At 42.8% G+C, this 115343-nt stretch carries 67 protein-coding genes and 5 pseudogenes (1 of these 72 only partly in view); 36 read left to right on the top strand and 36 right to left on the bottom strand.

The window, feature by feature from the left end; all coding sequences use genetic code 11:
- The 7 genes from HMPREF9007_RS05820 to HMPREF9007_RS05850 form a co-directional block, all read right to left on the bottom strand.
- Window positions 1-877, bottom strand: partial view of a glycoside hydrolase family 3 C-terminal domain-containing protein gene (locus HMPREF9007_RS05820; RefSeq protein WP_008762916.1) — the beginning only. The gene continues 1418 nt to the left of window position 1, outside the view; only the first 877 of its 2295 coding nucleotides appear in the window; it begins with the start codon at window positions 875-877; the stop codon falls past the left edge of the window.
- Between the two features lie 17 nt (window positions 878-894).
- Window positions 895-2898, bottom strand: a complete 2004-nt coding sequence (locus tag HMPREF9007_RS05825) for a DUF5125 domain-containing protein (protein WP_032850621.1) — start codon at window positions 2896-2898, stop codon at window positions 895-897.
- Window positions 2899-2920: 22 nt separating this feature from the next.
- Window positions 2921-4411, bottom strand: a complete 1491-nt coding sequence (locus HMPREF9007_RS05830; RefSeq protein WP_008762914.1) for a glycoside hydrolase family 30 beta sandwich domain-containing protein — start codon at window positions 4409-4411, stop codon at window positions 2921-2923.
- Window positions 4412-4469: 58 nt separating this feature from the next.
- A complete protein-coding gene (locus tag HMPREF9007_RS05835) occupies window positions 4470-6005 on the bottom strand; it encodes a RagB/SusD family nutrient uptake outer membrane protein (RefSeq protein ID WP_016269250.1) in 1536 nt (511 codons plus the stop codon).
- On the bottom strand, window positions 6005-9010 hold the full coding sequence (locus HMPREF9007_RS05840; RefSeq protein WP_008762912.1) for a TonB-dependent receptor: 3006 nt from the start codon (window positions 9008-9010) through the stop codon (window positions 6005-6007). The genes HMPREF9007_RS05835 and HMPREF9007_RS05840 overlap by 1 nt, the downstream gene beginning before the upstream one ends.
- 209 nt (window positions 9011-9219) lie before the next feature.
- On the bottom strand, window positions 9220-10863 hold the full coding sequence (locus tag HMPREF9007_RS05845) for a DUF6377 domain-containing protein (RefSeq protein WP_008762911.1): 1644 nt from the start codon (window positions 10861-10863) through the stop codon (window positions 9220-9222).
- A gap of 48 nt (window positions 10864-10911) precedes the next feature.
- Window positions 10912-12132, bottom strand: coding sequence for a pitrilysin family protein (locus HMPREF9007_RS05850; RefSeq protein WP_008762910.1), 1221 nt, complete (start codon window positions 12130-12132; stop codon window positions 10912-10914).
- Between the two features lie 105 nt (window positions 12133-12237).
- On the opposite strand from HMPREF9007_RS05850, the gene HMPREF9007_RS05855 reads away from it, so the two are divergent.
- The 5 genes and pseudogenes from HMPREF9007_RS05855 (at window position 12238) to HMPREF9007_RS05875 (ending at window position 17543) form a co-directional block, all read left to right on the top strand.
- Entirely contained in the window at window positions 12238-12771 is a 534-nt protein-coding gene (locus HMPREF9007_RS05855; RefSeq protein WP_008762909.1) for a TIGR00730 family Rossman fold protein, read from the top strand.
- A gap of 4 nt (window positions 12772-12775) precedes the next feature.
- Window positions 12776-13381, top strand: a complete 606-nt coding sequence (locus tag HMPREF9007_RS05860) for an SIS domain-containing protein (protein ID WP_008762908.1) — start codon at window positions 12776-12778, stop codon at window positions 13379-13381.
- Complete coding sequence (locus tag HMPREF9007_RS05865) at window positions 13369-14295, top strand: carbohydrate kinase (protein WP_008762907.1); 927 nt, start codon at window positions 13369-13371, stop codon at window positions 14293-14295. The genes HMPREF9007_RS05860 and HMPREF9007_RS05865 overlap by 13 nt, the downstream gene beginning before the upstream one ends.
- Window positions 14296-14413: 118 nt before the next feature.
- Window positions 14414-15488 (top strand): annotated as a pseudogene (locus HMPREF9007_RS05870) (tyrosine-protein phosphatase).
- Between the two features lie 111 nt (window positions 15489-15599).
- Window positions 15600-17543 (top strand): DEAD/DEAH box helicase, encoded by a 1944-nt coding sequence (locus HMPREF9007_RS05875; RefSeq protein WP_008762906.1) that lies wholly within the window; start codon window positions 15600-15602, stop codon window positions 17541-17543.
- Window positions 17544-18029: 486 nt separating this feature from the next.
- Here HMPREF9007_RS05875 and HMPREF9007_RS05880 read toward each other — a convergent pair whose 3' ends face one another.
- Window positions 18030-22130, bottom strand: coding sequence for a two-component regulator propeller domain-containing protein (locus tag HMPREF9007_RS05880; RefSeq protein WP_008762905.1), 4101 nt, complete (start codon window positions 22128-22130; stop codon window positions 18030-18032).
- A 330-nt stretch (window positions 22131-22460) separates the two neighbouring features.
- Between HMPREF9007_RS05880 and HMPREF9007_RS05885 the strand changes: the two genes are divergently transcribed.
- The 8 genes from HMPREF9007_RS05885 (at window position 22461) to HMPREF9007_RS05920 (ending at window position 38253) form a co-directional block, all read left to right on the top strand.
- Window positions 22461-23648: a glycoside hydrolase family 76 protein gene (locus HMPREF9007_RS05885; RefSeq protein WP_008762904.1), complete on the top strand. Its 1188-nt coding sequence runs from the start codon at window positions 22461-22463 to the stop codon at window positions 23646-23648.
- Between the two features lie 111 nt (window positions 23649-23759).
- Entirely contained in the window at window positions 23760-26237 is a 2478-nt protein-coding gene (locus HMPREF9007_RS05890; protein ID WP_008762903.1) for a glycoside hydrolase family 3 C-terminal domain-containing protein, read from the top strand.
- Between the two features lie 21 nt (window positions 26238-26258).
- Window positions 26259-28412 carry a TIM-barrel domain-containing protein gene (locus tag HMPREF9007_RS05895; protein ID WP_008762902.1) on the top strand — a complete coding sequence of 718 codons (2154 nt, stop codon included), beginning with the start codon at window positions 26259-26261 and terminating at the stop codon, window positions 28410-28412.
- A gap of 42 nt (window positions 28413-28454) precedes the next feature.
- Window positions 28455-29867 carry an IPT/TIG domain-containing protein gene (locus HMPREF9007_RS05900; RefSeq protein ID WP_008762901.1) on the top strand — a complete coding sequence of 471 codons (1413 nt, stop codon included), beginning with the start codon at window positions 28455-28457 and terminating at the stop codon, window positions 29865-29867.
- 61 nt (window positions 29868-29928) lie between these two features.
- On the top strand, window positions 29929-32967 hold the full coding sequence (locus HMPREF9007_RS05905; RefSeq protein ID WP_008762900.1) for a TonB-dependent receptor: 3039 nt from the start codon (window positions 29929-29931) through the stop codon (window positions 32965-32967).
- Window positions 32968-32977: 10 nt separating this feature from the next.
- Entirely contained in the window at window positions 32978-35002 is a 2025-nt protein-coding gene (locus HMPREF9007_RS05910; protein WP_008762899.1) for a RagB/SusD family nutrient uptake outer membrane protein, read from the top strand.
- Between the two features lie 18 nt (window positions 35003-35020).
- Window positions 35021-36025 carry a DUF4973 domain-containing protein gene (locus HMPREF9007_RS05915; RefSeq protein WP_008762898.1) on the top strand — a complete coding sequence of 335 codons (1005 nt, stop codon included), beginning with the start codon at window positions 35021-35023 and terminating at the stop codon, window positions 36023-36025.
- A 275-nt stretch (window positions 36026-36300) separates the two neighbouring features.
- The gene (locus tag HMPREF9007_RS05920; RefSeq protein ID WP_008762897.1) at window positions 36301-38253 is read left to right on the top strand and encodes a glycoside hydrolase family 97 protein; all 1953 of its coding nucleotides are present in this window, start codon (window positions 36301-36303) and stop codon (window positions 38251-38253) included.
- A 102-nt stretch (window positions 38254-38355) separates the two neighbouring features.
- Here the strand turns inward: HMPREF9007_RS05920 and HMPREF9007_RS05925 are convergent.
- From HMPREF9007_RS05925 to ruvB, 6 genes and pseudogenes are all read right to left on the bottom strand, one after another.
- Window positions 38356-42605 (bottom strand): annotated as a pseudogene (locus HMPREF9007_RS05925) (glycoside hydrolase family 2 TIM barrel-domain containing protein).
- Between the two features lie 48 nt (window positions 42606-42653).
- Complete coding sequence (locus HMPREF9007_RS05930; RefSeq protein ID WP_008762896.1) at window positions 42654-44795, bottom strand: S46 family peptidase; 2142 nt, start codon at window positions 44793-44795, stop codon at window positions 42654-42656.
- A gap of 46 nt (window positions 44796-44841) precedes the next feature.
- Window positions 44842-46197, bottom strand: a complete 1356-nt coding sequence (locus HMPREF9007_RS05935; protein ID WP_008762895.1) for a TIGR00341 family protein — start codon at window positions 46195-46197, stop codon at window positions 44842-44844.
- A gap of 2 nt (window positions 46198-46199) precedes the next feature.
- Window positions 46200-47648 carry a polysaccharide biosynthesis C-terminal domain-containing protein gene (locus HMPREF9007_RS05940; protein WP_008762894.1) on the bottom strand — a complete coding sequence of 483 codons (1449 nt, stop codon included), beginning with the start codon at window positions 47646-47648 and terminating at the stop codon, window positions 46200-46202.
- A gap of 35 nt (window positions 47649-47683) precedes the next feature.
- Window positions 47684-48451, bottom strand: coding sequence for a dienelactone hydrolase family protein (locus HMPREF9007_RS05945; RefSeq protein WP_022471720.1), 768 nt, complete (start codon window positions 48449-48451; stop codon window positions 47684-47686).
- A gap of 106 nt (window positions 48452-48557) precedes the next feature.
- Window positions 48558-49589: a Holliday junction branch migration DNA helicase RuvB gene (gene ruvB / locus HMPREF9007_RS05950; protein ID WP_008762892.1), complete on the bottom strand. Its 1032-nt coding sequence runs from the start codon at window positions 49587-49589 to the stop codon at window positions 48558-48560.
- Between the two features lie 611 nt (window positions 49590-50200).
- Between ruvB and HMPREF9007_RS05955 the strand changes: the two genes are divergently transcribed.
- Both HMPREF9007_RS05955 and ybeY read left to right on the top strand, forming a co-directional pair.
- Window positions 50201-51433, top strand: coding sequence for a nucleoside recognition domain-containing protein (locus HMPREF9007_RS05955; protein WP_008762891.1), 1233 nt, complete (start codon window positions 50201-50203; stop codon window positions 51431-51433).
- Between the two features lie 15 nt (window positions 51434-51448).
- Window positions 51449-51862: an rRNA maturation RNase YbeY gene (gene ybeY / locus HMPREF9007_RS05960; protein ID WP_008762890.1), complete on the top strand. Its 414-nt coding sequence runs from the start codon at window positions 51449-51451 to the stop codon at window positions 51860-51862.
- 93 nt (window positions 51863-51955) lie between these two features.
- On the opposite strand, the gene HMPREF9007_RS05965 is transcribed toward ybeY, so the two are convergent.
- The 14 genes from HMPREF9007_RS05965 to HMPREF9007_RS06030 all read right to left on the bottom strand — a co-directional run bounded on the left by HMPREF9007_RS05965 (window position 51956) and on the right by HMPREF9007_RS06030 (window position 77767).
- Window positions 51956-54505: a zinc-dependent metalloprotease gene (locus HMPREF9007_RS05965; protein WP_008762889.1), complete on the bottom strand. Its 2550-nt coding sequence runs from the start codon at window positions 54503-54505 to the stop codon at window positions 51956-51958.
- A 19-nt stretch (window positions 54506-54524) separates the two neighbouring features.
- Window positions 54525-55424 (bottom strand): hypothetical protein, encoded by a 900-nt coding sequence (locus HMPREF9007_RS05970; RefSeq protein WP_008762888.1) that lies wholly within the window; start codon window positions 55422-55424, stop codon window positions 54525-54527.
- Between the two features lie 6 nt (window positions 55425-55430).
- Complete coding sequence (locus tag HMPREF9007_RS05975) at window positions 55431-56810, bottom strand: RagB/SusD family nutrient uptake outer membrane protein (protein WP_225629661.1); 1380 nt, start codon at window positions 56808-56810, stop codon at window positions 55431-55433.
- A gap of 99 nt (window positions 56811-56909) precedes the next feature.
- The gene (locus HMPREF9007_RS05980) at window positions 56910-60458 is read right to left on the bottom strand and encodes a TonB-dependent receptor (RefSeq protein ID WP_032850620.1); all 3549 of its coding nucleotides are present in this window, start codon (window positions 60456-60458) and stop codon (window positions 56910-56912) included.
- Window positions 60459-60491: 33 nt separating this feature from the next.
- Window positions 60492-61676 (bottom strand): FecR domain-containing protein, encoded by a 1185-nt coding sequence (locus tag HMPREF9007_RS05985; protein ID WP_008762885.1) that lies wholly within the window; start codon window positions 61674-61676, stop codon window positions 60492-60494.
- 121 nt (window positions 61677-61797) lie between these two features.
- Window positions 61798-62406 (bottom strand): RNA polymerase sigma-70 factor, encoded by a 609-nt coding sequence (locus HMPREF9007_RS05990; protein ID WP_277754696.1) that lies wholly within the window; start codon window positions 62404-62406, stop codon window positions 61798-61800.
- Between the two features lie 301 nt (window positions 62407-62707).
- Window positions 62708-65314 (bottom strand): zinc-dependent metalloprotease, encoded by a 2607-nt coding sequence (locus HMPREF9007_RS05995; protein ID WP_032850639.1) that lies wholly within the window; start codon window positions 65312-65314, stop codon window positions 62708-62710.
- Window positions 65315-65322: 8 nt separating this feature from the next.
- Entirely contained in the window at window positions 65323-67950 is a 2628-nt protein-coding gene (locus HMPREF9007_RS06000; RefSeq protein ID WP_165000536.1) for a zinc-dependent metalloprotease, read from the bottom strand.
- Window positions 67951-67969: 19 nt separating this feature from the next.
- Window positions 67970-69613, bottom strand: a complete 1644-nt coding sequence (locus tag HMPREF9007_RS06005) for a PKD-like family lipoprotein (protein WP_008762881.1) — start codon at window positions 69611-69613, stop codon at window positions 67970-67972.
- 14 nt (window positions 69614-69627) lie between these two features.
- Window positions 69628-70341, bottom strand: a complete 714-nt coding sequence (locus HMPREF9007_RS06010; RefSeq protein ID WP_008762880.1) for a DUF4843 domain-containing protein — start codon at window positions 70339-70341, stop codon at window positions 69628-69630.
- Between the two features lie 20 nt (window positions 70342-70361).
- Window positions 70362-71804, bottom strand: coding sequence for a RagB/SusD family nutrient uptake outer membrane protein (locus tag HMPREF9007_RS06015; RefSeq protein ID WP_008762879.1), 1443 nt, complete (start codon window positions 71802-71804; stop codon window positions 70362-70364).
- Window positions 71805-71826: 22 nt separating this feature from the next.
- The gene (locus tag HMPREF9007_RS06020) at window positions 71827-75177 is read right to left on the bottom strand and encodes a SusC/RagA family TonB-linked outer membrane protein (protein ID WP_032850619.1); all 3351 of its coding nucleotides are present in this window, start codon (window positions 75175-75177) and stop codon (window positions 71827-71829) included.
- A gap of 44 nt (window positions 75178-75221) precedes the next feature.
- The gene (locus HMPREF9007_RS06025) at window positions 75222-76430 is read right to left on the bottom strand and encodes a FecR domain-containing protein (protein ID WP_008762877.1); all 1209 of its coding nucleotides are present in this window, start codon (window positions 76428-76430) and stop codon (window positions 75222-75224) included.
- Between the two features lie 764 nt (window positions 76431-77194).
- On the bottom strand, window positions 77195-77767 hold the full coding sequence (locus tag HMPREF9007_RS06030) for an RNA polymerase sigma-70 factor (RefSeq protein WP_008762876.1): 573 nt from the start codon (window positions 77765-77767) through the stop codon (window positions 77195-77197).
- Between the two features lie 831 nt (window positions 77768-78598).
- Here HMPREF9007_RS06030 and mnmG point away from each other — a divergent pair.
- The 7 genes from mnmG (at window position 78599) to HMPREF9007_RS06065 (ending at window position 86311) form a co-directional block, all read left to right on the top strand.
- On the top strand, window positions 78599-80485 hold the full coding sequence (gene mnmG, locus HMPREF9007_RS06035; RefSeq protein ID WP_008762875.1) for a tRNA uridine-5-carboxymethylaminomethyl(34) synthesis enzyme MnmG: 1887 nt from the start codon (window positions 78599-78601) through the stop codon (window positions 80483-80485).
- Window positions 80486-80535: 50 nt separating this feature from the next.
- A complete protein-coding gene (locus HMPREF9007_RS06040; RefSeq protein ID WP_008762874.1) occupies window positions 80536-81066 on the top strand; it encodes an adenine phosphoribosyltransferase in 531 nt (176 codons plus the stop codon).
- A 75-nt stretch (window positions 81067-81141) separates the two neighbouring features.
- The gene (gene uvrC / locus HMPREF9007_RS06045) at window positions 81142-82971 is read left to right on the top strand and encodes an excinuclease ABC subunit UvrC (RefSeq protein ID WP_008762873.1); all 1830 of its coding nucleotides are present in this window, start codon (window positions 81142-81144) and stop codon (window positions 82969-82971) included.
- A 484-nt stretch (window positions 82972-83455) separates the two neighbouring features.
- Window positions 83456-83908: a D-aminoacyl-tRNA deacylase gene (gene dtd / locus HMPREF9007_RS06050; RefSeq protein WP_008762872.1), complete on the top strand. Its 453-nt coding sequence runs from the start codon at window positions 83456-83458 to the stop codon at window positions 83906-83908.
- Window positions 83909-83996: 88 nt separating this feature from the next.
- A complete protein-coding gene (locus tag HMPREF9007_RS06055) occupies window positions 83997-84335 on the top strand; it encodes a nucleotide pyrophosphohydrolase (protein WP_008762871.1) in 339 nt (112 codons plus the stop codon).
- Window positions 84322-85224 carry a deoxyribose-phosphate aldolase gene (deoC, locus tag HMPREF9007_RS06060; RefSeq protein ID WP_008762870.1) on the top strand — a complete coding sequence of 301 codons (903 nt, stop codon included), beginning with the start codon at window positions 84322-84324 and terminating at the stop codon, window positions 85222-85224. Before HMPREF9007_RS06055 ends, deoC begins: the two co-directional genes overlap by 14 nt.
- A 406-nt stretch (window positions 85225-85630) precedes the next feature.
- Window positions 85631-86311, top strand: a complete 681-nt coding sequence (locus HMPREF9007_RS06065; RefSeq protein ID WP_008762869.1) for a DUF1266 domain-containing protein — start codon at window positions 85631-85633, stop codon at window positions 86309-86311.
- On the opposite strand, the gene HMPREF9007_RS06070 is transcribed toward HMPREF9007_RS06065, so the two are convergent.
- Complete coding sequence (locus HMPREF9007_RS06070) at window positions 86312-87286, bottom strand: polyprenyl synthetase family protein (RefSeq protein WP_008762868.1); 975 nt, start codon at window positions 87284-87286, stop codon at window positions 86312-86314. It lies immediately after the preceding gene.
- 88 nt (window positions 87287-87374) lie between these two features.
- Here HMPREF9007_RS06070 and polA point away from each other — a divergent pair, with 88 nt between their 5' ends.
- Complete coding sequence (gene polA / locus HMPREF9007_RS06075) at window positions 87375-90224, top strand: DNA polymerase I (protein WP_008762867.1); 2850 nt, start codon at window positions 87375-87377, stop codon at window positions 90222-90224.
- A 332-nt stretch (window positions 90225-90556) separates the two neighbouring features.
- On the top strand, window positions 90557-90952 hold the full coding sequence (locus HMPREF9007_RS06080; protein ID WP_008762866.1) for a DUF3836 domain-containing protein: 396 nt from the start codon (window positions 90557-90559) through the stop codon (window positions 90950-90952).
- A 107-nt stretch (window positions 90953-91059) separates the two neighbouring features.
- On the opposite strand, the gene HMPREF9007_RS06085 is transcribed toward HMPREF9007_RS06080, so the two are convergent.
- Both HMPREF9007_RS06085 and HMPREF9007_RS06090 read right to left on the bottom strand, forming a co-directional pair.
- The gene (locus HMPREF9007_RS06085; RefSeq protein WP_008762865.1) at window positions 91060-91839 is read right to left on the bottom strand and encodes a LytTR family DNA-binding domain-containing protein; all 780 of its coding nucleotides are present in this window, start codon (window positions 91837-91839) and stop codon (window positions 91060-91062) included.
- Window positions 91836-93873: pseudogene (locus HMPREF9007_RS06090) on the bottom strand (histidine kinase). The gene HMPREF9007_RS06085 and the pseudogene HMPREF9007_RS06090 overlap by 4 nt, the downstream one beginning before the upstream one ends.
- A 118-nt stretch (window positions 93874-93991) precedes the next feature.
- On the opposite strand from HMPREF9007_RS06090, the gene epsC reads away from it, so the two are divergent.
- The 12 genes and pseudogenes from epsC (at window position 93992) to queG (ending at window position 109668) form a co-directional block, all read left to right on the top strand.
- The gene (gene epsC, locus HMPREF9007_RS06095; protein WP_008762864.1) at window positions 93992-94894 is read left to right on the top strand and encodes a serine O-acetyltransferase EpsC; all 903 of its coding nucleotides are present in this window, start codon (window positions 93992-93994) and stop codon (window positions 94892-94894) included.
- Window positions 94895-94910: 16 nt separating this feature from the next.
- A complete protein-coding gene (locus tag HMPREF9007_RS06100) occupies window positions 94911-96356 on the top strand; it encodes a THUMP domain-containing protein (RefSeq protein ID WP_008762863.1) in 1446 nt (481 codons plus the stop codon).
- Window positions 96357-96565: 209 nt separating this feature from the next.
- Window positions 96566-98764: a S9 family peptidase gene (locus HMPREF9007_RS06105; protein ID WP_008762862.1), complete on the top strand. Its 2199-nt coding sequence runs from the start codon at window positions 96566-96568 to the stop codon at window positions 98762-98764.
- 73 nt (window positions 98765-98837) lie between these two features.
- Entirely contained in the window at window positions 98838-100112 is a 1275-nt protein-coding gene (gene purD, locus HMPREF9007_RS06110) for a phosphoribosylamine--glycine ligase (RefSeq protein WP_008762861.1), read from the top strand.
- Window positions 100112-101122, top strand: a complete 1011-nt coding sequence (locus tag HMPREF9007_RS06115) for a hypothetical protein (protein ID WP_008762860.1) — start codon at window positions 100112-100114, stop codon at window positions 101120-101122. The genes purD and HMPREF9007_RS06115 overlap by 1 nt, the downstream gene beginning before the upstream one ends.
- Window positions 101107-101586: a YqaA family protein gene (locus tag HMPREF9007_RS06120; protein ID WP_008762859.1), complete on the top strand. Its 480-nt coding sequence runs from the start codon at window positions 101107-101109 to the stop codon at window positions 101584-101586. Before HMPREF9007_RS06115 ends, HMPREF9007_RS06120 begins: the two co-directional genes overlap by 16 nt.
- 39 nt (window positions 101587-101625) lie before the next feature.
- Window positions 101626-102348 carry a tRNA (5-methylaminomethyl-2-thiouridine)(34)-methyltransferase MnmD gene (mnmD, locus tag HMPREF9007_RS06125; RefSeq protein ID WP_008762858.1) on the top strand — a complete coding sequence of 241 codons (723 nt, stop codon included), beginning with the start codon at window positions 101626-101628 and terminating at the stop codon, window positions 102346-102348.
- 2 nt (window positions 102349-102350) lie between these two features.
- The gene (locus tag HMPREF9007_RS06130; RefSeq protein ID WP_008762857.1) at window positions 102351-103277 is read left to right on the top strand and encodes a zinc ABC transporter substrate-binding protein; all 927 of its coding nucleotides are present in this window, start codon (window positions 102351-102353) and stop codon (window positions 103275-103277) included.
- Between the two features lie 59 nt (window positions 103278-103336).
- Window positions 103337-104128, top strand: a complete 792-nt coding sequence (locus HMPREF9007_RS06135) for a metal ABC transporter ATP-binding protein (RefSeq protein ID WP_008762856.1) — start codon at window positions 103337-103339, stop codon at window positions 104126-104128.
- A gap of 418 nt (window positions 104129-104546) precedes the next feature.
- Window positions 104547-107920: pseudogene (locus tag HMPREF9007_RS06140) on the top strand (DUF2723 domain-containing protein).
- 102 nt (window positions 107921-108022) lie between these two features.
- Entirely contained in the window at window positions 108023-108637 is a 615-nt protein-coding gene (locus HMPREF9007_RS06145; protein ID WP_008762855.1) for a polysaccharide deacetylase family protein, read from the top strand.
- Window positions 108637-109668: a tRNA epoxyqueuosine(34) reductase QueG gene (gene queG / locus HMPREF9007_RS06150; RefSeq protein WP_008762854.1), complete on the top strand. Its 1032-nt coding sequence runs from the start codon at window positions 108637-108639 to the stop codon at window positions 109666-109668. The genes HMPREF9007_RS06145 and queG overlap by 1 nt, the downstream gene beginning before the upstream one ends.
- A gap of 118 nt (window positions 109669-109786) precedes the next feature.
- Here the strand turns inward: queG and HMPREF9007_RS06155 are convergent, their stop codons facing one another.
- The 5 genes and pseudogenes from HMPREF9007_RS06155 to HMPREF9007_RS06175 all read right to left on the bottom strand — a co-directional run.
- Window positions 109787-110851, bottom strand: coding sequence for a BACON domain-containing carbohydrate-binding protein (locus HMPREF9007_RS06155; protein WP_032850618.1), 1065 nt, complete (start codon window positions 110849-110851; stop codon window positions 109787-109789).
- A 14-nt stretch (window positions 110852-110865) separates the two neighbouring features.
- Complete coding sequence (locus tag HMPREF9007_RS06160; RefSeq protein WP_032850617.1) at window positions 110866-112197, bottom strand: DUF4302 domain-containing protein; 1332 nt, start codon at window positions 112195-112197, stop codon at window positions 110866-110868.
- A 12-nt stretch (window positions 112198-112209) separates the two neighbouring features.
- Window positions 112210-113124, bottom strand: a complete 915-nt coding sequence (locus HMPREF9007_RS06165) for a putative zinc-binding metallopeptidase (RefSeq protein ID WP_008762851.1) — start codon at window positions 113122-113124, stop codon at window positions 112210-112212.
- A gap of 14 nt (window positions 113125-113138) precedes the next feature.
- On the bottom strand, window positions 113139-114692 hold the full coding sequence (locus HMPREF9007_RS06170) for a RagB/SusD family nutrient uptake outer membrane protein (RefSeq protein ID WP_008762850.1): 1554 nt from the start codon (window positions 114690-114692) through the stop codon (window positions 113139-113141).
- Window positions 114693-114726: 34 nt separating this feature from the next.
- Window positions 114727-115343, bottom strand: a pseudogene (locus tag HMPREF9007_RS06175) (SusC/RagA family protein); the annotation flags it as partial.

Raw genomic sequence — 115343 nt, 5'->3', positions numbered from 1 at the left:
CATTCGAAATGGCCTGGAAAGTATCATGTACTCCGCCCCAATCTGAAACGACGACACCATCAAAGTCCCATTCCTTACGCAGAATATCTTGCAGCAATCGCTTATTATGGCACGCATGCTGAGTCTTATAGAGCTTACCGGAGTCGGTATCTTCACTAAACGAATAAAGGTTGTAAGCTCCCATTATCGCCCAAGCACCACCTTCCTGAACGGCCGCTTTGAAAGCCGGAAGATAAATCTCATAAAGAGCACGGTCGCTCAAATGAACATTGGTGGTGTGACGGTTGAACTCCTGATTGTTTAATGCGTAATGCTTCACACAAGCAGCAACACCGTTTTCCTGTACTCCCTTAATATAAGGAACTACCATTATGGAAGACAGGTACGGATCTTCGCCCATATATTCAAAATTACGCCCATTCAACGGGGTACGGTAGATGTTGACACCGGGCCCCAGGAGAATATCTTTTTTCCGGTAACGGGCTTCTTCGCCAATGCTCTTCCCATAAAGGTAAGACATTTCGGGATTCCATGTTGCAGAAAGGCAAGTCAATGCAGGATAGGCTATACAGGAATCGTTTGTCCATCCTGCCTGATCCCACTCATCCCATAATACTTCGGGACGGATGCCGTGAGGGCCATCGGTTGCCCATACTTCGGGAATCCCTAAGCGGGGGGCTCCCGGTGAACTAAATTTAGACTGCGCGTGTGTCATCTTCACCTTCTCTTCAAGTGTCATACGGCTCAGCGCATCTTTCACCCGTTCTTCGATAGGCTTGCTCGTGTCCAGATATACTGGTGTCTGCGCCATATTCATAGTCGGTAAAACGGCGGCTATAGACAAGCCAAGTAACGTTGCTTTAAATTTCATGTTCATAAATGATTTCTGTATTTTTACTTCTTCACAACAGAAAGAATTCCTTTATCTATCCCCTGAGTGAAATCTAACGTAAACACATAAGTAACTCCCTGTTCCAACGGAGAGGCCAATACAAGATTTTCCTCATCAACATTGAATAAGTTCCGGGTAGCCTGATCCATTTGCAGGTTCTTTTGATGAAATTGCTGATCCCAAGACTTTCCACCCAGATATTTAACACTGATATAATCGTATCGTATGCGTTCACCAATAACCGTACTGCCTTCAGCACCAGTCTTCCCAGTAAACTGATAAACTTTCGGACTGATTTCCGCCACACAATAAGCAGTCGAAAAGTCCCAGTTAAATTCGTCCTTAATAGACGGAGAGCCCATACCATAGCCCAACAACCATACGGCACCATGCCCGTCAGCATCCAGTCCGGCTTCACTATTGCCATTCATACGTACTACTGCAAAGTATTTGCGTGTAGCATTTACCATCACCCGGTAGCTACCGGCAACCGGCAAGAACTTCAAGTGATTATCTCCGGTCTTCACCAGATAATCCGGATCAACATACCAATCATTTAGATCTTCGATGCCACCTATTTCGAGTGTCTGGTTCTGCGTCAAAGACATCTGCAATTGATACATATCGGAACTGCCTTCTTCCAGCTTCATTCCATTGATTGTAATGTCCGGTCGCGGCAAGTCTACCTGTCCTACTTTCTCTACAGTCAGTACTGCTTTGGTATTACCTTTCGTTACATCTACCGTAAACTTATAAACACCGCCTCTCTCAAATTTCTGACCTTCCTGCAACTTCAAGTTACCCGACTCTGTTATTTCAACAAGGTCGCTTGTAGTAGAGATGGCATCTCCCTTAAATTCACCATTATCCCACTTGTTTATGTGGAAGAATTTAAAGTCAATATCACTTGTTTTCATAGTCACACCGGCAGTAAACGTAAGCTGATACTTCTTTGCCGTAAGTTGCGGCATACACAAACCATTCTCCGGCGTCCATCCCACTTCGTACAAAGATACCGACGGCTTGCCAATTCCATTTCCGATAGCCCAGATAGCTCCTGTTCCGTCATCCTGCAATTTAGCTGCTTCACCGTCTTTTAAAGCTATGACAGAGAAGTACTGTCTCTTACCGTTTGCTGTAATCTGATAGCTTCCGTCAATCGGCAGGAACTTCAGTGTTCCATCCTCCTGCTTTTCAAAGAAGTCCGGATCAATCCACCATTCATCATAAGCAGGCACTCCTTCGAACGTCAGAATGTCATTCTGCTTTAACGACAGTTTAACAGCATATACATCGTTTTCTACCAGTTCCATTTCTTTTCCGTTCAGCAATAATTTGGCAAACGGACTCGCTTCATAGTTGAAAGTATTAAACTGAATCGTATAATTGCCCGGCTCTGTATTGGAGAACGGGATAGACGTAGTAGAGCCTACTGCAATCGTATTGTCTTCCCAGCCAAAAGTTAGCTCGTTACCGTGCTCCCCTACTTTCGGAGTTTTGATATACGCCTTCATCTTCTGCGAAAAGTCTCCCGATACGCTATAATGATACATCGATTGCCTGTCCATCCGGTACTCCTGCCCTTCTTCATCTACCAGGGTCAGATAAGGAAAGTCCGGGCGTGCCAACGTAAGTTCCGTTTCCTGTTCCGTCGTAGTAAAGTGAATATTCTGAAGGATATACTTCAATGTCGCCTTTCCGTTAGGAATATTAGCATAATAAGGAATATAAATCTTTCCGGTATAGTCGCTTCCACTTGTCTTTGTTCGGATCACCGTTTCAGATACCTGTTCTTCTCCATAGAAAAGCTGCGCTTTCAAAGTAGAAAGAGGAACGTCTACATCCGAAGCCTTGATCATAAACGGAAGGCTGTCTCCGAAAAGGGCATCCGCATTCTCCGCCTTGATCTCCATACTCGGATTACCGGGAAGGAACTCGTCATCATTACAGGAATTCATGGATAAGATTCCCGCCAATGCCAATGTTATATAGATACTTTTTTTCATTGTCTTTATACTTTTAAGGTTCTTACTTTGACTTTGCCCAACGGTATGAAGTTACTGATTTACCGGGAACGTCATAAGCAAAATGACGTTGGCCGTCGCTGACAGTTATCTTCTTCGACTTCTCATTGTTGTTTATCAGAACAAAGGCATACGTTCCGTCCGTATTTTCGAAAGCAGAACAGGTAATACCGTTGTCCGTATAACCGGTAGTGGCGATACGCACAGCTCCCGGCTTCACAACACTTGAAAGATGAGCAATGATATAGTAGTGAGAGTTACGTATGATTGTCTTATAATCACTGTTATTGATATCTACCGCACCATAGCAAGTCTGACAACCACCTTCACGATTCGGACCACGGTCGTTATCGAGCATCAGATTCCAGACAATTACGCCCTTACACCAATTATTGATTGTTCCCAATGCTACCTCTTCCATATCTTCCATCAGACGCTTCGACAAGTCACGTCCGCTGTTCCATGTGCCGATAGAAGTTTCTGTAAACAGAAGTTCTTTCTCAGGATATGCCTGATGTATATTCAGCAATTCTTCACGGTTGCCGCCATAGTTATGGTAAGCAGCACCTGCCAGATACTGAGAAGCAGCAGCATCTTCGTAAATCTTGCCCGGATAGTTCTTCTGCGATTCGATATTGTCATAATTGTAGTTATGGTCGAAAGCATAAATCTTGGTAGACAGTCCGGCAGCTTTCATCTGAGGACCGAGCGCTGTTTTCACGAAGTCTCTTTGTTCTTCCCATTCCATATAGAGCGAAGCGGAGTTGCCACGGTTCAAAGGTTCATTTTGCGGAGTTACTGCATAAATGTCAATGCCTTCGGCTTTAAATGCCTGTATCCATTTCACAAAATAAGTAGCATAATCCTGATAATAATCCGGGTTCAATTGTCCGTTCGTCCACGAATCCAATGGTGTACGGTCTGTCAGGCTTTTCACTTTCATCCATTTCGGACAGGTCCAAGGAGCGGCAATTACCTTGATAGAAGGGTTAATGGCCAGAATCTCTTTCAGGATCGGAAGGATATAGTCCTTTTCTTCGCTCTGCAAAGCAAAGTTTTCGATCCCTTTCGTATCACAGCAGGTATATTCGCTTAACGAGAAGTCCGAACAACCGATGGAAATACGGATGTAACTGAATCCGAAACCATCTTTGTCGGAGAATGTTTCCGTCAGGAAAGCATGACGGTCAGCCGGTTTCATCAGTAACAGGTTGTAACAGGTAGAACCTGTGATAGCTGCTCCGAAACCATCCATCGTCTGGTACTGTTCCGCAGGATTCAAAGTTATTGTGGTCGGAGCCAGATTGTCTTTCGGGCTGAAGTTAACCGCATCACGGGCCAAATCACGGGTCAGACTGCTGGTTGTCGTATAAATGGCTACATCTCCGGTGGGGACAGGTACTACCGGTTTTTCCGCATCATCACTATTGCTACAAGCCGCTAATATGGTGAAGCATCCTAAAAAGGTCAGTGCTATATTTCTCATGTTTATCATAATCGTTAGTTTCTTTTTCTATTTAAATACATTATAAGCGATGTTATCTCCGGCTCTATCAATATCCGGGGTTCTGTTCAATCTTGTCATTGGCATCGATTACCGATTGTGGGATAGGCAGGCGATAAGAGTTCTTATCAAAGGCGTAAACCTGTGACTTGCGACCTGAATCTTTCGCATATACGGCGTTCATCACCTCTTCTACCTTATCCAGACGAACCAGATCAAACCAGCGTTGTCCTTCGAATGCCAGTTCCAGCCGACGTTCGTTGAGCAATGCGGTAATCATCGCATCCCGGTCTTTACGTACGGATGAAGACAATTCGCCCAATCCGGCACGTTCACGTACTTCGTCGATGATCTTAGCTGCCGCTTCCAGATCCGGTGTATCCTGCATGATCAATGCTTCTGCCTTCAATAACAGCACATCAGCATAGCGGTATTTAATAATGCTGCTATTAGCCGAACGGCATTTGTACATGAAAGGATAATTGTCCGACGGATAATAGTTGCTCCAATTACAATCATAGTAAACTACGGATTCCTGAAAGCGAATCTGATCTCCTTCTTTCTTGAAAGCATTGATCAAATCACGTGACGGAGTTACCCATTTTGCCCAAGTGAAGTTATTATTCCAGTTTACAAGGTCACGTCCGAACATCCATGTACACCAGTTACCCGAACCGGGAGTAAACTGAGCTTCCAGTATAGATTCTTTAGTATTACGGACTTTTGCATCCGTTCCGGCAGCATTCATGCCGAACAAATCGCTAAAATCCTTCACAAGCTCAAAACCATCAGCCTTCACCTCGTCACAGTAACGGATTACTTTTGAATAGTCACGCAACGGTTTCTCTGCATAGATCTTTGCAAGAAGAGTACGGGCTACGGATTTTGTAAACAGAGTTTTGTTGCCTGCCGTATTATCCGGCGCATGCTGGATGGCAGCCAGCAAATCTTTCTCTATCTGCTGATAAGCTTCCAGTTCTGTGTTTTGTGCCGGGAAATATTGTTCATACACATCTTCGATATTTTCTGAAGTAATATCATCAGCTACTGTTGTAATAACCGGGAAATCCCCCCACAGACGTACCATATCGAACATGACCATGGCACGGAATATCATTGCTTCCGCCTTATACTGCGCACGTTCGGCAGTAGTCAAAGAGTTATCGGTCACCAAGTCAATATTACATATCAATTTATTGGCACGGGCAACGTCTTCCAGATAACGGTTCCAGTCACGTTCGAGCACAGAGTTGGAACCTTCGATGGAATTGTTCTCAAACGGAAGTACCTCAGCTCCCGTAGTTCCTGCGTACGCATTATCCGCATGCGAATCTGATATGAGCAACAAGTCCACATACCAGTGTTCCTGACGATCGCGCATCTGATTATAGATAGTCGTCAGGTGACTTTCTACAGCCGCTTTATCTTTAAATACCACCTTTGTACCGGTATCCGTCACACCTTCGGTCACATCCGAATAAGTATCGATCGGATCGTAATTCAGTGAGCAGGAAGAAAGTCCGAACAGCAAACCGGAAGTGAGTCCATAAAATATATATCTTAGTTTCATAGTCTTTCCTTTCATTAGAATTCAACATTAATACCAAACACGTATGATCTAGAATGCGGGTATGTACCCCAGTCGATGCCTTGCACCGTACCGCTGTTACCCCATTGGTTTACTTCCGGGTCCATGCCGGAGTAGCTTGTCCATGTCAGCAGATTGGTAGCGGTAAAGTAAGGTTGCAGACGGGTGATTCCCCATTTCTGCAGTAATTTGCCCTTAAAGTTGTACGACAAGGAAACGTCTTTCAATCTCAGGTAACTGCCATCTTCAATAAAGTAAGTAGAGTTCAGCAACTTGAAATTAGCTTTCGGCACATTGGTTATCTGTCCGGGTATCTTCCAGCGGTTCAGTACTTTGGTAGACTGATTCTTTCCATCGTACATCCCTTCTGTTTCTATACGGGAAGCATTGAAGATATCATTTCCGTAAGAGCCTTGGATAAACACACTCAAATTAAATCCTTTCCATGAGAAAGTGTTGGTCAGACCATAAGTAAAGTCCGGATTCGGGTCGCCGATATAAGTACGGTCGGAAGTCGAGATTTTACCATCACCACTCAGGTCACGATACATTAATTCACCTGTCTCAGGATCTACACCGTCACTGATATATCCGTAAAAGCCTCCTAAAGCACGTCCCGGCTCATTACGCACTACATAATCGTTGACTACATCCGCAGTTTTGGCATCATAGTACACTTTCTGCAATTCAAGTTTCGTCAATTTGTTCCGGTTGAAGGAAATATTGAAGTCCGTATCCCAGGTAAATGCTCCCCCCCGGAAGTTCTTCGAACTAATGGTAAGCTCAAAACCTTTATTAGTCATTTCACCTTCATTACGGGCGATAGAAGTAGCTGCAGCAGCACCGGCAGGCAGTGATACGTTCATCAGCATGTTCTTGGTCTTCTTGTAATAGTAGTCCATGTTAAAAGTCAAACGTCCATTCAATACTGTCAGGTCCAGACCAATATTGGTCTGAGTAGTCGTTTCCCAAGTAAGGTCAGACGTCCGTAAATTGGCCTGGCTGATAGTCGGTACCGCATTCGCATAATCTGTTGTATCACCTTCAGCCGCTACCTTAAACCATTCAATACGACCGATATTATAACGTTGCAAATAAGCATAGTCACCAATACCAGACTGATTACCTGTCTGTCCCCAGCCTCCACGTATTTTAAAATCATCAATCCACGTCAGATCAGCCATAAACTTCTCGGAAGATACACGCCAGGCAGCTGAGAACGATGGGAATACCCCCCAACGATGATCAGGATGCAACTTAGAAGAACCGTCGGCACGCAGGTTAGCCGTCAACAGGTACTTACTATCAAAATTGTAAGCTACACGTCCGAAAAATGACATAATTCCCCATTGAGAAGCACCTGTACCGGTATTATCCCAGGCAATCTTGTTCGCGGCATTCAAGGTCTGTATCAGATCATTGCGGTAGTGTGAACCGTTTATCCAACTGTTAGAGTAGTCTGAATCCGTCCACGATGACCCTGCCATTACCTCCAGGCCATGTCTCTTGAAGTTCTTATTGTAAGTAAATACATTGTCGAATGTCAATACCGTATTCATATTCCGGTTATCGGAGGCTTCACCATACTGGTTACGTCCCCAGGCAGTAGAAATCGGATCAAGAAAAGTAGTATTTACAGCATTGCGACGGTCAAGTGTTAGAGTTGATTTAAACTTCAACTCCGGCAGCAAGGTAAGCAACACGTTGCCCGATGCCAGCAAACGGTTTTCCTTATCTTTATTATTCTTTGCACGTGCCATGTTCTCCAACGGGTTGGTGATATTTCCAACTCCATAGAAGTTATTGTAATACTGGTTCGGATTTAAAGCATCCCAGATCGGAGCATATGTCGGCGTATTGATAACAGCCAATACAACGCCACCACGATTCGCTCCTGTTCCCATCGCTCCCCCTCCGTTACTGGTATAGTCCGAGTAGGAGATATTAGCACTTACTGTCAACCAGCTACGAATCTGATTTTCAAGATTCACCCGGAAATTATAACGCTTGTAATAAGAGATATCCAGTATTCCCTTTTCATCGAGATATCCGGCAGAAAGATAGTATTTCATCTTTTCATTACCGTTAGATACTGCTACCTGATAATTTTGCATCTTTCCGGTCTTATATGTTTCGTCAAACCAATCAGTACGGTCGGGCAGTCCATCAGGCAAGGATACCAGTCCGATTTCATCCTGTAACTCTTTATACTGCGCAGCATTCAGAGATTCTACCTTATCCGCCACCTTGTTCAAGCCAAACTGTGCTGTCAGAGATACTTTTGCCTTTCCGGTCGCTCCGGCCTTTGTTGTAATCAGAATTACACCATTGGCAGCACGCGAACCATAAATAGAAGCCGAAGAGGCATCTTTCAGAATCTGCATGCTTTCAATATCATTCGGAGATAAAAACTTAATGTTATCCACAGGAACACCATCCACTACATATAGCGGATCGTTACTTCCGTTCATAGAAGTAGTACCACGCACACGAATAGACATCTCTCCTCCCGGCGTACCGCTAGGCTGAATTACGGAGATACCGGCTGCCTTACCCTGAATAGCCTGTCCGGCAGAAACGATGGGACGTACATCAAGATCTTTAGTAGACACAGTGGAAATGGCTGTCGTAACATCTTTACGTTTTACCGAACCATAGCCGATCACAACTACTTCTTCAAGTACTTCATTGTCTTCCTGAAGTGTAACTTTCATCTGTCGGGATGCTTTCTGTTCCTGCGATTTATATCCTACATAAGAGAATATTAAAGTAGCATTGGACCGGACCGTCAATGTAAAGTTACCGTCTAAATCAGTTATCGCTCCGTTAGTTGTCCCCTTTTCCTGTACACTTACACCGATAAGCGGTTCTTTCTGTGCATCCAGCACCTGACCGGATGCAGTAAATTGTTGTGCGGATGCACTCAGAGAAAAAAATACTGCTAAGATAGCAAAGAGAATCTTGCGACTCCCCGAAAGGATTTTTCGCCTGTTCTTTTTCATGCGTATTAATTTTAAAGTTTATAATTAAGGTATGTGCTTGACAGGACTTTCGCCACTATTTCAGAAGCACAGGTCAAAAGTATAAAGAAACTGAAGTGATTTGACAATGAGGGTATAATAAGTGGATTATACAAACAGACAAACCACTAATAAACAGTAAGTTAATATCAACCAAAGAGGCCTAAAAAGTGGATAGGTTACAACATCGATCAACGTATTTTCCGAACTAAATCTTCGAAATCTTCTCTGGAACCACGAGCTTTGTTTTTTACTTTCGCCCGATAATTATAAATTGTATTCACCGAATAACGGAGAAACTCTGCTATTTGTGAACTATCTTCAATACCAAGACGTATTAATGCAAAAATTCTCAGTTCGGTATTCAATAATTCATCTTTCTTCAGAATGATTTGTTCATTGTCTTGCAATAATGCATTGAACTTCTTCACAAAATCGGGAAATAAATGCAGGAAAGCAGTATCAAAGTTGGCATATAGTTCTTCCAATTCCTCATCAAGGGCATCCTGTGAGCGGGTGATTTTAAGTAATTCTGCTATCTGACCAGCAGATACTTTCTTATTTACCATACGACGATATGCATCGAGCCGATTGATATAAGTAGAGCAGAGTTTAATAAAACGGGCAATATATTCTTCCTTAATCTGGTTAGATTCAGACAGTTCTGCATTGGTAGATGTCAAACAGGCATTCATTTGCTGTAATTCTTCATTCAATTGATTCAATTGATGATTGGCTGTCTGCAGATGATTCCTTGCAACAGCCAATTTCTTCATCTGCCGGTATATATAGCCCAACGCACCAATCAGCAGCACCAGCAATGCCGTAATCAGCACTAAATACTGCTGAAGGCGGTCGTTCTGTTTCTCAATCATCGCCTGATAAGTTTTATCAATCAAAGAAAGCACATCGGCACTCTGCCAACTTCGAAGACGAGCATTATAGAATTTGGTAGCATTCCACGAGAAACGCATATATTGGTAAGCTCTCTCCATATCGCCATTCTCATAGAGCAACTGAGCCAACATCCACAAAGAAGCATGATCTTTAATAGCAGAACGAATATCAGAGATAGCAGAAAGGCAAAGATTCTGTTTCTCTCTTATTTTATCTCCAAGATATTTATAAATAAGTGAGCGATGGTAAGTTACAAGTGCATATTGAGGCGTATCGGGCTCTGCTGCCATCAGACGACGGTCGTTTATCTCCAAGGCCTCATCATACTTGTGCCGGTCACGAAACAACGTTTCGCGCATGACCATAAATTCTTCCGATTGAGGAGATAATATCGCATATAATGAATCTTTATATGCTGACGATATTTCCCGATAATAAGCAGATAACGTCTGATCTTGTGTATAAAATCCCATCTCACCATACACATGATCGAAACATGTATAATAATCAAGTATCAGATGTGAAGTTACCTTCTGTCGGTCTACTGACTTCAGGACATCAATTGATTCGGTATACATACCCGTAGAAGAAAGCAAAAGAGAAAGTTGCAGCTTACTTTCTATTTCCCGGTCAGTATCTCCCAGATTACCCGCAATACGAACATTCTCATTTAAATAGTAAATAGCGGAATCGCAAATAAAGGCTTTATATTCCTTATAGATCTGATTATTCAGATTATAGCGTTCTATGGAATTAGGAGCCACGTCTCCGGCAAGCTCTTTCAGATGCCGTATCCGCGATTCGCGCTGTACCACATAAGTGTCATGTGCCAAGATTGTCTGATCAAGGACATGCAATAGTGAATCAAGAGTTTCATCAGCCCATGAGAAAATCGGAAAAGAAGCAAACAGCAACAACAGCAAACATTTATTTTTCATTAGAGTATTAAAGTTTTGTAGGAAATATGACATTCTTCACTCAAGGTTTCACTTATAAATCAGCGTCGACAAATATTCCTCCGCAAACATCTCATTGGCAACCTCCAGCAGTTGTTCTGCCGTCAACGCCTCAATACGATGGAACACTGATTCTGACGATTCATACTTATGATAGTGCAGATATGTTTTCGCCATACCTAGCGCATTATTCTCGAAATTATCAGATGCCACGCCGATCTGGCCTATCAGTTGCTTCTTCGCTGCCGCCAGCTGAGAAGATGTCATCTTCACATCCCGCATTCGCTTCAGTTCTTTATAGGTCAGTTTCAGACAGGTATCCATATCTTCGATATCCGTACCGAAATAGATACAGAAAGCTCCTGTATCGGTATAAGAAGTCAGATTGGACTCTACATTATATACCAATCCCCTCCGCTCGCGAAGCGATACATTCAGCTTACTGTTCATGCCCGGACCGCCAAGCACATTATTCAGCAGATAAAGTGCCGTACGCTTATCATCATACGCATTGTATCCCCGGCTACCAATCATTACATGCGCCTGATGAGTATCTTTAGGCACTACCAACCGTTCGGGCACATAAAGAGGAGGAGGCATACGCTGATTATCCACCGTCACTGCCGGGATATCGGACAAATGCTTTTCCGCCAGACGGATAATCTTCTTGAAATCATGTTGTCCCTGAACAAAGAATACCATATTCCCCGGTTGATAAAAGCGACGGGTAAACGAGAGAACATCCTCCGTACGGAAACTCCGCAGCAGTTCCGGCTTACCGAGAATGTTCCTTCCCAACGGATGGTTACGGAAAATCATATCTTCAAAATCATCGAAGATCAACTCCGAAGGATTATCCTCATAAGACTGGATTTCGTCAATGATCACTTCCGTCTCCTTTTCTATTTCATGCTGCGGGAAAGTAGAATGGAATACAATATCTCCGAGCAATTCGAGGGCACGTTCCAGATGCCCGGTCAGGAAGGCGGCATAGACAACCGTCTCCTCTTTATTCGTATAGGCATTCAGATCGCCGCCCACATTCTCCATGCGGTTAAGGATATGCCACGCTTTCCGCTTCTCCGTCCCTTTAAAAATAAGATGTTCCACGAAATGAGCCATCCCCTGCTCATCCTCAGCCTCATCGCGCGTTCCGGCATCGATGGCAAAACCACAATAAGCTACTTTCGAGAGAGTCGGTTCATGAATTATGCGCAGGCCATTCGGCAATGTATATTCGTTGTAATGCATTGTTTTCTACTTCCTTATTGAATTAATGCCGCAAAAATACAATAAAACTTATTGTCGTTTATAGAAAATTGCAGATATTTGTAGACTATATTAGCAATAACGTGTATGAAAAAGATAGGAATATTCTGTTCTGCCTCGGAAAACATTGACAAAATGTACTTTGACAGTGCCCGTCAAATCGGAGAATGGATGGGAAAAGCAGGCAAAACGTTGATTTATGGAGGAGCCAATCTCGGACTGATGGAATGCGTAGCCCGCGCCGTGAAAGAGAATGGCGGTACGGTCATCGGAGTAGTTCCTGCCAAACTGGAAGAAAAAGGTAGTGTGAGCACATTACTGGACGAGGTGATTCATACCCGTAACCTGAGCGACCGGAAAGATGTGATAACAGAGAAGTCGGAGATATTGGTCGCATTGCCTGGTGGTGTAGGTACACTCGACGAGATTTTCCACGTCATAGCCGCCGCCTCTATCGGATATCATCAGAAAAAGGTGATCTTCTATAACGAATACGGTTTTTATAATGAACTTCTGGCTGCACTTAAGACGTTAGAGGATAAGGGCTTCGCCCGACAATCTTTCTCTACCTATTATGAAACAGCAAACAATCTGGATGAATTAAAAGAAAAAATAAACTGATTATATGATAGACTCCATCAAACAACTCTTGCAACAAGAGGCACAAGCAGTGCTCAATATCCCTGTAACAGACGCTTACGAGAAAGCAGTACAACTGATTGTAGAACAGATACATCAGAAAAAAGGGAAATTAGTAACTTCCGGCATGGGAAAAGCCGGACAGATTGCCATGAACATCGCCACAACCTTCTGCTCCACCGGCATTCCATCGGTCTTCCTGCACCCCAGTGAAGCGCAGCACGGCGACCTCGGCATCCTACAAAAAAACGATTTGCTCCTGCTTATCTCCAACTCCGGCAAAACACGCGAAATCGTGGAACTGACCCGACTGGCACATAATCTGGACCCGGAACTGAAGTTTATCGTTATCACCGGAAATCCCGACAGCCCGCTGGCCAACGAATCAAACGTCTGTCTGAGCACCGGTAAACCTGCCGAAGTTTGTACGTTAGGCATGACTCCTACTACATCGACTACCGCCATGACCGTCATCGGTGACATACTGGTAGTACAGACAATGAAGAAGACAGGATTCACTATCGAAGAATACTCAAAACGCCATCACGGTGGTTATTTGGGCGAAAAATCAAGATCGCTATGCGAAAAGTAATCGGTATCGGAGAAACAATCCTCGATATCATCTTTCGGGGAAACCAGCCTTCCGCAGCCGTACCGGGAGGCTCTGTATTCAACGGCATCGTATCCCTCGGACGAATGGGGATCAAGGTAGGTTTTATCAGTGAAACAGGTAATGACCGGGTAGGAAATATCATTCTGCAATTCATGCGTGAAAATAATATTCCGACGGATCACGTAAATGTCTTCCCAGATGGTAAATCACCTGTATCACTGGCATTCCTCAATGAACAGAGCGATGCTGAATATATCTTCTATAAGGATTATCCCAAGCAACGTCTGGATGTGCTTTATCCTAAGTTAGAGGAAGACGATATCGTCATGGTAGGCTCTTACTATGCGCTGAACCCGGTACTCAGGGAGAAGATTCTGGAACTGCTGGACCAGGCACGCGAGAAGAAAGCAATCATCTACTACGACCCGAACTTCCGCTCTTCACATAAGAACGAAGCAATGAAACTAGCTCCTACGATTATCGAGAATCTGGAATACGCCGATATTGTACGGGGATCGCTGGAAGATTTCTTCTATATGTATGGCTTGCAAGACGTGGACAAGATATATAAAGACAAGATTAAATTCTACTGCCCGCGGTTTATATGCACGGCCGGTGGGGACAAAGTATCACTTCGCACCAATCTGGTCAGCAAAGAATATCCGATAGAACCGCTGGAAGCAGTCAGCACCATCGGTGCCGGAGATAATTTCAATGCGGGATTGATCTACGGATTGCTTAAATATGATGTACGATACCGTGACCTTAATAATCTGAATGAAGAAGTCTGGGACAAAGTAGTTCAGTGCGGGAAAGACTTTGCCGCCGAAGTATGCCGTAGTTTCAGTAATTCGGTATCGGTGGAGTTTGCCGGACAGTACGCATCGAAGTAATTACGGATACAACCATCCCCTAAATTACTATTAACTTTGGCTAATAATCGCAAAGGAATTACCACATCTAACGGTAATTCCTATCTTTGCAGTACATGATTCATCAGACAAAGAAACTATGTACAGAAACCTGTTAAACTGGCTGACCATCCTACTGGTATTTCCGTCATGTTCCGGCACTTCGCCCACTATATCCGTAGTATGTGAAGAGAACAATGTAGGAAACGCCATTATCAAATGGGAAACAGCACCTATACTGAAAGGACAGGTAAAAGTATATGCTTCCACTTCTCCCGACTTCATTCCCGAAGAAAATCCCGTAGCCACCATCAACATTGCGAAAGGGAAAAAGACCATCGTGACCAATGATCCGTCTCAGCGCTATTACTACCTGATGGTATTCAACAACAGATACCGGGTGAGGGTAGCTGCCCGTAACGTCAATATTCCCGGCATTCAGAACTTCCGTGACCTGGGAGGATACAAGTCTGCAGAAACAGGCAAAGATACCCGCTGGGGAATGCTGTACCGTTCTGCACAGATTGACAGCATTCCATTCTGCTCCCGCCGGGAATTGAAAAACATGGGTATAAGGACTATCATCGATTTGCGTTCGGAAGAAGAACGCCATAACTATCCACAGTTTCATGATGAAGACTTTAACATCCTGCACCTCCCCATTGCAACAGGAAACATGGAACACATCCTGCAAGACATACGTGATAAGAAAATAGAAACGGATACGATCTATCTATCGTTTAGTAGAGCGGATGAACCGTCAACTGGTCACCAACTACCGCAAGGAATACAAAGAACTGTTCACACTCCTGCTCGACCGCAACAATTACCCCGTCGTCATCCACTGTACTTCAGGCAAAGGACGTACGGGCATTGTTTCAGCACTGGTACTTGCCGCTTTGGGAGTCAATGAAGAAGCCATCATGAAAGACTATCGCCTGAGTAATGACTATTTCAACATCCCCAAAGCCTCCAGATACGCGTATAAACTCCCTATCAACTCGCAGGAAGCCATCACTACAATCTACTCTGCCAAGGAAGACTTCCTGAATGCAGCCAAAGAACAGATTGATGCGGAATACGGCAGCGTACAGGCATATCTGAAAAAAGGAATAGGACTCTCGGCAGAAGAAATCGAACGGTTGCGCAGCATTTTATTAATAGATAATGGTTAATGGAAAATGGAGAATGCTATGCAGGCAGCAATAATTATCCATTATCCATTATTCATTATTCATTATTTTTCTCTATCTTTGCGCCCGAAATAAAAGATATACAGAGATTTAATGAAGACATTTGAAGAGCTTGGCGTTTCTCCGGAGATACGTAAAGCAATTGAAGAGATGGGATATGAGAATCCCATGCCGGTACAAGAGGAAGTGATTCCGTACCTTTTAGGAGAAAATAATGATGTAGTAGCTCTTGCACAAACTGGAACAGGTAAAACAGCCGCATTCGGCCTGCCTCTGCTCCAACAGATTGACGTAAAGAACAGGGTTCCCCAGTCACTAATACTTTGCCCCACCCGTGAGCTATGCCTCCAGATAGCGGGCGATCTGAACGATTACTCAAAATACATTGACGGACTGAAAGTACTGCCAGTTTACGGCGGTTCTTCCATCGACAGCCAGATACGCAGCCTGAAACGCGGCGTACATATCATCGTGGCAACACCGGGACGACTGCTCGACCTGATGGAGCGCAAAACCGTATCTTTATCGACCGTTCACAACATAGTGATGGACGAAGCGGACGAAATGCTGAATATGGGATTCACCGACAGCATCAACGCTATCCTTGCCGATGTCCCCAAAGAACGGAACACCTTGCTCTTCTCGGCAACCATGAGCCCCGAAATCGCCCGCATCTCCAAGAACTACTTGCAGAATGCCAAGGAGATTACCATCGGACGCAAGAACGAAAGTACAAGCAATGTGAAACACGTAGCTTATACCGTACAAGCCAAAGACAAATATGCAGCCCTGAAACGCATTGTTGACTATTACCCGCAAATATATGGTATCATTTTCTGCCGTACCCGTAAAGAAACGCAGGAAATAGCCGATAAATTGATGCAGGAAGGCTATAACGCAGATTCACTGCACGGAGAACTGTCACAGGCTCAGCGCGATGCCGTGATGCAGAAATTCCGCATCCGCAACCTGCAATTACTGGTTGCTACGGACGTTGCCGCACGCGGACTGGACGTAGACGACCTGACACACGTGATCAACTACGGCCTGCCCGATGATACGGAAAGCTACACACATCGTAGCGGACGTACCGGACGTGCCGGAAAGACAGGTACTTCCATCGCTATCATCAACCTGCGCGAAAAAGGAAAGCTGCGTGAGATAGAGCGCATCATCGGCAAGAAGTTTATTGCCGGAGAAATGCCGACAGGCAAGCAGATCTGCGAAAAACAGCTTATCAAAGTGATTGATGAACTGGAAAAGGTGAAGGTAAACGAAGAAGAAATCACGGACTTCATGCCGGAGATTTATCGTAAGCTGGAATGGCTGAGCAAAGAGGATCTGATCAAACGCATGGTATCGCATGAGTTCAATCGTTTTCTGGACTACTACCGCGACCGTGAAGAGATCGAGACTCCGACCGACAGCCGCGAACGTAACACACGTGACAGCCGTGAAAGAGGCAGCCGCAAGGCAGCGCCGGGTTTCACCCGCTTATTCATCAATCTAGGAAAAATGGACAGTTTCTTCCCAAGCGAACTGATCAGCTTGCTGAACAGCAATACACGTGGACGAATCGAGTTGGGACGCATTGACTTGATGAAAAATTTCTCCTTCTTCGAAGTAGAAGAGAAAGAAGCACAAAACGTAGTGAAGGCGTTGAACCGCGCTAACTGGAACGGCCGCAAAGTATCTGTAGAAGTTGCCGGTGAGGAAGCAGGAGAAGGTCGGAGAGGCAGTGGTTCTGCCGAACGCAGAGGAGGAAAACGTCCTTTCGGAAGTTCCTCCGAAAAGCGTGGTGACAGTAGCCGCAACTCACGTTCCGAAAGATCGGACAGAGCACCGCGAGCTGACAGAGCGACTAAAGGCAGTGACAAGACCGACAAGAAAAAAAGAAGCGACAAGCCCAGCCGCGAAGAACGGGGTTACGGAGCACGTGGTCCTAAAAAGACAGACGACTGGCAACAGTTCTTTAAAGATAAAGAGCCTGACTTCAGCGAGGAAGGATGGGCACGCAGAAAGCCGAAAAAGAAGTAACAGGCAAAACAGCCATTATAAGGTGATGTTGGAAAAGAAGAAGATTTAAGGCGTTGATATAGTTTACCTATTCATAACCGATATTGACGTAGCATATTTATTCTCTATCCGACTCTGCTGAAAAATACTGACCTGTTATGCCTAATCTATATTTCAGTTTTTAATAAACTTCTTGATCGTTTATTAGAAACGGTATCCAAGTTTATTAAAAACGATTACATGGCTTTTCGATAGCATTTATCCGAATTTATATAACAAAACAGGCTGCAAACCTCTCAAAAGTTTGCAGCCTGTTTCTTATATACAAGCTACCGAAAAGCCTTCCGAAGCAAGGCATTATCGGATGAAATGTTGTCATATTATACTATATCAGCACAACAAATGCAGTATAAGGTAAGATATTCTCATTGGTCTAAGCTTTAATTCATTTATTGTAAGGATACAAATATACAACATTAAAAGCCGTTTGTCAAGTCTTCAGGAGTTTTATACGTTCATAGTTCCTCCTCCTTCCTCAGAAGCATCATGAACATCCTTCGTCTTGATATTCCTGTACTGCTTGGGCGTCATCTCGAACTTCTGGGCAAATGCTTTATAGAAAGTCCCCCTGTTCGAGAATCCGGTTTTATCCATAATCTCTTCAATGGAGAGTTGCGTTGTCAGCAACAAGCGTTCTACAATCGTCAGGCGATACTCTCTGATGATGTCGGCAGGAGTCTTCTCCGTGACATTTTTCAGCTTCCGATAGAACTGCCGGGTACTGTATCCTAATGAACTACTCAACAATTCCACTGATAAATCCGTATTCTGTATATGACTATCAATAATCTGCATCATCTTCTCGAAGAAGGATTTATCCTCTTTATGCAGAAAATGACCATCATCCAGTTCAAAAGCACTTAGAACAGAGCTATAATACTCTTTCAGGTCCTCTTCGCGCTGTAACAGCCTTCTAACGACTTTCTCGAGATATTCCACATTGAAAGGTTTCGTGATATATGCTTCCGCACCGGATTCAATTCCTCTCGTCTGCTCGTCAATATTATTCAGTGCCGAAAGCAGTATTAACGGGATACGGCTCAACAGTTTATCAGACTTTATCTTTTTGGCAAACGACATTCCATCCATACCGGGCATCATTACATCCGAAATAATCAAATCCGGTAACTGGATGCCCAACTGCTTCAAGGCTTCCTCTGCGCTGCCTAAAGAGACAACATTGTATGCCCCGACAAATATCTCCGTAACAAACCATAACATAGAAGGGTCATCGTCAATAATCATAATCGTCTGCTTGTTCTTATCAAATTCAACCGACGAATTCTTGAGTTCGACTGCTTGCTCATCTGATGACAAAACCAATTCTTCAGCTACTTTTTCATCTTCATTATCCACCGTAACCTCCATAACAGGCAGCCATACATCAAAAGTAGTCACCTCATTAGGAATACTGGATACCTGAATCTGTCCATTCAACAGATTTACCATACTGTGACAAATGGCCAGTCCCAATCCATTTCGCGGAGAAATCCCATTCTTGTTCTGCACTTCGAAATTATCCAGAATCTTATAACGGTCGAATATTTTCGTGAGATCAGCCTCCTTGATTCCTTTTCCCGTATTAGATACCCGAATGCAAAGTTGTTCTCCTTCAATACGCAGCTCTACCGTAATGGAACCATTCTCCGGAGTATATTTGAAAGCGTTAGAAATCAGGTTATTTACAATTTTACTCAGACAGCTGACATCCGTATTCCAAAAAACTCCATCTTCTATCTGCAATCGATAGTTCAGTTTCCGGCTTTCCGCCAGCTCTCCGAATGATTCGGCAATAGTCCGTATCTGTTCTGTGACAGGAACATGTTTTATCTTCAAAATCTTGTTTCCCGTCTCCAGTCGGCGGAACTCAATCAGTTCCAATATCAGCGCATTCAGTTTCAACGCATTCTGCTGAATCATGGAAGCATACTTCCGGACATAACTGTCTACCCGGCTATAGGAAAGGATTTTTTCACACGGACCGTTGATCAATGTCAACGGAGTACAAAATTCATGGGTAATGTTAGTAAAGAAACGCAATTTCGATTCATACAGTTCTTCGCGCTGCTGGCGGTTCATTTCCTCGATCATAACATTCCGCTTTCTGCGATAACGTTTTATCACCATCCGGATAGCTCCTGCAATTACCCCGGCTAATAATAAGAAATAGACAATATAAGCACAAGTAGTCATATACCAGGGAGGAGTGATACGGATCAATAATGAATAAGGTTCACTCTCTTTCCCTGTTATATTACTTCGGTACTTCACCAGCAAGGTGTATTCTCCAGGAGATAGATTAGAGAAAACCGCCACCGTAGACAATCCGTTCTCAATCCAACTATCGCTCAAACCGTCTATCTTATAAGAGTAAGTATAATTGTTCCCGTTAATGTAATCGACAGCAATAAATGAAAGGTTAAAGAAGTTCTGACTATAGTCCAGCACCAAAGTTTCTTGCTTCGTAGCGCCTTGCAGAAAATCATAAATATTGCACTCTTTACCAAAAATAGAGAGGCGGTTGAAATGCAAAGGAGGCATGTATTCTTCCGAAAGTTGATCATTCTCGCTAATCGTAATGAATCCGTTCGTACCACCAAAAAATAATGTCCCCGTCTGCTGATCCTTGAAGAAAGCACCGTCACTAAACTCAATCACTTCCAGGTCGCCCTGCTGCCGATACGTCTGAACTGTGTTTTCGCGGACATTAAACCTCACCAACCCTTGATTGGTGCTAAGCCACAAGTTATTGTCCCTTCCTTCCAATATGCCGTGAATCGTATTGTTGGGAAAGCCGTCAGTCTCGTTATATACCCTATATTCGCCCTGATAAAGCCGGGTCAATCCGAAACTCGTACCAAACCAGTATCCTTCGTCATTCTTATGAATGGCAAAAATATCATTTACAGTCTGATTCTTCACTACATCGTCAATGCGGCAGGGAGTTAGTTGATTGGTATGCGTATTCATTTTATACGCACCATATCCACGGTTACCAAACCAAATAACCGAATCATTCTCCTGAAAAGAGACAAAGAAATAATTGGAGTTTCTCTTTCCGCCATCCAGTGTAAAGCGACGGGCAGACTTCACTTTAGGTAAAAGTGAAGTAGCATCCAGAATGATTTTCACAATACCTTCACCGGCAGAAACCACCCACAACGTACTATCATTTGTCTCACGGACAGAATGTACATACTTCACCATCTTGCCATCTGCCATGACCGGAAATTCCTGTATCCGCTTTTGTGAATAGGAGTAGTAATTAAGTCCGCTCTCCGTTCCAATCCATAAGAGTTTCCTCCGGCTGGGAGCAAAACTATACACCGAGTTGTCCATCAACGGACTATTACTTGCCAGGATCCTTTCTGCCCGAGGCAAAGTTTCCATATCAGGATGGAAATCAAACATCTTTAATATTCCCCCTCCCTTCGTACCTATCCACAATGTCTGATCCTGATCCTGATATAGAGCACGAACCGGATTATCTACCCGATACTCCGGTACATCCAACATGATGTTGTCAATAGAAAACTCATCTGTAAAATACATATAAAGCCCTTGACCGTCAGCGCCCACCCAGATTATATCCTGAAACCGGTCTTTCATAAGACAAAAGATACCGGACTGAACATTTATGGACTGGAGGCTATATTTTACCTTTGAATCCGGCATATACTTTAATTGGATTAATCCACTACTCTTAAAGCCGATAAAATAATCAGTTTTCTTTTTTATAATGGAAGAAACCTCACCCCGACGAAGTATCTCTGCCTCCATATCTGCTATAAAATACGCTTTATGATTATTCAGATCGTATTCATAAAGTGCATAAGTACTGTCTATGAAATAGAGAAAATCGCCATCTACAAACGTCCACAACAACTTTTCCGAATGATTCAGGCAATTACTGGGAACCAGCTTCACTTGATTTCCGTTTTTCTCTATTATATAACTCCGGTTATCATTATCCGAAGAGAATATCCAAAGTACTCCAAAGTTATCAATAGCCATTTGTTGTACTTCCTCAAAATGTATCTTTTTCACATCAAGTTTACAGAAGTCCTTCTGCTCCGGCTGATAATAATAAATGTAGCCATCATCTTTAATAATGAAGAAATCATCTTCGGGACTTATCGCCATACGGTTTATGTATTTAAAGTCTTTGAAGCTTTGTATGGTCTGTCTGCGTGTATCAAAGCGGTCGAGCCCATAATTAGTCTGTATCCAAAGCACATCGTTGTCCGCCTCGATAATCCGTTCGATGAGATTACCGGAGAAACTATGGTGCACATTGGTTGGTTTGTACAATCCCAAATAAGTGCCGTCGTAGATATTCAGCCCATCGCATGAACCGATCCATATCACGCCATGCCTATCCTGACACATCGAAAGAATAGCACTATTGGATAATCCGTTCTTACTGGAAAATTGCCGGAGACTATACGAAGCATTTATGTCTACTCCTATCAAAAGAAAAGAAACCAGTATCAGCAGAACTCTTCTTAAAAGAGTAGTTCTCTTCGTCCATTCATTGTGTTTTTTCATATAGCATTCTCTTGTTTTAAATCAAGACACAAAAATCGACGGAAAGATATGGAAAATCGGGAAAACGTCCAAGAACTGCACAAAAAACATTCTGATCATCTGAAAATTAACATAACAGGAATACGCTTTTACGACACATATATATATTTTTGCGACATTTCATCGAGAAGAGACATTTATGTCATGGGTCCGTACATCATCTTATACTAACCATAATAACTTTGCAGCATCAGACAACGGAATAAGGTAAAAAGCAAAATAAAAAGGATTGTAGTTTGAAATAGGTATTTTGGAAGGAAAATCTTTAGTTAATAATGAATATTATATAAAATGAAAGCACTGCGTTTTTTACTAATCATAGTTTGTGCCTACTTTTTGGCAAGTTGCGTTTCCACCAAACAGGCAGACTCTAATTCAAATCTGGAGAGAGCCCGGCAAACACTGGATTCACTTTATCTAAATTATTCTGTAAGCAACTCCCATCTGCTTCGTGAAAACTATCCTTTCAACGAACAATATAAAGTCACTTATCTGGCATCGGAAAACCAAACAAACATGCCTAATCAGTTCTCCTATTTATGGCCATATTCAGGTACATTTTCCGCAGTAAACTCATTATTAGAAGCCACCCACGACAAGAAATACCAGCAATTATTAGAAAAACAGGTATTACCCGGCTTGGAAGAATACTTCGATACAGAAAGAACTCCTATTGCTTACTCATCGTATATCCGAACTGCTCCGACCTCCGACCGCTTTTATGACGATAATATCTGGGTAGGCATTGACTTCATCGATATCTATCAGATTACCAAAGAAAAAAAATATTTGGATAAAGCTCAACTCATATGGAATTTCATAGAAAGCGGTACTGATAGTCTGCTAGGAGATGGCATCTATTGGTGTGAACAAAAGAAAGAGTCCAAAAACACTTGTTCAAATGCTCCCGGTTCTGTATTCGCCCTCAAACTATTTAAAGCAACCAATGACAGCCTCTATTTCAAACGGGGAAAAGAATTATATAAATGGACACAAAAGAATCTGCAAGATTCTACAGACTACCTCTATTTTGACAATATCCGTCTTGACGGTAAGATAGGAAAAGCCAAATTTGCCTACAACAGCGGACAAATGATGCAATCGGCTGCCCTACTCTATCAACTGACCAAAAATCCGGATTACTTGAAAGATGCGCAGAGCATTGCCAAAGAATGCTATAATTACTTCTTCACAGACTTTACAACTGACACAGGAGAAAGCCTTAAAATGTTGAAACAAGGAAATATCTGGTTTACTGCTGTCATGTTAAGAGGATTCATTGAACTTTACCAATTGGACCAAAACAAAACTTTTATCGACGCTTTCAATCAATGCCTATCATATGCTTGGGATAATGCCCGTGATGAAAACGGCTTATTCAGCACAGACCTAACTGGCAATAACAATAATGAGAAGAAGTGGCTGCTAACGCAAGCTGCCATGGTCGAAATGTATAGCCGACTAGCAGCTATACAATAAGTACAAATTTAAAACAATAAATAATTAAGGCTATATAATATAAAGGTCTTCCGTCACAACACAGCACAAAATAATAGCTACATAAAAACCAATACTCAAAAGAAAATTAATATGAAACAAAAAAGACTTACGTTTTTACTCCTGTTAATCTCCAACCTTTTTTGTGCATCTGCTCAAAAATGGTATAAACCAGAGATTGATCTAAAAGTTGAAGAGCTACTGAGCCAAATGACAGTAGAAGAAAAACTTGGATATATCGGTGGCATTGACTGGATGTACACTAAAAGCATTGATCGCCTGGGTATTCATCGCATGAGAATGTCCGATGGACCGCAAGGGATAGGCACAAAAGGCAAGTCTACCGCATACCCGGCTACAGTGACACTAGCAGCTACTTGGAACGAGAATCTTGCCTATCAATACGGAAAAGCTTTGGGACGTGATTGCAGAGCAAGAAACATCAATGTCATATTAGGTCCAGCGGTCAATATCTACCGTGCCCCAATGTGTGGACGTAACTTTGAATATATGGGTGAAGATCCGTATTTAACATCCCGTATCTGTGTAGGATACATCAAAGGTGTACAAGATCAAGGTGTCATGGCTACAGTCAAACACTTCGTTGCCAACAACTCCGACTATGACCGTAATAATATCAGTAATGATATTGATGAAAGAACCTTGAATGAGATTTACTTCCCTGCTTATAAAGCTGCCATTCAGGAAGCAGAAGTAGGAGCCATCATGACAAGCTATAACTTGATGAATGGCATCTACACCACTGAAAACCCGTGGCTATTGAAAGAAGTACTCAGAAATCAATGGGGCTTCAAAGGACTAGTGATGTCTGACTGGGGATCGACTCATTACTGTGTTCCAGCTGCAAGAAGCGGATTAGATCTGGAAATGGCAGGAGGAGAAAAGATGAATCCTAAAGATATGGCTTACTATCTTAAAACAGGAGATGTGACTATGGATATGGTTGACGAAAAAGTACGCCACATCTTACGCATACTCATTGCTTTCGGATTCAAGGATGGTACGGAAGCTGACAAAAGTATCGCTCTGGATGACCCTCAATCTGTAGAAACAGCATTAAATGTTGCCAGAGAGGGACTTGTTCTTTTGAAGAATGAAAACAACATTCTTCCTATCAATCCCCAAAAATACAAACATATTATCGTTACCGGCAAAAATGCACATGGATATGTACATGGTGGTGGTAGTGGCGCTGTAGTTCCTTTCCATTATACCAATTTATTCGACGGAATCCAAAAAGAAGGTAAACTGAATAATGTAAAAGTAGAATATATTGATGAACTCGACTTTATGCCGTCCATCATGTATACAGACGACAATCTCAACGAAAAGGGATTTCATGCCGAATACTTCAAGAATATTCACTTCGAAGGAGCCCCTGTGGTAAAACAGACTGAGAAAAAAATCAATTATTCTTGGGCTGCAGGCACAGAATTGGAAGGTATGCCCAAAGATTATTTCTCTGTGAAATGGTACAGTACAATGTGCGTAGACGAAACCGCTGACTATGAGTTCACATTAGGAGGCGACGATGGTTATAAATTGTTTATCAACGACCAACCGATTATTGATGACTGGACGCCCGGAGGTTTCAGAACGACCAATGTTACCAAGACACTAAAAGCCGGTGAAAAATATCATGTACGTGTAGAATACTATCAGCAGGGTGGTGGAGCAGGTATCTGCTTTTTATGGAAACGTAAGAACGAGACTCAGAATAAGTTTGCCGATTACCTGAACAAAGCAGATTTAGTGATTGCCTGCTTCGGTCATAGTTCCGATACAGAAGGAGAAGCAAGCGACCGCACATTCGAACTGCCCGAAGTAGATAAAAAAATGCTGGCCAGCTTATCCGGATGTAAAAAGCCTGTTATCGGTATTGTAAATGCCGGAGGTAATATTGAAATGCAAAAATGGGAACCGTCTTTGAAGGGGCTTATTTGGGGATTTTATGGAGGTCAGGAAGCGGGAACAGCTATCGGCGAAGCTTTATTCGGTAAAGTTAACCCATCAGGAAAATTACCTATGACTTTTGAAAAGAAATGGGAAGACAGCCCCGCTTACAACAGCTATCATGACCCGGATAAAGACAAACATGTAGCATATACGGAAGGAATATTCATCGGCTATCGCGGCTATGACAAATTGAAACGTGAAGTACAATATCCTTTTGGCTACGGATTGTCTTATACCACCTTTAAGCTATCTAATATAGTAGTCTCAAAGCCAAATGCTGATGGAACAGTAGAAGTAACCTGCCGTCTTGCCAACACAGGAAAAAGAGATGGTGCACAAGTCATACAAGCCTATGTGGGCAAAGCAGAAAACAGCCCGGTAGAACGTCCCCAAAAAGAACTGAGAAAATTTGAAAAGATATTCCTGAAAGCCGGAGAATCCACAACTGTCAAGATGACATTACCTAAAGAATCATTTATGTATTTTGATGTCAACAGAACTCAGCTCGTCACTGATCCGGGTATTTACAATATAATGCTTGGCTTCTCCTCTAGAGATATTAAAGCACAAAAAAATATTCAATATACACTATAGATTGCATAATCAATAAGTAACATGAAATATACTTGTATCAAAACTGTAGCAATTTACTTGCTCGCAACCTTACCTTTATTGGCGAACGCCTCAACACACAAGGTAAAAATTACACATAGCGTCATGGTTGGGGACGGAATCGCAAAATTCATCCCGGAAGGCTTCGACGCTCAAAAGATACCTTCTTTTGCAATAGAAAAAGAACCACGCGAACAAGGAGCACTTCCTGCCGACTGGGTACTTGTTCCCGAGTTCTCACTCACGGATGGTAAAGCAAACGCATCATTAACAGTGCCGGAAGGTACAAGCATCTATGGCGGTGGTGAAGTGACCGGTTCACTTCTGAGAAATGGAAAGACCATCAAATTATGGAATACAGACTCAGGAGCTTATGGTGTAGACAAAGGTACTCGTCTGTATCAATCACATCCTTGGATGATGGGAGTGCGAAAGGACGGAACAGCTTTTGGAATTTTATTCGATACTACTTGGAAAGCAGAACTAAGCAGTACAGACGAAAAAATCGAATTAAAAAGTGAAGGAATACCCTTTCGGGTATTCATCATTGACAGGGAATCTCCACAAGCAGTCATTCGCGGACTATCCGAACTGACCGGCACAATGCCAATGATTCCTCGCTGGGCACTAGGTTATCAGCAATGCCGGTTCTCATATTCTCCCGACAGCCGTGTCATTGAAATAGCAGATACTTTCAGACTAAAAAGAATACCATGTGATGTTATCTGGATGGACATTGATTATATGGACGGATACCGCATCTTTACCTTTAATCCGAAAAGTTTTCCGAATCCTAAAGCGGTGAACCGTGATTTGCACATACGTGGATTCCATTCTGCATGGATGATTGACCCGGGAGCAAAAGTTGACCCTAACTATTTCGTATATAAATCGGGAACAGAAAATGACGTTTGGGTGAAAACAGCAGACGGTAAGAACTTCCACGGTGATGCATGGCCGGGAGCAGCAGCATTCCCTGATTTTACTTCTCCTAAAGTAAACAAATGGTGGAGAAACTTATATAAAGATTTTCTAGCACAAGGAGTAGATGGCGTATGGAATGATGTTAACGAACCCCAGATCAATGATACGCCCAACAAAACAATGCCGGAAGACAACCTGCATCGTGGAGGAGGAAAGCTTCCGGCAGGTACACATCTTCAGTATCATAATGTATATGGCTTCCTGATGGTTAAAGCATCCAGGGAAGGTATACTGGATGCTCGTCCAGAAAAACGTCCTTTCATTCTGACACGTTCCAACTTCCTTGGGGGACAACGTTATGCCGCTACATGGACTGGCGACAACGGTTCTTGCTGGGATCATCTAAAAATGTCAGTTCCCATGTCATTAACATTGGGATTATCCGGTCAACCGTTTAGTGGTGCAGATATAGGCGGTTTCTTATTCAATGCTGATGCTGACTTATTCGGCAACTGGATTGGTTTCGGTGCCTTTTATCCTTTCGCACGTGGTCATGCTTGCGCCGGAACAAACAACAAGGAACCATGGGTATTTGGACAAAAAGTAGAAGATGCCTCACGCATCGCTTTGGAACGTAGATATATACTACTACCCTACTTTTATACACTCTTACACGAAGCCTCAACTAATGGCATGCCTATCATGCGTCCTGTCTTCTTCTCCGACCCTAAAGACTTGTCACTGAGAGCAGAGGAAGAAGCTTTCCTTGTCGGTGATAATTTACTTATCATTCCAGCATTTGCTAATCAACCGGCACTTCCGAAAGGGATCTGGAAAGAACTGTCACTTGTAGAAGGAGATCAGAATGATAAATATCAGGCAAAAATGAAGATTCGTGGGGGAGCTATCATTCCGACTGGAAAAATAATTCAGAACACTACAGAAAATTCATTAGATCCTCTGACATTACTAGTGTGTCTGGACGAACAGGGCAAAGCTTCCGGAAATATGTATTGGGATGCGGGAGATGGTTGGTCTTACAAAAAAGGGGACTATAGCCTGCTACAATTTGTCGCAGAGCGAAATGGTGATAAAGTGACTGTAAAGCTAACAAAGAAAACCGGAAAATACAACACTGAGAATAAAGACATGGCAGTGATTAAAATTATAACAGATCAAGGCATACGTCAAGCCAGTGGAAATCTAGTGGAAGGCATTGAAATAAGACTATAAAAAAGCACTATACTTTGTTTGGAAACCTAAAAAAAAAGTTTTATGAAAAAAGAGCACATGAAAAAGCAATATCCCCATTGGTGCGGGGTATTGCTACTGTATCTGATGGCATGTATTAGTAGTTGCCAAGACGACAAAATCAGTTCTAGCGGATATGATCCGTCTAAACCTGTTGTTTTTACAGATTTCTCTCCAAGTCAGGGAAGTCTCCGTACTCAGCTCCATATCTACGGTGAGAACTTCGGAAACGACCCATCAAAAATTTATATTACTGTAGGAGGGCGAACTACCACTACAATTGGCTGTAACAATAATGAAATTTATTGTATGATACCCCCAAAAGCTTTTGATGGAAATATAAAAATATCTATCGAAAGTGCTGATGGGACGTCTTCACCCATAGAATATGAATTTGAGAGACGTTTCCAATATGTATCTCAAACTTCAGTAGGTACATTAGTAGGAAACGAAGATGAACAAGGCAATTCTTCTGATGTAGATGGAGATTTTGAAAACGCAAGGTTCGGAAATGCAGAATGGTTGTTAATGGATACATTCGGAATACAAAAATGCTTGATCGTTAATGGTTTTAAAGGACCTATCCGGAGAATCAATCTGGAAACTCAAGAAGTATCCACACTTATGACTGAAGGGCAAGGATTGTTTGGAGGTATGTACTACATGTGTTTCGATGCGACTGGAGACACTTTATTTGTATCAGACGACCACGGACAAAGTAACAAAGACCGAAGAGAGATTGCCTACCTGCTACGCTCTGAAGACTTCCGAAGAGCAAGACCTTATGTTTATGATCGTACTGGATATAGTTGCGCTTATCAACCTTTGACAAAAACTCTATATTATACCGTTTATTGGCAGGGAACTATTGACAAAGCCGTTTTTGACCCGACAACACAAGGAATGGTAGCAAAAGAAGTATTCCCAACATATGAAAGCAGGAATGAACATGCCTACCTAACAGTACACCCTGAAGGTAAATATATGTATATTACAGGAGCAAATTGCCTTTATAAATCCATGTTCAATCCAGAAACAAAAGAATTCCAAAAGCCAACAATGTTTGCCGGTTCTGAAGGAGCCAGTGATTGGGTAGACTCTCCCGGTACATCAGGGCGTTTCGTATGGCCTTATCAAGGCACATTTGTAAAAAACAAGGATTACATAGAAGCTGGTAAATCAGATATTTACGATTTTTATCTTTGTGATAGAAACGGACATTGCATCCGTAAAATAACTCCTGACGGTATCATCTCGACTTATGCCGGCAGAGGTAGTGTATCTTCTGATGGACGAGTAAACGGATACATAGACGGCGAGCTACGCACAGAAGCACGTTTCGACAGTCCTTGTGGGATCGCTTATGATGAAGAAACACAAACATTCTATATAGCAGATAGAGAAAACCATCGAATTCGCACAATTTCTGTAGAATAAACTATAAAAACACATTTCGAATGAAAAAATATATTTTAAGTTTGTTTTTCTAATTAGCTGTGTGCTTAACACATACGCACATACAGAAAAACAACAACAAGAAAAAATAGAAATCAGCGGCATTGTTCTGGATCAGAATAAAGAGCCACTTGTCGGAGTAAACGTTTCCGTAAAAGACATACCCGGACTAGGTGCTATTACAGATATAAACGGTAAGTTTAAAATAAAGGTTGAACCTTATCAATGGTTAGTATTCACTTTTATAGGATTTGATAAACAAGAAATACTTGTTAAAGAACAAAAGAGCATCAATGTCATTATGCAAGAAGCAAAAGCAACTGCTATCGACGAGGTTGTTATCACAGGAACAGGCGCACAGAAAAAAATTACAATGACTGGAGCGGCTACTACAGTAGATGTAAATACACTGAGAACTTCCACTTCAAGCATTACAAATGCGTTGGCTGGTAATGTAGCAGGTATAATGGCACGCCAAACATCTGGACAGCCAGGCAATAATATATCTGAATTTTGGATTCGTGGAATTTCTACTTTTGGTGCAGGTTCGGGTGCACTAGTATTAATTGATGGATTCGAAAGAGACATGAATGAGATCAATATTGAAGATATTGAATCATTTACTGTATTAAAAGATGCCTCTGCAACAGCAATATACGGTTCACGTGGAGCAAATGGGGTTGTATTGATTACTACTAAACGTGGTAAATCAGGTAAGGTTCAAATCGATGCAAAGGTTGAAACTACTTACAACACACGTACATATACCCCCGAACTTGTTGATGGCTATACCTATGCCAACTTAATGAATGAAGCACGTACTACTCGTAATAAGGAAGCATTCTTCTCTGATGAAAAGCTATACATACTCCGCAACGGATTGGACAAAGACTTATACCCCAATGTAGATTGGATGGATGTACTCTTAAAAAAAGGGGCACCAACTTATCGAGCAACTTTAAATCTGAACGGTGGTGGCTCGCTTGCCCGTTATTATGTATCTGTTAGTTACGTAGACGAAGGAGGTATGTATAAAGTGGACGAAGGATTAAAAGACTATAACACCAATGCAAATTACAGACGTTGGAATTACCGTCTCAACGTAGATATGGATATCACAAAGTCCACCTTATTGAAAGTAGGAGTCGCAGGTTCACTAGATAAAAAAAACGAACCAGGAATGGCAGGAAACATTTGGGCATCAGCCATGCGCAACAATCCTATCTCAGTTCCTGTGATGTATTCCAACGGATACGTTCCTGCCTACGGTTCGGAGAATGATCAACTCAATCCGTGGGTAGCCGCTACACAAACCGATTATCAAGAAACATGGAACAATAAGTTGCAAGCCAATGCTACTTTAGAACAAAGCCTCAACTTTATTACAAAAGGATTAAAATTTATTGGCCGTTACGGATTTGACACAAACAACTATCAGTGGATAAACCGTAAAAAATTCCCTGAAATGTGGAGAGCAGAACAAAATCGTGCTTCTGACGGAAGTTTAGTCATGAAAAAAATCAAAGACGAACAACTAATGACACAAGAATCATCTTCTAACGGAAATCGTAAGGAATATCTAGAAGCCGAACTGCATTATGACCGTACCTTTGGAGACCACATTGTTGGAGCAGTATTTAAATATTCTCAAGACAAAACGATAGATACCTCTCAGAATGGAAATGATATTATGCAAGGTATTGATAAACGCCATCAAGGACTTGCTGGACGCTTCACCTATGGATGGAAATACCGTTATTTCTTCGATTTCAACTTTGGGTATAACGGTTCCGAAAACTTTGCACCGGGACATCAGTATGGCTTTTTCCCAGCTTATTCTGCAGCATGGAATATTGCAGAAGAACCTATCATCAAAAAACATTTGAAATGGATGAATATGTTCAAACTCCGTTATTCATATGGCAAAGTCGGCAATGACGTCGTAGGAGACAATGACCAGCGTTTCCCCTATTTATCTACCTTCGGTGCCAGTGGGGGATTTAATTATGCGGACATCGGACAAAAATATGAATTTACAGGTTTAAGCTACACACATTACGCTACTACAGCCGTAACATGGGAAATAGCAACTAAACATGATATTGGTATCGACTTCTCTTTATGGGACGATAAGTTCACTGGGACAATTGACTATTTCCACGAACAACGTGACGGTATTTACCAACAACGTAATTTCATTCCCATTTCTGTTGGTCTGAACGGAGCTATGAGAATATCTACCAATATTGGCTCTGTTTTATCCAAAGGATTTGATGGAAATTTCGGATTCAAACAACGTATCGGAGATGTGAACCTCACTTTACGTGGCAACTTCACCTATAGCAAAAGCGAAATTTTGGAATATGACGAAGAATATAGCAACTACCCATACAAAAGCCAGAGAGGTTTCCGAGTTGATCAAACCCGTGGACTTATCGCATTGGGACTATTTAAAGATTATGATGATATACGCAATAGCCCCAAACAATCTTGGGGAGATGTAATGCCAGGTGATATCAAATACGCAGACGTAAACGGTGATGGTTATGTAAATGATAATGATATAGTTCCTATTGGAGCTACAACACGTCCAAACTTAGTTTATGGCTTCGGTCTCTCCGGACAATGGAAAGGTATTGACATTAATGTTTTATTCCAAGGATCTGGAAAGTCTACTTTTTGCATTGATGGTCCCACTGTATATCCATTTGAAAATGGAGACTGGGGAAACATTCTAACTGATGTAGTAAAATCAAACCGTTGGATATTAGGTGAAAATGAAGATCCAAATGCTAAATATCCTCGTTTGAGCTATGGAGGAAACAGCAATAACTATCGCGCCTCCACTTATTGGTTGCGTAATGGTTCTTACCTACGTTTGAAAAATTTAGAGATAGGATATACAATACCAAAAAGTCTTGTTAATAAAATGCATTTAAATAACATCCGTATTTATTTTATGGGCACCAATTTAGTTACCTTCTCCAGTTTCAAACTTTGGGATCCTGAATTAGGTAGCAGTAATGGACAAAAATATCCACTGTCTAAATCATATACTTTAGGATTAACTATCAATATCTAATATCAAAGACATGAAAAAGAAACATATATTATTAGCCATTGCGTTCAGTATTGGACTAGGAGTTAGTTTATCTTCCTGTTCAGACTATCTAAGTGTAGAACGTTTCTTCAACGACCGACAAAGTGAAGAAAAAATCTTCAAAAGTAAACAATTTACTGAAGAATGGTTAGCTAAATGCTATGGGCTTTTAAATGGTTCGAATATAGAATACGGACTTATCAAATTTACACTCTCCAATTATTCGGACGATATTATTTTTAATGAAAGCGATGGTGCTGTAAATTACAACGCTCTTAAATTTGGACAATATGATAACGGTTGGGTAAATGACTCTTATATCCGTTGTTATGAAGGTGTACGCCAAGCTTCCATCATGATCAATAATGTAGATATTAACGAAGAATTGACAAAAGAAGAGATCTTAGACAAAAAGGCACAAGCCCGTTTCTTAAGAGCTTACTTCTATTGGTTACTACTTAGAAGATATGGTCCAGTACCCTTAATTCCTGATGAAACAATCAGTATTGATGAAACATATATAGGCATGTCCTGTCCAAGAGCTACATATGATGAAGTAGTAGACTATATTGATAAAGAGATGATACTTGCAGCTAACGATCTGCCTGACAGACGAGACAGACAAAATATTGCGCGGGCAACAAAGGGCGCAGCACTAGCTGTACGTGCAAAAGTTTTATTATACTCCGCTAGTCCACTCAATAATCCATTACCAAATGATCCCGATAAGTTTACAGACTTTGTTGATGACCAAGGCCGTATATTAATGTCACAAACATATGATGAAAGTAAATGGGCAAGAGCCGCTGCAGCAGCAAAAGATGTAATTGATTTAGGTCGTTATGAGTTACATATCGCAGACTATCAAGATAAAGGAGACAATACTTATCCAGCTACAGTTAAGCCTCCATACAACGCAAAATATTCTACCAAAAACTTTCCTGATGGGTGGGCAAATATCGATCCGTTTGAATCATATCGTTCGATTTTTAACGGAGATTTATATGCAAATGAAAATGAAGAATTAATCTTTACTCGTGGTAATAACTCCTTAGCAGATCAAGTGAATTATCTCGTCAGAAATCAAATGCCAACCTTTGCAGGAGGAGAGAATCGTCATGGTTTAACCGCTAAACAATGTGATGCTTACGATATGGCAAATGGTGACGCCTTTAATTTGCAACATTTCTTGGACACTTGCGACGCAAGTAAACGTTTTGTTACCGAAGATGAATACAAAGCAGGAAAATATCCGCAGCTTCGCCCGAATGTATGGAAAGAATATGCCAACCGAGAACCGCGCTTTTATGCCAGTGTAGCATTTAGCGGTGCTTTTTGGCCATTTGCCAGTGCCAAAGATGCAGAATATCGTAACCAACAAATATGGTATTACAGAGGCAACAAAGAAGGACGCAAAAACGGATCTGATAAATGGATACCAACTGGAATTGGAATGATGAAATTCATCAATCCAAATGATTGTAATACAAATAATGGAAAGATCTATGATAAAGTAGATATCGCAATTCGCTATGCCGATATTCTTTTGATGTATGCAGAAGCTTTAAATGAACTTACTCCAGGTAATAGTTATGAGGTAACAAACTGGCAAGGAGAAACGATGGTAGTTTCACGCAATACGGAAGAAATGAGTAAAGCAGTCTCAAGAGTTCGTATTCGTGCCGGAATGCCAGATTATGAACAGGAAGTATATAACGACCAAACATTATTCCGCAAAAAATTAATGCATGAACGACAAGTTGAGTTTATGGGAGAGAACCAGCGCTACCACGATTTAAGACGCTGGAAAAATGTAGCTATCGAGGAATCGGAGCAGATCTACGGTTGCAATGTATTAATGACAGAAGCTACTAAAGAAAGATTCTATGAACGTGTAAGAGTCGAGAATCTACAAGCCAACTTCTCACGTAAAATGTACTTCTGGCCTATTCTGGAAAGAGAGCTACAGTGGAATAGACGGATGACACAAGCTCCTGGCTGGGAAACTTTCGATTAATATAAAAAGAAGATAAAAATGAAAAGAAGAATAATTTATATAGTTACAATGTTTGCTGCACTATCTTTCTTTAGTGCATGTAATGACGAATGGAAAGACGAACTTTATTCACATATGATCTCCTTGAAAGCACCTATAGGCAGTGAAGAGGTGTCTGATATCTATGTACGATACAAACCTAACGGAGAAGTTGTATATGATCTCCCGGTGCTAGTCAGCGGATCAACCCCATTAGATAGAGACTTGAATGTTCGTATTGCTGTGGATCCAGACACGCTGGTTGCTCTAAATCTAGCCAACTACCATGAGTTGAGAAAAGATTTATGGTATGAATTATTACCTGAGCAAAACTATGAATTTACAGCACCTACCTGCTATATGCCTGCAGGCACAAGAAAGGAATTATTCCCTATCAAATTTAAGTTTTCTGGACTAAACCTGTCAAAAGAATGGGTATTACCTCTGACCGTTGAAGAAGATCCTTCATATGTGACCAATAAACGGAAAGGCTGGCGTAAAGCATTACTCCATGTTTTGCCATATAATGATTACTCAGGCAATTATTCTGCAACAGCAATGAATATTTATTTTGCTGGCTCTAATGACGATCCATTAGTAGTTGATAATCGAAGAGCACACGTCGTTGATGAAAATACAGTATTTTTCTATGTCGGAACGAAGGAAGATAACTCAATCGACCGGGAAACTTACAAAATTAATGTCAAGTTCGAAAAACCTATAGAAGAAACTGAAACAAAAAAAACAGGTAATCTGACAATAACAGCTACCAACCCAGCAATAAATTTCCAAATAATAGGTAATCCTACCTATGAGATTTGGGATGAAATGGATACAAATCAGCCTTATCTATTGCATCGTTATCACGTATTAAGAATGGAATATAGTTATGATGACGTAACCTCATCCAATGTTCCTACTTCGTACAGAGCTAGCGGTTCATTGCTCATGGAACGAAAGATTAATACTCTAATACCAGACCAGGACCAAGCTATTCAATGGTAAAAATACAATATTATATCCCTACTCAATGAAATATATCAAGTCAATGGTCTGATTCTATACCAAGGAGCATTTAAACTATATGCTCAACCTTATTGGGAAAAGAATAATTATTGCCAAATAAAAAGTGACACTTAGCTTAGTTAGTAACTTCGCTATAAGTGTCACTTTTCATTCATAAACAGCCTTACTTAGATTAAAAATACTTATATTTGGCAAATTTAATTCATAAAGAAATAACTCATATTATAAATATAACATATTGATGATCTAAAACAATGAGAAAGTTACTCTTATTATTCCTATTTATTTGTGGATTAGTGCTACATGCACAAGCACAAAAGAGTGTAGAGTTAAGTTCCCCGAACGGAGAAATAAAAGTATCCGTCCGCCTCACCGACAAAATCTACTATGACGTAGCCTGTAATGATGAAGTTCTGTTGAAAGACAATTATCTCCAACTTAAACTAAAAGATAAAATATTGGGCGAACATCCCAAACTGTCCGGACAAAAACAGAACAAAATAAAAGAAACCTTAACCCCTGTCGTTCCACTGAAATTTTCAACGATCAATAACGAATATAACCAACTTCTACTCAATTTTAAAGGAAACTACTCAGTAGAATTCCGTGCTTTTAACGATGGAATAGCCTATCGTTTTATCACCCGCCAAAAAGGAGAAATCGAAGTATTGGGAGAAGACCTTTCATTGCAGTTCCCGACAGACTATTTATTACATCTCCAACAGCCGGGAGGGTTCAAAACAGCTTATGAAGAGCCGTACACACACATTTCCAGTCACTCATGGAAACCATCGGATAAAATGTCCGTACTTCCAGTTCTCATTGATACACGTAAATCATATAAGATACTAATCAGTGAATCTGATCTGTCGGACTATCCTTGCATGTTTCTGAAAGGAAACGGGACCAATGGCATATCCTCCATTTTTCCAAAAGTCCCCCTTGCATTTGGTGAAGACGGAGACCGCAGCCTCAAAATCGAAAAAGAAGCGGAATATATCGCTAAAACAAGTGGAAAAAGGAACTTTCCATGGCGCTACTTTGTCATTACCAAGGAAGACAAGCAATTAGTTGAGAACACTATGACCTATAAACTGGCTGATAAGAATCAGTTAGAAGATGTGTCATGGATAAAACCAGGGCAAGTAAGTTGGGAATGGTGGAACGGAGCAACCCCGTATGGGCAAGATGTAACCTTTAAAGCTGGTTGTAATTTGGAAACATACAAATACTTCATTGATTTCGCATCCAAGTTCGGAATCCCTTACATTATTATGGATGAAGGATGGGCCAAGAGTACACGCGATCCTTACACTCCTAATCCGGACGTAGACCTTCATGAGCTGATTCGTTATGGAAAAGAAAAGAATGTGGGTATTGTCCTTTGGCTGACTTGGTTAACAGTAGAAAAGAATTTTGACCTTTTCAAAACATTCAATGAATGGGGAATAAAGGGAGTAAAAATAGACTTCATGGACCGCAGCGATCAATGGATGGTTAACTACTACGAACGAGTAGCCCAAGAAGCAGCCAGACATCATTTATTTGTTGACTTCCATGGATCATTCAAGCCGGCCGGACTGGAATACAAGTATCCCAATGTATTATCCTATGAAGGGGTCAGAGGTATGGAACAAATGGGAGGCTGTAAGCCGGAGAATAGCATCTACTTGCCTTTCATGAGAAATGCGGTAGGCCCTATGGATTACACTCCTGGAGCTATGATCAGTATGCAACCGAATATCTATCGTTCCGAACGTCCTAACTCTGCAAGTATCGGTACCCGTGCATACCAAATGGCTTTATTTGTCATATTCGAAAGCGGTTTACAAATGTTGGCAGACAATCCGACCTTATATTACCGCAATGAAGATTGCACTCGTTTCATTACCCAAGTACCTGTAACATGGGATGAAACAGTTGTTCTGGAAGCCAAAGTAGGTGAATATGTAATCGTTGCGAAGCGTAAAGGAGAGAAATGGTTTATTGGTGGGATGACTAATGATAAGGAAAATGAAAGAGAATTTGAAATAAATCTCGACTTCCTGAAAGATGGCAGGACCTACCGTGTAACCTCGTTTGAGGATGGAATAAATGCAGGATATCAGGCAATGGATTACCGTATGAAATCGGCAACAATGAATAAGAATCAAAAGCTTTCTGTCAAAATGGCTAGAAATGGTGGGTTTTCAGCTGTTCTCGAATAAGCCTATACTGTAGAAATCAAGATATCTCCCATAAAAAAGAGACTGCCTCCAATCAAAAAATGAGGCAGTCTCTCTTTTTCATAACACTCTTTATCGCTTTTCCTATTCAGCCAAGAGAACCTCTAACTCTGCCACAGCAGCCATCTTAGCCTCTTTAATGACAGCAGACAGAGCCTGAAGTTTTACATAACGTGCTTTACATGGATTAAATTCAACTGTCTGTACTTCCTTTGAATCGGCAAATGTACCAGAAGCCACAGCTTTTCCCCACTCCTTGCCATCATGGCTGATATACACTTCATATTTACCGATTCTACCTTCCGAAGAATCCTGACGAGGTGTATATTTAAGACCTTTTACTGTAGTTTCTTTAGCTAATGCAATCTGTATCTCATGAGGATAAGGAGCCAGATAGAACTGGTTATGTACCGTATGCCAGAATGTATTAATATCACCATCCGCAGCCAATTTCATACTTCCATCAGCATCACTATCCACATATACAACCTTCTGTCTCTCTTCAGATGCACCCGATAAATTACGGACTGCATTGACATTTAATTCTGCTGCCGAAGCCCAATCCCGACCATAAATTTCAGATAAAGCAATCAATTTAAAGTAACGTGCCACAATTGGTTTCTCCAATGTTACAAACTGTGCAGAAGATGAATTTTCAAAACGACCTTTAGTCTTGTTTTCCCAGTTCTTTCCATCTTTACTGAAATAGAGCTCATAGTCCTTGATACGTCCGTTCTCAGAGTTACGAGGTTGATAAATAAACTTATCAATCTCAAGTGATGAAGACATATCCACTACTATTTCGTGGGGATGTTTAGCCACAGGATCATTCCACCGACTATGCCAGATAGTATTCAGATCACCATCGATTGCGTTACGGGCCTCTTCACCCCCATTCTCACTACTAACTGATACAATTTTCCACAGTGAACGATCCACATATATCGGAAATTCAGCTGAAGTTCCCGCACTTTTTCCTAATTGTTCTGAAACGGCATATGCTTCCACATGACCACCAGAAATAAATTCGAAAGGTTCAGTATATATCTTCTCTTCTCCGCCATTCAGACTATAATGAACAGTAGCTCCGGGAGTATTAGTCTTTAAATTCAAATAACCATTGTTATCTCTTTCTATCAATACAGGCATACATACGGGCATCTGTACGCGTGCCTTCTTTATAAGTTCTTCTGTCGAATAACTTCTCTCCAAAGGTAGTATGATAAAACTGAAAACAGTAGGCTGGGAACGAAGTTCATACTTTTGCATCGGGCCAGGACCACAACTGGCATTACCAAGCGGACGCTGATTAGCATCCAGACAAAGAACAGTTTCTTTACGCATCGGTACTTCATACTTATGAAGCAACCTACGATGATTGGCAGGGTCAACCATATCCTGCGCTGTTGCATGCAAAGCAGAAGCAGACATCTTATCACCTGCAATAAAGACAAAGCCTATTCCATCAGGATTGGTTATTGAAATCCAACGCAGATCCTCGCGATTACCCATTTCCTGTGCTCTGACATAGTTCACCCATTGATCAGATACTAACTCATCATACACGCCTACGTAAGTGGCATCTTTTCGGTCAACATAGTTTTCCAACGGTCCGCGACCATACCAACGCATGCGTTCAAAGCCTTCCGGAAGTTCCATACGATAACCAATACGGGGAATAATTACACCTTTTGTTGAAGGAATAATAGTGCTATTAACCAAAATAGAACCATCGGCAGCCACCGTATATTCTATATTAGTTCGATAATCAAAACCCGTTTTTCCCCGATATAGATTCTCTATCTGCAGAGTTACCTTATTATCTTCTTTCCGCACATTCCAATGTCCAGGTTCAAGAGTCATCTGATACAAGCCTTTCTGATACCAGTCACCATCCACTTGCTTATCATTATCAGTAGGAGCACGGAAAGCATTCAATTCCAACCCTTTACTAATCATGGGCAATTCATTTAATGTATAAGAAGAGATCGTTCCCTGCTGCTTTGAAAAAGACGCTTCAAACTGCGAGCCTTTTACCAGATATGCATCATCAGTCTCTATCAGATCAATACTACCTTCTCCTGCTTTAAATACAGGCTTCGCACTATCAGAAAGTTTGAATTGCTCTGATGCTACCTCATATCCAGCCTTTTCCCATTCAGTATCTTGCTTTTGACAGAAGCGGAACTTTATAAAGTATTCGGCTCCCGGAATTTTATTGATCTGATTATCAGCTATAGTAATGACCTTACTGTCCTGTGCGTTCAAGGACAATTCTTCCAGATTAGCCGAGAATACAACTTTTCCATCCTCTTCAATCTCATACCTTCCATATAAGTCATCCAACCCTGCATGAAATCTCTTATTAGTCAGTTTATACGTCCCATTTCCCATAGCCTCAACCCATACAGGCTGATGTATTTTTTCACCTCGTATGCCTTGGCAGAGTATGTACGATCGGAAAAGATTACGCCATTCGTGCAAAAATTACCGTCATTCGGTGTATCTCCAAAATCTCCTCCGAAGGCCATATAATAACCGGAACCATCCGGAGCAGGCATCTTAATACTTTGATCTACCCAGTCCCAGATAAAGCCACCGACAAGTGCAGGATAGCGCTCATAAGTTTCCCAATATTCTTTGAAATTCCCGATTGAATTACCCATCGCATGAGCATATTCACAAACCACATGAGGTTTGACCGTTTCTCCATTCTGGAATTTCTGTAAACGCTCCTTCCCTACGCTTTCCAGCCATTGCACATCGGGGTACATAGAACTGGTTACATCGCAATAAGAGCTATTACCTTCATAGTGAGTAGGACGGGTATCATCGAGTTTCTTAACAGCCTCTGCAGCAGATTTAAAGTTAATGCCATTACCGGATTCATTGCCCAACGACCACATGACTATAGAAGCATGATTTTTATAGCGCCGCACCATATTCTCACTGCGTTCCGTAAATGCTTTCACCCATGAAGGTTCAGAGGACAATGCCATAAGACCATGACATTCTACATTGGCTTCGGAAAGAACATATATACCATATCTGTCACATAAATCATAGAAATAAGGATTATTAGGATAATGAGAAGTACGTACAGCATTAATATTCAACGACTTCATCAATTGCACATCTTTTTCCATTTCTTCTTTAGATACCGTACGGCCATTCTCCGAACTATGGTCGTGTCTGTCAACTCCCTTAAATAAGGTTGATTTTCCATTAATCAACAGCCTACCGTCCTGCGTCAGCTCAATTTTACGAAAACCGACCTTAACACTGCGAACATCTACAGTTTTCCCTTTTTGCTTCAAAAGAATAGTGAGATTATAAAGGTTGGGCGTTTCTGCCGTCCATTTCAAAGGATTCACAACCTCAAACTGAAGTTTATTCGTTCCCATTACAGCACGTGCATTTTGGGTAGCAATCTCTTTACCATTCCGGTCTGTCACCTTCACCTGAATCTCGTTATTACTTTTTTTACCTGTAATATCTATATCCAAAGAAACATATGCATTTTTATACTCTTGGTCTAAATCCGTACGGAAGAAGAAGTCTCTGATTTGCGTTTTAGGAGCCGACCACAGAAATACATCTCTGAATATACCGCTGAAACGCCAGAAATCCTGACACTCCAGAAAGCTACCATCTGTAAAGCGATACACCTCGACAGCAAGAACATTCTTTCCAGCTTTCAGATAAGGAGTCAGATTAAATTCGGCAGGCAGGTAGCTGTCCTCCGAATAGCCGACCTTTTTACCATTCACCCAAATATAAAAACCGGCTTCTACCCCATTAAAACGAATAAAGATGTCACGTCCTTTCCATGAATCAGGCAATATAAACTCCCTGCGATAACTACCGACAGGATTAGGCATCGTCGCAAAAGTATAGTTAGACGGACGAGGTTGAATTACATTAGGCCACTGAATCTTTTTCCAATCCCACTCACAAAAAGGATAAATCACATTGCAATATAAGGGCTTATCCCAGTTTTTATTATGTCTTACGGCCTCTATCTGCCAAGTTGCAGGGACTTTAATATTATCCCATTGGCTTACATCATATTCCGGTTTACAGAAATCCTGTGGTCGGTCTTTCGGATCAGCCACCCAGTGAAATTTCCATATTCCATTCAGCGTTTTGTAATAAGGTGACTCTTCAATAGTCAGATTCATTGCTTGTTGTTCATCGGTAAAAGGAATAGCAATCTGAACTGCTTCTTCCTTATTGACTCCCGAGACATACTCGTTGCACCACTCAGGCTGTTCTGTCGTTTGAGCTAAAGCTGAGAATGGCATTAACAGAAATGTAGCCATTACACCAGACATAATTTTTCTTCTCATAAAATAGGATTAGTTAGTAGTTAATTCAATGTTTCAGCGGGTTAATTTCAGTTCTTCAATAAGATTGGCAGCCTTTCCATACTTTTCCATAATGAAAAGCATATAGCGGACATCTACTCCGATACAACGCTGCAAGTCCGGTTCAAATACGATATCACTGCTCATCGCTTCCCAATTACCGTCAAAAGCAAGACCAAGCAATTCTCCTTTCGCATTGAACATGGCACTGCCGGAGTTTCCTCCCGTAATATCATTATTCGAGATAAAACAAACGTTCATATCTCCCTTTTCATCGGCATATCTGCCGAAATCACCGGAAGAGAGTAAAGCCAGAAGATCCGGTTGAACAGCAAAGTCAATATCGCCTGCGTGTTCCTTTACTTTCTCGAAAATGCCTTTTACTGTCGTATAATAACTGAAGGTAGCCCCGTCAAAAGGAGAATATCCGCAGACTGTACCAAAACTAAGGCGCATGGTGGAATTAGCATCAGGATAGAAGTTACGGTCGGCATACATACGACGCATAGCGGCATTGAACAGGCGTTCATCCTGCTCTATTTGTTCGGAAGCCTCCGAGACGCTCTGATTCATCTCATAGTATTTCACTATCAGGTCGAGGCTTAAAGAAATGGCAGGGTCCTCGATGAGATTATAGGTCGTGTCACGTTCAAGGAAGCGCTTCAGACCCTTCGGAGAAGTGATTTGAGAGGTAGCATACAAAGAGTCTACATAAGTCTGGACATTTCCGTTATACAAGGTGTCTATTTGCAGATACATCGCCGGAAGGTATTTCTTATCCACTTTGGACCGGTATTCTTTGAGCATGGCCGCAAATACTTCCTTATCAATAGACAGATTCAGGTTATCGTATTTCTCCAGTAACTTTTTCATGCGGGTAACGACCAACTTCTCTTCGGCCTCAAAATCGAAATTCAGTATTTCGAGTGCCAATTGAACCAATTCGGGACCATTAATGAACGACTCCCCGAAATAAGCAAGGGCACGGTTTGTTTCCCTACGATTATTATAATTCAGTTCCAGAGAAGAGAACAGACGAATCAGTTTCTCCCTTTCTTCCGGATGAGACTGAATCCAGTCCCGGAGGGCTGCTTCTGCTGCGCGCTTCTTTTCCAGCACTTTCAGGTGCCGGATGGCTTTATTCATTCCTATGCTATTTTTCCAGTAGTTGGAACTTTCATCGTATTTAGAAGCATACTTGATACGGATATACGGATGGCGATCCATTTCCCGCTTCCAAATAGCCTGTTTTACCCCGCGCACATCGATCATGGCCTGATTAATGCCGTTCATCATTTCTTCGATCCCATACGAAGAGAGATAGCGCTCCGTACTGCCCGGATAGCCGAGAGTCATACAGAAAGAGCCTTCTTTATATCCATCCAATGAAATAGGAGCTACGTATTCCGGATGATAAGGGACGTTCTCAGGTGAATAATCCGCCGGTCCGTTCTGTTTGTTGGCATAAATACGGAAAACGCTGAAGTCACCTGTATGGCGAGGCCACATCCAGTTGTCCGTGTCCCACCCGAACTTGCCGACTGAAGAAGGAGGAGCAAAAACCAACCGGACATCATTAAAATCACGGTAGACAGAAAGCCAGAACTCGTTTCCGGCGTAATACGCATCGACAATTCCCGTCAGCGTAGAGTCCTTCTCTGATACCTCCATGCCGATTACATTCATGACAGAGTCGACAACTACGCGACGTTCACTTTCCGTATGAGCATGTTTGGCAGCCGAGAGCACACGCTTGGTCACATCCTCCGTACGAAGAAGGAAACGGACATATAATTCGGGATTCGGCAGTTCTTCACCAAGGTTGCGGGCTACAAAACCATCCTTCAGATAATCATGTTCTACGGAAGAATGCTGCTGGATACTGCTGAAACCACAGTGATGATTGGTAAATACCAGACCATCTTCGGAAACCACCACTCCCGAACAGAATCCACCGAAACTGACAACGGCATTTGCCAAAGCCGGTTTCTTCGGATTATACAGTTTATTTACAGGCATCTGCAAACCGAGTTCCTTCATCACCCGTTCCGCCTGTTTGTTCTTGCGAAGGTTCCCCAATAGCCACATTCCCTCGTCAGCAAATGCCTGTGACAGGCAAAGGGAGAGGAGAATCATTGCGGTTAGTCTGAGTTTCATGCTATTATTTTTAGATTTATATATTCTATGATCAATCCGAGGGTCATTATTCGGTAATGAGCCTCAACTTCTTCGCTCCCACCCGTGCTTTCAGCCATGCGCTGATTTTCTCCTTCTCGGCAACTGACGGATGTTTGCCAAATTTCAAAACAGCCAGTGTCACTGTATCCGTTTTCATCGAGTCTACCCGTGTTTCCAGCGAGTGAGCGATAGAAAGCGAAGTGATAGAAGGATAAAGCACCTTCAATTCGGGCACTAAAGTACGTCCCATCGTATCGTACTCTTTATATTGAGCGAGGTTTTCTTCCAGTCGGGTAATCTTTTTCTGCTGTTCCTGCAGGCGTTGTTCGCTGTTTTTATAAAAGTCCTCCATTACCATGGCACGAATGGAAGAGACATCTACCGCTTCATTATTCATCCCTTGCAGTACAGTCAGCTTTGTTTCTTCCAGCTTGTATTCTTTCAGTTTGCTACGGGCAATGGATATCGAAGCATCCGGAACTTCGGGACCGATCAGAACCACGCGGATGTCTTTATGCTCATAACTGATCTTCTTATCAAGTACCTGCGTATTCTCAAAGTTCAACTGCTCATTGATAAACCGATTGGCTGCCGTCTCATAAAAAGTACTTTTAATGATGCCAAACGTCAGATAAACAGCCGGACACATTGTCAGCACAACAATCAGAATGATGTATTTACGCACCATCTTCTCGCGTGCCTTATCCACAAATTCCTTACGCTGGAAGTGCATCACCCGCACACCGATGAAGGTAGCCAGACTGATAAATACAGAGTTGATAAAGTAAAGATAAAAAGCACCCAGAAAATAGACCAGATTGCCCGATGCCAGACCGTAACCTGCCGTACAAAGCGGAGGCATCAACGCCGTAGCAATGGCAACTCCCGGAATCACATTTCCCTTCTCTTTGGTAGATAGGGCGACAACTCCCGCCAAACCACCGAAAAGTGCGATGAATACGTCATAAATCGTAGGCGAAGTACGCGCCAACAGCTCCGATTGTGCTTCGGCAATAGGAGTGAAAAGGAAAAAGATGGTTGCCGTCGTCACACTGAAAGCAGTCGTGATGAGGAAGCTCTTCAAAGAACGTTTCATCAGCTCGAAATCATTCAAACCGACAGAAAGTCCGACACCCATGATAGGACCCATCAACGGTGAAATCAACATGGCACCGATAATCACTGCCGTAGAGTTGACATTCAAGCCCAGTGAAGCCATAAAGATGGCAAAAATAAGAATCCACAAATTGGCTCCTTTGAATTCTACTCCTTTTCGGATAGAGTCAACGGTTTCCATTTCATTGTCTTTATCCTTTTTCAAGTCCAGGTATTCACCCAGGAACGACTTGATCGCAAACTTATTCCGTTCATCTGTCTTCATAGTCATTTCTTTTTTATAATCCGGTTAATAACAGGAATCTGACTCAAAGGCAGGTCCCGTTTGATAATATAAGCAATAAATAGTAGCAGAAGTACTGTGCGGAATGCAAGAAGCAAAACTGTATTATGAATCGGCATCCATTCACCAATCAGATACAGAATAATAGCTAAGCCTACATAACAACCTATTCCACGCAAATCATAAGCAATAGGATATTTCTTCTGACCGACAAAATAAGAAAGCAACATAGCTATGGCATATCCGGTAAAACCCGCCCATGCGCAAGCTACATACCCATATACAGGAATCAGGAAGATATTCATCAGAACAACAGTCAGACAGGCTATAATGGAGAAATATGCCCCCCATCTGGTGTCATCCGTCAGTTTATACCAAAACGAGAGATTAAAATAAATCCCCATAAACATCTCTGCAATCATCACGATGGGAACTACCCTGAGTCCCTCCCAATAGTCTTCTGCTATGATATAACGTAAAATGTCCAGATAAAACATGACTGCCAGGAATGCCAGCAACGTAAAGATGATAAAGAACTTCATTGCCTGCGCATAGATTCGTTTATTATCCTTATCCTTACTTTTGCCAAAGACAAAAGGCTCGTATGCGAAGCGGAAAGCCTGCGTGATCATTGCCATTATCATGGCTATTTTAGTAGCTGCACTGTAAATACCCAACTGTACATCCGCTTCCACCTTATCGGGGTAGACAAAAGGAAAAATAATCTTGTCTCCAACCTGATTCACAATGCCTGCCACTCCTAATATCAAAATAGGGAATGAATAATATAACATCCGCTTCATCAGCAAACGGTCGGGACAATAGCGGAATTCACGGAATTCAGGTATCAGCCCGAGCATTACAACAAAAGAACAGATCAGATTAATAAGAAAGGCTACCCCTACGTCATCGCCTTTCATGACAACAAAATAAAGGATATTCAGCAAGATACTGACTAATATAAATAAGAGTTTCAGTCCGGCAAACTTAATAGGACGTTTCTTATAACGAAGATAAGCAAACGGAATAGCCTGAATGGCATCCATAGCCAGTACAATCAGCATCATGCCCAGATACCATGGATGTTCACTATACCCCATCAGCCCTGCAATAGGATTGAGGAAGACCAGACACAACAGCAAAAACAGGAGCGATACGCCCCCTACCATCAATAACGAAACAGAATATACCTTCTTCGGGTCGTCATCTCCTTTATTGGCAAAACGGAAAAAGCCGGTTTCCATTCCGAAGGTTAGCACTACGAGCAATAACGCCACAATAGCATACATCTTGGTGATCACTCCATATCCTCCGGAAGCAGCAGGAAGTGAAAAAGTATAAATCGGTACCAGAAAATAGTTCAGAAACTTACCAATAATACTGCTGGCACCATAAATCGCAGTGTCCTTTGCCAATGACTTTAGTTCTGCCATGTTTATTTAGATCTCTTTATTATCAATGAATAATATTATTTCTTTTGTTTGAACAGCCACTCCATGAAACCCGGATAATTAAATGCAGGATTCCAGCTGCCATGATTGCAACCGGGGAATTCGATATATTCCACCTTTGCTCCAGCAGCTTTCAGTGCTTTGTACGCTTCACGCGACCCTTCAACTGTTACCACATCATCGGCATCCCCATGAAATATACGGAACTTCACTTCTTTGGCAACCGGCAAACGGTCCGGATTCACCGATCCGCAAATGGGAACGGCAGCCGCAAAAATCTCCGGATAACGGACCACCAAATCATACGTCCCCATCGCTCCCATCGACAATCCGACAATATATATCCGTTTTTTATCGACTTCGGGCATGGCCAGATAAGTATCCAGCAATTGTTTGAGAGTCCGGGTAAGAGAACTCATCTCCTGTCCTGCAGGCATATCTGCCGGAAACAGTGATTTCGGACGTTCCGTATAAGCCCAGTAGCTACCTGCCGGACATTGAGGAACAAGTACGAAAGCCGGATATTTCTCTCTGTTGACAGGATTCAGAAACATCTGTCCGCCATGCGTCAGTTGTCTTTCATTGTCATTTCCACGCTCACCGGCTCCATGCAGGAACAGGACCAGCGGATATTTCTTCCCCGCCTTCATTGACTCGGGACGAATCATCCGGTAAGGCAAAGAATCTCCTGTGGAAGAGACAAATACGTCCTTCTCATAACCTTGTTGAGCTGATAATGACAGACTCAAAGAGAGAAATACAAGTAAGATACTCCACTGCTTCATACTCCAATCATTCAATAAAATCAGTTATCTGTTTAAACATTCCTCAAAAAGCCTGCTTTTAATTGTCGCCAACACTCTCCATACCGACAGCCGTCAGATCAAACTATCAGTCATTAAACAAGGTTTTCTGACTGCTATAGAGGCTCCTTCCCAAATGCTTATAGGCAAGCTCCGTCACTTCACGTCCACGAGGAGTCCGTTTCATAAAACCTTCTTTGATCAGGAAAGGTTCATACACTTCCTCAATAGTGCCCGCATCTTCGCCCAAAGCGGTAGCAATGGTTGTCAGACCGACAGGACCGCCTTTAAACTTGTCTATGATGGTACAAAGTATCTTGTTGTCTATCTCATCCAAACCATACTTGTCGATATTCAACGCTTCCAGTGCAAACTGAGCTATTTCCGTATCGATAGAGCCGGAACCTTTCACCTGTGCAAAATCGCGTACGCGACGAAGCAAAGCATTGGCAATACGGGGCGTACCACGACTTCGGGATGCAATCTCCGATGCCGCCCGCACCGAACAAGGCACGTCCAGTATGGATGCTGAACGTCGGATGATATTACTCAGAATATCATCGTCATAGTACTCTAAATGCAGATTAATACCAAAACGGGCACGAAGTGGAGCCGTCAGCAATCCGCTACGGGTAGTTGCACCGACCAGCGTAAACGGATTCAGGTCAATCTGAATGCTACGTGCCGAAGGTCCCTTATCAATCATGATATCTATCCGGTAATCTTCCATGGCCGAATAGAGATATTCCTCTACCACCGGTGATAAACGGTGAATTTCATCGATAAAGAGCACATCGTTCGGTTCAAGGCTGGTCAAAACTCCTGCCAGATCGCCCGGTTTGTCGAGCACCGGACCGGAAGTTACTTTAAAGCCTACTCCCAATTCGTTAGCTATAATATTGGAAAGCGTTGTTTTACCCAATCCGGGAGGCCCGTGCAGCAGAACGTGGTCGAGTGCTTCGCCACGCAGACGTGCCGCCTTCACAAAGATGCGAAGGTTTTCCACCACCTTATCCTGCCCGCTAAAGTCTTCAAAGCTTAACGGACGGAGCGCATTTTCAAAATCCCGCTCCCGTGAAGTCAGCTGATGTTCGCGTATGTTAAAATCTTCTTGTTCCATTTTCTTCTTGAAATGTAGGAGACAAAGATAGAGAAATCCATTCATTTTCGATATAAGAAAGAATAATAAAAACCTCCGCCCACTATCCATTTCTCTTTTCCAAGAGGAATAATGAAGAATAAATCTCAAAATTGATACAATGACAAGATGCCATTCAGCCTTCTTTAAGTAACTTCATCCCCTGATCATAAGCATAACTTTCTGATAGATTCAATTCCCAAAGTATTCTCACCGTGATGAGAAAATATTCTCACTTCGATGAGAAAATATTCTCATAGGCATGAGTATTTTTTCTCACTACGGTGAGAATTTTTTCTCATTGCGGTGAGAATACTCTGAGAATATAGCAACCTACATTTGGCTGTGTATAAACACAATAACAATTAGCTACTTTCCGCTTCCCCCTGTTATTTAATGACCATAAAAGCCTATTATCCCTAAAAAGTGCCGTATTTACCCCTTTTTTTTAAAATAACGCATCATTCTATTGAAGAATAGAGTGAAAAAGTACACAAGACCGGTTTCGGTCTTCTACTCTTTTGCCCGAAAACAATTAGTTTATTTAAAACGTAATAACTACTTTTGCATCATCTATATACACGCAATCGACTATGGTTCTAAATTATATCTGGATAGCATTCTTCGTTATCGCCTTCATTATCGCCCTGATAAAAGTAATTTTTCTGGGTGATACGGAGATATTTACAGCTATCATGAACTCAACTTTCGACTCTTCGAAAACCGCTTTCGAGATATCTCTGGGACTGACCGGAGTACTGGCCCTCTGGCTCGGTATCATGAAAATCGGAGAGAACAGCGGACTGATCAATGCACTCGCCCGTTTTCTGAGTCCGGTACTCTGCCGCCTGTTTCCGGACATTCCCAAAGGGCATCCGGTATTGGGTTCCATCTTTATGAATATGTCCGCCAACATGCTCGGACTCGACAATGCTGCCACCCCATTGGGGCTCAAAGCAATGAAAGAACTGCAGGAACTGAACCCGAAGAAAGATACGGCTTCCAATCCGATGATCATGTTTCTAGTAATCAACACCTCCGGGCTCATCATTATCCCGATCAGTATCATGGTATACCGTGCGCAGATGGGGGCTGCCCAACCTACGGATGTGTTTATCCCTATCCTGCTGAGTACTTTTATCTCGACTCTGGTCGGCGTCATAGCCGTCAGTATCGCCCAGAAGATCAATCTGATCAATAAGCCTATCCTGATATTGATGGGCGTTATCTGCCTTTTCTTCTCCGGATTGATTTATCTGTTTCTGAATATTTCGCGTGAGGAAATGGGTACTTACTCTACGCTGATAGCAAATATTCTTCTGTTCGGGGTGATCATTCTGTTTATTCTGACAGGCGTCCGGAAGAAGATTAACGTATATGATTCTTTTGTAGAAGGTGCCAAAGAAGGCTTCACGACAGCCGTACGAATCATTCCGTATCTGGTTGCCTTCCTTGTAGGCATTGCCGTATTCCGTACTTCGGGAGCGATGGATTTCCTTGTGGGAGGCATTGGTTATGTAGTCGGTCTGTGCGGAGTGGATACCAGTTTTGTGGGAGCATTGCCGACAGCGCTGATGAAGTCTCTCAGCGGTAGCGGTGCCAATGGGCTGATGATTGACACGATGAAAGAGATGGGACCGGATTCGTTTGTAGGCCGAATGAGTTGCGTAGTACGTGGAGCTTCGGACACCACTTTCTATATCCTTGCCGTTTACTTCGGCAGCGTCGGAATCAGTAAAACCCGGAATGCAGTCACCTGCGGCTTGATTGCAGACTTCTCCGGTATTATAGCCGCCATCTTAATCAGTTATTTATTTTTCTTTTAAATCATAGACTCAATTATGGCTGTAACTTATCAAACCGAAGGCATCAAGATGCCTGATATCAAAAAACGGGAAACAACAGAATGGATAAAGAATGTAGCTGCCTCTTATGGAAAAAGACTCGGTGAAATCGCTTATATCTTCTGCTCCGATGAAAAGATTCTGGAGGTAAACCGACAATATCTGCAACACGATTATTACACGGATATCATTACTTTCGATTATTGCCAGGGTGATCGTCTGTCGGGCGACCTGTTCATCAGCCTGGATACGATACGCACCAATGCCGAGCAATTCGGGGCAGCTTATGATGATGAACTACACCGGGTTATTATTCATGGTATTCTTCATCTCTGCGGTATCAATGACAAAGGTCTCGGGGAAAGGGAAATCATGGAAGAGGCGGAGAATAAGGCGTTGGCAATGCGATAGTTGGCGATGCAATAAAAAGCCATTGACCGGATAAAATTAGCACCCCGCCACAATCACTGCGACGAGGTGCCCCCAAGTATCTAAGAGAGATAGTTATTGTTCCGTTAACGCTTGCTTTATTTTAAAGACAAGACTTTGATAATGTGCCCGGGTAGTAGCATCACCCGTATTTACTTTGCTTCGCAGCAAACTATAGCTATCCATTACCTTCTGATAAATAGCCGGATTCTTAACCATATCCACACTTCCGAGCGGGTTGAGTTCAAAGCCGGCTTTCGTCCAATCGACATTATCCGTAAGCAGTTGTTTCTCAACTTCATTCAAGTCTTTAAATGAGAATGGAGAAGATTTTTGTTTCAGCATTCCTCCTTCTTTCAACAACTTTTCCACATAAGTAATTTGCAGGTTACGGTCGTACATATTCAACCGGGCACCGGATATAGTTTTCTTCCACACAAAATCATAAATATCATCCATATACTCAGCAAAAGTATAAGCCTGTTGGGGATATAACTCCTCATACAAAACAAGACTGGATGTAATGTATGTGAAGAACAAACGATTCATAATGATTGACTGCAAAGTACTTGGCGAATAAGTCGGACCGGTATACTCAATCACCTTCTTGTCAAGTACCCATTCGGGTAGTTCCATCATAGTTTCCATAATAAACTTCAATGCCTCCTTCTGTTCAGCTTTCGGCACAAAACGGATAACAGGCTTTTCGCTGTCCCGTCTCGGCTCATCAAAATAAATTCCACCGATGGACACCATGGCATGCAGTAAGTAGCGTTGCATCTGCATAATCACTTCCTGATATGATTCCGTCAAGCGTTCATATTGATGATCATCTTCATAGGTCCATTCCGGCAGGTTTTTCATGATAAGTTTCAGATTCTTTAAGCCATATCTTCCTGCCTTCACGGCATTATCACCCAAATCCTCAGATTTACAAGAAGGATCGACCTCATTAATAAAAGGCTGCGGACCGTATTTGTACATCGGATCATTCTCTTTCTCTTTGATCCACTTGTTCAAAGTAGCTTTCTCATCTTCAGGAGATGCCGCATCAAATATAGGTTTATATCCCCATTTGATGGCAAACTTATCATATACACCCAAAAGCGGAGGAGTCAGAGCAACTCCTTTGTCTTCCGGCTGAGCTACATAATTATAGCGCGTATAGTCCATGATGGACGGAGTTGTACCATACTTCTGAGTGAAAGTGGCCGAACGGAGCGAGTCTACCGGATACGAATAAGATGCACCAAAGTTATGCATCAGTCCCAGGGTATGTCCGATCTCATGCGCTGCTACATAACGTAACGAGCTTCCCATCGTCTCGTCATCAAACACAGCCTTGCGCACTTTGGGGTCAACAGTAGCAGTCTGAACAAACCGCCAGTTATGCAACAACTTAATGATATTTGAATAAAACAAGACGTCACCCTGAATGATTTCACCCGAACGAGGATCGGCACAGGAAGGTCCCATTGAATTTTGTATCGGAGTGGTAATCATTCGGTAGCAGCTATAACGAATATCATCCGGATCAAAGTTCGGATCATCCTTCGGATAGTCTTTCGCTACAATCGCATTCTTAAATCCAATTTCCTCAAACGCAACCTGCCAGTCTTCTATTCCTTTCTTTATGTAATCTCTCCACTTGTCGGGGATAGCAGTATCAACGTAATATACAATCGGCTTCTGAGGTTCCACCAACTCACCTTGCTTATAACGTTCCAAGTCTTCTGGTTTTGGTTGCAAATCCCATCGGTTGATGTAAGTAAGTTCTTGCAAACCATCTTTCTTTTCAGTATAAAACCGCTTGCTTTCATCAAAATAACCGATACGCGAGTCTCCATAACGAGGACGCATAATTTCCTCCGGCAGCAAAATAATATTACGCGTCATGGTTACAGTGAACGGTCCTCCGTCAACAGTATAACTCATCAGCGTCTTGATGTTTATATTCAGCGGAAAACACTTCATTCCCAGAATAGTCGATTTGGAAGAAGCAAGACTTCCCTTCAGTGCTTTTCTCTTCATCAATACATCCATTATATTTTCCGAACGAAACGGGCTGAATTCGGGTACATCCGTTATGAAAAGCGAACTCATATCGATGACATATGCTGAAGAGTCCGGTGAAAGACTTTCTATCTTATATGCTTCCCAAATAGGGTCTGAGAAGTTGCGCTGAAAAGCAGCATACATATTGGAAGTGGTGTCACACAAATTGCGCACCATCTTTTTGTGCATGTAGATTTTCTTTTTATCTGCCGAGAAAGTTACCAGTACCGGATTGCGTGGCATTTGTCCGGCAGCTATATCTTTATTGTTACTGGTACTCGATACTCTGGACGCAATCATAAAATCGCGTCCCATCAAGTCTTTAGGTATTTCGAAATAATACTTATCCTTAACGATGTGTACCTTAAACATGCCATCAATCGTCTTGGCTCCTTTCAGTAGTTTTTTGTATTCGGTCATACTACTCTTTGTGGAATCTTTTGCCGCCGGCTGCTCTGTTTCCGCTTTTGCTTTCTTCTTTTTCTTTTTAAAAATCTGACTTTCGGCATTAGCAGTTACCGCTCCGGCAGTTAATGCTCCTACAAGTAATAAGGTGAAAATTTTGTTCATATCATGTTGTTTTTAAGTTCTATAGTTCCAGTTTGGACAGATCGAATCCGTTTTCAAGCATAGCTTCCCGAATCACATCATACTTCTTCTTCATTACCGGATATTTATCGCAGATTTCCTGAATCTCGGCAGGAGTTTTCTCAAAGACGAAATTCATCCATTGCGCAAGGTCTTCACTCTTTAAAGGAGCATAAATGGAATTAAAATCCGGCCAATCTTCATCAATATAGGAGTTCTCAGAATAAGTAATCACCCCATACTTATAAAAATCGATTTCATTAGGGTCCGTTCCTTTAAAACGATACCAGTTCGGGTCGTACAATTTCGGTTCAACTTCTTCACTAGCTTCATAAAAAGCATCTGAAATAGTAAACAATCCTCTGACTTCCGACATATACTTTGCCCAAAAGCTGGCATTCACATCTGCTCTGATTTTCACAAACTCCTCATCGGTCATTGTTTTCAGAGAAGATGATACATTACCTAAGGCTATAAAGCTGCTACTAGCATAGCAATTCATGATGGTTGTCTCACCATAAGAGGCCATCCGGACCTCTTCAGATAACAATATAGAAAAAGGTAAATTCTTCTTTAAAAAACTATCCGAGTACAAATTCAATAATACCTTTTGCAAAAACTCAATCCCTTCATCAATAATCTCCTGCTTTTGTTCGGGAGCAGTTATTTTAATTCCGTTATTCGCTGTAAAGTTGAATTTATAATCAGCCTCAGTCGGATTAGTTATAATCACAGTCTGATATTTCTGATAAAACTGGTATATAAAATGCTGTGTCGGATCTGACGGGTCATCTGTCAAAATGTTATATTTATCCGGTTGCTCAGGAACGATTAACGCATCTTCATGATAACAAGAAGACATACCTGCCAACATACAAATTAATAATATAAGTTTCTTCATAATCGATCAATTATTAACAGGTTCACTATTCGGACGGTCGAATATTTCTATTTCCGTATTTCTCTCTCTTTCGCTCTTAGGAATCGGCAACACGTATGAGCCTTTCTCTTTCAGTTCGAAGACATCCCCTGCTCCCTCGTTCTCCTTTGAACTGTAAGTATGCGTAAGAGGAGGGCAGCCATATCTGCGCAAATCAAACCAGCGGAATCCTTCAAACGCCAGTTCTCTACGGCGTTCCTTACGTACGGTTGCTACAATTCCGTCTTCATCAACAGCTAACGGCGGAGTTCCCGGTTTCATACGATTTTCACGGAGCTCATTTAAGTCAGCAAGAGCCTTGTTCGTATTGCCAAGTTCAGCAAAAGCCTCAGCACGATTCAGATAAGCTTCCGAAATACGCAAGGCGTTGGCATAGACTGTAGCAGAATTTTTAGTCCACTTAATAGGTGTATAGACACTATACTGTTTGTTAGTAGGTCTGGTCTGGTTGCCGATTGTATTCTTGAAATAATTCGTAAGACGCAAATCATCTTCCGAATATAGCGCTAGTAAATCATCAGAAACCACCAAGTTCCCCGTATACCTGAAATCTTCTTTCATATGCGTCTCAAGTGATGTAAGTCCGTAGGATAACAAGATTTCTTTGTTAGCAAGAGAAAAGAAATAGTGGTCCTTTTTTTCCTGAAGTTTGTAAAGTGGCTGAGTCGCGACCTTAAAGACCGAGTCACAATAAAGAATGGTCTCATCATATTTCTCCTGAAAAAGAGCAATACGTGATGCCAATAGATAAGCACTCGGCAAGTTAGGACGGAAAATAGTTTTCTCACCTCCTATAGCCTTAAAACACTGGATAGCCTTATTAATGTCTTCTTCCATTTGGGCATAAACAGCTGCATTCGTGGCCCGCTTCATCATCTTATCTGATAAGCCGATTTCTTTATTGAGCGGTACACATAAGTCTTCATTTGCCGTTGCAGGATGATAAGGCTTTCCATACAAATTAGCAAGCATAAAATACGAGAAAGCCCGCATGAAATAAGCTTCACCTGCTAAATCCTGACGTTCCATATCCGTCCCGTTCATGGTATAAAGCTGGTCCAGTATGATATTAGTCATCAATATCTTATGATAATAGACTGTCCATGCAACATCCGGCGTAAGTTCATTTGAAATTCCCACTTCCGGGTTTCCCTGCCACGTATAATATGCCCAAACATATTCTCTGAAATCATTAGAAATGACTTGTGGTCTGGTTCCATAGTAACATTGGTCTTTCACATCGTCTGTCATATATTCCAGATAAGGATGAGGTATGTCTTTTTCATTCGTTTTCATTACCTCACCGAAGAACAGTTCCTTGTAATCCTTCACCGATCTGGGTATCATCAAATCTTGTGAACTTTCTTCCAAAAAGTCACTGCACGACGATAATGTGCAGATAAGCAATATGATATATAAATTGTACTTTTTCATCATCATTCATTATTAAAGAGTAATATTAAAGCGAAGTGAGTAAGAACGCTGCGGTGGTATACTTCTTGAGCCAAATCCAATCTGTTCAGGATCTCTGCCCTTCAGCGCTTTATCTTTAATGACAAATACATTACCCATATCAAAGCTGACACTTGCTCCTTTCAGATAGACAGGTTTCAACCATTCACGTTTAAAATCATAGCGAATAGACATCGAACGGCATCTGAGGAAACTGCCTGAAACTACACGGATATCACTCTTATTATACATATCCCATCCATTATCCGCAATACGATAGGTCACATCCTTATCGTTGATCTGCAAACTCTTATCCGATAAAACCGGTATAATGGTTCTGTCTTCATCACCCGGCTCTCTCCAACGATTCACAAATTCACTGGACATATTCTGATCCGGATAAGGAAGCCGCTGTCCGGAGGACTCATACAAATCATTCAAGCGCATTTTATTGCCAAAGCTGAATGAGAACAACGCATTAAATGTAATATTCTTATATTTCAAATAAGTAGAGAATCCACCGGTCAGATCGGGTTCACGTTTTCCGGAAAGAACAAAAGCACGGTCATACATCTCCTGCAAAGAATGAACCACAGCATTTCCTTCTTCATCTTTCTCATTAATATCCTTAAATGTAGGAAAACCCTGATCATCCAGTTTATCAAATTTATAAGAATAGAAACTATTTATCGCATTGCCATTGCTCACTAATGTTCCTGCAATATAGTCTTGCCAAGTGATCGCTGAGTTCCCGGCATTCAACACTTTATTGTAGTTTTTACCTGTATTGAATGATAAACTCCACATCCAGTCCCGGGTCTGAATCGGAACAAAAGAAACAGCCAAATCCCAACCTTTATTCTCAACATCACCATCATTAATGGAGACACTTGACGCACCTGTAGAAGGAGCTACGTTTTTCGTAACCACCTGATCTACTCCCTTTTTGTAATATACATCAAGCGATCCATAGATTCTGTTATTCCAGAATGCCCAGTCGATTGCAATATTATACGAATTGGTTTTTTCCCACTTCAGTTTATTATTCGGCAGCTTATACAATGTTGAAATATACTCCTGTGGCATTGACTCCAATGTCCCCAAACTAGCAATCAAGTTAGGGGTCTGATCCGGATGCACGTTACCTTGTATACCGTATGAGGCACGAATTGCCAGATCATTCAGGAAATCGACGTTCTTCATAAACTTCTCATTGATAACATTCCATCGTGTAGACACTGACCATATTGGCAGAAAACGAACGCTCTTGCTCTGACCGAACTTATTAGAACCGTCAGTACGTATATTGAAGTTCAGAATATAGCGACTGTCATAAACATAAGCAGCCGTAGCATATAATGAAATCACATTATTCTTTGTATCGGTCACCACATCCGGATGACTCTTTACCAAAGCACCGTATCTTTTCCAGACTGTCGGGTCAATATCAACAAACTTTTTACCTCTTTCGGGCAAATAACCATATTGCGTAGAGCTTAATCCGTCATATTTTGAAGATCTGACCTCTTGTCCGATGCTTCCGGAAACTTCATGTTTTCCGAAACTTTGCATCAAAGACAGGCTATTTCTCCATGTATAAGAAGTATTACGTGTATTGGTCGTCATCAACTCTCCTCCAAACGGAAGCAGACAATATCTTTCGGCAAATTCAGAATCTTCAATGGGATTCGGCAACATCTTCCCATAGGGACTTTGTCGCATAGAAGAAATATAATATGATTGTTCATCACCCCAGTTTTCTTGTGTCACGTTGCTTCTGGACAGTCCTAATATAGATGAAAATCTCATCCATGAAGCAACCTTCCAATCCAGATTGACAGCTACATCTATAGCGGAATTATCATTCTTGTTTCCTGTATGATTCAGTTCGTTCATGATATTGTAAGACAATACTCCGTTACGTCCAGCCTCATTCGCATAAAAATACAACTCATTAGAAGCTGTCCGAAGTGGAATAGCCCGTGAAGTATTATAAGCATACTCATACACATCAATGGAAGTATGAGGATGTTCGGCTTTGGAAAGCGAACCGCTAACCTTTAATCCCAAATGTATATTCCGGTTAATTCTGGTATTTATTTTAGCCAGTACGTTATAGCGCTCTAACCCTTCCCCTATCGTCACACTGTTATTATTCGCATATCCCATGGACATATAATAATTACTCCGGTCATTTCCACCTGTAATGGATACCGAATGCTGATGTGTAAATGCTGTACGGAACAGCAAGTCATACCAGTCGGTATTTAATCCTTTCAGGGTCTTCACCTGGTTTAAGAATTCCTGATAGGTAATATCCTTATTCCACAGATGTTGCAATGCCCCTTCATAGCCAATATCCGAAGGTTTGTAACTTCCGAAAGATAATCCCCTCTCCTGCATTTCGATAGACATATCAATTCTGTCGGCAGAATTCATCCGAAACATTTTATCGTAAGTAGGAGGAGCTGTTATCCCCAATGTAGTGGTATACGAGATACTCGGTTTCTGGCTTTTTCCTTGCTTGGTAGTGACCACAATAACTCCATTGGCCGCTTTGATACCATAGATAGCAGTAGCACTGGCATCTTTCAGAATATCCACACGTTCAATATCTTCCGGATTGACCGAACCGATGGCATTTCCGATCAGATTTATCTTATCCGGACTGTTCAGTTCCTCTGTAGAGATATTGACAGGTTCTTCCAGAATAATTCCATCGACTACCCATACCGGTTCTCTATTTCCTGTAATAGAGGAAGATCCCCTGATTCTAATCTTAGGAGCAGCTCCCGGAGTAGATGACATATTCATCACAGCAACACCCGGCAGGCGTCCCTGCAACATTTTGTCGATAGACAGATACTCCCCACCAATCAGATCAGCTCCCTTTATAGAGGATATGGAGCTTGCCAACTTCCGTCTGTCAATCTCCTGATAACCTGTTACTACAACTTCATCGATTGACTTTACATCCGATTTCATCACGATTGTCATAGGTTTAGTACCGGCAACTTTTACTTCCTGTACAATCATTCCCAAATACGAGACAATCAGGACAGGCTCTTTCTGATGGAATAAATTAATAGAAAACTTACCTTCATTATCAGTTATCGTCGAATGTTCCGTTTTAGAGAGTTTTATATAAGCTCCCGGCAAGGGCAACCCTCCCTCATCAACCACAACGCCCGTAGCCGTGCGGACATTCTCTTTAGGTTGCTGATATACAATGGTTACAATATTTCCTTCTATCTCATAACTGTATCCGGTATTTGCCAGCACTTTGTTCAACACCTCACTGATAGGCTGACTATTGCTCTGAATAGTGATACGAGGCATATTCTTCACTTGCTCCGTACTATAAATAAAGTTCAGGCCAGTCTGTACTTTTACAGCATCAAAAAATTCTTTAACTGTTGCAGATTTAAGATCTAAGGATACCCTCATTGCATTAGATTGCGATGCAGCCAACACCGGTGTAAACAACAAGGAAATAATACAGAGAAACATGATAATGCGTTCTCGAGCTCTCTTTTTTTGCATGTCGTCCTCCTTTTTTAATAGTAGTTAATATGTTTATTTCTTTATAATTATGGTCTTCCCCTGTATTTCCATTTCCAGATGAGTCACCCGCTGTATCGCTTTCAATATGGGCTCTATTGAGCCGTAGCGATCAATATCTCCTGTAAAACGTATCTTCTTGGTATCTTCCGATTCGAATACGACATCTTTGTTGTACCAACGTGATATTACATTCATCAGACTCTCCAAAGAACAATTATCAAAAACAAAACGTCCACTGTTCCATGCGATATACGGCTCGATATCCACTACGCTAATTTGTACATCTTGCGTATCAGCCTGAAGAACCGCCAATTCCCCCGGTTTTATTTTATATTCCCCTCCCTGATTAGGAAGCACACTTACAGAACCTTTCACCAGCACTACTTTCGTTATTCCAGGCACATGTGTATTTACATTGAAAGTTGTCCCGTACTGCTTGACCACTCCATTCGCCGTAATGACACGGAAAGGACGCTTGCTATCCTTGGCTACCTGAAAATAGGCCTCCCCATCCAAATAGACCGTGCGAGTGGTAGTACCAAAATGTGGTGGATATTTTAATGTCGTATTATAATTCAGATGCACTCTGGTCCCGTCTTCAAACGTCATCCAAAATTCACTGTCATCATAAGTACTCAACTTATTATTTTCTACAACAGAGACCTCTTCCGATTCGTTCACATCAGTCTCAGGGACAGACGGTTGAGCAACAGGCACTTGTTCCACCGAATCCTGTAAAGGCTTAGCAGGCACTGATTTTAAATCCATCTTCTGTCCATTTGCCAGAATCAGTGTTGCCTTTTGTTTACCCATCTTCTCCGACCGGATCATAGCAATACGAACTTCATCCGAAATCACCGGCTGAGAATCCATCAGCCGCAAAGTCCAAAACCATATTGCAAAACCGATTATCGGCAATAAGAAGATTGCAGCATAGCGTCCTATTTTGATCCAACGAGCAGAGCGAATAGAGAAATGCTTTTTCTGAAACCTTTCCCAAGCACGTGCTTCATCTACCTGGGCAAACTGTTTATACCTGTCAATCAAACAAGCCTCACGCATCAGACGATCATAGTTCTCTCTATTTTCTTGAGAACTATCAAGCCATGACTGCAACTGTTTTTTATCTTCTTCCGAAGCGTATCCCAGCAACTGATCATGGATAATAGAATTTATACTTCTTTTACGCTTTATCATATTATTTCAGGTTATTTATAATAAAGACGACTAAGAAGAAAAAATGAGGGACAGGATTCTGAAGTTTTTTTATTCAAAAGATACTTTATTTATTTAGAAGACCGTTCTTTTTGTACAATAATCAAGAAAAACAACGAACATTTTGTTCATTGCAAACAGGTGTTAACAAGTAAAGCGGATTGAGTGTTATGCTTCTTTTTAGGGAAGTAACATTTGTAATAATAGAAAATGATAGGAGCCTAATTTTTTTTCTAAGGAAGGACATTGCTCTCTTCTTTTGAGTCTTCACAGTTTCAAGAGAAACATGGAGTGCAGTGGCAATCTCCTCGTTCTTCTTGCCTTCCATATACATCAAAAAAACTTCCCTGCATCGATCCGGCAGCGCATCAATTGTCTGAAGAAGCTGGCGATAGACTTCTTCACTAAAGAAGCCCTCTTCCTCCTCTTCCATCCTAAATGTAGTGGAATGACTATCAAGCATCTTCTGAAGATAGTTGCCTTCCACATCCTTATGTTTCAAATAATCCAAGGAAGCATTTCTGACAGAGTTATACAGATAAACCCTGAATGAAGCCAGAGACCGGAAAAACATCTTTTTCTCCCAAATAGTGGAGAATAACTCCTGGACAATATCTTCTGCAGATTCTGAATCTCCGACAATTGTTATTGCATAGCAAACCAATGCTTTATAATAATTCTTATAAAGCAGTCGGAAAGCAGCCGCATCCAACTTATTAATTTGTTCTATGGAAATCTCATTGTTAGTCATTTCGGGAGTTTTGCGCCAAAAATACAAATTAAATAATAATGTTCTATACAGAAAGACTGATATTTTTCTCTCGGGCAATCTAGTTGTATGGTACTTTCCAAAAGATATCCGCCTATAAAAGATTCACCCGGATTTACATTCGACAATGTAAACCCGGGTGAAAAATGCTCAATATTGCATAGAAGAAATCTTTAAAAATATCTCTTACAATATTGTTTTCATAGAGACAAATTAATTAAGAGAGAGTTTATGTAATAGAGATTTATTCAATTTCCGTAGCTTTATTAATGCGGTAGATCAACAGGTCATAATGAGAACGATCTGCCTCAGGAGCCGTCGAAATTGCTTTCTTGAGCATGTCTTTCGTACGCATCAACAAGTCAAAATAGTAAGCAGCTATTTTTGTCTGGTTGGTATAGATCGGCGGAATTGAAGAAAAGCCTGCTACTTCTTCTGCATTTTGCAATGAATACATCTTCATATCCACCTTTCCGCCATTTCTCAAAGAAGCCAGATTGATCTCCGGTTTGCCGGTAGCCGCAAATCCTGTTTTTGAGGCTTTGAAACTACCAATAGGCGCAGTTGCTGTCGATGTTGAAATAATACTTTCCAGAAACGCTGTCTGTAGTGCTCTCTCGAAATTCTCCAACGGACGATGCTTCAAGACACCTTCCCAAACAATTCCATAGATATCATCCAGATATTCCGAAGCAGTATATGCTGCATCCGGGAAGCGTTCTGTACAAACCTCGACATAAGGCAGACGTCCGAAAATACCATTAAAGATATCCAAACGTAAACGGTCAGCCTTCTTATCTGAAATTTCAAATTCATTCAAATGAGCGGTATCGTCCACCCAATCCAGATTCTTTGCCAGTTCCAATGCTTTACTCAAAGCTGCTTTCTGTTTCTCACGATCTACCATTGAGTAACTTGGTATCGCATCCTTCTCGCGAATATCATTCAAGTAAATACCGCCAATATAACTCAGTATTGCATAAATACGCCCGCTCAGTCTTTCACTAAGGGCAGAGTGTACACGTCTGCGCATTAAAAAATCGCGGTCTTCCTTGGCAAACCAACTATAATAGTTTTCAAATCCTTTGCGAACATTAGGAAGCATATAGTCGAATGATTTCAAATGGTCATCTCCCAGACTTCCGCGACTATTACGAGGATCAGAATCAAAACGTGACTGATTACGTATATAAGCATAATATGGATCTCCCGTATGTTCACGAATCCAGCTATCCAATGTCTCTTTTTCTTCCTGCAATGAAGAAGCATAGATAGGTTGATATAAATATTTAATCACCAGTTCGTCATATGGACCAGGCTTTGTATTAACCAGACACACTCCATTACGAACATCCTCCTCCGTAGCTACGTCATTAATGATTACGCCTCCCATAACAGAAGAAGCGAGACCATACTTTTGAGTAAAGCTTGCCGAACGCAACGAATCCACCGGATAAGCACAGGAAGCTCCCCAGTTCATTGTAAGTCCCAATCCGGTTCCTACAGCCTGAGCAATAGCAGCCTGAATCAACTCACCCTGTATCTCCTGCGGGAAAACAGTAGTACGCACACGAGGATCAATAGCAACAGTGGCCCCTATACGGTCAGCATACTGAACACTGATCATATTTGCATTAATCAGAATAGACGCGTTCAATATTTCACCGGTACGTGTATCTGAGTGTATCGTTGTCTGTGCCGAATTCAGCCAAGAAGCCGAATAACGTATTGTCATACAGTCAAAGCTGTTTGCATTGAACAATGTGTCATTCTTCGGGAATTCTTTCACACAAATAACATCTTTAAAGCCGATCTTCTCAAATGCCTTATTCCACGATTCCGCACCAGCCTTGATATACGGATTCCATTTGACAGGCATCAGACTGTCGATATAGAACACCAGTTGTTTGACTGGCCGAACCAGCTCGCCACGGCGATAGGCAGCAGAGTCGGAAGGCTCGATACGCCAACGTTTTGCATAGCGTATACTCTTCACTTCCTGAGTTGCCCCTGAATAATCACTTTTCAATTGTGTAGTCAATCCCAAACGTGAGTCAGCCAGGCGAGGAGTCATCGGCTCCTCGGGCAGAATACAAAGCATTTTAGTGACGACCGCTGTCAACGGTACGTCTTTGTACATATTGTATGCTCCCATCAGCGTATGGTCGACAGTATATGACAACTCTTCACGTACACTTATATGATTTTCTGAAGCCGATACACCCAAAATAGCAGATTTATCCGATTGCAGAGAATGATCGCGCGACACGAATCCATAGTATCCGTTAGCCGATGTCGAAGGGAAAGGTTTGGTAAAAGCAGATCCCTCCAAAAATAATCCCTTCATATCTACCACAAGTGCAGAACTATCCGGAGTGCAAGCCAATACCTTAAAGCTTTTGAAAATACCCGGATTATGCGCATTGTCCAACGCATGTGCGATATAAGCATCACCACTGGTATTTACCGGCTTACTCAATAAAGGCATACGTGCCACAAGAGTAGAATCGATCATCTCAAAACGGAAACGTACGTCGGTACCCCCTAACTGTCCGGGAGCTCCTTCACCACCGTCACTCGTATTTTCAATAGAAGAAGCAAACAGCATCTCACGGCCTAACATGGCAACCGGGAACTCCACATACACTTTCCCTTCCACCTTATGAATAGTCATCAGCCCGTGTGCTGTCTGAACTTTCTTATTCTTGAACAGCTTCTGATATGGTGTCAGATTTTCCTTCTTATCTTCTTTTTTCTTCTTTTTAAAAGGCCAGAAAGCATTTCCTTCCTGTGGCAGGCAACATGCAAAAAGAAGCAATAAACAAAGTATCTTACTATATCTATTTCTCATACTTCCTATCATTTTAATGCCTGGTCAATTTTGTACAACAATAAGCGGTAGTGGCGTTGTGTATCAGCCGAACCGGTAGAAGCACTCGCTGCAACCAGACTACGAACCTTCTTCAACTCACCGTAGTATATATGTTCCATCGGTTCGATCGGTGCTTTCAGATCTACATCATCATCAAATCCACTGATTTCCTCCAAACGGGCAGCCTGCATCTCACGAGGCTTGTTATTAAAACATCCCATAAATTCCTCCGAGATGATTCCGAAACGTTCGCGCGAAGCAGCTTTCAGCCATTCGGGCACTTCAATGTGAGCATACATATCTGCGATACCTTTACGGGTAGCATTCTTTGCAACCCCTGCAACCGAACCTTCAATCAGCTTCGTCAGATAATTCATCTGCAAACGCATTTCTGTTTCTGTCAAGGTTCTTCCGGCGCGGGTAGGAGCCCATACAAAACGTTCTATATCGGCAAGATATTCTTTCTGAGTATAAGGAGCTGATGTCGCCTTACCCGAACAGATAGCCACCGCACCACAACGAGACAAGATACCATCAATAATTGCATCTTCCATCTGCATGGCCACAGAAGTACGGATAGGGAATTCTTTCAGTGTTTCGCGTGCATCCAGCCACGAAAGGTCCTTCAGTTCATTCAATAAGAAATTCAAAGCCTTTTTTTGTTGTTGCTTCGATACAGTTTTAAAGCTTGGGCGCTGATCACCGTCATAGCGTTCATTCAGATAAATACCACCGATATCTCCCAAAACGAAAGTCAAATAACGTACGTAAGCATATACAATTTCGTCATAAACAGCCGTGCGGAACTCAAAATCCTTATCCTTATCCGCTACCCAATCATTGATATGCTTTAACAGATATTGCAAGTTGCGACGTCCATATTCAGAAGCTTTCACCGGGTCATCTCCCAAGTCTTCCTCTACTGAACTTGGGTCAAAACGACGTCTGAATTGTTGTTTACCATAGCGATATTTAACATCTCCAGACTTCTCACTGATCCATTTATCCAAAATAGAAATTTCTTCCTCTGCCGTTTTAGCCTCAAAAATCGGGGTGTACAGCCAGGCAATAGCATAGTAATCATACGCTCCCAGTTCCGGAGGAGTCAAACGCACGCCTCTCTCTTTATCACCCGGTTGAGCAATATAATTGTTACGGGCATAGTCCATAATAGAGTAGGTCGTACCAAACTCCTGAGTAAACTTCGGATCGCGCAAAGATTCCACAGGGATAGAAGAAGAACCTGCCATATTGTGCATCAATGACAATGTATGTCCTACCTCATGCGAGAGCACATAAGCGATACAATCTCCCAGCAAGTCTTCACGCAAAACAACATCACGTACTTCCTCATCAGCAGGGGCAGTCTGCAAGAAGCGCCAGTACTGAACCAACTGCACAATATTGTGGAATACCGTAACAGATGCATTAATGATTTCTCCGGAACGCGGATCTATCCAAGAAGGTCCCATCGCATTGGCCACCGTAGACGGAGCATAACGTATACAGGAATATTTGATATTCTCCGGATCGAAGTTCGGATCATCTTTCGGGAAATCTTTTGCAATGATGGCATTCTTAAAACCGATCTTCTCAAATGCTTTCTGCCATACTTCAACTCCTTTATGGATATATTTATTCCAACTCAACGGAAAAGTATCATCAATGTAGAAAACAATAGGTTTCTTCGGCTCTACCAGTTCGCCACGGAGATAGGCTGCTGAATCCGATGGCTCCAGATTCCATCTGTGAGCAATGTGACGAGTACGCAACCCACGACCTTCGGAAGCAAATTCTACTACAGAGTGTTCAAAAATACCAATACGTGGATCAGCATAACGGGGACGCATCGGTTGTTCAGGCAACAGAATGAAGCTACGGTTCATAACCGCAGTAAACGGCATTTTCTTCACTGCATAATTTCCCTTCATACCCACGCTGATTTTGTAGGTCAGTAAAGAACGTATACTCACATTATCCTCAAAGCCTTTGACTCCCTGAATAAATGAGCTTTCCTTCTCAAAATCCTTACTAATATCGGCTCCCATCATCTCCATCATTGAATATGGAGAGAATGGAGAAAGGTTTTTTTTATCGCTCAGCAGATAGTCTGTCATATCGAATACCACTGCCGTGCTATCGTTATTATATGCTTTGATCTCGAATGTTTCAGCGATTGCCGGCATGGTACTGCTTACCAAGCGCTTCTTGATTTCACGATCTTCAGAGAACTGCCCTGCCTGTACACGACGCAATGTAATAGTTGAGTCGCGTTGCACAAAACGAATCAGAAAAGGATCACCTGACTTCTCTCCTACACAGCCGAACTGGTTATCGGTCGTTTCCACGATGGTAGAACCAAGTAGAATATCCCGATTCATCACCTTAATCGGCAATTCAAAGTAAATTTTATTGTCCAACTTGTGAAGAGTAATGAAACCTTTAGCCGTGGTGACTTTCTTGTCTTTAAACAGTTTGTCGTACTTGGTTTCCTTCTTCTCTTTCTTTGTAGTCGCTTCGGTAGAAGCTTTCTTCTTGTTTTTCTTCTTAGCCACAGCAGGGCTGATAACAGCCCCACAGAGTGCGACTAAGAGAAGTAAATACAGTTTTTTCAACGTCTTATTATTTTAATAATTAATAGAAATATTCGTTCCAACTCATGTTCCATCTATAGAAAACCTGCACCACCCGTCCGAAGTCTTTCTCATGGAAAAGAACGAAGTCATTTTCCGCATCAGTTACTTGAATAGTATTTCCTCCGTTGATGACATATCTATCTAAATTGGGTTCTCCATCAGCACTACGTATTCCCTTCAGAATAACAACATCTCCATTTTCTAATCCAACCATGAGGCATCTATTGTAATAAATATTCACGTTCATAGAGGTGATATTTGACTCGAATTGTGCACACGGGTATAATGTACTGTTAGACATATAATAAAGATACAACATATTATCTTTACTGATAAACATATATGGAGCCTGCTCCTGATAGTTACAAAGAGCAAAACTATTCTTGGCACTTCCATTGATCACGTTTCCAAGGCCTACCATTTCTTCCTGAGACTCAAACTTGGTTGGGACTGCACTCATTTTTCCATCATAGGCTTCTACAGTAAACTTCTGAAGATAAAACTTACCCGTTGTTTGATTTTCAATAACAGCCATATAAGACATAGTGAAGTCTGTTCCTTTGGAAGACGCTCCTACAAAATGTACTTTATGATTTCTCATATCATTCAGCTTAGCATCCCCTTCTTTATAATCTCCTTCATCCACTTTTAAAGGAAGTGCTTTTCCTACACGAGTTTCTCCCGAATCATAATCAACATAATCACCAATATGCAAATATTGGGCAGAGTTCTTATCATAACACAACAATCCTGCCTGATAGTCAAAACGAGTATAAGCAATCATACTACCATCCACTTTCACTTCTCCTTTGGCATCCGATGTGAGCGGACGATCGATAAAACGACCGGTATTAAACAGTTTATTCGTTTCCTTAACACGTGTATAAATTGTTCCGTCTTCACCAATAGCCAATGAAAGTATCTGCAAATCCATCACGGCCGCCGGAACAAATCCCTCTGGATACGTTTGCTTCAAAAAAATCTGAGACAAAGTTGCTTTCTGTTGGTAAGTACTTCCCGAAACGTCCAATGCGCCTTGTCCTCCTTTCTGTGCAACCCATAGCCAGCTAGCTTCTTCTTCACCTCCCCACGAACTTGTCCAATGGGGATATACAGACATCGGACCGGTTCCCATCGGGTGTCCATTGATCATTTGGTAAACATCCCGAACTGCTGCCGAGGGAGTATTAAAACCACTTACGTGACGTATAAAAGCCAATGTACTGTTACCGTCTTTTTCGGAAAGAACTACCCAGCCATCGGCTGCATATTTAGAAGAAACGGTAATATAAATATGGCCAAAGTAGGTTACTCCCGTATTTTTGTCTAATACTGCCAATTGCAAAGCTTTATCGTTTACGACTGTATCGGCCACCCATTCCAAATTACGCGTATGCGAAATCTTCTTGCCTGCAAAAGACCATTCATAATCAAGATTGGTACTTTCCTGCCCCAAAGCGAATGTTAATTTCGGAGTACATGTAACGACATCACCTAAAGCGTAAGACGGGTGTTTATCTTCCATTTCTACAGTAATCTCAATATCATTCATCTCCCTATATTCATAGTTTCCCTTATCTTCATAACAAGCTGTCACTATGAAAAGAAGAAATATTGCTGCAAATAATGTATGTATCTTCATAATTCTATATCTAATTAATCAACGGGAATTTCCATCGGGAACTCCTGACCTGTTTTATCATCTTTATCCATTATATTGTTTTCTGCTACGTAGTATTTAAACTCAAGCGATGCCTGGCGTTTTTCCGCCGTACTAAGCGCACCAAAGTTCGATATTCCGGAGAATGTCACAAATTCTACGTATTTTTTCCGGGAATATGTACCTAAGAATAATTTGGTTACTTCACTATTCCACCACATTGGTTTGCTTATTACATTATTAAAAACAATCGTTATCTGATCAAAACCCGGCATCGAACCCGCAAAGTTCTCATTACTTTCCAATCGCAGACACAGTTTTACATCCTCTTTCAGATTGTCTGTCTTTACCAATACCACTTCTAAGGTATCTTTAGGCATTCCTGCCTTAAACAGAGGCGATTCAGGCAACCGATAATTCTCGGGCAAAGCATTTGGTGTCTCGCCTTCTTTCACTTCTTCGTTCACCACCACCAATTTATAGGGAGCATCTTTCTCAAAAGGCTTACCGATAAGTGCCAATCCTATTTTCACCACAACCTCGTCACTTGTGGGATAGTTGTTGAACGAGACACTAATTTCCTCTTCTTCACCATCTTTTAAATGATTGAAATACAGATATTGCTCTCCATGATACGGCTTTATCTCATCTTCCGAACATGCCCACAGACAAAGAGGCAACAATGCTAACAGTATATATTTTCTTATCATGATTTTACATCGCTTACTTATTAAACATCTTCATTATCAGGCTTCTCAAATACAAATATTGCATTTTTAGCCGGTTTCTTATCCAGACGTTTGTACTGAAAGAAAAGCTGTCCTTCGCCCACAAACTCCTTACGCATATCTTTAAGCATCTCCGTATGATAACCGTCCAAAGTAGTAATGGTATTTTTCAAATTTGTAGTTATAATACCTCTGTTGAAACGAACCTCATCCAACATTTCTCCCGCTTTGATAAAATTATTAGTGCGGGCAAAATATTCTCCCATAATATAATACATCTCGCTCAAACGTATTCCCGGAATCATATCTGAACCATATGTACCAAGCGGAATGTCATATTTGCGCGAATATTTATTTGATCTTTCAGAACCTATCATATCTTCCAACAGTCGTTGGTCTAACTCTTTTTCTCCCTTTTCAAAATCAACCAAATAGAATACATCTTTACTACTCTTCGTAATAAACGGTTCATAATCCTCTTGCAGCGTTTTATTAAAGAAGCACATGATGATGCTATTATAATCTTTCATGTTATTTCCCAATTCCAAATATTCCATAAAAGAAAAACACTTTTGGCCATCATCGTCATAAGTAGCATCCAGTACCTCTTTTGCTTCATTGTACGCTAATTCATACTCACCATTCCAGAAGTATACGCGAGCTAAAATAGCTGTAATCGCATAATAATTCATACGGTATCCTCGAAAGGCGAAGAAAACATCTTCTTCGGCAATGTCTCCGGCAGAAAGATCAATACCCAACATACGAGGGTTTATTGCCATCCATTCTCTATGCTCTTCTGTTATGTCACACTGCGCCAACATACGTTTCGCCTCTTTCAAGTCTGCAACCACTTTTTTCAAAATCTCCTCATTCGTTTCATATGCAGGCACAAAAGTAGGATAGACATCTACATAAGGCATATATGCCTTATGGTCGTCTTTCATCATAGCAGGGGCGAACATTCGAAGGATTTCGAAATGGATGAAAGCACGCAGGGCAAGCGCCTCACCGTGAATCATATTCTTCTCCAACTCTCCCTGTTCAAAAAGCGACGGACTTGCATTCGATACCTGATTAATCAGATTGTTGCAATTGGCAATATTATTATACGATCTAGACCAAATAGATGAAATAATAGACTTCACATCCGTATGTTCAAACTTATAATTGAGAGCCTGGTAATAGACCCTTTCCTTGTTCAATTCTACTGGTGAATAATACTGTGCGATTAAATCCATAAATCCCCAAGACAAATTCTGTCCATAGAGGGTTGAAGTACCCAAATCCAAGTATACTCCGTTCAGTGCATTCCGATAACCATTGCCTGTGCTAAACAGATTCTCCTCATTCACCTGATTACTCGGCGCCACATTCAGCCAGTCACTACACCCCGTAGTCACTATGCAAAGTACCAACAGTGATATTGTATATAATTTCTTCATTTTTTCTTTTAAGCATTATTGATTAGAAACTTACCTTTAACGAAGCTGAGAAAGAGCGTGCATACGGGTAGTCCAGACCACGTTCGATACGTACGGTAGAAAGATGGAACAGGTCATTACCGGACAATTCTGCACGCAGCATACCGATATGCGCTTTTTTCATCCATGCCATATCAAAATCGTAACCTAATGTCAGAGAATTAAAACTCAGCATATTATAGTCCTGCACAAAACGGCTGGTAGGACGAGTTACAGATACTATTCCCTTTGTAAAACGTCCGTAAGGAGCAAGATCGCCCGGTTTCTGCCAACGCCCGGTCAATACCCGACGGTCTACGTTCCCATCCGCGATACGCGCGTTTTCTACTTTATCTACCAAGGTAGAATTATAACGCTGTCCGCCACACTCATACAAGAAAGTAGAAAAGAGAGAAAACTGTTTCCAACGGAGGTTAAAACCGAACGTACCTTGTATTTTGGGCTCTTGGTTTCCAACCACAACCTGATCGGCAGCATTCCAGTCGTACGTGATGGTACCGTCGGGACGCACAAAAACTTCTCTACCATTGGCAGGATTGATTCCTAAAGACTTCACGGCAAATATAGAAGTCAACGAACCGCCCTCTACGTATTGAAGATAGGTGTCAGCGTATGCCGCATCACCCTTGTTATAACCGGTATCATAATTGGCGTATTTATCCATCACACGTCTGTTATACTCTTTCATGCTATCGGAAATCTTCGTAATCTCATTCTCGTTATGGGCAAGATTAGCGAAAACAGCCACATACCACTCTTTTGTATTTAGCAGAGTGCTTCTCAACTGGACCTCAAAACCCTTATTTACTACTTCACCGATGTTGTCTTTATAGGAGGTAAAACCAGTAGAACTGGGCAATGTCACACTATTCACCAAGTCTACTGTCTTTTTATGATAGTATGAGAAGTCCATCTGAATCAGACCATTGAAGAGATCCAAATCTACACCAAAGTCCATATTATGGGTTTTTTCCCATCCCAGCCCTCTGTTACCTAAAGCCATCAGATTGGCACCCAAACCAGTCTTAAACCAATTGTCGGTAACAATACTATATATGGTCTGCGAGTCATACGGAGAGAAGTTTACCTTTCCTGTCATACCATACGTTCCACGGATTTTAAAACGATTCATCCATTCAAACTGCTTCATGTACTCATAGTTGTGCAGGTTCAACCCTACACCACCGGAGAAAAAAGGAGCGAAACGCTGATCGGAACCAAACTCAGAACTGCCGTCGAAACGAACGGAAGCATCGACAAGATAGATATTGTCATACGAATAGTTGAACGTTCCCAATGCACCAAACAGACGACTCTTGCTATCCGAATTAGAGGGCAAGCCGGAAAGTTCATTCGCAAAGCCCGGTGAGGAAAGTTCTCCGGAAGGGAAACCTTTATAAGTAAGTCCCATACCATCTCCAGTGCTTGAAGTGGCATTGATACCCACCAAGAAATTTAAACTGTTCTTTTTTATGTTACGATTGTAAGACAAAGTGGCCGTAGCGTCCCAGCTCAGACTATTCGCTGTTGCAATGTCTAACCATCCAGATATTACATTGGAATTACTCAGCCTATTATCTGCATTTCTCTCCGAACGGGAACGAGGATCGATAAACGTACGCGAATCAGAATTAGACTTCGTCACACTAAACTGTCCTTTCAGAAGCAGGTAAGGATTGATATTCCACAAAAGTTCCGTATTATTAATCAATTCCCAAGACTTGCTGCGATCGTAACTTTGCAATGTAGCTTCATACAAGGGATTTTCATATCCTGATGAACTACCGGTCCAAGGATATGTATCTTTCAGATATTGTCCGTTTTCATCCAAATATTCGTCATATGGTTGCTTTTTAGTATAGCTGGAAAAACTTCCGTAAGGAGACTCTTCGGAGTTGGTATAGGTATAAGAGAAGTAATTTCGCACTTGAAAAGAGCCAAGCCGATAAGACAAAGACAATCCACCAGCCATACGGTCACGAAAAGAACCTTTCATCACACCTTCACCCGAGGTATAAGAAAGGTCTGCTCCCCAACGTAAATTCTCTGTACCACCATCCAGATACAAACTGTGTTTCTGATTGAATACTGTCCGAAGCGGCTTGGAAAGCCAATAAGTATCTACCCCGCGAGCCACGTTATTCAATTTAGCATTGTAAATTTTATCCAGTGAACTTTGTGCTTCAGCAATATCATTACTTTCAGGATCTGCCTGAAATAGTCCTGCTGCAACTTCCGTCGCCAACTTCTCGCGAGCATTCATCAGATTATAGCCCGTCAAATCGGGAAACTCCAACGTACCGGTAAAATTATAATCCACATTAATTTTTCCCGCTTTCGGAGTAACTGTCGTAATTACCACCACACCGTTTGCGGCACGTGAACCATACATAGCCGTAGCAGCAGCATCTTTCAAAATAGTAATACTTTCGATACGACTTGGATCCATATCATACAACTTCTGCACACTGATCTCAAAACCATCCATGATAAAAGTTGGAAGATTGGGATTGTTTTTCAATGATGTTTTAGAAAGGCTTTCTGCATCCAACTCCGTAGTTCCGATACCAGAACGACCACGGATATACAACTCAGGAACATTATTAGGATTCGAGCCGGCTAAATTATTTTCCGCAATACGAAATGATGGGTCGAATACCTGCAAAGCTCCCAAAACATTTGTTTTGGAAACCGACATCAACTGGTCTGCCGAAACCGTCACAGAAGTACCCGTAAAGCTATTTTTGCTGATCTTTGCATAACCGGTTACCACCACCTCTTCCAATTGCTTTGAATCGGGTTTCAACTTAAAGGTATGCACTTTATCAAGATTGAGCTTGCCAGTATGTATTTCCAAAGTTTGCATGCCTACAAAGGAAAGACGAATTGTTACATCTCCTTCAGGAAGTCCTAAAGAAAAAGCACCGTCGGCATCAGTCATTGTTCCGATATTTCTTTCTTTTCCCAGTATCAGCACCGTCACACCCGGCAGTTCGCCACCCTGTTCATCCACCACTTTACCTTCCAACGTACGTGTCTTCTGATCTTTCTTCTTGATGACCACAATACCATCTTTGGTAGCATAAGTGAAACCTTTAGGTGAAAGAACGCGGTCCAGCAATTCCTTCCAAGGCTCGTTGGTAGCTTTTACAGTCACCGGTTCAACTCCTTTAAACATCTGAGAGTTATAAAGCATGTTGATTCCAGCTTTCTGTTTTACCGTGTTTAAAAATGTTTCCATCGGCACATCCTTCAAATCAAGTGTCACTTTCTTCTCATCAGGTGGAAGTGCCCATGCACTGAGAACCATACTCAATGCAAAAAGACATAGCATAAAGACTCTTCTTTTTTTCATAATTTTTAAATCAAAACTCAATATTACTCATTCTCATATATCAATATATTTCTTCCGTTTATTCTATAGTAGATATCGCCGGTTAGTTCTAATGCATTCAGGAAAGTATTGATCGTGCCATATCGCTGCAAGTCACCACTATAAGTCAGGTCGCGCAGAGACTCCTTCTCATAATAGACATGAACATCATACCAGCGCTCGAAGGTTTTCATGATATCGCCCAGCCGTTTGTTGTTGAAAACATATACACCTTGTGCCCAGCCGATATATTCATTAACATCCACCGCCCGCTTTTCAATGCCACGGGAAGAGGCGACTGCCTGTTCACCCGGCGCCAGCGTAATAGTATTCTGATCGGGTGTCGAGAAATTTACTTTCCCATATACAAGAGTGGTATAGCATGCATCCGCATCATTATAAGCATTAATATTAAATGCCGTACCAAGTACCGTTACTTCTCCGAAACGAGTCCGGACCACAAACGGATGTTCCTCATCCTTTCTCACATCAAAATAGGCTTCACCTTCCAGTGTCACAATTCTGCGCTTTCCGACAAAACGGACCGGATAAAGCAATTTAGAACCGGCATTCAAATGAACAGTGGTTCCATCAGCAAGAAGGACAGTATTCTCTCCTCCCCGTGGTATAACCAGTTCATTTGACTTCACCGGACTTTCATCGACGTTTTCTTCTTCGTGTTGTTGTGTTGTGACGGTCGGTCGATATGACAGCACCCCTTTATTGTATTTCACCTGGACACCGTCTACTATTACATTTATATCTTTCTTTTGTACATCAATAGTGCTTCCATCGGGCAAAGTCAGCACTGCCTGTTTGCTACCCGGCTTGATTTGCGCGATACGTGCCTGGGACTCCTCCACTGCCTGATAATGATTCACTGCATAAAAAGAAATTCCTACTCCCAGTACTACCATCGCTGCGGCAGCATACCACCATGTCCGGATACGGTGGATCTTTCCACCGGACGAATTCTCTTTTTGTTGAATTTGTTGAAGGAAATGCTCGTAAGCCTTTTCCGATGAATATTCTTTATACTTATTAAAAGCATCTTTTAATTCCTCACTATCCTGCAATTTCTCATACACGGCTTTCAGTTCCGGATGCATAGATAAACGTTGTTCCAACACCTGCTGCTCTTTGTCGCTTGCATCTCCCAAAAGAGCCTTTTTTATCAAAGAGGCATCTTGATATGTGTTTTCTAACTTTTTCATAATTTTATCTATTTCTAATGAGGATTTTATCTTTGCTTTACTATAATTATACATAACATCCATAAATGGGTGACAAAAAGATGATTATTTTTTATGAGATACTCTCCGTACGAAAACAGAAAAGAACGAAAAACTATCATTATGACATTATTCAGCAACAAAAATGACGTATTTAACAAATCATTCCCTTTTCGGAATCAAAATTCAGCCATCAATAAATGACAATTAGGCATCTTAAAAAATATTTGTTTTTTTCCGTTACCGCTATTAAAATGATGTATTTTTTAGCTTTTATCAAGGAGTTTGAAACTCATATTTCATCATCATCCGTCACTTTCGGACTTAGCTCATTGATATACAATGCGATAAAAGTGACGAGAAGCAGTGACGACAGAGTGATAACAAAAATATTTCAAATTTTATCGTCACTTTCTACTAAAAGAATGACGCGCTGTACTTCATAAAAAGGCCCTTGATTTAACCATAAATGCCTGCTTTATTAATCTATTCCCAATGCCGGACCAATGTAATAAGACACCGACAAGACTTCATTTCACATACATGGTCCCATCGCTCTGCGGACATGATCCCATGGACTCACGTACGTAATCCGAATGGTTTACAGACATGGAACGAACACATATAGCTTACTAAAAATGCTAACCAAGCTTTGTTTACCTGTTAAACATACCGGCTCATCCACTTAAATAAGCCACATCACAGTCACTTCACCCCTACAAAAGCAAGGATGCACAGCCCGGTTTTTAATAAAAGATAAGAGTAAGAAGTACAGAATAACTGGAATTTGCCAGCTTCTCGCGTAAGAATTTATAGCTACGGCTTTTCTGAGTTTTAACCGTATTGATGCTAACTCCCAGCCGGGATGCGATTTCGTCCCACGAATGTCCTTCAATTCTCAGCAGGATGATACGGCGTTGTTCGGCAGGAAGCTCCTCGATATAGAAATAAAGTTGTCGGATAGCTTCTTCTTTCACAGTCAAAGCATACAGCATTTCCTCGTCTTCAAAATCTTCTTCCTGAGGCAAACCATTCAATATAGAATCATGAATCTGATGGTTGCGGATATACAACAGTGCATTATTATAGCAGGCACGATAAAGATAATTAGTCAGCTCACGGGAGTCGGAAAAAGTACGCTTACCTTCCCACACGGATATAAACACCTCCTGAACCAGATCTTCTACGGCATCGGTGAGGAACAGGATTTTCTCGACATATGAGCACAAGGCCGCATAATAGCGATTATAAAAGTCCCTCCAGATTCCCTTATCTTTCTGGTTGACACCTGCTACTATCAAATCATCTTTATCGCTCATACGGCAACAAGATTAATCAAACAATAAAAGACTCTCTTCAAATTACTGCAAAAACTGGTTATAATAGATATGACTTACAAATATATCTGTTTTTTCAGTATGTAAGTTCACCCCTCATATAAAAAAATAGAATAAAGGGGCATAAAATAAAAAAAGAGCGAATAACTCCGCCCCACCTAAAGAATCCCCCATAAATGGGATTCTTTTTTCTGCATCTCAATTTACCTGTTACCTGAAAACTACTTTTTTCTAATACCTAATCAAAACAATCTTTTTCCTAAAAACTAATCTTAAAATCTAATACCTTAATTTTATAAACTAATACTACTCTTTTGTTATTACCTTTTTCTAATACCTAAAAATCTTAGTAGTTTCACAACTACACTGCAAAGGTAGAGGTGTTTTGGAAAACAACAAGAATTCTTATGCTAAAAAACATGTTTTACCTTATTTTTTTGATTTATGTCAAGAGAAAGAGTGGAGGTTGGGTATAAAACATACATCCGAATGTTGATTTGATACAAATTCTGTCCAAACGCTCCGTTCGTCTTCTATTTCATCACACGGCCGCGCACTTTTTCAAGTGACAAAAAGTAAGCCTAGAATGTCGAAAAAGAGCATTTACATCTCTTTTTGAAAGGAATCGAAGCCTTGACACAAAAGAAAAGAAGCCAGAAACGTTACATCTTGCATATTTCCAATCCAAAATTACGGCGTTTTTTTGCGCCCGCCCCGCCTCCTCCTCGAAATTTCGGAAGCAAAAACCGGCAGAAGATACAACTCTCGCAACTTTTCCGTAACTTTGCAGCGTTTGATAATAAATAAGGTAGAATGGATTTTAAGTACGATGTAATTGTAATTGGTGCCGGACATGCTGGTTGTGAAGCGGCAGCCGCCGCTGCGAATTTAGGTTCCAAAACTTGTCTGATCACAATGGACATGAACAAGATCGGACAGATGAGTTGCAATCCGGCAGTAGGAGGAATCGCCAAAGGACAAATAGTACGCGAAATAGACGCACTGGGCGGACAGATGGGATTGGTGACGGATGAAACTGCTATCCAGTTCCGAATCCTGAACCGCTCGAAAGGTCCCGCCATGTGGAGTCCCCGCGCTCAATGCGACCGTGCCAAGTTTATCTGGTCATGGCGTGAGAAACTGGAAAATACTCCCAACCTTCATATCTGGCAGGATACCGTCTGTGAATTGCTCGTTGAAAACGGTGAAGTAGTCGGACTCGTCACTCTTTGGGGTGTCACATTCAAAGCGAAATGTATCGTACTGACCGCAGGAACATTCTTGAACGGACTCATGCACGTAGGCCGCCACCAATTGCCCGGCGGAAGAATGGCAGAACCCGCATCTTACCAGCTGACAGAATCCATCGCCCGACATGGCATTGCCTACGGAAGGATGAAGACCGGCACACCGGTACGAATCGACGCACGCAGCATCCACTTCGATCTGATGGATACACAAGACGGAGAATGCGACTTCCACAAGTTCTCATTCATGAATACCAGTACGCGCCATTTGAAGCAACTGCAATGCTGGACCTGCTATACCAACGAAGAAGTGCACCGGATTCTGCGCGAAGGGCTGCCGGATTCTCCCCTGTTCAACGGACAGATTCAAAGTATCGGTCCGCGCTATTGCCCCAGCATCGAAACCAAGATTGTCACCTTCCCCGACAAAGAGCAGCACCAACTGTTCCTCGAACCCGAAGGTGAAACAACACAGGAATTATACCTGAACGGATTTTCTTCTTCTCTTCCGATGGATATTCAGATCGCCGCACTGAAAAAAGTACCGGCATTCAAGGATATCGTCATCTATCGTCCCGGATATGCGATTGAGTACGATTACTTCGACCCCACCCAATTAAAACATTCGCTGGAATCGAAGATTATCAAAAACCTGTTCTTTGCCGGGCAAGTGAACGGAACAACCGGTTACGAAGAAGCGGGAGGACAAGGACTGATCGCCGGAATCAACGCACACATCAACTGTCACGGTGGTGAAGCCTTCACACTGGCTCGCGACGAAGCATATATCGGTGTATTGATAGACGACCTGGTGACCAAAGGAGTAGACGAACCATACCGTATGTTTACTTCACGTGCCGAATACCGTATTCTTCTCCGCATGGACGACGCCGACATGAGACTGACCGAAAGAGCATATCACCTCGGACTGGCAAGGGAGGATCGCTACCAATTAATGAAGACCAAGAAGGAGGCATTAGAGCAGATAGTAAATTTCGCAAAGAACTATTCGATGAAACCGGCATTAATTAATGATGCCCTCGAAAAGTTGGGAACAACTCCCCTTCGTCAAGGCTGTAAGCTGATCGAAATTCTCAATCGTCCGCAAATCACGATTGAGAATATCGCGGAACATGTCCCCGCCTTCCAAAGAGAATTAGAAAAAGCAACCGCTGCAGACTCCGACCGTAAAGAAGAGATTCTAGAAGCGGCAGAAATACTGATCAAGTATCAAGGCTATATTGACAGAGAGCGAATGATAGCAGAAAAGCTGGCACGCCTGGAAAGCATCAAGATCAAAGGCAAATTTGATTATGCTTCCATCCAGTCGCTATCTACGGAAGCTCGTCAGAAGCTAGTGAAGATTGATCCGGAAACGATTGCTCAAGCGAGCCGGATTCCGGGAGTATCACCAAGCGACATCAACGTATTGCTGGTACTTTCCGGCCGATAAGCGGCAACGTTTCACGTGAAACAAATCATTTAAAGAAACGAGATAAACCAATGATTATGAGCAAAGAAACGCTAATTAAAAGCATCCGGGAAATTCCTGATTTTCCGATCCCCGGAATCCTTTTCTACGATGTCACCACCCTGTTTAAAGACCCTTGGTGCTTGCAAGAATTATCGAACATCATGTTCGAAATGTACAAGGATAAAGGTATCACCAAAGTAGTAGGTATAGAATCCAGAGGATTCATCATGGGGCCTATCCTGGCTACCCGACTGAACGCAGGTTTTATTCCTATCCGCAAACCGGGCAAACTTCCCGCAGAGGTAATCGAAGAAAGCTACGACAAAGAATATGGCACGGACACTGTGCAGATTCATAAGGACGCACTCGATGAAAACGACGTCGTTTTACTACACGACGACCTACTGGCAACGGGAGGAACTATGAAAGCAGCCTGCGAACTGGTGAAAAAACTGAAGCCTAAAAAGGTATATGTAAACTTCATTATCGAATTGAAAGACCTGAATGGCAAATCCGTATTCGGAGATGACGTAGAAGTAGAATCCGTATTGACTTTATAAACAAATTGCTTATATTTGCAGGGCGTAGAAAATCTACGCCCTTTTTTATTTCCCGCTATTTCATCTATAACGATTATGAATACAGAACCGGAAGCCAAAACGAATGAATATCTGAGAGGTATTGTAGCCAACCTGCCCGAAAAGCCGGGAGTCTATCAGTATCTGAACACAGAAGGGACTATTATATACGTTGGAAAGGCTAAAAACCTAAAAAAAAGGGTATATTCTTACTTCAGCAAAGAGCATGAACCCGGCAAGACACGAGTATTGGTCAGCAAGATTGCCGATATCCGTTACATCGTTGTTAACACCGAAGAAGATGCATTATTGCTGGAAAACAATCTGATCAAGAAATATAAGCCCCGCTACAATGTATTGCTGAAGGACGACAAGACCTACCCTTCCATCTGCGTGCAGAATGAATACTTTCCACGCATTTTCAGGACTCGAAAGATTATCAAAAACGGTTCTTCTTATTATGGCCCCTACAGCCACCTTCCTTCGATGTATGCGGTGCTCGATCTGATCAAGCATCTATATCCGCTGCGTACCTGCAATCTGAACCTTTCTCCGGAGAACATACGGGCGGGAAAGTTCAAGGTTTGCCTGGAGTATCACATCAAGAAGTGCGCCGGACCATGCGTTGGACTGCAATCGCACGAGGATTATCTGAAGAACATCGATGAAATCAAAGAGATTTTGAAAGGAAATACGCAGGATATTAGCCGTATGCTGGTAGAAAGGATGCAGGAACTGGCCAATGAAATGAAGTTTGAAGAGGCTCAGAAGATTAAGGAGAAATATCTGCTGATAGAGAATTACCGGTCTAAATCGGAGGTAGTAAGTTCTGTCCTGCACAATATCGACGTCTTTTCCATCGAAGAAGACGATTCAAATTCGGCTTTCGTCAACTATCTGCACATCACCAATGGCGCCATCAATCAGGCATTCACCTTTGAGTACAAGAAGAAGCTAAATGAATCGAAAGAAGAGTTACTGACGCTAGGCATTATTGAAATGCGGGAGCGCTACAAGAGCCATTCACGGGAGATTATTGTTCCTTTCGAACTTGATCTGGAGTTGAATAATGTCGTTTTCACCGTTCCTCAAAGGGGAGATAAGAAAAAACTGCTCGATCTTTCTATCCTAAATGTGAAGCAATATAAGGCCGACCGATTGAAACAAGCCGAGAAACTGAACCCGGAGCAGCGCAGTATGCGTCTGCTGAAAGAAATACAAAACGAACTGCATTTAGACAAGCCACCTTTGCAGATTGAATGTTTCGATAACTCGAATATACAAGGATCGGATGCCGTAGCTGCCTGCGTAGTATTCAAAAAGGCGAAACCATCGAAGAAAGATTACCGTAAATACAATATTAAGACGGTCGTGGGACCGGATGATTACGCTTCCATGAAAGAGGTGGTCAGACGACGTTATCAGCGCGCCATTGAAGAAAATTCTCCCCTTCCCGACCTGATTATTACCGATGGTGGTAAAGGACAAATGGAAGTCGTCAGAGAAGTAATCGAGGATGAACTGCATCTGAATATTCCGATTGCCGGTTTGGCTAAGGATAATAAGCATCGCACGTCAGAGCTACTTTTCGGGTTTCCCGCACAGACGATTGGGATCAAACAACAAAGTTCTTTATTCCGTCTGCTGACGCAGATTCAGGATGAAGTACACCGTTTTGCGATTACTTTCCACCGCGACAAGCGCAGCAAGCGACAGGTCGCATCGGCTCTGGATAGCATTAAAGGGATTGGAGAAAAGACAAAAACAGCCCTATTGAAGGAGTTTAAAAGCGTAAAACGAATCAAAGAGGCATCCCTTGAAGAAATCGCAAAGGTCATAGGAGAAGTGAAGGCTCAGACTGTAAAAAAAGGGTTAAGCAACGAATAGGCTCACTTCTATGTGGCTATACGCTAAATTGTTAGTCCATATAAATCAAGTATCAGTATCATATGGGGCAAGCGTTAGTTTCCTCGGAGGAAACGCCAGTTCCCTTTAAAAGGAACGGTCGTTTCCATTAAAAGGAACGGCCGTTCCCTCGCCGGGAAACGACAGTTTCCATTAAAAGAAATCATAGGAAACTATATACCATTGATTTCTAACCACATAGAGTACTACCGGTAATGTTATAGAGTTTATGTTCATGTCTATACGGTTCTAAGGCAAACTCAATCAAGTTATGAGGCAAATACATCTGTCGTCCTAATAGATATGCTTCTGCACAACAGACAGACACGCTTCCGAATGACAGCTACGGTTAATACTTAATACCTAATACTTATCTCCTATAATATTTCCTTCCAATCCATCGTTTTTTCTTCTTAATTTCGTAAATTTGCCTTTCGTAACATTCAATAGAATAGAGAAAATATCAATGAGAATAGTTGTACAACGAGTAAGCCACGCATCAGTAACCATCGAAGGACAGTGCAAGTCTTCCATTGGAAAAGGGATGCTGATATTAGTCGGCATTGAAGAATCCGACGGACAGGAAGATATAGACTGGCTCTGCAAAAAGATAGTAAATCTGCGTATTTTTGACGATGAAAACGGAGTAATGAACAAGTCGATCCTGGAAGATGGAGGTGAAATTCTGGTCATCAGTCAGTTTACATTGCACGCTTCTACCAAGAAGGGCAACCGTCCGTCATACATCAAAGCCGCCAAGCCGGAGATATCTGTCCCACTCTACGAACGGTTCTGCAAAGACCTGAGCAGGGCGCTGGGAAAAGAAATCGGCACAGGAACTTTCGGAGCGGACATGAAAGTTGAACTTTTAAATGAGGGTCCTGTTACTATATGTATGGACACCAAAAATAAAGAGTAAAACCTTGATGAAAAAGCCGGTAAAGCTCTTCGAAGAGTGATAAACAGGCTCCAAACATCAAACTAATCATCATAAACCAACAGCAATTATGACCCTGGAAGAAGCTCAAAAAGAAGTAGACAAATGGATAAAAACATACGGTGTCCGCTACTTCAGCGAATTGACAAATATGGCCGTACTGACTGAAGAAGTCGGAGAATTGGCCCGTGTCATGGCCCGCAAATACGGCGACCAGTCTTTCAAAGAAGGCGAGAAAGACAACCTTGACGAAGAAATAGCAGACATCTTATGGGTGCTCCTGTGTATCGCCAACCAGACAGGCGTAGACATCACCAAAGCCTTCAGGGAAAGCCTGGAAAAGAAAACGAAACGAGATAATAAAAGACATATCAATAACCCAAAACTGAACGATCATGGAAGAGAATAGCTCACAATCCAACAAGTATGATGCCGCATTGGCAAAGTATAACACCAATCTGAGCGATGCAGACATACAGGCTCGGGTGGCTGACCTGATTGAAAAGAAAGTGCCGGAAAACAATACGGAAGAAGTCAAGAAACTCCTGTTCAACTGCATCGACCTGACCACGCTGAACAGCACAGACAGCGATGAAAGCGTGATGCATTTCACCGAAAAAGTGAATGAGTTCGACAATGAGTTCCCCGATATGAAGAACGTCGCTGCCATCTGCGTATACCCCAATTTCGCGGATATTGTAAAGAATACACTGCAAGTAGATGGCATCAATATCGCTTGTGTTTCGGGCGGGTTCCCTTCTTCTCAGACTTTCATCGAAGTGAAAGTAGCGGAAACGGCACTGGCTATCGCTGACGGTGCGGACGAAATAGATATTGTTATCTCTATCGGTAAATTCCTGAGCGGTGACTACGAAACAATGTGCGAAGAAATTCAGGAATTAAAAGAAGTCTGCAAGGAACGCCACCTCAAGGTAATCCTCGAAACAGGTGCTTTGAAAACCGCCTCCAACATCAAGAAAGCCTCTATCCTATCCATGTATTCGGGTGCAGATTTCATCAAGACATCGACCGGAAAGCAACAGCCTGCCGCTACCCCGGAAGCCGCTTATGTGATGTGCGAAGCTATCAAGGAGTACTATCAAAAAACAAACAACAAGATCGGCTTCAAACCGGCAGGAGGCATCAACACCGTCCATGATGCAATCATTTATTACACTATTGTGAAAGAAATATTAGGCGAAGAATGGCTGAACAACCGGTTGTTCCGTCTGGGTACCAGTCGTTTGGCCAATTTGCTTCTCTCCGATATCAAGGGCGAAGAGATCAAATTCTTCTAAGGAATTACATTAGCAATCAAGTATGCCGTACCGCGCTTCACCTTCCGTTCCTATGGAAGGAAGCGCGGTATTTTTTATATAATAAAAACTAAAGATACTTATGGACAAAACCATTATTTTCATTATCTTTGTCATAGATGTAGCTATGCTAACATAGTTAATCATCTGTATTAGAGAACGTTTCTTTTATTACCTGATTCCTGGAATTCGGCAAAATTCAAAGTTATGAGTGGTAATAAGCAAACGGGTCTCACGCACCTTCATGTATATACTTTTGTTATATATCGAACGGAGCGTGAGACTGTTGCTTTTATGTCATCATAACGGCTTGCCGAAGCCCCAGGAAAAGACATATAGCAGCAGTTCTCACGCTTTTTTTAGTTAACCATAAGCGAAAAAGTATAAAATGAAGTCACACACAAAGAACTTACGTTTTAACCATAACCCCTTAAATCTGATACTCGGCACCAGAAAGAAACAAGGTCTGCGCATCGGTTATATGGAGGCTGCACTGGATGGCTTCTATCTTAACTGTATGGAAACCGGAGTACACCCGGAAAAACTAAGTAAACTATTATCAGATAAGTTCCATTGCACAGATGCAATTTCTTCCTGCCAGCTATTCCTATTCCTCATCAACGAAGGCGACAGAGCCTCCTATTCTATTATGGTCCCCTATTTACTCTCTACCGAAAACCTAAACCAGTTCGAAAACACCATCCGCGAACGCTTCTACGGAGTAGACCGATTCATTCAACAGGGCAGAAATCTATACAGATTCAAAGAGTATATAGAAGAAAGAGGAGAGCCGATTGTATGGATTAATGATTTAGAGAGAGGAGTGATCGGATGGGATATGGCACAAGTTGTCGGGCTGGCCCGGGCTGCCAAAGACTGCGGCTACATCACCAAAGAACAAGCATGGGAATACATCGAACAGGCGAGCACGTTATGCTCCGAAATCCTCCGCACACCGGAAGAAATAGACAAAAGTTTCCTCATCGGAGGAGCGATGAAATCGAATAAAATTGAAGATTGGGAGGAATTAATCCTGTGTTACTCTCTGCTCAGGAACAGTGGGGAGTAGTTATTTCTCACGGGCGACCACGTAATCCAGATAAGTCCGCAGGGCAAGGCAAATATTTGAATCCGGCAAGGCAGCCAGCAAATCAAAGGCCTTCTTTTTATATTGTTCTATTGTACGACAGGCATATTCAATACCTCCATTATCTTTGGTAAACTCAATCAGACGTACGATTTCATCGGGAGTTGCCGTACCTTCCTTCACCTTGAACGCTATCTGTTCCGCCCACGCATCTTTCGTTGTATTCAATGCATACAGGGCAGGCAGCGTCAGCTTACCTTCCAGCATATCATTACCAGTCGGTTTGCCGATCTTCTTGCTATCAAAGTAATCGAAAATATCATCCTTAATCTGAAAACAGATACCAATATATTCGCCCAACAGACGGGCAAAAGCGACTTCCTCCTCACCTACCTGCACTGACAAGGCAGCCGCCTCGGCACAAGCGGCAAAAAGAGCCGCTGTTTTCTTACGTATTACGTCAAAATAAACTTCCTCCGAAAAGCTATGATTACTTACATTCGAAAGTTGAAGCAACTCTCCTTCAGCAAGTTTCTGTCCCAGTGAAGATACCAGGCGGATAATCTCATAATTATTAGTCTGCTCGGCGTGCACAAGGCTTGTAGCCAGCAGATAATCACCCGCCAGTACAGATACCTTATTATTAAATACAGCATTTACCGAAAGCTGGCCGCGACGCTCGGTACTTTCATCGACTACATCGTCGTGCACCAAACTGGCTGTATGAAGCAATTCCAGAGAAACCGCCGCGTGAAGGGTGGCGGGAGTCACAGCCCCATAAAGGCGTGCCACCAACAAGACAAGAATAGGACGCATCATCTTACCATTCCTCTTGCGTATATGAGTTATTACGCTATCGAGCAATGCATTCGAATCGGAAAGAGGAGTGTCAAAAAGAGCTTTAAAATCCTCCAGTTCCGCTTCTATCGGGGTTTTGATGAGAGAGATACTATCCATTCATAATACTATTTGAGCACAAAAGTAATAATAAAACGCTTAATACGGTATTTTTTTGTACTTTTACCATGAAAAATTAATTAAATCTATGGAGTCAGACAATAAATTATTTCTTTTAGACGCTTATGCACTGATATATCGGGCTTATTACGCCTTTATCAAGAATCCCAGAATCAACTCCAAAGGGTTCAATACTTCAGCTATCCTCGGATTTGTCAATACCCTCGAAGAGGTGCTGAAAAAGGAGAATCCGTCACATATAGGAGTAGCCTTCGACCCCTCCGGACCGACCTTCCGCCACGAAGCTTTCGAGCAATACAAAGCCCAGCGTGAAGAAACTCCGGAAGCCATCCGCCTCTCCGTACCTATTATAAAGGATATCATCCACGCCTACCGCATCCCGATTCTGGAAGTGGCAGGATACGAAGCCGACGACGTGATCGGAACTCTCGCCACAGAAGCCGGACGTCAGGGCATCACCACCTATATGATGACTCCCGACAAAGACTACGGCCAGCTGGTGACGAACAACGTATTCATGTATCGCCCCAAACATACGGGAGGTTTTGAAGTGATGGGCATCGAAGAAGTGAAAGCGAAGTTCGATATCCAGTCGCCCGCACAAGTAATCGACATGCTCGGACTGATGGGCGATGCCTCCGACAATATCCCCGGCTGTCCCGGTGTCGGTGAAAAGACTGCCCAAAAACTAATCGCCGAATTCGGAAGTATCGAAAATCTGCTGGAACATACCGACCAACTGAAAGGAGCCTTGAAAACGAAAGTGGAAACCAATAAGGAATTGATTACTTTCTCCAAATTCCTTGCCACTATCAAAATCGATGTTCCTATCCAACTCGAAATGGACAAGCTCGTCCGCGAACAGGCAGACGAAGATTCACTCCGACGAATTTTTGAAGAACTGGAATTCCGGACACTGATCGACCGGGTACTGAAAAAAGAAAATTCTGCCGGCGGAGTAACAATGGCAACCGGAAGCAAAACGGCAACGGCCAAAAGTGCTCCCTCTCCTCTTCCACTTTTTCCCGAAGAAGGAGGAGCCATACAAGGCGATTTATTTGCGAATTTTACGGGCAATGAGGCAGGCGAAGCCAAAAAATCGAATCTAGAGACGTTAGAAACGCTTAATTGCGACTACCAACTCATTGATACAGAGAAGAAAAGAACTGAAATCATTCAAAAGTTACTTACATCGAAAATTCTCTCGTTAGACACGGAGACTACAGGAACGGAACCAATGGACGCCGAACTGGTCGGAATGAGTTTCTCTATCACCGAAAATCAGGCTTTTTATGTGCCGGTCCCCGACAATCGTGAGGAAGCATTAAAAATCGTCAACGAGTTCCGTCCGGTCTTCGAAAATGAGAACTCATTGAAAGTCGGACAAAATATCAAGTACGACATGATCGTTCTTGAAAATTACGGAGTGCAAGTGAAAGGTGCGCTCTTTGATACGATGATCGCCCATTACGTTCTTCAACCGGAACTTCGTCATGGAATGGACTATCTGGCAGAAATCTATCTTCACTATCAGACCATCCACATCGACGAACTGATAGGTCCGAAAGGGAAGAACCAGAAAAACATGCGCGATCTCGACCCGAAGGATATCTACCGCTATGCCTGCGAAGATGCAGACGTAACACTGAAGCTCAAAAACGTCCTGGAGAAAGAACTGAAAGAGAACGATGCCGAACGTTTGTTTTATGATATCGAAATGCCGCTTGTACCCGTATTGGTTAATATAGAACGGAATGGGGTATTGCTGGATACGGAAGCGCTCAAACAATCGTCTGTTCATTTCACCGCTCAGATGCAACGCATCGAGCAGGAAATTTATGAACTGGCAGGCGAAACCTTCAATATCGCTTCGCCCAAACAAGTAGGCGAGGTACTGTTTGACAAACTAAGAATCATCGAAAAAGCGAAGAAGACCAAAACCGGTCAGTACGTCACCTCGGAAGAAGTGCTCGAAAGCCTCCGGCATAAACATCCCGTAGTAGAAAAGATTCTGGAACACCGCGGACTGAAGAAACTGCTGGGAACTTATATCGATGCACTTCCCCAACTGATCAACCCGCGCACGGGACGGGTACACACGTCTTTCAACCAGACCGTCACCTCTACCGGACGCCTCAGCTCCAGTAACCCGAATCTGCAGAATATTCCTATCCGCGACGAGAACGGTAAGGAAATCCGCAAGGCATTTATCCCTGACGAAGGCTGCCTGTTCTTCTCTGCCGACTATTCGCAGATAGAACTTCGTATCATGGCACATCTCAGCGAAGACAAGAATATGATCGACGCCTTCCTCAGCAATCATGATATCCACGCAGCTACAGCTGCCAAAATATATAAGATCGACCTGAAAGACGTAGACTCCGATATGCGACGCAAAGCGAAAACCGCCAACTTCGGTATCATCTACGGCATCTCCGTATTTGGCCTTGCAGAGCGAATGAACGTAGACCGGAAGGAAGCAAAAGAACTGATCGACGGCTATTTCGAAACTTATCCAAGCGTGAAAGCCTATATGGAGAAGAGTATCCAGATAGCTCAGGAGAAAGGGTATGTAGAAACGATTTTCCACCGGAAACGCTTCTTGCCGGACATTAACTCACGAAACGCCGTTGTACGCGGCTATGCCGAGCGAAACGCCATCAACGCACCGATTCAGGGAAGCGCCGCAGATATCATAAAGGTAGCAATGGCACGCATTTATCAGCGATTCCAGACAGAAGGCATACAAGCTAAAATGATATTGCAAGTACACGATGAATTGAACTTCAGCGTGCCCGTCAACGAAAAAGAACGTGTAGAAGAGATCGTTATTGAGGAAATGGAACACGCTTACCGTATGCACGTTCCCTTGAAAGCAGATTGCGGCTGGGGCAAGAACTGGCTCGAAGCACACTAAAACAAGGTTTATCCTGCCATAACAAAACAGGATAAATCTGCTAAATAATGGAGAGAATGAGTTATAACATTATTTAACCCACTATCCAGAAAGCTAGGAAAAAGATCACTTCCCCAACGAAGTGTTTCATTCTATATCCGGCAGGTTGACTGCCGGATATTTTTTTGTCACCAATCTTGGCAAAAAGCAAGGTGTCACCTTAGCCATTATCTGACATTTTGATATTATTTTAGCTTTATATTTGCATAAACACCGAATAAATATATAACTTTGCAGCGTAATACAAGAGTATTACTAGACAAATGAAAGAATAATACTAAAATCAAATAGCCATGAAAACAAAAGTATCTTTAAAAATGTTTGTTCTATCCGTAGTTCTTCTCATGACTTCTTTTGTTGCTTCTGCACGCAGTTATGATGGTCAGTTGATTTATAATCCAGTAGAAGAAAATGGAGTAATGGTAGGTCAGACCGTTTACAAAATGAACGGAAGTACACTTGCCAACTATATGAAGTATAACTACAAGTACGATGACAACAAGCGCATGATTGAAAGCGAGACCCTAAAATGGAACAGTACCAAAGAGGAATGGGAAAAAGATCTCCGCATCAATTATACATACGAAGGAAAAACTGTAACAACCAATTACTATAAATGGAACAATAAGAAACGCGCTTACGTGTTAGTTCCAGAAATGACAGTGACCATGGACAATACTAATTTGTAACAGCATTTTTTTAACAACATACTCTCTCATTCTAATATTCTAACAAATAGAAAACGCCGTTCCTGATGAAGAAACGGCGTTTTCGCATCTATCTTAAGGAGTAATTGTCACAACACAAAAAACCGGTCCTGCAACCCTTTCAGAAAACTTCGGGAAATCACCAGATCACTCTTATCATGAAAAGGCGGATAGAGCTGACAACACTTCCCATCAATCATCGCCAGATAATTAACATTAACAATAGCCGACTGACTGATCTGAATAAAAGCTTGTGAATAACCAATGATATCTTCGGCTTTTGTATTTCGCTTCAGATTCAATCGGGTCTGATTGAACAGGACTACCTGCCACTGCCGCTTGTCTTTCAGATATTCGAAATAACCGATCTCTTCCAGTCTCAAAAGCTTGAAACCTGTCACCGTACTGATCATAAACATTCCCTGTTGCGGCATCAAAGCGCTGACAGAAGAAGAAAAAGAGGAAGAAGGAGTTGCCGGTATCGAAGCTACAGCCTTCCGGTAGCGCTCTATAACAACTTTCAGATCTTCCGTCTCAAAAGGTTTCAGTAAGAAATCGAAGGCGGACTCACGCAGGGCCTGAAGCAAATACTTATCATACGAAGTATAAAAGACAACTTTCATATCCCACAGCACCTCATCGCGCATCTCACTCAACAAGTTAAGCCCCAGCACATCCGGAAGTTCCACATCCAGAAACAACAGATCCGGACGGAGTTCCATTATCATCTTCTTGCCTTTTGCGCCATTATTTGCAGTTCCTTTTATTTCAAGTTCCTGATAAGCGCCCAGTTCTCTGCGCAAAGCATCGATTGCCGTACGCTCATCATCTACAATAACGACTTTATATTTATCTTCTGCATTCATCATAAATCATAAGAAAAATGAAACGGTATAAACACCGACACTTGCGTACCGGTCTGCCCATCGTTTCGGTTATCTATATTGAAACGTATCTTCTCATTTTTATTCTTTGTATTGAGTAGCTGTATCGTTTGATAGAGCACTTTCAGCCCCGTTCCCGTTCCTCTGGTCGAAGAAGCCACTTGCGGAAGATACCCCCGCCCGTTATCACAAATCACGATACGGACTCCTTTTCCTTCACGGGAAATACGGATAGTCAATTCCTTCTCATCATCTTTTCCGGCCAGCCCGTGCTTAATCGCATTCTCTACCGGAATCTGTACAATCATGGAAGGAATCATTATACTTTTTGCATCCAACCCCTCCTCCACTACGACCGAAACTGTGAAGTCTTCGCTGACACGTCCACTTTCCAGGCGGATATATGACTGTACAAAATCCAGCTCGTCCTGCAAAGAAACACTTAGTTTTTCTGTCAGTTCAAGACTCCGGCGGAGATATTTGACCAGTTCCATCAGCTTATTCTTCACCTCTTCCGATCCATTGAACTGATTAATTTCACGCCCCAGCACATTGAAAGTGAAATGGGGAGAAATCCGGCCCCGCAAATTCTCCATACGGACGCGATTTATCTGCTGGAAGAAACGTTCACGAAGAAACTCCCGTTTTTTCCGCATATACCAGATGATTACCACCGTTCCGGCTACCAGCAACAGGCAGACAAGTACCCAAATATACATACTCAGTTTCAAGACACGCACTTCACCCGCCTGCCGTTGAATCTGCATTTCCTTGCGCAATACGATCGTGTCCTGACGGTAACGCATATCCAGTTCGGCTACACGGGTACGAATCCGTTCGCTACGGATGGAGTCATTCAGTTGATAATCACGTTTCAGATACTCATATGCATTACGGTAGTCACCTGCCTTTTCATAATAATGTTGCAGATACTGGTTGCGTATAGTAAGCATATTGGCATCCACGTGTCCGGTAGAAGCAGTCCGTGCTATCATTTCCCTGGCACGAGCGATATTTCCTTTTTTTCAGAGAAAGCTCAATCATCAGGGTTTCAATGTAGTGCATGGCGGAGTTGTTCTTTATCTCCGAAAAGTAACGGTAACCTTCATTCAGATTGTTTTCGGCAGAATCCAGCCGGTTCGTCAGCAGATAAAGATCGCCCAGATTAACTTTCGAAAGATTGCTTTCGAATACCATTTGCGGGTAATCCGCTATCAGCTCCGCTGCTTGCCGCATATAGACCAGGGCTTCCTGATAATCTTTCTTATAATAGTAATGATTTCCCCGATTATTAAGATACACCCACTTTTCGCTGACTGTCATTTCATCAAAGAACTGTCCTGCCAATTCGTAATAATGATTGGACAAATCAAAATCACGCAAGTCCATGTAAGTCTGTCCCAGTCCGCAATAGACCGGAAATTTGGAATGTTCCGACAGATGCAGGGAGTCGCAGATAAACAATGCTCTCCGGTAATAGGAAGCGGTATGTGCCAGTTCGCCACGATGCAGATGGGCATCCGCCAGATTCATACAGATATCCGACAGAAGATGCGCCTTATCTCCTTTCAGACGGTAAGCATAGGATTTCTCATAATAGGCAACCGCCGAATCGGGCTGATTGAGTTGCATCCAGACATTTCCCTCAATGTTATACACATCCGAAAGCACATCATTCCATCGCGGGCAGGCAGCTGCACGCTTATCATACTCTTTTACAGGGCGGTTATAATAGAGGATAGAGTCGAAATCGGACGAGATGAAGAAAGTCTTTCCATACAATCCCATCAAGCGGTAATAACTCATCGAGTCCTGTGCCTGACGCATTGCGTTACGCAATAAAGAACGTGAATAAGGTAAGTTGGAAAACAGGGAATCTTGTGCACGGACTTCTAAAGAATCGATAAGTGACTGTTCACACAAAGCGTGACTGCGGTGCCTATCCACGCAACTGCAGTTCCACAATATCAACAACCCTATCAACCCAAATAGCTTCATAGTAGATTTCGCTTTATTCATCCCCTTGTCCGTGTTGAATTTTGAATGCCACAAAAATACATTAATTATATTGAATCTCAACGAAATTTATTATTTTTTTAATACCTTTGTCCCCATATAAACATGAGTAACTGACCTAATGAGTCCATTGAACTTTACCCACATTCTGACACAGGCAGTCGATGAGCTATCGGAAAGCGAATCTTACAAAGGGCTGTTTCATCAACATAAAGATGGCGAACCATTGCCCTCTGCTAAAGTTTTGTATGAAATTATCGAGCTTTCACGTGCCATTCTCTTCCCCGGATACTACGGAAATTCCACCATCAACAGCCGGACAATCAATTATCACATCGGTGTAAATATCGAAAAGTTATTTGACTTGCTCACAGAGCAAATCCTGGCCGGACTATGTTTCAGTACGGCAGAAGGAGACTGCAACGTCTGCTCGGAGTCGAGAAGAGAAGAAGCCGCCCGACTGGCTGCGAACTTTATCAGCAAACTACCCGCCATGAGAAGAATACTGGCTACGGACGTAGAAGCCGCCTACAACGGTGACCCCGCTGCCAAAAGCTACGGTGAAGTAATTTTCTGCTATCCCGCCATTAAGGCAATCAGCAATTATCGTATTGCGCACGAACTGCTGGAACTGGGTGTTCCCCTGATTCCTCGCATGATCACGGAAATGGCTCATAGCGAGACGGGTATCGATATCCATCCGGGAGCGAAGATAGGCAGTCACTTTACCATAGACCACGGAACGGGTGTCGTGATCGGTGCTACAAGCATCATCGGGAACAATGTCAAATTATATCAGGGTGTCACCCTAGGAGCAAAAAGCTTCCCGCTGGATGCCGACGGAAAACCGATCAAGGGTATCCCCCGCCACCCGATACTGGAAGACAATGTCATAGTCTACTCCAACGCCACCATCCTTGGAAGAATTACTATCGGAAGCGACGCAACCGTAGGAGGAAATATCTGGGTAACGGAAAACATTCCCGCCGGAGCAAAGATTGTACAGACAAAAGCAAAGAAATAAAATCAATAAACTATATATGAGCGAACAATTCGAGATGATAGCCAAGACCTTCCAGGGACTGGAAGAGATACTTGCTGAAGAACTTACAACATTGGGAGCCAACGATATCCAGATAGGACGTCGCATGGTTTCATTTACAGGAGACAAGCGTATGATGTACAAGGCAAATTTCTGCCTCCGTACTGCTATCCGCATTCTAAAACCGATCAAGAATTTTACGGCAAAGGATGCTGATGAAGTTTACAACCAGATACAGGCCATTCCATGGGAAGAGTATCTTGATGTAAACAAGACGTTTGCAATAGACGCGGTTGTATTCAGCGAAGAATTCCGCCATTCAAAGTTCGTTTCGTACAAAGTGAAGGACGCCATCGTGGACTATTTCCGTGAAAAGACAGGCAAACGCCCGTCGGTACGCATCAATAATCCGGATGTACTACTCAATATCCATATTGCACATACCACTTGTACGTTGTCTCTGGACTCTTCCGGAGAGTCGCTTCATCGTCGCGGATACCGCCAGGAACAGGTAGATGCTCCGTTGAACGAAGTATTGACTGCCGGTATGCTTCTGATGACAGGATGGCGCGGTGAATGTGACCTGATTGACCCGATGTGCGGTTCGGGCACGATTCCTATAGAAGCTGCACTGATCGCAAGAAACATCGCTCCGGGAGTATTCCGCAAAGGATTCGCATTCGAGAAATGGGTGGATTTCGATTCGGAGATGTTCGATGAGATTTACAATGATGATAGTCAGGAGCGCGAATTCACCCATAAGATTTACGGATATGATAACAGTCCGAAAGCGAATGAAATAGCGACGCATAATATAAAAGCGGCGGGTGTATCCAAAGATGTGACGCTGAAACTGCAACCGTTCCAGCAATTCGAACAGCCGCAGGAGAAGTCCATCATCGTGATGAATCCTCCTTATGGCGAACGTATCTCTACCAATGACCTGCTCGGACTGTACCAGATGATTGGCGAACGTCTGAAGCATGCATTTGTAGGAAACGAGGCTTGGGTACTCTCTTATAGAGAAGAATGCTTCGATCAGATCGGGCTGAAACCAAGCAAGAAAGTGCCGTTGTTCAATGGCGCATTGGAATGCGAGTTCCGCAAATACGAGATTTTCGACGGGAAATATAAGGAGTTCAAGAGTCAGGAGGGAGAAGGGGAAGAGAAGAAAGAGACTGAAGGAGGCTATGATACTCCCAGACCCAGAGAAAGAAAGGAATTCAAACCACGCAGAGAAGGCGAGTACAAGCCACGTCGAGAAGGGGAGTTCAAACCTCGTAAAGAAGGAGACTTCAAGCCGAGACGGGAAGAAGGAAGCTTTACCCGGGATGACAGGGACAGAAAGCCTAGAGGCGAGTTCCGTGGGGAAAGAGATTCAAGAGCTCCAAGAGAATTCAGAGGAAATCGGGAGCCCAGGATACCGAAGAAGGAAGAAGAGTAATTTCATAGATAGTTAACGGCATCTCACTAAAAAAATGCCATTAACTTATTGATAGACAATATAAGGTCGCATCTTGCGATCTTATCATTTGATGAGTAAGAAAGCGAATTGAATATCTCGAAAAAGACGTATCATCCGACAGAGAAAGACAACTCTCCTGAACAGGGTAAAATAGAAGGATTTAAAACCAATAAAGATAAATAAAAGCAATGAGTAAAATTGGAAAAAGAGCCATTCTGATATTGCTGGCGCTACCAATCGGATTCAATGTTATGGCACAGGAAATCAAAAAGCTGACACTGGAAGACTTGATTCCGGGTGGCGAGACCTACCGTTATGCAGAAAACCTCTACGGTCTGCAATGGTGGGGAGACGTGTGTATCAAACCAAGTACCGACACCATCTACACTGTTCAACCCAGAACAGGGAAAGAGACAGTGCTGACTACCCTCGGACAAATCAACAAAGTACTGGCAGACAATAAAGCAGGGAAACTGCCGACCCCGTACTCAATCCGCTACCCGTGGGCGGACAAACCGCAAATGTTACTGAAAATATCCGGTAAGTATATCGTATACGATTTCGAGAACAACCGGATTGTCAGCACACTGAAGCTGAAAGATAAAGCAGCCAACGAAGATTATTGCGTCGCCAACGGAAACGTAGCCTACACAGTCAACAACAACCTGTATGTGAACGAACAGGCAATCACCGACGAACCCGAAGGCATCGTCTGCGGGCAATCCGTCCACCGCAATGAATTCGGCATCAACAAAGGTACCTTCTGGAGCCCGAAAGGCAACCTGCTCGCTTTCTACCGCATGGACGAAAGCATGGTGACGCAATACCCACTTGTAGACATCACCGCACGTGTAGGAGAAGTGAATAACGTCCGTTACCCGATGGCAGGAATGACCAGCCACCAAGTAAAAGTAGGCGTCTACAACCCCTCCACCGGTAAGACCATCTATCTGAATGCAGGTGATCCGACCGACCGTTACTTCACCAATATCAGCTGGTCACCGGACGAAAAGAGCATCTACCTTATCGAACTGAACCGCGACCAGAACCATGCCGTACTTTGCCAATATGACGCAACGACAGGCAAGTTACTGGGCAAACTGCTGGAAGAAACGCACCCCAAGTATGTAGAGCCTCAGCACCCCATCGTATTCTTACCGTGGGACAGCAATAAATTCATCTACCAGAGCCAGCGTGACGGATATAACCATCTATATTTATGCGACCTCACCTCCAGCCTCAAAGGCGAATGGAAAAGCGATGCCGCAGGCGGCAAGCATATCGAATACATCCCGACGAAGCAACTGACCGAAGGCAAATGGCTGGTAGGCGACATTCTGGGCTTCAACGCCAAGAGGAAAGAAGTCATCTTCCAAGGAGTGGATGGTACAGGCTCCAATAACTTTGCAGTAAATGTCAACACAGGAAAGCGCAGCCTCCCGTTCAGCTTCCGTTCTACCACAGAAGGAGAACATAACGGAATGCTCAGCGCATCGGGAAGCTACCTCATCGACCGTTATTCGACTCCTACCCTTCCGCGCCGCATTGACATCGTGGATACCAAAAGCCTAAAAACAGTCAACCTGCTGACAGCCAAGGACCCATACGAAGGCTACGAGATGCCGACCATCGAAACCGGTACTATCAAAGCCGACGATGGAACGACCGACCTATACTACCGCCTCACCAAACCCACAGATTTCGACCCGAACAAAAAGTATCCGGTCATCGTCTACGTATACGGCGGCCCGCACGCACAACTCGTCACCGGCGGCTGGCTGAACGGCTCCCGCGGATGGGATATCTATATGGCTAACAAAGGCTATATCATGTTCACCCTCGACAACCGCGGCAGTGCCAACCGTGGACTGGAATTCGAAAACGCCACCTTCCGCCGCCTCGGCATCGAAGAAGGCAAAGACCAGGTGAAAGGCATTGAATTTCTGAAATCCCTCCCCTACATAGACGGAAACCGCATCGGTGTACACGGATGGAGCTTCGGAGGCCACATGACCACTGCCCTGCTGCTCCGCTACCCCGAAATATTCAAGGTAGGCGTAGCCGGCGGACCTGTCATCGACTGGGGATATTACGAAGTGATGTACGGCGAACGTTATATGGACACTCCGGAAAGCAATCCGGAAGGCTACAAAGAATGTAACCTGAAGAACCTTGCCGGACAACTGAAAGGTCATCTGCTCATTATCCATGACGACCACGATGACACTTGCGTACCGCAGCACACACTGTCGTTCATGAAAGCCTGTGTAGATGCCCGCACCTACCCCGACCTGTTTATCTATCCGTGCCACAAGCACAACGTATCAGGCCGCGACCGTGTACATCTGCACGAGAAAATCACCCGATACTTTGAGCAAAACCTATAGCAACCTATAATTGACAGCTCACAGCATCACACCGAAAAACTCATAACTGAAAACTCATAACTTAATACTCATTATGAAGATATTATTACTAGGCTCGGGCGGCCGCGAACATGCACTGGCATGGAAAATTGCCCAAAGTCCGAAAGTTGAAAAGCTGTACATCGCTCCGGGAAACGCCGGAACAAACGCCGTAGGCGAGAATGTCAACATCAAAGCTACCGACTTTGAAGCGATCAGCGCTTTCGCCCTGAAAGAAAACATCGGAATGGTAGTAGTAGGTCCCGAAGACCCGTTGGTAAAAGGCATCTACGATTACTTCCAGAACCGTCCCGAACTGAAACATATCGCCGTTATCGGTCCGTCCGCCAACGGAGCACAGCTGGAGGGCAGCAAGGAGTTTGCCAAAGGCTTCATGATGCGTCATCAAATCCCGACGGCCCGATATAAAAGTATCACAGCCGAAAATCTCGAAGAAGGTCTGGCTTTCCTCGAAACGCTGGAAGCCCCATACGTGCTGAAAGCTGACGGGCTCTGTGCCGGAAAAGGCGTTCTGATCCTCCCCACACTGGACGAGGCAAAGAAAGAACTCAAGGAAATGCTTGCCGGTATGTTCGGCTCCGCATCGGCAACAGTCGTTATTGAAGAGTTCCTGAGTGGTATCGAATGTTCCGTATTCGTGCTTACCGACGGCGAACACTACAAAGTCCTCCCCGTAGCGAAAGACTACAAGCGTATCGGTGAAGGCGACAAAGGGCTCAACACTGGTGGTATGGGCAGCGTGACTCCGGTTCCGTTTGCCGACGAAGAATTCATGGAAAAAGTACGTACCCGCATCATCGAACCTACCATCAACGGACTGAAAGAAGAAAATATCGTCTACAAAGGCTTCATCTTCCTCGGACTGATCCGGGTAAAAGGCGAACCGATGGTGATCGAATATAACGTCCGCATGGGCGACCCGGAGACGGAAAGCGTGATGCTCCGCATCCAGAGCGACCTCGTGGAATTGCTGGAAGGTACAGCCGCAGGCAACCTTGACGAAAAGACGCTGGTCATGGACCCGCGCTCGGCAGGTTGTGTGATCCTTGTGAGCGGCGGTTATCCCGAAGCATACGAAAAAGGCTTCCCTATCAGCGGTCTGGAACAGGCTGCCGCTACCGAAAGCATCATTTTCCATGCCGGAACAGCCATGAAAGACGGACAAATCGTAACGAACGGAGGACGTGTGATCGCCGTCTGCTCTTATGGCGCAACGAAGGAAGAAGCGCTGGCACAGAGCTATAAAGTGGCAGATATGATCGACTTCGACAAGAAATATTTCCGTCGCGATATCGGATTCGACTTATAATGAAAAGCAAGAGACTACAAGGTTTGGTCACAGCAGGGCGGTGGACACTCCCTGCTGCGATTTTCATCTGCACCCTTTGTTGGGTGCTGACCTCTGTCCTATTGCCCGAACTCACCATGACAGCGGGCGAAGAAGGCGGTTCCGTGCTTTGGCAGTCTGCCCGCACGTTGCTGCTCCCCGCATGGGCGGAGCATCTTGTCAGTTTCTTGATTTACGCGGCTATCGGCTATTTCCTGATCGAGCTGAACAACCGGTTCAGTATCATCCGTATGCGGGCTTCCGTGCAGACAGCTATCTATTTTCTGCTGGTCACCGTCTGTCCGGAGATGCACCTGTTATATGCCGGAAACGTTGCCGCCATAACCTTTTTATTCTCCATCTATTTCCTGTTCAAGAGTTACCAGCAGGCACAGGCGTCAGGATATCTGTTCTACTCGTTCCTGTTTATCGGTGCAGGGAGCATTCTCTTTCCCCAGCTCACCTTCTTCTCGGTGCTCTGGTTGTTTGAGGCGCACCGCTTTCAGTCACTTACGTTCCGTAGTTTCTGTGGCGCGCTGGTAGGATGGACAATGCCCTACTGGATGCTGTTCGGACACGCTTTCTTCTACGATCAGATAGAGCTGTTCTATCATCCTTTCAAAGAACTGGCTACTTTTGGAGATATATTCAACCTACAGATACTCCAGCCGTGGGAGCTGGCGACTCTCGGCTATCTGTTTGTATTGTTCATCGTCAGCGCCGCTCATTGCGTCGTTGCCGGATTCGAAGATAAGATACGTACGCGCGCCTATTTACAGTTTCTCATAGACGTGACACTCTTTCTCTTCGTACTGATTGTGCTACAGCCGTCACAATGCAGCAATCTCTTGCCGTTGCTCATGATAAGCAACAGCATACTGATCGGCCACCTTTTTGTGCTGACCAACAACAAAACATCGAATATATTCTTCATTGTTGCCACGGTCTGCCTCATCCTTTTATTTGGTTTTAACGTATGGACGCTTTTATAGACTCAACGATACAACTCCTCATCGAATGGGGACTTCCGGGATTGTTTATCTCGGCCTTACTCGCAGGGAGTATTGTACCATTCAGTTCCGAACTGGTGTTGGTAGCACTGGTAAAACTTGGACTGCCACCCACTGCCTGTATACTGGCTGCCACCCTCGGCAATACGGCAGGCGGAATGACCTGCTACTATATGGGGCGCCTGGGCAAAATAAGCTGGATTGAGAAATACTTCAAAGTAAAGAAGGAGAAAGTAGACAAGATGGTAAGATTCCTGCAAGGAAAAGGAGCATTGATGGCATTCTTCGCTTTTCTACCGGCCATCGGAGAGGTGATCTCCATCGCACTGGGATTTATGCGAAGTAATATATGGCTTACCACCGCCTCCATGTTTGTCGGCAAACTGATACGTTACATTCTGCTTCTGTACGTACTGGAAAGCGCATGGAACGTCGTTGCGGGATGAAATAATAGGTAATAAGTAACAGGTAATAAGTTTTTTGAGATGAAAAGAGTGATTGAAAAGACTGATGACGGGAGCGCCACCCTATTTGTTCCGGAATTGAATGAACATTATCATTCGACCAAAGGAGCACGTACGGAGTCCCAGCATATTTTCATCAACATGGGACTGAAAGCCTCCGCTGCCCCCTCTCCGCATATTCTGGAGATCGGTTTCGGAACGGGGCTGAATGCTTGGCTTACACTTGAAGAAGCAGAAAGAAGCGGACGTAACGTACATTATACAGGACTTGAACTCTACCCGTTGGAATGGCAGATGGTGGAGCAACTGGGATATATAGAACAACCAGCAGCTATCGGCCTGTTCAAAGCAATCCATACATCGCCGTGGGAAGAAGAAATATCCTTTACCCCACACTTCACTCTCTGCAAAGTACAAGCCGACGTTAATGAATGGACTACCCAGCGCAGCTATTCTCCATTATCCATTATCCATTATCCATTATCATTTGACGTTATCTATTTCGACGCCTTCGCTCCGGAAAAGCAGCCGGAAATGTGGTCGCAGGAACTATTTAACCGTTTATATGTTTTATTAAATGAAGGAGGTATCCTCACCACTTATTGTGCCAAAGGAATCATCCGACGTATGTTACAGGCCGCAGGCTTTACCGTAGAGCGCCTTCCCGGTCCTCCGGGAGGAAAGCGGGAAATACTACGTGCCCGAAAACTGGAACAGAATCAACCCCCGATATTAATACAATAGTCATGAAACAACAACTAAAAGATTTGAAAACACTCCTTCTTCTCGGCTCCTGCCTCCTGTTGGCAGCCTGCACGGGTCGCACGTCCAAAGCAAGCGGCAGCGAAGAAGCGAAACCGGTCATTACCGTCACTATCGAACCGCAGCGCTACTTCACGGAAGCGATTGCCGGTGATAAATTCACGGTAGTCAGCATGGTCCCGAAAGGTTCCAGTCCGGAGACATACGACCCTATTCCTCAGCAACTTGTCTCTTTGGGAGACAGCAAAGCCTATCTCCGCATCGGCTACATCGGCTTCGAGCAGACTTGGATGGACCGACTGATGAATAACACCCCTCATATCCAAGTATTCGACACCTCGAAAGGCATAGACCTGATTCTGAACAACGGTGAGCACAACCACGCAGCAGGACATCATGACCACGACGGGCACAACCACGCCGTAGAGCCACATATATGGAACTCTACCGCCAACGCCCTCATCCTTGCCGGAAACACATTCAAGGCACTTTGTATGCTCGACAAGCCTAACGAAGCATATTACCTGGCACGTTACGACTCCCTCTGCCAACGTATCCAGCACACCGACAGCCTCATCCGCCGGCAACTTTCCGCTCCGGAATCGGCCAAAGCCTTTATGATTTACCATCCGGCTCTCTCCTACTTTGCCCGTGACTACGGCCTGCATCAGATTTCAATCGAAGAAGGAGGCAAAGAACCTTCGCCCGCCCATCTGAAAGAACTGATAGACCTGTGCAAATCGGAGAAAGTAAGCGTCATCTTCGTCCAACCGGAGTTCGACAAGCGCAACGCGGAAACCATCGCACAGCAAACCGGCACAAAGGTAGTCCCCATCAACCCGTTAAGCTACGACTGGGAAACGGAAATGCTGAACGTAGCCAAAGCTCTCACACCTATGGATCCCGAATAACAACGGGCCTCCATAGCGTTAATGACCGAATGATACATAAACGAAGTAATTCTCCAAACATGAAACCGATTATCGAAATAAAGAACCTTGCTGCCGGATACGACGGCCGTACCGTACTCCACGACATCAACCTGAACATTTACGAACGGGACTTTCTGGGCATCATCGGTCCGAACGGAGGCGGTAAGACAACACTCATCAAGTGCATCCTCGGTCTGCTGAAACCGACAGCCGGAGAAATCATCTTCCATGCCCCTACAGAAGCATCCTCCCACTCTCAACTTTCCACTTCCAACTCTCCACTTTCCCTCGGCTATCTGCCGCAATATAACACCATCGACCGGAAATTCCCGATTTCGGTAGAGGAAGTGATACTTTCCGGACTAAGTATCCAGAAATCCCTCACCTCCCGTTTCACTCCCGAGCAAAGAGAAAAAGGCAAGCATATCATCACCCGCATGGGACTCGAAGGGCTCGAACACCGTTCCATCGGACAGCTTAGCGGCGGGCAACTGCAACGCGCACTGCTGGGACGTGCCATCATCTCCGACCCTTCGGTACTGATTCTTGACGAACCCAGCACGTATATCGACAAACGCTTCGAAGCCCGGCTCTACGAACTGCTGGCGGAGATTAACAAAGAATGCGCCATCATCCTTGTCAGTCACGACATCGGCACTGTACTGCAACAAGTGAAATCCATTGCCTGCGTCAACGAGACACTGGATTACCACCCTGACACGGGCGTCTCCACAGAATGGCTGGAAAGAAACTTCAACTGCCCCATCGAACTGCTGGGACACGGCACGTTGCCACACCGCGTTCTCGGTGAACATCATCATCATCACTAAACATTCATTTGCCGGTGCTACATCAAAGAACGGCTGCACCGCATATCAGTCATTTACAACGGTCACATCAAGCAGCAACAACTGACTTCTCAACTGTTAATGATTGAGATGTCAGATGTTAATAGTTGACATCTCAGGTATTAACAGTTGAGAAGTCAGCTATTAATGTCTGACAACGCAAGTATTATTAACCAATAAATGATTCAATGCTTAATATAAAAGATACAAAATTAGTATCTTTATACCTACTGTTGTTTATACTGTTTAGTGATTCCCCCGTTTCACTAAAAGGGCATAAGATAAAGTAAATCACCTTTCCGTTACTTAATATTTCTTACTTTCTGCCTCATTATCCTTACAAATCACTATCTTTGCGCCCACGTAATCTGTTTTTTAACGAAAAATCTAGATAGTGCTAATGAAACAGTACAGAACTATAAACAACCTCGTGGGTTGGATTACATTCATCATTGCGGCAACGGTCTACTGCCTGACAATAGAACCGACCGCAAGTTTTTGGGACTGTCCCGAGTTTATAACTACCGGTTATAAACTGGAAGTAGGACACCCGCCCGGCGCACCTTTCTTCATGCTGGTAGCGAACCTGTTCTCTCAATTCGCCTCCGATGTAACCACCGTAGCGAAGATGGTAAACTACATGAGCGCACTGATGAGCGGTGCCTGTATCCTGTTCCTTTTCTGGAGCATCACCCATCTGGTACGCAAACTGGTAATCACCGACGAGAACAACATCACGAAAGGACAACTTATCACTGTCATGGGTAGCGGACTGGTCGGCGCACTGGTCTACACCTTCAGCGACACCTTCTGGTTCTCTGCCGTAGAAGGCGAAGTATATGCTTTCTCCTCCCTCTTTACAGCCGTTGTATTCTGGCTGATTCTGAAATGGGAAGATGTAGCCAACCAGCCCCACAGCGACCGCTGGCTGATCCTGATCGCTTATCTGACCGGACTGAGTATCGGTGTTCACTTGCTGAACCTCCTCTGTCTGCCGGCAATCGTATTGGTGTACTACTACAAGAAAACTCCGAACGCCACTGCCAAAGGCTCATTGCTCGCCCTGCTCGGATCGGGCGTACTCGTAGCAGCCGTGCTTTATGGCATCGTGCCCGGTATCGTTAAAGTCGGCGGCTGGTTCGAACTGCTGTTTGTCAACGGACTCGGCATGTCGTTCAACTCCGGCGTCGTTGTCTATATCATTCTGCTCGCCGCCGCCCTTATCTGGGGTGTGTACGAAAGCTACACCGAAAAGAGCAGACTCCGCATGGCCATCTCATTCATTCTGACCATCGCCCTGCTGGGTATTCCATTCTACGGACACGGCGTAAGCAGCATCCTTATCGGTGTCGTAGTGATCGCAATTCTTGGCATCTACCTTGCTCCGCAAGTACAGGAAAAGATCAAAGAGAAATGGCGCATCTCCGCCCGTACCATGAATACGGCATTGCTGTGCACCATGATGATCGTGATCGGTTATTCCTCTTATGCACTGATCGTGATCCGTTCTACCGCCAACACACCGATGGACCAGAACTCTCCGGAAGATATCTTCACGCTGGGCGAATACCTCGGCCGTGAACAATACGGAACCCGTCCTCTCTTCTACGGTCCTGCTTTCTCCTCGAAAGTGGCACTCGACGTGAAAGACGGATACTGCGTTCCCCGCCAGTCACAGACGGGAAGTAAATACGTCCGCAAAGAAAAGACTTCACCGGACGAAAAAGACTCATACATCGAACTGCCGGGACGTATCGAATACGAATACGCGCAAAATATGCTTTTCCCCCGTATGTACAGCTCCGCGCACTCCTCACTCTACAAGCAGTGGGTAGACATCAAGGGACATGACGTCCCATACGACCAATGCGGCGAAATGGTGATGGTGAACGTACCGAACCAATGGGAAAACATCAAGTTCTTCTTCTCCTACCAGCTCAACTTCATGTACTGGCGCTACTTTATGTGGAACTTTGCCGGACGGCAGAACGACATTCAGAGCAGCGGAGAAATAGAACACGGTAACTGGATCACCGGAATCCCGTTTATCGACAATCTGCTGGTGGGCAACCAGGAATTGCTTCCGCAGGACCTCAAAAACAACAAAGGACACAACGTATTCTACTGCCTGCCGCTGCTGCTCGGCCTGATCGGACTCTTCTGGCAAGCATACCACAGCCAGCGGGGTATCCAGCAATTCTGGGTGGTGTTCTTCCTGTTCTTTATGACAGGTATCGCCATCGTGCTCTACCTTAACCAGACACCTGCGCAGCCGCGTGAACGTGACTATGCGTATGCCGGTTCGTTCTACGCCTTCGCCATCTGGGTAGGTATGGGAGTCGCAGGTATCATCCGTATGTTACGCGATTACTGCAAGATGAAAGAAGTTCCGGCTGCCGCTCTCGCATCAGTACTCTGTCTGCTTGTCCCCATCCAGATGGCCGGACAGACATGGGACGACCACGACCGTAGCGGACGCTTTGTTGCCCGTGACTTCGGTCAGAACTATCTGATGACCTTGCAGGAAGAAGGAAATCCGATCATCTTCACCAATGGTGACAACGATACTTTCCCGTTGTGGTACAATCAGGAGACAGAAGGTTTCCGTACCGATGCACGTACCTGTAACCTCAGCTACCTGCAAACCGACTGGTACATCGACCAGATGAAACGTCCCGCTTACGACTCTCCGTCACTCCCGATCACTTGGGATCGTGTGGAATACGTCGAAGGCCAGAACGAATACATCCCCATCCGTCCGGAAGTAAAGAAGAATATCGACCAGATGTATGCACAGGCAGACAGCGCGCTCGAAAACGGAAATCCGGAAGCGATGAACGAACTGAAAGAACAGTTCGGAGAAAACCCGTATGAACTGAAGAATATCCTCAAATACTGGGTTCGTTCGGATAAGGAAGGGCTGCGCGTCATCCCTACCGACAGCATCGTAATGAAGATCGACAAGGAAGCTGTCCGCCGTTCCGGCATGAAAATACCGGAAGCATTGGGCGACTCCATCCCCGAATACATGACCATCTTGCTGAGAGACGCCAACGGCAACCCGAAACGCGCCCTCTACAAGAGCGAACTGATGATGCTCGAAATGCTTGCCAACGCCAACTGGGAACGTCCCATCTACATGGCTATCACCGTAGGCAGTGAAAACCACCTCGGCATGGACAACCACTTCACGCAGGAAGGTCTGGCATACCGCTTCACTCCGTTCGATACGGACAAGCTGAACAGCAAGATCGACAGCGAAAAGATGTACGACAACCTGATGAACAAGTTCAAGTTCGGCGGCATCGAGAAACCGGGCATCTACATCGACGAAAACGTAATGCGTATGTGCTACACACACCGGCGCATCTTCACACAGCTCGTAGGACAGCTCATCAAAGAAGGCAAAAAGACAAGGCACTCGCCGCACTCGACTACGCCGAGAAGATGATCCCGTCATACAACGTACCGTATGACTGGGCAAACGGCGCCTTCCAAATGGCGGAAGCCTACTACCAGCTGGGACAAAACGAAAAAGCGAACAAGATCATCGACGAACTTGCCAACAAGTCTCTCGAATACATGATCTGGTATCTCAGCCTGACTGATTACCAACTTTCCATCGCCAGCGAAAACTTCATGTACAACGCAGGACTGCTTGACGCAGAAGTACGCCTGATGGAGAAATACAAATCAGAAGAATTGGCTAAACATTACTCGGAACAACTCGACCAGCTATACAATGAGTACGTTGCGAGAATGAAAGGGAAATAAAAACTAAGTAATAAGTATTAAGTAATAAGTAATAAGCTGCGCCATAAGCCGCACAGTTATTACTTATTACCTATTACCTGTTACTTATTAATAAAGACTCTTATGTTTATAGAACAACCACCTTGGTTCTTCCGAGCGCTGTATCCACAAGCCATCTTCCGGATGGACCCAAACGAACGGGCTGTCTACCTGACTTTTGACGACGGTCCTATCCCGGAAGTAACCCCTTGGGTACTGGAGCTACTGAAGAAACACGATATTAAAGCTACCTTCTTCATGGTAGGCGACAATATCCGCAAACACCCAGACGAATACCGGATGGTGGTAGAACACGGACACCGCATCGGCAACCATACCTTCAACCACATCCGCGGCTTTGAATACTCCAATCCGGATTATCTGGCCAACACCAGACGGGTAGACGAAATTATCCACTCGGACTTGTTCCGCCCGCCACATGGGCACATGGGATTCCGGCAATATTACACTCTTCGCCACCATTACCGTATCATTATGTGGGACCTCGTAACCCGTGACTACAGTAAGCAAATGCGCCCGGAACAGGTACTGAATAACGTAAAACGCTACGTACGCAACGGTTCCATCATCACCTTCCACGACTCTCTGAAATCGTGGAACAACGGGAATCTGCAATATGCCCTCCCCCGTGCCATCGAATTTCTGAAAGCGGAGGGCTATGAATTCAAGGTATTTTAATGGAAAAGCTCCTCTCCTCAGACCGAATTAAAGCCGAAGCACTACGCCTCGGCTTTTCCGCCTGCGGACTGGCGCCTGCCGAAGCTGTGGATGAAACTGTGGCTACCGCCTTCCGTCAATGGCTGGCGGACGGTTGCCAGGCAGAGATGGCGTATATGCAGAATTATGAGGATAAACGGCTCGATCCGCGCTTGTTGGTGGAAGGGGCACGTACGGTGATCAGCGTTGCGCTAAACTATTATCCGGCAAAAAAACTTCCCGAAGGTGAGTATCAGATTGCATGGTATGCCTACGGGAAAGATTATCACGATGTGATGAAGGGGAAATTGAAGGAACTTTTTGAGTTTATAGAGAAAGAAGTTTCATTCTCCAAAGAAACAGACAGTACTATCGCCTCGACAAACAATATCGGCACATATACTGAAAACTACGCCTCAGCACCCCAAGCCCCAGTATCCCAAACCTCCGCTTCTCCGCTTCAAGGCCGCATATTCTGTGATACCGCTCCCATACTCGAACGTTATTGGGCATGGCGTACCGGCTTGGGATGGATAGGAAAGAATACACATCTCATCATTCCTCACGCCGGCTCCTGCTTCTTCTTAGGGGAAATTATTCTTGATAGGGAAGCTGACAATTATGACTCTCCACAACGAAATCAATGCGGTTCGTGTACACGTTGCCTGGATGCCTGCCCGACAAAAGCGCTGGAAGCCCCTTTCAGGCTCAATTCCGAGAGATGTCTTTCTTATCTTACCATTGAGTATCGTGGGGAACTTTCGCTCAATGTAGGCAAAAAAATGGGTAATAAAATATATGGCTGTGACGAATGCCTGAAAGCTTGCCCTTGGAATCGCTTTGCCACTCCTTGCCGGACAGCCGAATTTCAACCGTCTCCTTCTTTGTTAAGTATGAGGAAGGATGATTGGCATTCGCTGAGTGAGGAGCAATATAAAACCATTTTCAAAGGTAGTGCAGTGAAAAGGGCTAAGTATGGTGGATTGATGCGTAATATAAAGATTATTAAATAAATATTTAAATATTAAGAGCTACTACCTTACGATAATAGCTCTTAGGATCAATTAATGCAAGTTCTTCTCATAACAAACAGTTAAACCACTATATAAAAATAGTATTTCATGCAAAATATTATTCAGCATATTGCATCAAAATAGCAGGAAAATCAATAGAAAGTCCTGCATAATTTGCAGGAGACGGAACTCTTCCCTTAAATAATCCCATTGACATATATGCATCTGTAATATAAGCTAACGCAACCTGCCCATCATTCATTAATACAGGAGAAAGAATAATTTTTCCCTGTAAATACAAACCATCATCAGTTTTAGTTATTATTGAGCCGTACATCACTCCTCCTTGCCCATCAGACAAAGCATAATTTTGCTGCTGTGGAGTGGTTATAGCTAAAGCTCCATCTTGATAGGTGACCGCTAAAACAATCGTTGCTCCCAACAGCCTTGTCATTGGTAGCTGGAATATATAGCCATTACCACCCGGATTTTTAACAATTTGAGTATTTTCCTCTAATGAAAGAACTTGATTAATACCAAATGCTGTAGCAACGACTTTCACAACACCTGTCCATTGTCCCAATAAGTCATCAATATCGTACTGCAATAAAGCATATTCAATTTCACGAATGCCAGTAGTCACTTTTACAATGGCCGAACGAATTTTACCAGTGAGATTCTCTTTTGCAATAAACTTAAATCCATCACTCGTCATTTCATAGGATAACCATTGAGAAGCATCTGCTGGAATAGATACCTGAATAGGCAAATTACTCGACATTTCAACAGGGACCTCCTCTGCAGCATCTGTCAATGTGAAATAGGTAGCATCTCTATTATATTTCCAAATAGCTCCTTCCTGCAGTATGGTTGCTTGCTGCGTACTCACACCATCAGTTAAAACGATTTGTGCGCTACGCCCCGGATAACCCGTATTAGCATCTACAGAAATGGAAACTTTACGATCTGCAACTTCGATTACCTGACACCAATCGGCATTCACCGTAGCCGTGACAGTTCCAGTTGCTGCAAATTCGACAGTTCCAGTGCCACCACTAGCTTTCATATCCAAATCTGATTTTATAATTGTCAATTTTACAGTGGCAGCATCGTCATCTGAAGAACATCCTGCAACAAAAAATAAGCAGAATATTATTAAGTATAAATTCAGTATATTTTTCATAATCTAGTTTTTATTTATTCCTCAACTTTCATAAAGACCATCTCTCCATACATACGTGCCACCCCTTGAACATATGAACTTTGACTATAATCAGGTGCCGAATAGCGGTCGAAGGCCATATAATCAGCTTTTGCACCACCTACTGCTTCGAATACCCCATCATCCTCAAATGTAAATCCAAACGGAGACTGTTGTACATTTGCCACAAAACCAAACATCAGACCTGCCTGATAACTAATATATGTAGGATAAAATCCCATGGCATAACAATATGTAGTACATCCCAAATAATATCCTGATATATAACCTACCTTTTGAGTCTTAAAGGACATAATTCCTTCACCTCTATCATAATCGAGCACTATATCACCAATTAGTCCCTTGAGAATATAACTCTTATTTTCTACATCCTCTATAATAGATATTGGTAATTCTTCGTCTGTCAAATTATTATCTTTATACATCTTGCAGGTAAGAGTATAATTACCTAGATAATCATTATATTTAATATATCCCTCCGGATAAATTCCTTTCATTTTAACGTTAGTTGCCCCCTCGTCAGTACAAGTAAAAAGCTCGGAGGAAGGGTCCCACACAAAATTTTGCACAGTTACTCCTGCCAGTGAAACTGGTTCCCGGAAACGAAAGCCATCGGTTGTAAAAAGGAAAGGAGATTGCTCTTGTACAATGTTACCACCATCATTATAGGCTATAACAAAAGTATAATTACTTCGCTGCGTCATACCAACTAAATTTCCATCAACCAACAACTGATATTGTATAAAGAAAGCATTCTCTTCTACGTCATTCACAGAGTTTATATATGCCTCCCAGTTCAAATCATCCGGAAGCGCATACATTACTATCGTATTTCCATACTTTTTGCCCTGCATTACAATTTTTTCGGCTGAAGCTTCTTTTATAATAAACTCATAATCTCCTTGCAGGTTGGCATTCGGGTTGGAACCGCCGCCTTGTGGCTTGGCATATGCATGAATAAAAGCATTATAAGTGTCGAATGTAAGCATAGTAGCTTCCTCCGATACAACCTTATAAAGAGAGGAAATAGTCTCATCGCCTTCATATCCTTGAGATGCCATTGTAACTCGCTGACCATCAAACTTACACAGAAGAGTTATGCCACCCAAAGCATAGTCCTGACCTATGTAATATTCCATTCTCCAACCATTAGACGCCGATTCTAATAGCTCACTATATTGCTTCACTTCCTCTGTTGCACGATTCGCTGAAGAATCATCAAAATAATCCTCTTCTTGGAAAAGACAGGATTGCAAACCAAAGCATACAAGAGCCATCAACAAATAAATCATTATATTCTTTTTCATAATCTTCCTGTTTTATTCAATAGTACTTAAATCCAGCTCCGGAATTTCTTGCTGACGCCTTAACACAATCTCACGCAAATCATCTAAATTAATGCCCCAAGTTTCAAGCATATAATTGTATACAATAGTAAACTTCTGATTAATAATAGCCGCTCCGGCAGTTCCGGCAACCTTTAGCATATTATCCCAGTAAGCCTGATCGTGAGTAACATACATGGCGATATTCTCTACAAAATCTTCTCTTGCCTCACTCATCGCATATGCCGTCACAAATCCTTCCGGCCATGCATCCGCATCCTCTCGCAAATATGAATTTCCATTTTCAGCAACATAGAAATACCAGTCGGAACCAACATATTTTCCTTCGGTAATGCGATCAAACGATGGGTCATAATTACGCTTCTGATGCAGGATATGTGCAAATTCATGGTGCATCGTCTTAAAGTAATACTCATTCAAAACTTCGATATCGACATTCTCAAAGTCCAGACTGTTCACTTCGTACAATGTTATCTTCTTTCCTCCCTCGGCAGTACCCAACACCTTCGTACCACTACTATCATAAGCCGGAGAACCTATCAAGTGAAAAGTTTTTGGCACATAAGACCGAAGAAAAGCCGGTCCGGCAAGTTCAGTATATGCCTCCATCCATACATGCTTGATAATCTTGGCCAAGGCAACCGATTTATCGTAATCCGCCGGTACCAGATTATATTTATGATCACTTTCAATATCCTGCATACGATACTTAAAATCAACGTTATACGGATATGTATAATTAGCAAGCAACCATTCATCAAAACCATTATGTTCCATTGGCTCTGTTGAAAAAATACTATGCTTGGTGTCAATATCATCGCCATTATTACAGGCTCCCCAAAGAATGGGCAAAACAGCCGTTAGTATATAAATATAATATTTCTTCATATTATTTCCTCCTTTTAATTTTCAGTACGTGGATTGGGTTGCATTCCTGCCAGAACTACACTCTTAGGAATTTGCATAGCACGTCTTGCGTCATTTACCGGCATTTCATCTGTTACGACTATATTGTTATTAGCAATAGAACGGCGATAGATAACAATTCCATAACGTTTAATATCCGGCCAGCGCAGACCTTCATGCAAAGTAGCAATACGTCTCATATGCAGAATGCAGTGAATAAAGTTCTCCTGTATACCTGATTCAATAGTAAAATCAGGCTGAAGCTTTTTCTTGGGAGTCGGATTTTGTGTCGGATTGTAATAATCCATCTTATCATAATACTCATTTATCATCTCCGGAGTTAAAGTTTGCTTATTAGAAGTATATGCTTTCTCCCATGTAGTAAGATCTGCAGCAGCCATTGGATAGTTCTTTTTCAGCGTATAAGCCTCAGCCCTGCAAAGCAAAGTCTCGTCTGTAGAGAAAATCACAGGCATATAATACAGGTAGTCACCAGCATAATAACCGCCCTTTCTCAACATACTGCATTCATAGCCCGATGTTGTAAAAGGCTGCATATACATGCGGTCAGGGATACCCCATAATCCGGAAGAACGTGATGTTTCGTAAGAAGCAATTAACTTATTATGTAGATAACGTTTTCCTGTCATGTAATTACTCAGAATAATACCCCAGTTAGATACGGTACTACCTATCAACAAGTTAGCCTTACTTGTAGAAGCAATATATGCGTCGGGCTGTACATTATCATTAGCAGAGAGTTTTCCCAACGCTTCCCAATCCCGTAATTCGGCAGCAGGATCACTTCCCAACACACGATCTGCATATTTTATCACCTCATCACAATTAGAAAAGTCAGGCTTCATATAATAAAGATAGAAACGTGCAGCAAAAGCATATGCAGCTTTCCTTGTGAAATGATATTTCGGCACAGAATAACTATCATCGGAAATAAGAGCCATACCATCTAATAAGTCCTTCTCAATCTTCTCATAAGTCTCCTGCAAAGTACCCCGCCCGTATTGTGGTTGCACAGTTGTTTCAACTTTAGTCATATAAGGAATACCTAATTCCTGTGATGCATGAGTATTATAAGCATTACAAAAAATATTTGCTAATACAAAATGATTGTACGCCCGACAAACAAGAGCCTCTCCTCGCTGCGGCATCAACGATTCCGGATTTCCCCGTTTCTCAATCTCTTCCAAAGCCATGTTAGCAGAAGCAATAGCTATATAATGGGTTTCCCAAAGATTTGTAGGTGTATCCTGATATTCTTCCTGGGTATCTTTCCAGTTATAGCACTCTTCCTCAGATAACTTATAATAAGAATATCTGGCACTGTTATCGTCGGTATTATCACTATAAAGTTCAAACAGTTCATTCGCAGATCCTTCCGGATAAGCAGAAACAAGCATTTTAGCTATTTTTTGCTCAGAATTCAGCTCCGTCCGGTTATCTGGTAATTCGTCGAGAAAATCATTACAAGAGCTACCGACAATAGCAAGCGTTGCGATGAACAATGGAATATATAATTGATTTCGTCTCATCTTTAATCTTTTTTTTATTATTAAAATCATTCTCTTACAATCCTAAACGCAGAGTTAATGTAAACTGACGTGGCACCGGTGAAGCTACACCACCAGTATTAAAGAATTCAGGATCTTGACCATTCAATTTCTTATCTGCATAAATAAGGAATAAATTAGTTGCCTGTAACTTCAAAGAAAGATTGGAAATCTTCGCAGCAGAAATCCAGCTCTTAGGAAACTCATAAGAAAGTGAGATTTCTTTCATACGGATAAAATCACCTTTTGCAATTCGCTCTGTAGAATAATTGTAAGCATTGTAAGCTTTATACAATGTTCGGTTTGCTTCATATTGCGGATTACTCAAGATTGCAGGAATATTAGTCTTTGCCTCATCCCCAGAAAGCGTCCAACGATTCTTGAATTCACGAGGCATAGCACTCAAATCGGAATATTTATAATTAAAATATGGATTCAAACGAACAACATTACCAAATGAATAAGTCATGAATACATTGAGTTTAAACCCTTTATATGCAAAAACGTTACCGAAACTACCAGTTATTGTAGGATCTGTCGGACCTTCATATTTCAATAATCTAACTTCTCACGTTCCTGGAAATTAATATCAGTCGATGTTATATTTCCATTGATATCGAACATAGGAATACC

The organism is Bacteroides sp. 1_1_14, from assembly GCF_000162515.1.
Lineage (GTDB): Bacteria > Bacteroidota > Bacteroidia > Bacteroidales > Bacteroidaceae > Bacteroides > Bacteroides thetaiotaomicron.
Note: the sequence above shows the minus strand (reverse complement) of the source record. Positions and strands in the feature narration are given on the sequence as shown.

Excerpts from the sequence above, each read along its gene's own strand:
- HMPREF9007_RS05945 (WP_022471720.1), bottom strand. The coding sequence starts at position 48,451 with ATGAAGCAGTGGAGTATCTTACTTGTATTTCTCTCTTTGAGTCTGTCA.
- HMPREF9007_RS05830 (WP_008762914.1), bottom strand. The coding sequence starts at position 4,411 with ATGATAAACATGAGAAATATAGCACTGACCTTTTTAGGATGCTTCACC.
- HMPREF9007_RS06145 (WP_008762855.1), top strand. The coding sequence starts at position 108,023 with ATGTTTATAGAACAACCACCTTGGTTCTTCCGAGCGCTGTATCCACAA.
- HMPREF9007_RS05885 (WP_008762904.1), top strand. The coding sequence starts at position 22,461 with ATGAAAGCACTGCGTTTTTTACTAATCATAGTTTGTGCCTACTTTTTG.
- HMPREF9007_RS06080 (WP_008762866.1), top strand. The coding sequence starts at position 90,557 with ATGAAAACAAAAGTATCTTTAAAAATGTTTGTTCTATCCGTAGTTCTT.
- HMPREF9007_RS06010 (WP_008762880.1), bottom strand. The coding sequence starts at position 70,341 with ATGATAAGAAAATATATACTGTTAGCATTGTTGCCTCTTTGTCTGTGG.
- HMPREF9007_RS06165 (WP_008762851.1), bottom strand. The coding sequence starts at position 113,124 with ATGAAGAAATATTATATTTATATACTAACGGCTGTTTTGCCCATTCTT.
- HMPREF9007_RS05900 (WP_008762901.1), top strand. The coding sequence starts at position 28,455 with ATGAAAAAAGAGCACATGAAAAAGCAATATCCCCATTGGTGCGGGGTA.
- uvrC (WP_008762873.1), top strand. The coding sequence starts at position 81,142 with ATGAATACAGAACCGGAAGCCAAAACGAATGAATATCTGAGAGGTATT.
- HMPREF9007_RS05915 (WP_008762898.1), top strand. The coding sequence starts at position 35,021 with ATGAAAAGAAGAATAATTTATATAGTTACAATGTTTGCTGCACTATCT.
- HMPREF9007_RS05985 (WP_008762885.1), bottom strand. The coding sequence starts at position 61,676 with ATGATAAAGCGTAAAAGAAGTATAAATTCTATTATCCATGATCAGTTG.
- HMPREF9007_RS05995 (WP_032850639.1), bottom strand. The coding sequence starts at position 65,314 with ATGAGAAATAGATATAGTAAGATACTTTGTTTATTGCTTCTTTTTGCA.
- HMPREF9007_RS06015 (WP_008762879.1), bottom strand. The coding sequence starts at position 71,804 with ATGAAGAAATTATATACAATATCACTGTTGGTACTTTGCATAGTGACT.
- mnmG (WP_008762875.1), top strand. The coding sequence starts at position 78,599 with ATGGATTTTAAGTACGATGTAATTGTAATTGGTGCCGGACATGCTGGT.
- HMPREF9007_RS05955 (WP_008762891.1), top strand. The coding sequence starts at position 50,201 with ATGGTTCTAAATTATATCTGGATAGCATTCTTCGTTATCGCCTTCATT.
- HMPREF9007_RS05930 (WP_008762896.1), bottom strand. The coding sequence starts at position 44,795 with ATGAAACTCAGACTAACCGCAATGATTCTCCTCTCCCTTTGCCTGTCA.
- HMPREF9007_RS05890 (WP_008762903.1), top strand. The coding sequence starts at position 23,760 with ATGAAACAAAAAAGACTTACGTTTTTACTCCTGTTAATCTCCAACCTT.
- HMPREF9007_RS05965 (WP_008762889.1), bottom strand. The coding sequence starts at position 54,505 with ATGAACAAAATTTTCACCTTATTACTTGTAGGAGCATTAACTGCCGGA.
- HMPREF9007_RS05880 (WP_008762905.1), bottom strand. The coding sequence starts at position 22,130 with ATGAAAAAACACAATGAATGGACGAAGAGAACTACTCTTTTAAGAAGA.
- HMPREF9007_RS05980 (WP_032850620.1), bottom strand. The coding sequence starts at position 60,458 with ATGCAAAAAAAGAGAGCTCGAGAACGCATTATCATGTTTCTCTGTATT.
- HMPREF9007_RS05840 (WP_008762912.1), bottom strand. The coding sequence starts at position 9,010 with ATGAAAAAGAACAGGCGAAAAATCCTTTCGGGGAGTCGCAAGATTCTC.
- HMPREF9007_RS05845 (WP_008762911.1), bottom strand. The coding sequence starts at position 10,863 with ATGAAAAATAAATGTTTGCTGTTGTTGCTGTTTGCTTCTTTTCCGATT.
- HMPREF9007_RS06030 (WP_008762876.1), bottom strand. The coding sequence starts at position 77,767 with ATGAGCGATAAAGATGATTTGATAGTAGCAGGTGTCAACCAGAAAGAT.
- HMPREF9007_RS06100 (WP_008762863.1), top strand. The coding sequence starts at position 94,911 with ATGAGCGAACAATTCGAGATGATAGCCAAGACCTTCCAGGGACTGGAA.
- HMPREF9007_RS05970 (WP_008762888.1), bottom strand. The coding sequence starts at position 55,424 with ATGAAGAAACTTATATTATTAATTTGTATGTTGGCAGGTATGTCTTCT.
- HMPREF9007_RS06105 (WP_008762862.1), top strand. The coding sequence starts at position 96,566 with ATGAGTAAAATTGGAAAAAGAGCCATTCTGATATTGCTGGCGCTACCA.
- queG (WP_008762854.1), top strand. The coding sequence starts at position 108,637 with ATGGAAAAGCTCCTCTCCTCAGACCGAATTAAAGCCGAAGCACTACGC.
- dtd (WP_008762872.1), top strand. The coding sequence starts at position 83,456 with ATGAGAATAGTTGTACAACGAGTAAGCCACGCATCAGTAACCATCGAA.
- HMPREF9007_RS06170 (WP_008762850.1), bottom strand. The coding sequence starts at position 114,692 with ATGAGACGAAATCAATTATATATTCCATTGTTCATCGCAACGCTTGCT.
- HMPREF9007_RS06115 (WP_008762860.1), top strand. The coding sequence starts at position 100,112 with ATGAAAAGCAAGAGACTACAAGGTTTGGTCACAGCAGGGCGGTGGACA.
- HMPREF9007_RS06040 (WP_008762874.1), top strand. The coding sequence starts at position 80,536 with ATGATTATGAGCAAAGAAACGCTAATTAAAAGCATCCGGGAAATTCCT.
- HMPREF9007_RS05875 (WP_008762906.1), top strand. The coding sequence starts at position 15,600 with ATGAAGACATTTGAAGAGCTTGGCGTTTCTCCGGAGATACGTAAAGCA.
- deoC (WP_008762870.1), top strand. The coding sequence starts at position 84,322 with ATGGAAGAGAATAGCTCACAATCCAACAAGTATGATGCCGCATTGGCA.
- ybeY (WP_008762890.1), top strand. The coding sequence starts at position 51,449 with ATGGCTGTAACTTATCAAACCGAAGGCATCAAGATGCCTGATATCAAA.
- HMPREF9007_RS06130 (WP_008762857.1), top strand. The coding sequence starts at position 102,351 with ATGAAACAACAACTAAAAGATTTGAAAACACTCCTTCTTCTCGGCTCC.
- HMPREF9007_RS06070 (WP_008762868.1), bottom strand. The coding sequence starts at position 87,286 with ATGGATAGTATCTCTCTCATCAAAACCCCGATAGAAGCGGAACTGGAG.
- HMPREF9007_RS05975 (WP_225629661.1), bottom strand. The coding sequence starts at position 56,810 with ATGATACCCAGATCGGTGAAGGATTACAAGGAACTGTTCTTCGGTGAG.
- HMPREF9007_RS05940 (WP_008762894.1), bottom strand. The coding sequence starts at position 47,648 with ATGGCAGAACTAAAGTCATTGGCAAAGGACACTGCGATTTATGGTGCC.
- HMPREF9007_RS06120 (WP_008762859.1), top strand. The coding sequence starts at position 101,107 with ATGGACGCTTTTATAGACTCAACGATACAACTCCTCATCGAATGGGGA.
- HMPREF9007_RS06055 (WP_008762871.1), top strand. The coding sequence starts at position 83,997 with ATGACCCTGGAAGAAGCTCAAAAAGAAGTAGACAAATGGATAAAAACA.
- HMPREF9007_RS05860 (WP_008762908.1), top strand. The coding sequence starts at position 12,776 with ATGATAGACTCCATCAAACAACTCTTGCAACAAGAGGCACAAGCAGTG.
- epsC (WP_008762864.1), top strand. The coding sequence starts at position 93,992 with ATGAGTCCATTGAACTTTACCCACATTCTGACACAGGCAGTCGATGAG.
- HMPREF9007_RS06135 (WP_008762856.1), top strand. The coding sequence starts at position 103,337 with ATGAAACCGATTATCGAAATAAAGAACCTTGCTGCCGGATACGACGGC.
- HMPREF9007_RS05910 (WP_008762899.1), top strand. The coding sequence starts at position 32,978 with ATGAAAAAGAAACATATATTATTAGCCATTGCGTTCAGTATTGGACTA.
- mnmD (WP_008762858.1), top strand. The coding sequence starts at position 101,626 with ATGAAAAGAGTGATTGAAAAGACTGATGACGGGAGCGCCACCCTATTT.
- HMPREF9007_RS05895 (WP_008762902.1), top strand. The coding sequence starts at position 26,259 with ATGAAATATACTTGTATCAAAACTGTAGCAATTTACTTGCTCGCAACC.
- polA (WP_008762867.1), top strand. The coding sequence starts at position 87,375 with ATGGAGTCAGACAATAAATTATTTCTTTTAGACGCTTATGCACTGATA.
- HMPREF9007_RS06065 (WP_008762869.1), top strand. The coding sequence starts at position 85,631 with ATGAAGTCACACACAAAGAACTTACGTTTTAACCATAACCCCTTAAAT.
- HMPREF9007_RS05920 (WP_008762897.1), top strand. The coding sequence starts at position 36,301 with ATGAGAAAGTTACTCTTATTATTCCTATTTATTTGTGGATTAGTGCTA.
- HMPREF9007_RS05835 (WP_016269250.1), bottom strand. The coding sequence starts at position 6,005 with ATGAAAGGAAAGACTATGAAACTAAGATATATATTTTATGGACTCACT.
- HMPREF9007_RS05825 (WP_032850621.1), bottom strand. The coding sequence starts at position 2,898 with ATGAAAAAAAGTATCTATATAACATTGGCATTGGCGGGAATCTTATCC.
- ruvB (WP_008762892.1), bottom strand. The coding sequence starts at position 49,589 with ATGGAACAAGAAGATTTTAACATACGCGAACATCAGCTGACTTCACGG.
- HMPREF9007_RS06025 (WP_008762877.1), bottom strand. The coding sequence starts at position 76,430 with ATGAAAAAGTTAGAAAACACATATCAAGATGCCTCTTTGATAAAAAAG.
- HMPREF9007_RS06155 (WP_032850618.1), bottom strand. The coding sequence starts at position 110,851 with ATGAAAAATATACTGAATTTATACTTAATAATATTCTGCTTATTTTTT.
- HMPREF9007_RS05865 (WP_008762907.1), top strand. The coding sequence starts at position 13,369 with ATGCGAAAAGTAATCGGTATCGGAGAAACAATCCTCGATATCATCTTT.
- HMPREF9007_RS06160 (WP_032850617.1), bottom strand. The coding sequence starts at position 112,197 with ATGAAAAAGAATATAATGATTTATTTGTTGATGGCTCTTGTATGCTTT.
- HMPREF9007_RS05850 (WP_008762910.1), bottom strand. The coding sequence starts at position 12,132 with ATGCATTACAACGAATATACATTGCCGAATGGCCTGCGCATAATTCAT.
- HMPREF9007_RS06020 (WP_032850619.1), bottom strand. The coding sequence starts at position 75,177 with ATGCTATGTCTTTTTGCATTGAGTATGGTTCTCAGTGCATGGGCACTT.
- HMPREF9007_RS06005 (WP_008762881.1), bottom strand. The coding sequence starts at position 69,613 with ATGAAGATACATACATTATTTGCAGCAATATTTCTTCTTTTCATAGTG.
- HMPREF9007_RS05855 (WP_008762909.1), top strand. The coding sequence starts at position 12,238 with ATGAAAAAGATAGGAATATTCTGTTCTGCCTCGGAAAACATTGACAAA.
- purD (WP_008762861.1), top strand. The coding sequence starts at position 98,838 with ATGAAGATATTATTACTAGGCTCGGGCGGCCGCGAACATGCACTGGCA.
- HMPREF9007_RS05935 (WP_008762895.1), bottom strand. The coding sequence starts at position 46,197 with ATGAAGACAGATGAACGGAATAAGTTTGCGATCAAGTCGTTCCTGGGT.
- HMPREF9007_RS06085 (WP_008762865.1), bottom strand. The coding sequence starts at position 91,839 with ATGATGAATGCAGAAGATAAATATAAAGTCGTTATTGTAGATGATGAG.